This is a genomic window from Neisseria mucosa, from assembly GCA_003028315.1.
Taxonomy (GTDB): Bacteria; Pseudomonadota; Gammaproteobacteria; order Burkholderiales; family Neisseriaceae; genus Neisseria; species Neisseria mucosa.
Genome location: CP028150.1, coordinates 1897971 through 2012896, shown reverse-complemented (window position 1 = coordinate 2012896; position 114926 = coordinate 1897971). Strand labels below are relative to the sequence as shown.

Annotated in this window: 100 protein-coding genes, 4 tRNA genes, 2 rRNA genes and 24 pseudogenes (2 of these 130 cut by a window edge); 72 read left to right on the top strand and 58 right to left on the bottom strand. The window is 51.9% G+C overall.

Going from position 1 to position 114926, the window contains the following annotated elements; all coding sequences use genetic code 11:
- The 4 genes from NM96_10065 to NM96_10050 all read left to right on the top strand — a co-directional run.
- Window positions 1-745: ribosomal RNA gene (locus tag NM96_10065) — 23S ribosomal RNA — on the top strand; it begins 2153 nt to the left of the window's first position.
- A gap of 91 nt (window positions 746-836) precedes the next feature.
- A 5S ribosomal RNA gene (gene rrf / locus NM96_10060) occupies window positions 837-950 on the top strand.
- A gap of 337 nt (window positions 951-1287) precedes the next feature.
- Window positions 1288-1578 carry a topoisomerase gene (locus NM96_10055; GenBank protein AVR79613.1) on the top strand — a complete coding sequence of 97 codons (291 nt, stop codon included), beginning with the start codon at window positions 1288-1290 and terminating at the stop codon, window positions 1576-1578.
- A gap of 173 nt (window positions 1579-1751) precedes the next feature.
- Window positions 1752-2216, top strand: a complete 465-nt coding sequence (locus NM96_10050) for a type IV pilin protein (GenBank protein ID AVR80321.1) — start codon at window positions 1752-1754, stop codon at window positions 2214-2216.
- A gap of 78 nt (window positions 2217-2294) precedes the next feature.
- Here the strand turns inward: NM96_10050 and NM96_10045 are convergent, their stop codons facing one another.
- Entirely contained in the window at window positions 2295-2447 is a 153-nt protein-coding gene (locus NM96_10045; GenBank protein AVR79612.1) for an NAD(P)H-flavin oxidoreductase, read from the bottom strand.
- On the opposite strand from NM96_10045, the gene NM96_10040 reads away from it, so the two are divergent.
- Window positions 2400-3407 carry an IS5/IS1182 family transposase gene (locus NM96_10040; GenBank protein ID AVR79611.1) on the top strand — a complete coding sequence of 336 codons (1008 nt, stop codon included), beginning with the start codon at window positions 2400-2402 and terminating at the stop codon, window positions 3405-3407. The genes NM96_10045 and NM96_10040 overlap by 48 nt on opposite strands.
- Window positions 3408-3544: 137 nt before the next feature.
- Here NM96_10040 and NM96_10035 read toward each other — a convergent pair.
- The 4 genes and pseudogenes from NM96_10035 to NM96_10020 all read right to left on the bottom strand — a co-directional run bounded on the left by NM96_10035 (window position 3545) and on the right by NM96_10020 (window position 6659).
- A pseudogene (locus NM96_10035) lies at window positions 3545-4359 on the bottom strand (IS630 family transposase).
- Between the two features lie 51 nt (window positions 4360-4410).
- Window positions 4411-4504: pseudogene (locus NM96_10030) on the bottom strand (SAM-dependent DNA methyltransferase).
- Between the two features lie 22 nt (window positions 4505-4526).
- A complete protein-coding gene (locus NM96_10025; protein ID AVR79610.1) occupies window positions 4527-5840 on the bottom strand; it encodes an NCS2 family permease in 1314 nt (437 codons plus the stop codon).
- Window positions 5841-6011: 171 nt separating this feature from the next.
- Window positions 6012-6659 (bottom strand): annotated as a pseudogene (locus NM96_10020) (IS30 family transposase).
- A 50-nt stretch (window positions 6660-6709) separates the two neighbouring features.
- Here NM96_10020 and NM96_10015 point away from each other — a divergent pair.
- Together NM96_10015 and NM96_10010 are read left to right on the top strand one after the other, a co-directional pair.
- A complete protein-coding gene (locus tag NM96_10015; protein ID AVR79609.1) occupies window positions 6710-7516 on the top strand; it encodes an IS481 family transposase in 807 nt (268 codons plus the stop codon).
- A 45-nt stretch (window positions 7517-7561) separates the two neighbouring features.
- Window positions 7562-7675 (top strand): annotated as a pseudogene (locus tag NM96_10010) (filamentous hemagglutinin).
- A gap of 41 nt (window positions 7676-7716) precedes the next feature.
- On the opposite strand, the gene NM96_10005 reads toward NM96_10010, so the two are convergent.
- The 3 genes and pseudogenes from NM96_10005 to NM96_09995 all read right to left on the bottom strand — a co-directional run bounded on the left by NM96_10005 (window position 7717) and on the right by NM96_09995 (window position 12299).
- Window positions 7717-8724 (bottom strand): IS5/IS1182 family transposase, encoded by a 1008-nt coding sequence (locus NM96_10005; GenBank protein AVR79608.1) that lies wholly within the window; start codon window positions 8722-8724, stop codon window positions 7717-7719.
- 65 nt (window positions 8725-8789) lie between these two features.
- Window positions 8790-9095: pseudogene (locus NM96_10000) on the bottom strand (IS30 family transposase).
- Window positions 9096-9275: 180 nt separating this feature from the next.
- Window positions 9276-12299 carry an outer membrane insertion C- signal gene (locus NM96_09995; protein ID AVR80320.1) on the bottom strand — a complete coding sequence of 1008 codons (3024 nt, stop codon included), beginning with the start codon at window positions 12297-12299 and terminating at the stop codon, window positions 9276-9278.
- A gap of 1165 nt (window positions 12300-13464) precedes the next feature.
- On the opposite strand from NM96_09995, the gene NM96_09990 reads away from it, so the two are divergent.
- Together NM96_09990 and NM96_09985 are read left to right on the top strand one after the other, a co-directional pair.
- Entirely contained in the window at window positions 13465-14397 is a 933-nt protein-coding gene (locus NM96_09990; GenBank protein AVR79607.1) for an autotransporter, read from the top strand.
- A gap of 64 nt (window positions 14398-14461) precedes the next feature.
- Window positions 14462-14603, top strand: a pseudogene (locus NM96_09985) (IS5/IS1182 family transposase).
- Between the two features lie 50 nt (window positions 14604-14653).
- Here NM96_09985 and hemL read toward each other — a convergent pair.
- Window positions 14654-15937 carry a glutamate-1-semialdehyde-2,1-aminomutase gene (gene hemL, locus NM96_09980; protein AVR79606.1) on the bottom strand — a complete coding sequence of 428 codons (1284 nt, stop codon included), beginning with the start codon at window positions 15935-15937 and terminating at the stop codon, window positions 14654-14656.
- A 212-nt stretch (window positions 15938-16149) separates the two neighbouring features.
- Between hemL and NM96_09975 the strand changes: the two genes are divergently transcribed.
- Together NM96_09975 and NM96_09970 are read left to right on the top strand one after the other, a co-directional pair.
- Window positions 16150-16557: a hypothetical protein gene (locus NM96_09975; protein AVR79605.1), complete on the top strand. Its 408-nt coding sequence runs from the start codon at window positions 16150-16152 to the stop codon at window positions 16555-16557.
- A 203-nt stretch (window positions 16558-16760) separates the two neighbouring features.
- The gene (locus NM96_09970) at window positions 16761-18089 is read left to right on the top strand and encodes a tRNA (N6-isopentenyl adenosine(37)-C2)-methylthiotransferase MiaB (protein ID AVR79604.1); all 1329 of its coding nucleotides are present in this window, start codon (window positions 16761-16763) and stop codon (window positions 18087-18089) included.
- Window positions 18090-18326: 237 nt separating this feature from the next.
- Here the strand turns inward: NM96_09970 and NM96_09965 are convergent, their stop codons facing one another.
- Window positions 18327-21119 carry an isoleucine--tRNA ligase gene (locus NM96_09965; GenBank protein AVR79603.1) on the bottom strand — a complete coding sequence of 931 codons (2793 nt, stop codon included), beginning with the start codon at window positions 21117-21119 and terminating at the stop codon, window positions 18327-18329.
- A gap of 3 nt (window positions 21120-21122) precedes the next feature.
- Between NM96_09965 and NM96_09960 the strand changes: the two are divergent.
- Together NM96_09960 and NM96_09955 are read left to right on the top strand one after the other, a co-directional pair.
- Window positions 21123-21233 (top strand): annotated as a pseudogene (locus tag NM96_09960) (recombinase).
- Window positions 21234-21376: 143 nt separating this feature from the next.
- Window positions 21377-22384 (top strand): annotated as a pseudogene (locus NM96_09955) (IS5/IS1182 family transposase).
- Window positions 22385-22425: 41 nt separating this feature from the next.
- Here NM96_09955 and NM96_09950 read toward each other — a convergent pair.
- Window positions 22426-22530, bottom strand: a pseudogene (locus NM96_09950) (filamentous hemagglutinin).
- A gap of 83 nt (window positions 22531-22613) precedes the next feature.
- Between NM96_09950 and NM96_09945 the strand changes: the two are divergent.
- From NM96_09945 to NM96_09930, 4 genes and pseudogenes are all read left to right on the top strand, one after another.
- Window positions 22614-22861: pseudogene (locus tag NM96_09945) on the top strand (hemin transporter).
- Between the two features lie 85 nt (window positions 22862-22946).
- Entirely contained in the window at window positions 22947-23735 is a 789-nt protein-coding gene (locus tag NM96_09940; protein ID AVR79602.1) for an ABC transporter substrate-binding protein, read from the top strand.
- 227 nt (window positions 23736-23962) lie between these two features.
- Window positions 23963-24895 (top strand): iron ABC transporter permease, encoded by a 933-nt coding sequence (locus NM96_09935; GenBank protein ID AVR79601.1) that lies wholly within the window; start codon window positions 23963-23965, stop codon window positions 24893-24895.
- Window position 24896: 1 nt separating this feature from the next.
- Window positions 24897-25640: an ABC transporter ATP-binding protein gene (locus NM96_09930; protein ID AVR79600.1), complete on the top strand. Its 744-nt coding sequence runs from the start codon at window positions 24897-24899 to the stop codon at window positions 25638-25640.
- A gap of 52 nt (window positions 25641-25692) precedes the next feature.
- Here NM96_09930 and NM96_09925 read toward each other — a convergent pair.
- The 3 genes and pseudogenes from NM96_09925 to NM96_09915 all read right to left on the bottom strand — a co-directional run bounded on the left by NM96_09925 (window position 25693) and on the right by NM96_09915 (window position 26671).
- Window positions 25693-25779: pseudogene (locus NM96_09925) on the bottom strand (transposase).
- Between the two features lie 80 nt (window positions 25780-25859).
- A complete protein-coding gene (locus tag NM96_09920) occupies window positions 25860-26300 on the bottom strand; it encodes a hypothetical protein (protein AVR79599.1) in 441 nt (146 codons plus the stop codon).
- A gap of 272 nt (window positions 26301-26572) precedes the next feature.
- A pseudogene (locus tag NM96_09915) lies at window positions 26573-26671 on the bottom strand (formate dehydrogenase).
- 49 nt (window positions 26672-26720) lie between these two features.
- On the opposite strand from NM96_09915, the gene NM96_09910 reads away from it, so the two are divergent.
- Window positions 26721-27568, top strand: a protein-coding gene (locus NM96_09910; GenBank protein ID AVR79598.1) for an IS630 family transposase whose coding sequence is annotated in 2 segments (ribosomal slippage) — window positions 26721-27036 and window positions 27036-27568 — 849 coding nt in all. Because the reading frame shifts where the segments join, the coding sequence is not laid out codon by codon here.
- Window positions 27569-27751: 183 nt separating this feature from the next.
- Here NM96_09910 and raiA read toward each other — a convergent pair.
- The 7 genes from raiA to NM96_09875 all read right to left on the bottom strand — a co-directional run bounded on the left by raiA (window position 27752) and on the right by NM96_09875 (window position 33365).
- On the bottom strand, window positions 27752-28066 hold the full coding sequence (gene raiA / locus NM96_09905; protein AVR79597.1) for a ribosome-associated translation inhibitor RaiA: 315 nt from the start codon (window positions 28064-28066) through the stop codon (window positions 27752-27754).
- A gap of 66 nt (window positions 28067-28132) precedes the next feature.
- Window positions 28133-29485, bottom strand: coding sequence for an RNA polymerase sigma-54 factor (rpoN, locus tag NM96_09900; protein ID AVR79596.1), 1353 nt, complete (start codon window positions 29483-29485; stop codon window positions 28133-28135).
- Between the two features lie 244 nt (window positions 29486-29729).
- Window positions 29730-30464: an LPS export ABC transporter ATP-binding protein gene (gene lptB / locus NM96_09895; GenBank protein AVR79595.1), complete on the bottom strand. Its 735-nt coding sequence runs from the start codon at window positions 30462-30464 to the stop codon at window positions 29730-29732.
- 92 nt (window positions 30465-30556) lie between these two features.
- Window positions 30557-31087, bottom strand: a complete 531-nt coding sequence (gene lptA / locus NM96_09890; protein AVR79594.1) for a lipopolysaccharide transport periplasmic protein LptA — start codon at window positions 31085-31087, stop codon at window positions 30557-30559.
- Complete coding sequence (lptC, locus tag NM96_09885) at window positions 31068-31649, bottom strand: LPS export ABC transporter periplasmic protein LptC (protein AVR79593.1); 582 nt, start codon at window positions 31647-31649, stop codon at window positions 31068-31070. The genes lptA and lptC overlap by 20 nt, the downstream gene beginning before the upstream one ends.
- Complete coding sequence (locus NM96_09880; GenBank protein AVR79592.1) at window positions 31646-32182, bottom strand: phenylphosphate carboxylase subunit delta; 537 nt, start codon at window positions 32180-32182, stop codon at window positions 31646-31648. Before NM96_09880 ends, lptC begins: the two co-directional genes overlap by 4 nt.
- 244 nt (window positions 32183-32426) lie before the next feature.
- The gene (locus NM96_09875; GenBank protein ID AVR79591.1) at window positions 32427-33365 is read right to left on the bottom strand and encodes a LysR family transcriptional regulator; all 939 of its coding nucleotides are present in this window, start codon (window positions 33363-33365) and stop codon (window positions 32427-32429) included.
- A gap of 230 nt (window positions 33366-33595) precedes the next feature.
- Between NM96_09875 and NM96_09870 the strand changes: the two genes are divergently transcribed.
- The 4 genes from NM96_09870 to NM96_09855 all read left to right on the top strand — a co-directional run bounded on the left by NM96_09870 (window position 33596) and on the right by NM96_09855 (window position 37391).
- The gene (locus NM96_09870; protein ID AVR79590.1) at window positions 33596-34345 is read left to right on the top strand and encodes a Nif3-like dinuclear metal center hexameric protein; all 750 of its coding nucleotides are present in this window, start codon (window positions 33596-33598) and stop codon (window positions 34343-34345) included.
- Window positions 34346-34467: 122 nt separating this feature from the next.
- A complete protein-coding gene (gene petA, locus NM96_09865) occupies window positions 34468-35049 on the top strand; it encodes a ubiquinol-cytochrome c reductase iron-sulfur subunit (protein AVR79589.1) in 582 nt (193 codons plus the stop codon).
- A gap of 18 nt (window positions 35050-35067) precedes the next feature.
- Window positions 35068-36591 carry a cytochrome bc complex cytochrome b subunit gene (locus tag NM96_09860; protein AVR79588.1) on the top strand — a complete coding sequence of 508 codons (1524 nt, stop codon included), beginning with the start codon at window positions 35068-35070 and terminating at the stop codon, window positions 36589-36591.
- Window positions 36591-37391, top strand: a complete 801-nt coding sequence (locus NM96_09855; GenBank protein ID AVR79587.1) for a cytochrome c1 — start codon at window positions 36591-36593, stop codon at window positions 37389-37391. Before NM96_09860 ends, NM96_09855 begins: the two co-directional genes overlap by 1 nt.
- 214 nt (window positions 37392-37605) lie before the next feature.
- On the opposite strand, the gene NM96_09850 is transcribed toward NM96_09855, so the two are convergent.
- Window positions 37606-38373, bottom strand: a complete 768-nt coding sequence (locus NM96_09850) for a HesA/MoeB/ThiF family protein (protein ID AVR79586.1) — start codon at window positions 38371-38373, stop codon at window positions 37606-37608.
- Between the two features lie 433 nt (window positions 38374-38806).
- On the opposite strand from NM96_09850, the gene NM96_09845 reads away from it, so the two are divergent.
- From NM96_09845 to NM96_09815, 7 genes are all read left to right on the top strand, one after another.
- Window positions 38807-39781: an ABC transporter permease gene (locus NM96_09845; protein AVR80319.1), complete on the top strand. Its 975-nt coding sequence runs from the start codon at window positions 38807-38809 to the stop codon at window positions 39779-39781.
- On the top strand, window positions 39771-40769 hold the full coding sequence (locus NM96_09840; GenBank protein AVR79585.1) for an iron ABC transporter permease: 999 nt from the start codon (window positions 39771-39773) through the stop codon (window positions 40767-40769). The genes NM96_09845 and NM96_09840 overlap by 11 nt, the downstream gene beginning before the upstream one ends.
- Before the next feature lie 161 nt (window positions 40770-40930).
- Window positions 40931-42796: an acyltransferase gene (locus tag NM96_09835; protein AVR79584.1), complete on the top strand. Its 1866-nt coding sequence runs from the start codon at window positions 40931-40933 to the stop codon at window positions 42794-42796.
- A gap of 58 nt (window positions 42797-42854) precedes the next feature.
- Complete coding sequence (locus NM96_09830) at window positions 42855-43478, top strand: hypothetical protein (protein AVR79583.1); 624 nt, start codon at window positions 42855-42857, stop codon at window positions 43476-43478.
- Window positions 43479-43549: 71 nt separating this feature from the next.
- On the top strand, window positions 43550-44308 hold the full coding sequence (locus NM96_09825) for an iron ABC transporter ATP-binding protein (protein AVR80318.1): 759 nt from the start codon (window positions 43550-43552) through the stop codon (window positions 44306-44308).
- A 131-nt stretch (window positions 44309-44439) separates the two neighbouring features.
- Window positions 44440-45405, top strand: a complete 966-nt coding sequence (locus NM96_09820; GenBank protein ID AVR79582.1) for an IS30 family transposase — start codon at window positions 44440-44442, stop codon at window positions 45403-45405.
- Between the two features lie 263 nt (window positions 45406-45668).
- Window positions 45669-45899 carry a hypothetical protein gene (locus NM96_09815; protein ID AVR80317.1) on the top strand — a complete coding sequence of 77 codons (231 nt, stop codon included), beginning with the start codon at window positions 45669-45671 and terminating at the stop codon, window positions 45897-45899.
- Here the strand turns inward: NM96_09815 and NM96_09810 are convergent.
- Window positions 45855-46650, bottom strand: a protein-coding gene (locus NM96_09810; protein ID AVR79581.1) for an IS5/IS1182 family transposase whose coding sequence is annotated in 2 segments (ribosomal slippage) — window positions 45855-46283 and window positions 46285-46650 — 795 coding nt in all. Because the reading frame shifts where the segments join, the coding sequence is not laid out codon by codon here. The two genes, NM96_09815 and NM96_09810, sit on opposite strands and share 45 nt — an antisense overlap.
- Before the next feature lie 315 nt (window positions 46651-46965).
- A complete protein-coding gene (locus NM96_09805) occupies window positions 46966-48009 on the bottom strand; it encodes a tRNA preQ1(34) S-adenosylmethionine ribosyltransferase-isomerase QueA (protein AVR79580.1) in 1044 nt (347 codons plus the stop codon).
- Window positions 48010-48188: 179 nt separating this feature from the next.
- On the opposite strand from NM96_09805, the gene NM96_09800 reads away from it, so the two are divergent.
- The 5 genes and pseudogenes from NM96_09800 to NM96_09780 all read left to right on the top strand — a co-directional run bounded on the left by NM96_09800 (window position 48189) and on the right by NM96_09780 (window position 51645).
- On the top strand, window positions 48189-49268 hold the full coding sequence (locus NM96_09800) for an iron-sulfur cluster carrier protein ApbC (GenBank protein ID AVR79579.1): 1080 nt from the start codon (window positions 48189-48191) through the stop codon (window positions 49266-49268).
- A 170-nt stretch (window positions 49269-49438) separates the two neighbouring features.
- Window positions 49439-49514: transfer RNA gene (locus NM96_09795), tRNA-Lys, on the top strand.
- Between the two features lie 132 nt (window positions 49515-49646).
- Window positions 49647-49754, top strand: a pseudogene (locus tag NM96_09790) (IS5/IS1182 family transposase).
- A 118-nt stretch (window positions 49755-49872) separates the two neighbouring features.
- Window positions 49873-50856: an IS30 family transposase gene (locus tag NM96_09785; protein AVR79578.1), complete on the top strand. Its 984-nt coding sequence runs from the start codon at window positions 49873-49875 to the stop codon at window positions 50854-50856.
- A protein-coding gene (locus tag NM96_09780) for an IS5 family transposase (protein AVR79577.1) occupies window positions 50853-51645 on the top strand; the annotation gives its coding sequence in 2 pieces (ribosomal slippage) (window positions 50853-51118 and window positions 51117-51645; 795 coding nt in all). The genes NM96_09785 and NM96_09780 overlap by 4 nt, the downstream gene beginning before the upstream one ends.
- Window positions 51646-51796: 151 nt before the next feature.
- On the opposite strand, the gene NM96_09775 is transcribed toward NM96_09780, so the two are convergent.
- From NM96_09775 to NM96_09760, 4 genes are all read right to left on the bottom strand, one after another.
- Window positions 51797-52600, bottom strand: coding sequence for a glycosyltransferase family 2 protein (locus NM96_09775; protein AVR79576.1), 804 nt, complete (start codon window positions 52598-52600; stop codon window positions 51797-51799).
- A gap of 23 nt (window positions 52601-52623) precedes the next feature.
- Window positions 52624-53416 (bottom strand): IS5 family transposase gene (locus NM96_09770; protein ID AVR79575.1). Its coding sequence is split into 2 segments (ribosomal slippage): window positions 52624-53152 and window positions 53151-53416, totalling 795 coding nucleotides; the frame shifts between segments, so codons are not numbered across the junction.
- 131 nt (window positions 53417-53547) lie between these two features.
- A complete protein-coding gene (locus NM96_09765; GenBank protein AVR79574.1) occupies window positions 53548-54741 on the bottom strand; it encodes an aromatic amino acid aminotransferase in 1194 nt (397 codons plus the stop codon).
- 104 nt (window positions 54742-54845) lie between these two features.
- Window positions 54846-55256, bottom strand: coding sequence for a DedA family protein (locus NM96_09760; GenBank protein AVR79573.1), 411 nt, complete (start codon window positions 55254-55256; stop codon window positions 54846-54848).
- A 251-nt stretch (window positions 55257-55507) separates the two neighbouring features.
- Here NM96_09760 and NM96_09755 point away from each other — a divergent pair.
- The 3 genes and pseudogenes from NM96_09755 (at window position 55508) to NM96_09745 (ending at window position 57689) form a co-directional block, all read left to right on the top strand.
- Window positions 55508-55788, top strand: a pseudogene (locus NM96_09755) (glucose/galactose MFS transporter).
- A 102-nt stretch (window positions 55789-55890) separates the two neighbouring features.
- Window positions 55891-56835 (top strand): annotated as a pseudogene (locus NM96_09750) (glucose/galactose MFS transporter).
- 200 nt (window positions 56836-57035) lie between these two features.
- The gene (locus NM96_09745; GenBank protein AVR79572.1) at window positions 57036-57689 is read left to right on the top strand and encodes an acetyltransferase; all 654 of its coding nucleotides are present in this window, start codon (window positions 57036-57038) and stop codon (window positions 57687-57689) included.
- A 115-nt stretch (window positions 57690-57804) separates the two neighbouring features.
- Here the strand turns inward: NM96_09745 and NM96_09740 are convergent, their stop codons facing one another.
- Window positions 57805-58407, bottom strand: coding sequence for an NAD(P)H:quinone oxidoreductase (locus NM96_09740; GenBank protein ID AVR79571.1), 603 nt, complete (start codon window positions 58405-58407; stop codon window positions 57805-57807).
- A 135-nt stretch (window positions 58408-58542) separates the two neighbouring features.
- On the opposite strand from NM96_09740, the gene NM96_09735 reads away from it, so the two are divergent.
- Both NM96_09735 and NM96_09730 read left to right on the top strand, forming a co-directional pair.
- Window positions 58543-59775 (top strand): hypothetical protein, encoded by a 1233-nt coding sequence (locus NM96_09735; GenBank protein ID AVR80316.1) that lies wholly within the window; start codon window positions 58543-58545, stop codon window positions 59773-59775.
- 94 nt (window positions 59776-59869) lie between these two features.
- Window positions 59870-61646 (top strand): annotated as a pseudogene (locus NM96_09730) (ABC transporter substrate-binding protein).
- Window positions 61647-61943: 297 nt separating this feature from the next.
- Here the strand turns inward: NM96_09730 and NM96_09725 are convergent.
- The 5 genes and pseudogenes from NM96_09725 to NM96_09705 all read right to left on the bottom strand — a co-directional run bounded on the left by NM96_09725 (window position 61944) and on the right by NM96_09705 (window position 68274).
- Window positions 61944-62063 (bottom strand): annotated as a pseudogene (locus NM96_09725) (superoxide dismutase).
- Between the two features lie 202 nt (window positions 62064-62265).
- Window positions 62266-63081 (bottom strand): alpha/beta hydrolase, encoded by an 816-nt coding sequence (locus NM96_09720; protein AVR79570.1) that lies wholly within the window; start codon window positions 63079-63081, stop codon window positions 62266-62268.
- Between the two features lie 328 nt (window positions 63082-63409).
- Complete coding sequence (locus NM96_09715) at window positions 63410-65518, bottom strand: TonB-dependent siderophore receptor (GenBank protein AVR79569.1); 2109 nt, start codon at window positions 65516-65518, stop codon at window positions 63410-63412.
- A gap of 167 nt (window positions 65519-65685) precedes the next feature.
- The gene (locus NM96_09710) at window positions 65686-67017 is read right to left on the bottom strand and encodes an MFS transporter (GenBank protein ID AVR79568.1); all 1332 of its coding nucleotides are present in this window, start codon (window positions 67015-67017) and stop codon (window positions 65686-65688) included.
- Between the two features lie 219 nt (window positions 67018-67236).
- A complete protein-coding gene (locus NM96_09705) occupies window positions 67237-68274 on the bottom strand; it encodes a LacI family DNA-binding transcriptional regulator (protein ID AVR79567.1) in 1038 nt (345 codons plus the stop codon).
- A gap of 297 nt (window positions 68275-68571) precedes the next feature.
- On the opposite strand from NM96_09705, the gene NM96_09700 reads away from it, so the two are divergent.
- The 3 genes and pseudogenes from NM96_09700 to NM96_09690 all read left to right on the top strand — a co-directional run bounded on the left by NM96_09700 (window position 68572) and on the right by NM96_09690 (window position 70727).
- Window positions 68572-70200, top strand: coding sequence for a glucose-6-phosphate isomerase (locus tag NM96_09700; protein ID AVR79566.1), 1629 nt, complete (start codon window positions 68572-68574; stop codon window positions 70198-70200).
- Window positions 70201-70402: 202 nt separating this feature from the next.
- A pseudogene (locus NM96_09695) lies at window positions 70403-70507 on the top strand (IS630 family transposase).
- Window positions 70508-70586: 79 nt separating this feature from the next.
- Window positions 70587-70727, top strand: a pseudogene (locus NM96_09690) (IS5/IS1182 family transposase).
- Between the two features lie 6 nt (window positions 70728-70733).
- Here NM96_09690 and NM96_09685 read toward each other — a convergent pair.
- A protein-coding gene (locus NM96_09685) for an IS5/IS1182 family transposase (protein AVR79565.1) occupies window positions 70734-71526 on the bottom strand; the annotation gives its coding sequence in 2 pieces (ribosomal slippage) (window positions 70734-71262 and window positions 71261-71526; 795 coding nt in all).
- A 40-nt stretch (window positions 71527-71566) separates the two neighbouring features.
- Here NM96_09685 and NM96_09680 point away from each other — a divergent pair.
- The 4 genes and pseudogenes from NM96_09680 to NM96_09665 all read left to right on the top strand — a co-directional run bounded on the left by NM96_09680 (window position 71567) and on the right by NM96_09665 (window position 74145).
- A pseudogene (locus NM96_09680) lies at window positions 71567-72439 on the top strand (IS5/IS1182 family transposase).
- A gap of 85 nt (window positions 72440-72524) precedes the next feature.
- Complete coding sequence (locus NM96_09675; GenBank protein AVR79564.1) at window positions 72525-72836, top strand: hypothetical protein; 312 nt, start codon at window positions 72525-72527, stop codon at window positions 72834-72836.
- A gap of 334 nt (window positions 72837-73170) precedes the next feature.
- A protein-coding gene (locus NM96_09670; protein AVR79563.1) for an IS5/IS1182 family transposase occupies window positions 73171-73963 on the top strand; the annotation gives its coding sequence in 2 pieces (ribosomal slippage) (window positions 73171-73436 and window positions 73435-73963; 795 coding nt in all).
- A 5-nt stretch (window positions 73964-73968) separates the two neighbouring features.
- Window positions 73969-74145: pseudogene (locus NM96_09665) on the top strand (IS630 family transposase).
- Here the strand turns inward: NM96_09665 and NM96_09660 are convergent.
- From NM96_09660 to NM96_09650, 3 genes and pseudogenes are all read right to left on the bottom strand, one after another.
- A pseudogene (locus NM96_09660) lies at window positions 74141-74238 on the bottom strand (transposase). The pseudogenes NM96_09665 and NM96_09660 overlap by 5 nt on opposite strands.
- A 76-nt stretch (window positions 74239-74314) precedes the next feature.
- Entirely contained in the window at window positions 74315-74827 is a 513-nt protein-coding gene (locus NM96_09655; protein ID AVR79562.1) for an SH3 domain-containing protein, read from the bottom strand.
- 93 nt (window positions 74828-74920) lie between these two features.
- The gene (locus NM96_09650) at window positions 74921-77611 is read right to left on the bottom strand and encodes a bifunctional [glutamate--ammonia ligase]-adenylyl-L-tyrosine phosphorylase/[glutamate--ammonia-ligase] adenylyltransferase (GenBank protein ID AVR79561.1); all 2691 of its coding nucleotides are present in this window, start codon (window positions 77609-77611) and stop codon (window positions 74921-74923) included.
- 259 nt (window positions 77612-77870) lie between these two features.
- On the opposite strand from NM96_09650, the gene dapD reads away from it, so the two are divergent.
- From dapD to NM96_09635, 3 genes are all read left to right on the top strand, one after another.
- A complete protein-coding gene (gene dapD / locus NM96_09645; protein ID AVR79560.1) occupies window positions 77871-78692 on the top strand; it encodes a 2,3,4,5-tetrahydropyridine-2,6-dicarboxylate N-succinyltransferase in 822 nt (273 codons plus the stop codon).
- Between the two features lie 322 nt (window positions 78693-79014).
- Complete coding sequence (locus tag NM96_09640; protein ID AVR79559.1) at window positions 79015-79620, top strand: stringent starvation protein A; 606 nt, start codon at window positions 79015-79017, stop codon at window positions 79618-79620.
- Between the two features lie 19 nt (window positions 79621-79639).
- The gene (locus NM96_09635; protein AVR79558.1) at window positions 79640-80056 is read left to right on the top strand and encodes a ClpXP protease specificity-enhancing factor; all 417 of its coding nucleotides are present in this window, start codon (window positions 79640-79642) and stop codon (window positions 80054-80056) included.
- An 83-nt stretch (window positions 80057-80139) separates the two neighbouring features.
- Here NM96_09635 and NM96_09630 read toward each other — a convergent pair whose 3' ends face one another.
- Both NM96_09630 and NM96_09625 read right to left on the bottom strand, forming a co-directional pair.
- Window positions 80140-80637: an N-acetyltransferase gene (locus tag NM96_09630; GenBank protein ID AVR79557.1), complete on the bottom strand. Its 498-nt coding sequence runs from the start codon at window positions 80635-80637 to the stop codon at window positions 80140-80142.
- Between the two features lie 18 nt (window positions 80638-80655).
- Window positions 80656-81189, bottom strand: coding sequence for an isochorismatase (locus NM96_09625; GenBank protein AVR79556.1), 534 nt, complete (start codon window positions 81187-81189; stop codon window positions 80656-80658).
- A 202-nt stretch (window positions 81190-81391) separates the two neighbouring features.
- Here NM96_09625 and NM96_09620 point away from each other — a divergent pair, with 202 nt between their 5' ends.
- Entirely contained in the window at window positions 81392-81640 is a 249-nt protein-coding gene (locus tag NM96_09620; protein AVR79555.1) for a GlsB/YeaQ/YmgE family stress response membrane protein, read from the top strand.
- Window positions 81641-81850: 210 nt separating this feature from the next.
- On the opposite strand, the gene NM96_09615 is transcribed toward NM96_09620, so the two are convergent.
- The 3 genes from NM96_09615 to NM96_09605 all read right to left on the bottom strand — a co-directional run bounded on the left by NM96_09615 (window position 81851) and on the right by NM96_09605 (window position 82124).
- Window positions 81851-81926, bottom strand: a tRNA-His gene (locus tag NM96_09615).
- A gap of 16 nt (window positions 81927-81942) precedes the next feature.
- Window positions 81943-82019, bottom strand: a tRNA-Arg gene (locus NM96_09610).
- A 27-nt stretch (window positions 82020-82046) separates the two neighbouring features.
- Window positions 82047-82124 (bottom strand) — tRNA-Pro (locus tag NM96_09605).
- A 240-nt stretch (window positions 82125-82364) separates the two neighbouring features.
- On the opposite strand from NM96_09605, the gene NM96_09600 reads away from it, so the two are divergent.
- A complete protein-coding gene (locus tag NM96_09600) occupies window positions 82365-83216 on the top strand; it encodes a bifunctional methylenetetrahydrofolate dehydrogenase/methenyltetrahydrofolate cyclohydrolase FolD (protein AVR79554.1) in 852 nt (283 codons plus the stop codon).
- A 152-nt stretch (window positions 83217-83368) separates the two neighbouring features.
- On the opposite strand, the gene rfbA is transcribed toward NM96_09600, so the two are convergent.
- Together rfbA and NM96_09590 are read right to left on the bottom strand one after the other, a co-directional pair.
- The gene (gene rfbA / locus NM96_09595) at window positions 83369-84235 is read right to left on the bottom strand and encodes a glucose-1-phosphate thymidylyltransferase (GenBank protein AVR79553.1); all 867 of its coding nucleotides are present in this window, start codon (window positions 84233-84235) and stop codon (window positions 83369-83371) included.
- Between the two features lie 71 nt (window positions 84236-84306).
- Window positions 84307-85374 carry a dTDP-glucose 4,6-dehydratase gene (locus tag NM96_09590; protein AVR79552.1) on the bottom strand — a complete coding sequence of 356 codons (1068 nt, stop codon included), beginning with the start codon at window positions 85372-85374 and terminating at the stop codon, window positions 84307-84309.
- Window positions 85375-85757: 383 nt separating this feature from the next.
- Here NM96_09590 and NM96_09585 point away from each other — a divergent pair, with 383 nt between their 5' ends.
- Complete coding sequence (locus NM96_09585) at window positions 85758-86360, top strand: DUF4112 domain-containing protein (GenBank protein AVR79551.1); 603 nt, start codon at window positions 85758-85760, stop codon at window positions 86358-86360.
- Window positions 86361-86591: 231 nt separating this feature from the next.
- Here the strand turns inward: NM96_09585 and NM96_09580 are convergent, their stop codons facing one another.
- From NM96_09580 to NM96_09565, 4 genes are all read right to left on the bottom strand, one after another.
- On the bottom strand, window positions 86592-88196 hold the full coding sequence (locus NM96_09580; GenBank protein AVR79550.1) for a sigma-54-dependent Fis family transcriptional regulator: 1605 nt from the start codon (window positions 88194-88196) through the stop codon (window positions 86592-86594).
- Window positions 88189-89778 carry a sensor histidine kinase gene (locus NM96_09575; GenBank protein ID AVR79549.1) on the bottom strand — a complete coding sequence of 530 codons (1590 nt, stop codon included), beginning with the start codon at window positions 89776-89778 and terminating at the stop codon, window positions 88189-88191. Before NM96_09575 ends, NM96_09580 begins: the two co-directional genes overlap by 8 nt.
- 164 nt (window positions 89779-89942) lie before the next feature.
- Window positions 89943-92252 (bottom strand): DNA topoisomerase IV subunit A, encoded by a 2310-nt coding sequence (parC, locus tag NM96_09570; GenBank protein ID AVR79548.1) that lies wholly within the window; start codon window positions 92250-92252, stop codon window positions 89943-89945.
- A 459-nt stretch (window positions 92253-92711) separates the two neighbouring features.
- Window positions 92712-92990: a hypothetical protein gene (locus NM96_09565; GenBank protein ID AVR79547.1), complete on the bottom strand. Its 279-nt coding sequence runs from the start codon at window positions 92988-92990 to the stop codon at window positions 92712-92714.
- Window positions 92991-93284: 294 nt separating this feature from the next.
- On the opposite strand from NM96_09565, the gene NM96_09560 reads away from it, so the two are divergent.
- From NM96_09560 to NM96_09545, 4 genes are all read left to right on the top strand, one after another.
- Complete coding sequence (locus NM96_09560) at window positions 93285-93977, top strand: phage repressor protein C (protein AVR79546.1); 693 nt, start codon at window positions 93285-93287, stop codon at window positions 93975-93977.
- Window positions 93978-94185: 208 nt separating this feature from the next.
- Window positions 94186-94524, top strand: coding sequence for an iron-sulfur cluster insertion protein ErpA (locus tag NM96_09555; protein ID AVR79545.1), 339 nt, complete (start codon window positions 94186-94188; stop codon window positions 94522-94524).
- Between the two features lie 331 nt (window positions 94525-94855).
- On the top strand, window positions 94856-95524 hold the full coding sequence (locus NM96_09550) for a hypothetical protein (GenBank protein AVR79544.1): 669 nt from the start codon (window positions 94856-94858) through the stop codon (window positions 95522-95524).
- A 192-nt stretch (window positions 95525-95716) separates the two neighbouring features.
- A complete protein-coding gene (locus NM96_09545; protein ID AVR79543.1) occupies window positions 95717-96559 on the top strand; it encodes a class II glutamine amidotransferase in 843 nt (280 codons plus the stop codon).
- Between the two features lie 53 nt (window positions 96560-96612).
- Here the strand turns inward: NM96_09545 and NM96_09540 are convergent, their stop codons facing one another.
- A complete protein-coding gene (locus NM96_09540) occupies window positions 96613-96888 on the bottom strand; it encodes a hypothetical protein (protein ID AVR79542.1) in 276 nt (91 codons plus the stop codon).
- Between the two features lie 31 nt (window positions 96889-96919).
- Between NM96_09540 and NM96_09535 the strand changes: the two are divergent.
- Window positions 96920-97054, top strand: a pseudogene (locus NM96_09535) (IS110 family transposase).
- Here the strand turns inward: NM96_09535 and NM96_09530 are convergent.
- Entirely contained in the window at window positions 97023-98030 is a 1008-nt protein-coding gene (locus tag NM96_09530) for an IS5/IS1182 family transposase (GenBank protein AVR79541.1), read from the bottom strand. The pseudogene NM96_09535 and the gene NM96_09530 overlap by 32 nt on opposite strands.
- On the opposite strand from NM96_09530, the pseudogene NM96_09525 reads away from it, so the two are divergent.
- Window positions 97983-98099: pseudogene (locus NM96_09525) on the top strand (NAD(P)H-flavin oxidoreductase). The gene NM96_09530 and the pseudogene NM96_09525 sit on opposite strands and share 48 nt — an antisense overlap.
- A gap of 207 nt (window positions 98100-98306) precedes the next feature.
- Here NM96_09525 and NM96_09520 read toward each other — a convergent pair.
- From NM96_09520 to NM96_09510, 3 genes are all read right to left on the bottom strand, one after another.
- Window positions 98307-99374 carry an addiction module protein gene (locus tag NM96_09520; GenBank protein AVR79540.1) on the bottom strand — a complete coding sequence of 356 codons (1068 nt, stop codon included), beginning with the start codon at window positions 99372-99374 and terminating at the stop codon, window positions 98307-98309.
- 145 nt (window positions 99375-99519) lie between these two features.
- Window positions 99520-101793, bottom strand: coding sequence for an RNA-binding transcriptional accessory protein (locus NM96_09515; GenBank protein AVR79539.1), 2274 nt, complete (start codon window positions 101791-101793; stop codon window positions 99520-99522).
- A gap of 164 nt (window positions 101794-101957) precedes the next feature.
- Window positions 101958-103400: a metalloprotease TldD gene (locus NM96_09510; GenBank protein AVR79538.1), complete on the bottom strand. Its 1443-nt coding sequence runs from the start codon at window positions 103398-103400 to the stop codon at window positions 101958-101960.
- Here NM96_09510 and NM96_09505 point away from each other — a divergent pair.
- The 7 genes from NM96_09505 (at window position 103391) to NM96_09475 (ending at window position 107620) form a co-directional block, all read left to right on the top strand.
- On the top strand, window positions 103391-103576 hold the full coding sequence (locus NM96_09505) for a hypothetical protein (GenBank protein AVR79537.1): 186 nt from the start codon (window positions 103391-103393) through the stop codon (window positions 103574-103576). The genes NM96_09510 and NM96_09505 overlap by 10 nt on opposite strands.
- Before the next feature lie 67 nt (window positions 103577-103643).
- Window positions 103644-104144, top strand: a complete 501-nt coding sequence (locus tag NM96_09500) for a hypothetical protein (protein AVR79536.1) — start codon at window positions 103644-103646, stop codon at window positions 104142-104144.
- 127 nt (window positions 104145-104271) lie between these two features.
- Window positions 104272-105036, top strand: coding sequence for a hypothetical protein (locus NM96_09495; protein AVR79535.1), 765 nt, complete (start codon window positions 104272-104274; stop codon window positions 105034-105036).
- Between the two features lie 109 nt (window positions 105037-105145).
- Window positions 105146-105436 (top strand): hypothetical protein, encoded by a 291-nt coding sequence (locus NM96_09490; GenBank protein ID AVR79534.1) that lies wholly within the window; start codon window positions 105146-105148, stop codon window positions 105434-105436.
- Between the two features lie 81 nt (window positions 105437-105517).
- On the top strand, window positions 105518-106279 hold the full coding sequence (locus NM96_09485; GenBank protein ID AVR79533.1) for a hypothetical protein: 762 nt from the start codon (window positions 105518-105520) through the stop codon (window positions 106277-106279).
- 42 nt (window positions 106280-106321) lie between these two features.
- Window positions 106322-106984 carry a hypothetical protein gene (locus NM96_09480; protein ID AVR79532.1) on the top strand — a complete coding sequence of 221 codons (663 nt, stop codon included), beginning with the start codon at window positions 106322-106324 and terminating at the stop codon, window positions 106982-106984.
- A 108-nt stretch (window positions 106985-107092) separates the two neighbouring features.
- Window positions 107093-107620, top strand: coding sequence for a hypothetical protein (locus tag NM96_09475; GenBank protein AVR79531.1), 528 nt, complete (start codon window positions 107093-107095; stop codon window positions 107618-107620).
- 123 nt (window positions 107621-107743) lie between these two features.
- On the opposite strand, the gene NM96_09470 is transcribed toward NM96_09475, so the two are convergent.
- A complete protein-coding gene (locus tag NM96_09470) occupies window positions 107744-108193 on the bottom strand; it encodes a PepSY domain-containing protein (GenBank protein AVR79530.1) in 450 nt (149 codons plus the stop codon).
- 49 nt (window positions 108194-108242) lie between these two features.
- Entirely contained in the window at window positions 108243-108587 is a 345-nt protein-coding gene (locus NM96_09465) for a hypothetical protein (GenBank protein ID AVR79529.1), read from the bottom strand.
- 132 nt (window positions 108588-108719) lie between these two features.
- On the opposite strand from NM96_09465, the gene NM96_09460 reads away from it, so the two are divergent.
- The 4 genes from NM96_09460 (at window position 108720) to NM96_09445 (ending at window position 111030) form a co-directional block, all read left to right on the top strand.
- Window positions 108720-108947 carry a hypothetical protein gene (locus tag NM96_09460; GenBank protein ID AVR79528.1) on the top strand — a complete coding sequence of 76 codons (228 nt, stop codon included), beginning with the start codon at window positions 108720-108722 and terminating at the stop codon, window positions 108945-108947.
- A gap of 68 nt (window positions 108948-109015) precedes the next feature.
- On the top strand, window positions 109016-109498 hold the full coding sequence (locus NM96_09455; protein ID AVR79527.1) for a peroxiredoxin: 483 nt from the start codon (window positions 109016-109018) through the stop codon (window positions 109496-109498).
- Between the two features lie 227 nt (window positions 109499-109725).
- On the top strand, window positions 109726-110391 hold the full coding sequence (locus NM96_09450) for a DUF1449 domain-containing protein (protein ID AVR79526.1): 666 nt from the start codon (window positions 109726-109728) through the stop codon (window positions 110389-110391).
- Window positions 110392-110472: 81 nt separating this feature from the next.
- A complete protein-coding gene (locus NM96_09445) occupies window positions 110473-111030 on the top strand; it encodes a hypothetical protein (GenBank protein AVR79525.1) in 558 nt (185 codons plus the stop codon).
- Here NM96_09445 and NM96_09440 read toward each other — a convergent pair.
- Window positions 110918-111178, bottom strand: coding sequence for a hypothetical protein (locus tag NM96_09440; protein AVR79524.1), 261 nt, complete (start codon window positions 111176-111178; stop codon window positions 110918-110920). The two genes, NM96_09445 and NM96_09440, sit on opposite strands and share 113 nt — an antisense overlap.
- Window positions 111099-112082: an IS110 family transposase gene (locus NM96_09435; GenBank protein ID AVR80315.1), complete on the bottom strand. Its 984-nt coding sequence runs from the start codon at window positions 112080-112082 to the stop codon at window positions 111099-111101. The genes NM96_09440 and NM96_09435 overlap by 80 nt, the downstream gene beginning before the upstream one ends.
- Window positions 112083-112414: 332 nt before the next feature.
- On the opposite strand from NM96_09435, the gene NM96_09430 reads away from it, so the two are divergent.
- The 3 genes from NM96_09430 to NM96_09420 all read left to right on the top strand — a co-directional run.
- On the top strand, window positions 112415-112684 hold the full coding sequence (locus tag NM96_09430) for a hypothetical protein (protein AVR79523.1): 270 nt from the start codon (window positions 112415-112417) through the stop codon (window positions 112682-112684).
- Window positions 112685-112763: 79 nt separating this feature from the next.
- Window positions 112764-113732, top strand: coding sequence for an IS110 family transposase (locus tag NM96_09425; GenBank protein ID AVR80314.1), 969 nt, complete (start codon window positions 112764-112766; stop codon window positions 113730-113732).
- A gap of 155 nt (window positions 113733-113887) precedes the next feature.
- Window positions 113888-114926, top strand: partial view of a flotillin gene (locus NM96_09420; GenBank protein ID AVR79522.1) — the 5' portion only. 674 nt of this gene lie beyond the right edge of the window; the window shows 1039 of its 1713 coding nt (coding positions 1-1039); the start codon lies at window positions 113888-113890; its stop codon lies beyond the right edge, outside the window.

Here is a 114926-nt window from a genome sequence, read left to right as displayed (position 1 = left end):
GTCCTTGAAATACCACCCTGGTGTCTTTGAGGTTCTAACCCAGACCCGTAATCCGGGTCGGGGACCGTGCATGGTAGGCAGTTTGACTGGGGCGGTCTCCTCCCAAAGAGTAACGGAGGAGTTCGAAGGTTACCTAGGTCCGGTCGGAAATCGGACTGATAGTGCAATGGCAAAAGGTAGCTTAACTGCGAGACCGACAAGTCGAGCAGGTGCGAAAGCAGGACATAGTGATCCGGTGGTTCTGTATGGAAGGGCCATCGCTCAACGGATAAAAGGTACTCCGGGGATAACAGGCTGATTCCGCCCAAGAGTTCATATCGACGGCGGAGTTTGGCACCTCGATGTCGGCTCATCACATCCTGGGGCTGTAGTCGGTCCCAAGGGTATGGCTGTTCGCCATTTAAAGTGGTACGTGAGCTGGGTTTAAAACGTCGTGAGACAGTTTGGTCCCTATCTGCAGTGGGCGTTGGAAGTTTGACGGGGGCTGCTCCTAGTACGAGAGGACCGGAGTGGACGAACCTCTGGTGTACCGGTTGTAACGCCAGTTGCATAGCCGGGTAGCTAAGTTCGGAAGAGATAAGCGCTGAAAGCATCTAAGCGCGAAACTCGCCTGAAGATGAGACTTCCCTTGCGGTTTAACCGCACTAAAGAGTCGTTCGAGACCAGGACGTTGATAGGTGGGGTGTGGAAGCGCGGTAACGCGTGAAGCTAACCCATACTAATTGCTCGTGAGGCTTGACTCTATCATTTGAAGAACTTCAAATAAAAAGCTTACTGACTGATCCAGTCATCACCGAATATATTGATTAAGGCTTTGCCGATTTGTACAGTTTAAGTTTGGCGGCCATAGCGAGTTGGTCCCACGCCTTCCCATCCCGAACAGGACCGTGAAACGACTCAGCGCCGATGATAGTGTGGTTCTTCCATGCGAAAGTAGGTCACTGCCAAACACCTATCCTAAGCCCCCGACAGATGTCGGGGGCTTTTACTTTGTATTGTTTCGGTTTGGCGAATATCATTACCCTGTATGGCGGCGGTGGAGTGGGGTAATATTCCGGATGATCCGGTTGCAGAAGGATGGGCTTTATTGATGTGGGAGGAGGCCGCTCCGGAATTGAAGTAAGTTGGAGAATGTTGCAGAATAAATACATTTGGGGATAGTGAAGTCGGAAATATTTAAAATTGTTTGAATTAAAATGATGAGAAGCATATGATAATAAAATATTTAGTGGTAACGCCTCCACGGCGGTGCCGTCCATATTAACGAAATGATAGGAAAACGCCCTTATGAAAAAATTCCTCTTTGCCGCACTCTCCGTTCTGACCGCCTCGCTGTCGCTGGCAGCCGTCAACATCAATACCGCCTCTTCTTCCGAATTGGAAGCCCTGCCCGGCATCGGCCCGGCCAAAGCGAAAGCCATTGTGGACTACCGCCAGCAGCACGGTGCCTTCAAATCAGTGGAAGAGCTCAAAAACGTTAAAGGCATCGGCGAGGGTATCTTCTCCAAACTGAAGGCCGAAGCAACCGTCGCGCCCGCACCTGCAAACACAAAAGCTAAAAACACTATTCAAAAGTAAATTAACCGGAAGCATTAGGACAAGGAGTTTGAGATGTAGGCTTCTATTCTGCTCGGAAGAAAATATGGGCGGCTTTAGTTGGTCTGAAAGTAAGTGTTGTAAACCCAAAAGATCTTATTATGAAAGGATATATATTGAAATTGGGTGATGAAATTATTAATAGGTAATAAATGATGAATAAAGAAAATTGTAAAGGGTATTCTCTTACTCAATTAATCTTTGTAATTGCAATAATTGGGATTTTAACTTCAATAGCTTATCCAAGTTATCAAAAATATATTAGAGACTCTGAAATACGTCAGGCTCTGGCAGCGCTTGTTGAGAGTGCTCAGTTTATGGAACGATTTTATCAGCAGAATGGTAGTTTCAAGAAAACTTCTACAGCGTGGCCTGATTTGCCTAACTCTCGGAGTTTAGAAAACTTTTGTATTTATCCTAATGGGCTTGCTAGAGGCGCGTTAGATGGGAAATTTACTTTAAAAGCAGTTGCATTAGATAAGAATAAAGAACCTAGGGTAATAAAGATTAATGAATCTCTAACGACTTTTATTTGTGAGAGTAGTGCTAGTTCTTGTGATGATGTTACGAAAAACTATTTTTCTGGTGCAGATAAAAACTGTTCCGTATATCGGCTTTAAGAGAGTTTGTGCGGCTATTACTGAATGGTTTGTATACACATTTAACTGATATTAATTAAGTAGAGTATGAGCTACTAGTTATATATAAAAGGTCGTCTGAAAACTTTTTTCAGACGACCTGAGACCTTTGCAAAATTCCCCAAAATCCCCTAAATTCCCATCAAGACATTTAGGGGATTTCCCATGAGCACCTTCTTCCAACAAACCGCACAAGCCATGATCGCCAAACACATCGACCGCTTCCCATTATTGAAGTTGGATCAGGTGATTGATTGGCAGCCGATCGAACAATACCTGAACCGTCAAAGAACCCGTTACCTTAGAGACCACCGAGGGCGTCCCGCCTATCCCCTGTTGTCCATGTTCAAAGCCGTCCTGCTCGGACAATGGCACAGCCTCTCCGATCCCGAACTCGAACACAGCCTCATCACCCGCATCGATTTCAACCTGTTTTGCCGTTTTGACGAACTGAGCATCCCCGATTACAGCACCTTATGCCGCTACCGCAACTGGCTGGCGCAAGACGACACCCTGTCCGAATTGCTGGAACTGATTAACCGACAACTGGCCGAAAAAAACCTAAAAGTAGAGAAAGCATCCGCCGCCGTCATTGACGCCACCATTATTCAGACCGCCGGCAGCAAACAGCGTCAGGCCATAGAAGTCGATGAGGAAGGACAAGTCAGCGGACAAACCACACCGAGTAAAGACAGCGATGCCCGCTGGACAAAGAAAAACGGCCTCTACAAACTCGGTTACAAACAACATACCCGTACCGATGAGGAAGGCTATATCGAGAAACTGCACATTACCCCCGCCAATACCCATGAGTGCAACCATCTGTCCCCTTTGTTGGAAGGCATTGCCGAAGGTACGACCGTCTATGCCGACAAAGGCTACGACAGTAAGGAAAACCGGCAACATCTGGAAGACCATCAGTTGTTAGACGGCATTATGCGCAAAGCTCACCGCAACCGTCCGCTGACGGAAGCGCAAACCAAACGCAACCGATATTTGTCGAAGACCCGTTATGTGGTCGAACAAAGCTTCGGTACGCTGCACCGTAAATTCCGCTACGCCCGGGCAGCCTATTTTGGTCTGCTCAAAGTGAGTGCGCAAAGTCATCTGAAAGCGATGTGTTTGAACCTGTTGAAAGCGGCTAACAGGCTAAGTGTGCCTGTTGCCGCCTAAAAGGCGGCCCGGATGCCTGATTATGGGGTATCCGGGGAGGATTAAGGGGGTATTTGGGTAGAATTAAGGAGTGATTGGGGGCGGAAACAGCCGAAAACAGCCGAAAACCTGTGTTTGGGGTTTCGGTTGTCGGGGGAAAAGGAATTTTGCAAAGGTCTCAATACGGTTCGCAGATACCGCTTAATATTCGCCCACACCTTCTCAATCGGGTTGAGCTCAGGTTAATAAGGTGCAAGAGGCAATACCTTATGTCCCCATTTTTCCGCCATTTCCCGTAAGACACCCATACGGTGAAATCGTGCATTATCTAAAATAATCACCGATTTTTGAGTCAATGCGGGCAGTAGGCATTGCTGAAACCACGCTTCAAAAAAGACTCCGGTCATCGTATTTTGATAAACCATCGGAGCAATCAGCCGGTTGCCGACTTGTGCGGACACCAGAGATAAGCGTCGGTATCTTTTTCCACTTATCTGCGCTTTCACTATTTGCCCTTTCGGGCTGCGGGCATAGGGACGGAACAGGTAGCGGTCAAATCCTGTTTCATCCAAATAAACACGTTGGTAGTCGGAAAATTCGGCCAGCTGTGTCAAATAATGCGTTACTTTGGCCGGGTCTTGTTCTTTGTAAGTGGTGGTCTTTTTTTGCGCGTCATCCCCATCTGTTTGAGTGCATAGCAAACGGCGGCTGGCGTACAATCAAAATGTTTGGCGATTTCATGCAGATAGGCATCCGGGTGTTGCCCAACATATTGAGCCAGTTTTTGCCTATCCAATTTGACGGCATTTAGACCGGTAACTTGATGTTTTAGGCTGCCTGTTTGTTTTTTAAGGCGAATCCACAGGTAAAGCGTGTTTCTTGACAAGTTAAACGTTGCTGCGGTTTGGCTGATGTTTTTGCATTGTTTGTAATAGTTTAAAGCTTTGTTTCTTAAGTCCGCAGAGTATGCCATGGTTAGACCTTCAAAGTTGAGTATTGTGCTATTTTGTTTTTAATTGACTATAAGGAGTGATTGGGGGCGGAAACAGCCGAAAACAGCCGAAAACCTGTGTTTGGGGTTTCGGCTGTCGGGGGAAAAAGGAATTTTGCAAAGGTCTCGACTTTTCTACAAATGGAGCATTATCCTCCCAAATACCAGAATTTCAATGCCCACAATACGGCGACTATCCACACCATAGGCGGCACGTCTTTGATGCGGTTGCATAAAAGTTTAATCACGGCGTAGCTGATGAAGCCGAAGGCGATGCCGTCGGCAATCGAATAGGTGAACGGCATGAACACGATGGTCAGGAAAGCGGGAGCGGCTTCGGTCATATCGTCCCAGTCGATTTCACGCGCGCTGCGCAGCATTTGCGCACCGACGTAGAGCAACGCGGGCGCGGTGGCGAAGCCGGGGATGCTCTGTACCAGCGGCGAGAAAATCAGACACGCCAGCATCAATACGCCGACGGTTACGGCGGTCAGCCCCGTGCGGCCGCCTGCGGATACGCCCGCCGCGCTTTCGACATACGGCGTTGTTGAAGACGTACCCAGTGCGGCACCGGCGACAATCGCGGTCGAGTCGGCGAACAGGGCGCGTTTCAGGCGGGGCAGTTTGCCGTCTTCCAGCAGGCCCGCACGGTGGGAAACGCCGACCAGCGTGCCGGTGGAGTCAAATAAATCGACCAAAAAGAAGACGAAAATCACGCTGACCATGCTGAGGGTAAAGAGGCCGTTGAAATCCATCTGCATGAAAGTCGGCGCGATGCTCGGAATTTCGCCAACCACGCCTTTAAACTCGCTCAAGCCCAGCAGGGTGGAAATGGCGGTAATCGTCAGAATGGTCAGGATAATCGCACCTTTGACGCGGAAATGTCCCAAAGCCACCACCATGGCGAAGCCCGCCAATACCAAGAGTGCGGCAGGTTGGTGGATGTCGCCCAGCTTCACCAAAGTCGCGTCGCTGGCGACGATGATGCCGGAACCTTTGAGCGCAATCAGCGACAGAAACAGCCCGATACCGGCGGCAATCGACATTTTCAAGCCCATAGGCAGCGCGTTCACCAGCATTTCACGCACTTTGAAAAAGCTGAATAAAATGAAAATGATGCCGGAAACGAATACCGCGCCCAAAGCCACCTGCCAGGGTACGCCCATGCCTTTGACGACGGCGTAGGTGAAATAGGCGTTCAAACCCATGCCCGGAGCGAGCGCAATCGGATAGTTGCCGACGAAGCCCATCACGAAGCAGCCGATGGCGGAAGCGATGCAGGTAGCGACGAATACCGCGCCCATGTCCATGCCCGTTTCGCCGAGAATCAGCGGATTGACGATGATGATGTAGCACATGGCGAGGAAGGTGGTCAGACCTGCCATCAGCTCCGTGCGTACATTCGTGCCGTTTGCGCGTAAATTGAATATACGCTCCAGCACATTTTGATTTGAAGTAGTCATGATTTATGCTTTTCAAAAAAAAAGGAAATTTGCGGGCGGTATTATACTGAAAACGCTTTGTTATCGGGTGAAAAATTGTCAACATTTCGGTTGAAATGATTTGAGAAAAGGTCGTCTGAAAATCAGAGTTGGGTTTTCAGACGACCTTGGATTCGGATTTCAAGTGCAACACTAGTGTATCAGTGGTTTGAACAGATTCAAGAATAAAACACTTGGCGTTTCGTAGCCAAGTGTTTTTCTCGGCCGGTGGTTCAACTCATCTTGAACCCTGCGTATCTCCCGATCGCTGATATTTCGGAAATCGGTTTGTTTGGGGAAATATTGCCGGATGAGTCCGTTGGTGTTCTCATTCAGCCCTTTCTCCCAAGAATGGTAAGGGCGGCAAAAATAGGTTTTCGCCTTCAATGCTTTGGCTATTTTGGTGTGTTGGTAGAACTCTTTGCCGTTATCCATGGTGATGGTGTGGACTCTGGCTTTATATGCCTTTAATACCCTAATGGCCGCCCGGGCAGTGTCTTCGGCTTTTAAGTTCTTTAATTTGCAGATGATGGTGTAGCGGGTAACGCGTTCGACCAAGGTCAATAACGCGCTTTTCTGATTTTTGCCGACGATGGTGTCGGCCTCCCAATCGCCGATGCGGGTTTTCCGGTCGACGATAGCAGGTCGGTTTTCTATGCCGACGCGGTCGGGCACTTTGCCTCTGGTCCATGTGCTGCCGTAGCGTTTGCGGTAGGGTTTGCTGCATATTCTGAGATGTTGCCACAAAGTGCCGCCGTTGCTTTTGTCTTGGCGGAGGTAGCGGTAAACGGTGCTGTGATGTGTAGAAACCAGTAGCGTTGTTTACAGTATTTCCAGGAGAATACTGAAACATGAACATGCACAAAAACACCCGCCTCACCCCGCACCACCGACAAGCCATTTGGCTGGCCTACACGCAGGAAAAGGAAAGCGTTACCTCTCTGGCACGCCGCTACCAAGTCAGCCGCGTCACCATTTACCGCGCCCTTAAAGCCGCAAGGGCCAAGCTGCTCAAACCGCAAACCAGTACCAACAACCGTTTCAAACAGGCAAAGTACGGAATGAAACGCCTGGCCAAGGTAGAACGCGGCATTCAGGAAAAACTCAAAAGGCAGGCCAAACGCTACAATAAATCCTATCCCGGAGAGCTGGTACATCTCGATACCAAACGGCTGCCGCTGCTCAAAGGGCAGAAAGCCACCGATAAGCGGGATTACCTGTTTGTCGCCATCGACGATTTCTCAAGGGAGCTATACGCCGCCATTTTGCCGGACAAAACCGCAGACAGTGCCGCCAAGTTTCTGACCGAACACCTGATTGATCCCAGCCCATACCTGATTGAGTGCGTTTACTCCGACAACGGTACGGAATACAAAGGCTCGGCCAACCATGCTTTCGGTGTAGCCTGTTACGAGAACGGGATTGGTCAAAAGTTTACCCGGGTTGCCCGTCCGCAGACCAACGGTAAGGCGGAGCGGGTTATCCGTACCCTGATGGAGATGTGGCATGAGAAACAGTCGTTTGAGAGTCCGGAACACCGGCAAAAGGAGTTGTGCCGCTTTGTTAATTTTTATAACACTGTGAAGCCACACCGCAGTTTGAACGGCGATACGCCGTTTGAGGTCTTGCAGGCTTATTTTTCTCAACCTGTTGTGTAAACAACGCGACGATTTTCTACATGTGATGGAGTGTGATCCCGTGGAGACCTTTGCAAAATACCCCTCTTCACCTGTTCCCCCGACAGCCGAAACCCAAACACAGGTTTTCGTCTATTTCCGCCCCTAATTGCTCCTGATTTTACCCAAATACCCCCTTAATCCTCCCCGGATACCCCATAATCAGGCATCCGGGCCGCCTTTTAGGCGGCAACAGGCACACTTAGCCTGTTAGCCGCTTTCAACAGGTTCAAACACATCGCTTTCAGATGACTTTGCGCACTCACTTTGAGCAGACCAAAATAGGCTGCCCGGGCGTAGCGGAATTTACGGTGCAGCGTACCGAAGCTTTGTTCGACCACATAACGGGTCTTCGACAAATATCGGTTGCGTTTGGTTTGCGCTTCCGTCAGCGGACGGTTGCGGTGAGCTTTGCGCATAATGCCGTCTAACAACTGATGGTCTTCCAGATGTTGCCGGTTTTCCTTACTGTCGTAGCCTTTGTCGGCATAGACGGTCGTACCTTCGGCAATGCCTTCCAACAAAGGGGACAGATGGTTGCACTCATGGGTATTGGCGGGGGTAATGTGCAGTTTCTCGATATAGCCTTCCTCATCGGTACGGGTATGTTGTTTGTAACCGAGTTTGTAGAGGCCGTTTTTCTTTGTCCAGCGGGCATCGCTGTCTTTACTCGGTGTGGTTTGTCCGCTGACTTGTCCTTCCTCATCGACTTCTATGGCCTGACGCTGTTTGCTGCCGGCGGTCTGAATAATGGTGGCGTCAATGACGGCGGCGGATGCTTTCTCTACTTTTAGGTTTTTTTCGGCCAGTTGTCGGTTAATCAGTTCCAGCAATTCGGACAGGGTGTCGTCTTGCGCCAGCCAGTTGCGGTAGCGGCATAAGGTGCTGTAATCGGGGATGCTCAGTTCGTCAAAACGGCAAAACAGGTTGAAATCGATGCGGGTGATGAGGCTGTGTTCGAGTTCGGGATCGGAGAGGCTGTGCCATTGTCCGAGCAGGACGGCTTTGAACATGGACAACAGGGGATAGGCGGGACGCCCTCGGTGGTCTCTAAGGTAACGGGTTCTTTGACGGTTCAGGTATTGTTCGATCGGCTGCCAATCAATCACCTGATCCAACTTCAATAATGGGAAGCGGTCGATGTGTTTGGCAATCATGGCTTGTGCGGTTTGCTGGAAGAAGGTGCTCATGGGAAATCCCCTAAATGTCTTGATGGAAATTTAGGGGATTTTGGGGAATTTTGCAAAGGTCTCCCGTGGTGTTTATTCAGGTAGGCACATACCTGTTCGGGACTGAGTTTGCGGCGGATAAGGGTGTCGATGTGTTGAATGAGCTGCGAATCGAGTTTATAGGGTTGTCGCTTACGCTGTTTGATAGTCCGGCTTTGCCGCTGGGCTTTCTCGGCGCTGTATTGCTGTCCTTGGGCACGGTGCCGTTTAATTTCGCGGCTGATGGTGCTTTTGTGGCGGTTAAGCTGTTTAGCGATTTCGGCGATGGTGCAGTCGCGTGACAGGTATTGGATATGGTATCGTTCGTCTTGGGTCAGTTGTGTGTAGCTCATGGCAATCTTTCTTGCAGGAAAGGCCGTATGCTACCGCATACTGGCCTTTTTCTGTTATGGAAAGTTGCACTTCAAATGCGAATCCGCCGACCTTTGGGCATTTTTTCTTTCAAAGATTAAATGCATAAAAAACCCGCAGCCGAAGCTGCGGGTCAATTTAGGTCAGTTCTACGAAGAATATTACCATTCGTAGTTCAAACCTACGTTGTAAGATGCAGAGCCGCCTGAAGAGGTACCCACTGCAAGACCGGCTTTAGCTGCAAAGTTTTCATTGAAGCGATAACCTGCACCCACAGCAACTGCGGTATCAGATTTGAAACCACCCAAAGCAGCAGTAACATTGAATTTACCGACGCTGTAAGGTTGGAACAGGCCGCTGAGGGCTGCTTGTGCTGCCAGACCTTGGCGGGTCTCTTTACGCAGGTTCGCTACGTTTTTATCCAGGCTATCGATGCGTGCTGAGTTTTTAGCAATACCTGCAGCGTGTTGACCATTTGCAGTTTGCAATGCAGCAATATCGGTTTTGTTAGTATCGATTTGCTTAGTATTGGCTGCAATTTGTACCGCATTGGTATCGGCACTTTCTTGAGCTTTGGCAGCAGCGGTTTGTGCAGCTTTGGCATGGCTGTCAGCAGTTTCGGCAGATTTTTGGGCAACTTCAACAGCACCTTTTGCCACTTGAGCTGATTTTTGAGCTTCAACAGCTATTGTTCTTACGCTTTCTACAGCAGTCTTATCAGCTTTGGTCTCAATTGCTGCTTTGTTGGCATCGATATCTGTGCGGTGAGCCTTCAAAGCATCAGCTGCAGCCAAATCTGCTTTTTTCAAAGTAATGATGTCTTCATCCAAGCTGGCAATAGCATTGTTGAAGCCGTCGTTAGCTTCTTTTTGCTCTTCAAGTTTGGCAGTATTTTCAGCGATTGCCGCTTTATTGGCATCAATTTCTTTACGATTGTCTTCTACAGCTTCTGCAGCAAGCTGCAAGCCCTTCGCCAAGTCAACGATGCCTTGTTTATTGGCATCAATATCTTTGCGGTTGGCTTCCAAAGCCTCAGTTGCTTTCAGACCTGCTTGTGCCAAGTCAACGATGTCTTTATCGTGACGAGTAATAGCCGCGCTAGTTGCGTCGCTCAGGGCAGTTACTTCATCACCGATGTCGTTAACTTTTTTGCCCATGTCGGCAGTGTATTTCACCAATTCGTCAACATCAGCTTTGTCGGCTTTGGTTGCAATTGCTTCTTTGTTGGTGTCAATTGCTGCTTTGTTGGCATCAATATCTTTACGGTTGGCTTCCAAAGCCTCAGTTGCTTTCAGACCTGCTTGTGCCAAGTCAACGATGTCTTTATCGTGACGAGTGATAGCTGCGTTAGTTGCATCGCTCAGGGCAGTTACTTCATCACCGATGTCGTTAACTTTTTTGCCCATATTGTCAGTGTATTTTGCCAATTCTTCGAAGTCAGCTTTGTCGGCTTTAGTTTCAATTGCCGCTTTATTGGCATCAATTTCTTTACGATTGTCTTCTACAGCTTCTGCAGCAAGCTGCAAGCCCTTCGCCAAGTCAACGATGCCTTGTTTATTGGCATCAATATCTTTACGGTTGGCTTCCAAAGCCTCAGTTGCTTTCAGACCTGCTTGTGCCAAGTCAACGATGTCTTTATCGTGACGAGTGATAGCTGCGTTAGTTGCATCGCTCAGGGCAGTTACTTCATCACCGATGTCGTTAACTTTTTTGCCCATATTGTCAGTGTATTTTGCCAATTCTTCGAAGTCAGCTTTGTCGGCTTTAGTTTCAATTGCCGCTTTATTGGCATCAATGTCTTGGCGGTTAACTTCTAAAGCTTCCATCGCAGCTTTACCTGCCGAGGCAAGATCACCGATGTCTTTATCCAAGCTGGCGATCGCATTGTTGAAGCCTTCGTTAGCTTCTTTTTGCTCTTCAAGTTTGGCAGTATTTTCAGCGATTGCTGCTTTATTGGCGTCGATGTCTTGACGGTTAGCTTCTAAAGCGTCAGCTGCTGCTTTACCGGCTAATGCGAGATCACCGATGTCTTTATCCAAGCTGGCGATCGCATTGTTGAAGCCTTCGTTAGCTTCTTTTTGCTCTTCAAGTTTGGCAGTATTTTCAGCGATTGCTGCTTTATTGGCGTCGATGTCTTGACGGTTAGCTTCTAAAGCGTCAGCTGCTGCTTTACCGGCTAATGCGAGATCACCGATGTCTTTATCCAAGCTGGCGATCGCATTGTTGAAGCCTTCGTTAGCTTCTTTTTGCTCTTCAAGTTTGGCAGTATTTTCAGCGATTGCTGCTTTATTGGCGTCGATGTCTTGACGGTTAGCTTCTAAAGCGTCAGCTGCTGCTTTACCGGCTAATGCGAGATCACCGATGTCTTTATCCAAGCTGGCGATCGCATTGTTGAAGCCTTCGTTAGCTTCTTTTTGCTCTTCAAGTTTGGCAGTATTTTCAGCGATTGCTGCTTTATTGGCGTCGATGTCTTGACGGTTAGCTTCTAAAGCGTCAGCTGCTGCTTTACCGGCTAATGCGAGATCACCGATGTCTTTATCCAAGCTGGCGATCGCATTGTTGAAGCCTTCGTTAGCTTCTTTTTGCTCTTCAAGTTTGGCAGTATTTTCAGCGATTGCTGCTTTATTGGCGTCGATGTCTTGACGGTTAGCTTCTAAAGCGTCAGCTGCTGCTTTACCGGCTAATGCGAGATCACCGATGTCTTTATCCAAGCTGGCGATCGCATTGTTGAAGCCTTCGTTAGCTTCTTTTTGCTCTTCAAGTTTGGCAGTATTTTCAGCGATTGCCGCTTTATTAGCATCAATTTCTTTACGATTGTCTTCTACAGCCTCTGCAGCAAGCTGCAAGCCCTTCGCCAAGTCAACGATGCCTTGTTTATTGGCATCAATATCTTTACGGTTGGCGTCCAAAGCTTCAGTCAGACCTGCTACGCCTTTGCTTGCCTTGTCGGCTTTATCGGCGACTGCGTCAATTTTAGAAGCAGCATCCACTGCTTTATCGGCGGCATCTTTGGCTTCTTTTACTTTGCTGTCAACGTTGGCAGAAAGTTCGGTTACTTTGTCTTCGGCGGCTTTGGCAGCGGCTTTGGCATCTGCTGTGTCTTGCTCCAAAGTATCCACACGGGTGTTTACTGCGGTTACGTCTTCGCCGATTGCGTCAAATTGGTCGGAAATGTCTTTACCCATATCGGCGACTGATTCATTCAGATCATTCACACCTTTGGCAACTTCGGCAATACGAGTACCATTGGTGGTAATGGCAGTTTTCAGTTCTTCGATGGTTTCGTCTTGATCATCTAAAGCATTTGCCAAGTTGTCAAGGCGGCCTGCCAAACCCACACCTTTCAGGCTGTCGGCTTCGATATCTTCATTGGTGGCTTTACGGACGGTTTTGTTACCTTTGGCATCAGTTGTGATGAAATCCGAACCGGAAGCAAAACCATTAATGGTTTGTTCTAACTCTAAGGTTTTCAAAAGCAGAGCATCGTTATCTTTTTTGAAAGTCAGCTTACCGGTATCTTTATCATATGTTGTGCCTTCGCCGAAGACAGTAAAAAACGCTGCTTGACCTTGATCGTCTTTGCCGCCAACCGCTGCTGCAAAGTTTTGTTCAGCCGCTCCCGCTGCGCCGCTTGCTACGGCTGCCGTAACAGCCATGCTCAATACTTTTACATTGAATTTTTTCATGTTTTTTACCTTTGTATGGTGGGTGTAAGGACGTTGATGCTTTTCCGGCGGCTCCCCGTAAACTGTAAAAGGATTATGCCGTTTCGGGCTGGAACTTAATAATCGCCAAGAAAAGTTTCAATGCATATTGTAAAAGTACGAAATTAAAAATCAAGGCTTGTGTCAATTTTTATGGTGGGAACAGGGGCGCATAGGCCTGTATTCTTCGATTTTTTTGAAATGTATTTTGATGCAATAAATGGCAATAGAATAATAAGCATATGAAATATATGATATTTTAATTTGATTTTTGGGTTTTTTTGATGGGTATTACCTTGTTTGGTAGAAAATATTTTAAATTTCTATTTTTATCAATTTGTGGGGAAAAAGCGACGAACGGTATTTTAATTTGATTATTCGGATGCATTTGGCATTTTGCTACTACAAGTAAATGTTTTAATTTTTGTAAAGAATTCTCTTGCGTATGAGGATGATGTACTTGTTGTCGGCAAGGCTCTGGTATTCTGGCATAAGGCTTAAATAGGTTTCAGACGACCCTTTTGCTTTTTATTTATAGGAGTCTGCATAGTGATGGCGATATAGCTTGGAAAACTGGGGCTTTATGGATAACGAAAGCTGCGATTTGCTATAAAATTCCTTTTCTATATTCAGATACGGATAAGCTATGGAAACCGCCCTGCTCCTTGCCGGCAAAATCACCGAGCTGACCCTGATTGTCCTGATGGGCATGGCGTTGGTGAAGTTTAAGCTCCTGAATTCCGAACACAGCCGCACACTCTCCGTCATCGCGCTCTACCTCATCAGCCCGTCGGTAATGATTCACGCCTTCCAAATCGAGAACACGCCCGATATCATTGACGGACTGAAACTCTCGGTTGCCTTGGCGGTCGTGTTCCATATCCTGCTGATTGCGCTGGGCAGGCTTTTCAAAACCCTGTTCAAGCTCGACACGCTCGAACACGCTGCCACGGTTTACACCAATTCCGGCAACCTCATCATCCCGCTGGTGATGTCCATTTTCGGACCGCAATGGGTGATTTACACCAGCGGTTTTATCATCGTCCAAATGTTCCTTTTCTGGACGCACTTGCGCCTGCTGCTTTGCGGGCGCGGCAATCTTGCGTGGAAAACCGTACTGACCAACATCAACATCCTTTCCATCTTTATCGGCGTGTTAATGTTTGCCTTCCAAATCAAACTGCCGCACATCATCGACAACACGCTCGCCACCGTCGGCGGCATGATAGGCCCGGTCGCCATGCTCGTTGCCGGAATATTGATTGCCTCGCTGCCGCTCAAAGAAATCGTCCTCTCCAAACGGATTTACCTCGTCGCCCTCCTACGTCTGATACTTATCCCACTGATTCTGCTGGTGTTTGTCAAACTTTTAGGCATTGCACACTTGGGCGGACACAGCGATACCGTCGTCCTCATCAGCTTCCTCGCCACCGTCAGCCCCGCCGCATCCACCGTTACCCAAATGGCGATGGTTTATGGTCAGAACGCCCGTAAAGCCAGCGCGATTTACGGCATCACCACGCTGCTGTGCGTCATCACCATGCCGCTGATGATTGCGTTGTATCAAGCGATGGTTTGAAAGGGTAGGGTAAAGAGAAAGGTCGTCTGAAAGCCTAAATCTAGGTTTTCAGACGACCTTTGCTATGTATAGTGGATTAACTTTAAACCGGTACGGCGTTGCCTCGCCTTAGCTCAAAGAGAACGATTCTCTAAGGTGCTGAAGCACCAAGTGAATCGGTTCCGTACTATCTGTACTGTCTGCGGCTTCGTCGCCTTGTCCTGATTTAAATTTAATCCACTATAAATCACACCTGCTTCTGCGGATGCGCTTCGCCTTATTTCGCCATTTCCGCAAACACTTGATGCGCGGTGGCGATGGTTTCGTCAATCAGCTCGGGCATGTGCGCGGCGGAGACGAAGCCTGCTTCGTAGGCGGACGGGCCGAAGGCGGTGTTGCGGTCGAGCATGCCGTGGAAGAAGCGTTTGAAGGCGTCGATATTGGAACGCGCCATGTCGCCGTAGTTTTGCGGGGCATGGGCGGCGAAATACAGGCCGAACATACCGCCCACGCTGTCGGCGGTGAACTCGATGCCGTGCGCTTTGGCGGAGGCGGCAAGCCCGTCGGCGAGGCGGCGGGTCAAGGCGGTCAGGTTTTCGTAGAAGCCTTCGCGCTGGATGATTTCAAGCGTTTTCAAGCCGGCGGCGACGGCAATCGGGTTGCCTGATAATGTACCTGCCTGATACACGCCGCCTAGCGGGGAAATGCATTCCATGATGTCTTTGCGTCCGCCGAACGCGGCAAGCGGCATACCGCCGCCGATGACTTTGCCCATCGTGGTCAGGTCGGGCGTGATGCCGTGCAGCGACTGCGCGCCGCCGAGCGCGACGCGAAAGCCGGTCATCACTTCGTCGTAAATCAACACGGCGCCGTGTTTTTCGGTCAATTCGCGCAGGGCTTTGACGAAAGCCTCGGTCGGGCGGACCAGGTTCATATTGCCGACGAAGGGTTCGAGGATGACGCAGGCGATTTCGTCGCCGTTGCGGGCGAACGCTTCTTCGAGTTGGGCGGTGTTGTTGTATTCGAGGACTAAGGTGTGTTTGGTAAAGTCGGCGGGAACGCCTGCGGAAGACGGGTTGCCGAAGGTGAGCAGGCCGCTGCCGGCTTTGACGAGCAGGCTGTCGGAATGGCCGTGGTAGCAGCCTTCGAATTTGATGATTTTGTCGCGTCCGGTAAAGCCACGTGCGAGGCGGATGGCGGTCATGGTCGCTTCGGTGCCGGAGCTGACGAGGCGCAGCCGTTCGACGGACGGCATGATTTTAGCGATTTCTTCGGCGATGACGATTTCGCCTTCGGTGGGCGCGCCGAACGACAAACCGTCCAACGCGGCTTCACGCACGGCTTCGATGACTTCGGGGTGCGCGTGTCCGACAATCGCAGGCCCCCACGAACCGACGTAATCGGTGTAGCGCGTGCCGTTTTCGTCCCAAACATACGCGCCTTCGGCTTTTTTGATGAAGCGCGGCACGCCGCCGACGCTGCCGAATGCGCGGACGGGGGAATTCACGCCGCCGGGGATGATGGCTTTGGCGCGGTCAAACAGGATTTCGTTACGGTTCATAGCGGGTTCTTTCTGAGGTCGTCTGAAAAATAAGCGGTATTTTATCATCAGATTGCCCGCGCCAGCCGTTTCAGACGACCCCGAAAGCCCAAACCGCCACGGCGCAACGCCGTATCTGAAAATGAAAATTGTTCTGTAAAAACAATCACTCTGTTCATATTTGAAGCGTTTGTGCTATAATCCGCACCCATTTATACCATAAAGAAAACATCATGTTACGCGGATTCATTTTAATGCTTACCCTTTTGGTTTCCACCGTCTCCTACGCCGCCCAGCGCAAGCTGCCGAGCGATATGGACGCGGCGGTTTTGAAACAGGTCGAACTGCCTTATCTGAAAGTAAGCCGTGGCGGCTTCTCATGGACGCGCCTCTTGACGCTGGGCCTTGCCGACGGCAATTCCGCCAAGCTGCAGATTACCCGTTTCACCAAAATCCACGACGAAAACGACCGCTTCATCCCGATGGGGCGGCTGGCGAGCAAAACCGGCAAAACCATCGCCTTCAAACACAACGACACCAACGCCCTCGTGCGTGAAGTATGGGTTTTGACCGACGACGAAGCCTCCCGTTTTACCGCGCAAAAAGAAGTCCGCGACGAGATTAAGCAAGACGCGCAATAAGCCGCGGCCTGCCCGTTTCAGACGACCCAAACACACACCGCGTGGTTGGCTGTTGCAGCCGCAGCAGCGCAACCGCGCATTTTTGCGCCCTGACGAATCAGTGTTTCAGACGACCTGCCAAGCCTTCCTCAAGGTCGTCTGAAATCGAGATTTCCATAACAATCAGCCCCGCAATTACGGGCTACCTGAGAAAGACACAAACCATGAAAAAAGTATTTATCCGCACCTTCGGCTGCCAAATGAACGAATACGACAGCGAAAAAATGCTTGCCGTACTCGCCGAAGAAAACGGCGGCATCGAACAAGTGACCGAAGCCGACGAAGCCGACATCATCCTCTTCAACACCTGCTCCGTGCGCGAAAAAGCGCAGGAAAAAGTGTTCTCCGACTTAGGCCGCGTGCGCCCGCTCAAAGAAAAAAATCCCGACCTCATCATCGGCGTTGCCGGCTGCGTCGCCTCCCAAGAAGGCGAAAACATCATCAAACGCGCGCCTTATGTGGACGTCGTCTTCGGCCCGCAAACGCTGCACCGCCTGCCCAAAATGATTGTGGATAAAGAAACCAGCGGCCTGTCGCAAGTCGATATTTCCTTCCCCGAAATCGAAAAATTCGACCACCTGCCGCCCGCCCGCGTCGAAGGCGGCGCAGCATTCGTGTCCATCATGGAAGGCTGTTCCAAATATTGCTCGTTCTGCGTCGTCCCCTACACCCGCGGCGAAGAATTCTCCCGCCCGCTGAACGACGTTTTGACCGAAATTGCCAACCTCGCCCAGCAAGGCGTTAAAGAAATCAACCTCTTGGGACAAAACGTCAACGCCTATCGCGGCGAAATGGAAGACGGCGAAATCTGCGACTTCGCCACCCTGCTGCGTATCGTTCACGAAATCCCCGGCATCGAGCGTATGCGCTTCACCACCAGTCACCCGCGCGAGTTTACCGACTCGATTATCGAGTGCTACCGTGACCTGCCCAAGCTGGTGTCGCACCTGCACCTGCCGATTCAAAGCGGTTCCGACCGCGTATTGAGCGCGATGAAACGCGGTTACACCGCCTTGGAATACAAATCCATCATCCGCAAACTGCGCGCCATCCGCCCCGACTTGTGCCTGAGCAGCGACTTCATCGTCGGCTTCCCCGGTGAAACTGAGCGCGAGTTCGAGCAAACCCTGAAGCTGGTGAAAGACATCGCCTTCGATTTGAGCTTCGTCTTCATTTACAGCCCGCGCCCCGGTACACCTGCCGCCAACCTGCCGGACGACACCCCGCACGCCGAAAAAGTGCGCCGCCTCGAAGCCCTGAACGAAGTCATCGAAGCCGAAACCGCCCGCATCAACCAAACCATGATCGGCACCGTACAACGCTGTCTGGTCGAAGGCATCTCCAAAAAAGACCCCGACCAGCTCCAAGCCCGTACCGCCAACAACCGCGTGGTCAACTTCACCGGCACGCCCGATATGATCAACCAAATGATCGATTTGGAAATCACCGAAGCCTACACCTTCTCCCTGCGCGGCAAACCGGTCGAAGCGTAAAGCCGTTCCGCCATAGCAAAGGTCGTCTGAAAACCTGTATCTTGGTTTTCAGACGACCTTTTTTCAGACGACCTGAGAGTCTGTCGATATTCAATAATTTCTGTATCTTTTTGTTCTTAAAGCGGCATCTTCTGCGTTGGAAATTCTCGCAAGGTATCCAATCTTGCTGCGGTTTCCAGCTTGATTTTGCCGCTTTTCAAACAAAAATCCACTTCGAAAATCAAATGTCGGCAGCACTTAAGCGTAATGCCGTTCTTCGCCTTTGCCGTCCACATTCTCGGCGCAACGTTTGCAGATGGTTTCATGACCTGCGACTGTGCCGATGTCGTGGGTGTAGTGCCAGCAGCGTTCGCATTTTTCGCCGTCGCTGGCTTTGGCGGTAACGGCAAGTTCGCTGCCGGTTTTGACTTCGGCTTTGGACACCAAGAGGGCAAAGCGCAATTCTTCGCCCAAGGCGTTCAGGTAGTCGGCGGTGGCTTCCGGTGCGGTGATTTCGGCTTCTGCCTGCAAGGACGAACCGACGGTTTTGTCGGCGCGCAAAGGCTCGATGGCGGCGGTTACGGCTTCGCGGGCTTCGCGGACTGCCGTCCATTTTTTCACCAGTTCGGCTTCGGCTTTTTCGTTGATGGGCGGGAACTCGTGCCAGGTGTGGAAGAGGACGCTGTCTTCTTCGCCGCCGCCGATGATGTCCCATGCTTCTTCGCCGGTGAAGCACAAAATCGGTGCAATCAAGAGAACCAGGCTGCGCGTGATGTGGTACAGGGCGGTTTGCGCGCTGCGGCGGGCGTGGCTGTCGGCTTGGGTGGTGTAGAGGCGGTCTTTCAGGATGTCGAGGTAGAACGCGCCCAAGTCTTCCGAACAGAAGGCGACGATGTCTTTCACGGCGAAGTGGAAGGCGTAGCGTGGATAGTAGTCACCCGCCAAACGCTCTTGCAGTTGGCGCGCCAACACTAAGGCGTAGCGGTCGATTTCGACCATGTCCGCTTGCGGTACGGCGTGTTCAAACGGGTCGAAATCACTGAGGTTGGCAAACAGGAAGCTCAAGGTGTTGCGGATGCGGCGGTAGCTTTCGGTGACGCGTTTGAGGATTTCTTTGGAAATCGCCAATTCGCCGCTGTAATCGGTGGATGCCGCCCACAGGCGCAGGATGTCGGCGCCGAATTCGTTATAGACTTCTTGCGGCGCGACGACGTTGCCGATGGATTTCGACATTTTGCGGCCGTTTTGGTCAACCACGAAACCGTGGGTCAGAAGCTGTTTGTACGGGGCGCGTCCCATGGATGAGGCGCAGCCGGTCAGCATGGAGGATTGGAACCAGCCGCGGTGTTGGTCGCTGCCTTCGAGGTAGAGGTCGGCAGGCCAGTCCAATTCTTCGCGCTGTTTCAAGACGGAGTAATGGGTCGAACCGGAGTCGAACCATACGTCCATCGTGTCGGAAAGTTTGTCGTAGTTTTCGCAGTCTTCTGCGCTTAACAATTCGCTTTTATCGAGTGAGAACCATGCTTCGATGCCTTTTTCTTCGATACGTTGTGCTACTTTCTCCAAAAGTTCGGCGGAGTTCGGATGCAGCTCGCCCGTTTCTTTGTGGACGAAGAAGGTCATCGGCGTGCCCCAATAGCGTTGGCGCGAAACGACCCAGTCGGGGCGGCCTTCGATCATGGCTTCGAGGCGCGCGCGACCCCAAGACGGGAAGAATTCGGTGTCGTCCACGGCTTTGATGGCTTTGTCGCGCAGGGTTTTGCCGTCGCTTCCGGCTTTGTCCATGCCGATAAACCATTGGCCTGTCGCGCGGTAAATCAGCGGGGTTTTGTGGCGCCAGCAGTGGGCGTAGCTGTGTTCGATTTTGCTGCTTGCCAAGAGGTTGCCGGTTTCTTCCAGCCATTGCAGGATGACGGGATTCGCTTCCCAAACGCTCATGCCTGCGACGCGCGGCGTTTCGCTGATGTATTTGCCTTCGGCGTTGACGGGGTTGTAAAGCTCGATACCGTATTTGTTGCAGACGGCGTAGTCTTCCAAACCGTGCGCGGGGGCGGTGTGCACCAAGCCCGTACCGGCGTCGGTGGTAACGTGTTCGCCGTTGAGCATGGGAATATCGCGTTCGAGGAACGGATGATTCATGTGCAGGTTTTCCAGCTTGTCGCCGGTGGTTTCCGCGAGGACGTTGAGGTCGTCTGAAGCAAAACCGTAGCGTTTGAGCGCGTCTTCTGCCAAATCTTTCGCCAGCACCAATTTGCCTTTGGGCGTATCGATTAATTGATACACCACGTCCGCACCCGCAGATACGGCTTGGCTCGCAGGCAGCGTCCAAGGCGTGGTCGTCCAGATAACGGCAAACGCTTTACCTTCGATGCCTGCCAAACCGAATGCGGCGGCAAGCGCGGCGGTGTCTTTAAACGGATAGGCAACGTCAATCGCAGGAGATACTTTGTCTTTGTATTCCACTTCTGCTTCCGCCAGCGAAGAGCCGCAGTCCAAGCAGAACTGAACCGGTTTCGCACCGCGGTAGAGATAGCCCGATTTGTAGATTTCGCCGAGCATACGCACGGTATCTGCCTCAGTTTTGAAATCCATGGTCAGGTAGGGGTTGTCCCAGTCGCCCAACACGCCCAGACGGATGAAGTCTTTTTTCTGGCGGGCAACCTGTTCGGCGGCATATTCTCGGCACAATTCGCGGAAACGCGCTTTGGGCATGTCTTTGCCGTGCAGCTTTTCCACCATCACTTCGATGGGCAGGCCGTGGCAATCCCAGCCCGGCACATAAGGTGCGTCGAAGCCGGCTTGGGTTTTGCTGCGGATAATGATGTCTTTGAGGATTTTGTTGACGGCATGACCGATGTGGATGTCGCCGTTGGCATACGGCGGGCCGTCGTGCAGGATGAATTTCGGACGGCCTTTGGCGATTTCGCGCAGTTTTTGATAGCGTTTGTGCTCGTACCAGCTTTTCAGCCACGCAGGCTCGCGCTTGGCGAGGTTGCCACGCATCGGAAACGGGCTTTCGAGCAGGTTTACGGTTTTGCTGTAATCGGTCATGTTGTGATTCTCTATGGTTTCGGTATTTCGGTTTCAGACGACGTTTCGCTAAGGTCGTCTGAAAAAATGCAAAGGGCTATTGTAGCCGAATTGTATTGTTTTTATAAGGGGTTTAGACGAAAGGTTGGGGCTTGGCGCAAGGGCGGAGGAGTCGGTTTTGTCGTCATTTTTGCGGTTTGACGGATTCACATTAAGAGACCTTTGCAAAATTCCCCAAAATCCCCTAAATTCCCATCAAGACATTTAGGGGATTTCCCATGAGCACCTTCTTCCGGCAAACCGCACAAGCCATGATCGCCAAACACATCGACCGCTTCCCACTATTGAAGTTGGATCAGGTGATTGATTGGCAACCGATCGAACAGTACCTGAATCGTCAAAGAACCCGTTACCTTAGAGACCACCGCGGCCGTCCCGCCTATCCCCTGTTGTCCATGTTCAAAGCCGTCCTGCTCGGATAATGGCACAGCCTCTCCGATCCCGAACTCGAATACAGCCTCATCATCCGCATCGATTTCAACCTGTTTTGTCGTTTTGACGAACTGAGCATCCCCGATTACAGCACCTTATGCCGCTACCGTAACTGGCTGGCGCAAGACGACACCCTGTCCGAATTGCTGGAACTGATTAACCGCCAACTGACTGAAAAAAACCTAAAAGTAGAGAAGGCATCCGCCGCCGTCATTGACGCCACCATTATTCAAACCGCCGGCAGCAAACAGCGTCAGGCCATAGAAGTCGATGAAGAAGGACAAGTCAGCAGCCAAACCACACCGAGTAAGGACAAAGATGCCCGTTGGACAAAGAAAAACGGTCTCTACAAACTCGGTTACAAACAACATACCCGCACCGATGAGGAAGGCTATATCGAGAAACTGCACATTACCCCCGCCAATACCCATGAGTGCAACCATCTGTCCCCTTTGTTGAAGGGCATTGCCGAAGGTACGACCGTCTATGCCGATAAAGGCTATGACAGCAAGGAAAACCGGCAACATCTGGAAGAGCATCGGTTACCGGACGGCATTATGCGCAAAGCCCACCGCAACCGTCCGCTGACGGAAGTGCAAACCAAACGCAACCGATATTTGTCGAAGACCCGTTATGTGGTCGAACAAAGCTTCGGTACGCTGCACCGTAAATTCCGCTACGCCCGGGCAGCCTATTTTGGTCTGCTCAAAGTGAGTGCGCAAAGCCATCTGAAGGCGATGTGTTTAAACCTGTTGAAAGCGGCTAACAGGCTAAGTGTGCCTGTTGCCGCCTAAAAGGCGGCCCGGATGCCTGATTATGGGGTATCCGGTGAGGATTAAGGGGGCATTTGGGTAAAATCAGGAGCAATTAGGGGCGGAAATAGACGAAAACCTGTGTTTGGGGTTTCGGTTGTCGGGGGAAAAGGAATTTTGCAAAGGTCTCATTAAACCGAGGCGGCATTGTCTCAATTTGCTTTGATTTTTCGTTACTTTTTGATGAAGGTTGACCTTAAATTGAAATAAAATGATAATCTATATCATTAAATCTCTAGATATCTTCCTCGACGATACCAAACTCTCGACGATGCCAAGCTCGCCGAACTTTGGTTCTTCCGCCGTCCGGGCAGCAACGGCATTGTCCACAGCATCGAGGCCTATGACGACCGCCGCAATTTGTTGCTGCAACTGTTTGGCAGACCTGCCGATGCCGAAGCGGAATCCGAAGCATGGCGCGCGTTGATTGCCGAAGTGCGCCAAACGTACGGGCTGTAATCTTTCTTTGAACAAACACCTCGTCTGAAACCTTGTCATCGGTTTTCAGACGACCTCCAAACCCCGCAAACCATACGGAAACATCATGAAAAAACACATCATCGCCGCCGTCCTGACCCTGCTTGCCGCCCATGCCGCCGCGCAACGCGTCGTTATCCTGACCCCCGACGTTGCCGACATCGCCGCGAAACTCGGTGCAGACAAAGAAGTCGTCGGCATCCACGAGTTCAACCGCAACCCCGCCTATAAAAACACGCCGTCCATCGGCTTTTACCGCAATTTCTCCGCCGAACCCATCATCGCCAAAAAGCCTGATTTGGTCATCGGAAGCTGGATGGCGAAACCTGACGGCATTTACGCCCAACTCAGCCGCGCCGGTGTCAAAGCGGAAAACGTCAATTCAAACGAAACGCTGGAGCAATACCAGCAAAGTTTCGTCCGCATCGGCAAATTGTTGGGCAAGGAAAAGCAGGCGCAGGCTTTGGTGCAGCAGTTTAAAAACAGCATCAAGGCGCAGCCTGCCAACGGCAAACGCTACATCTTGAGCTACGACGGCCGTTATGTTGCGGGTAAAAATACTGTCGGCGACGTGCTTATCCGCTTAGCCGGCGGGACGAACGCGGCGGCTTCGGTGGACGGACTCAAACCGTTCTCGCGCGAAGGCTGGCTCAATGCGAAACCTGACGTCATCATCATCGCCAAACACAATGAAAAAGCCCTCGGCGGCCTCGACAAAATCATGACGCGCCCCGAAATCGCTTCCAGCCCCGCCGGGAAAAACAAACGCATCTTGTTCTGGCAGGCGGACGACTATATGCGCTACGGCCTCTACACACCCGACATCGTCCGCAAGCTGCACGATTTAGGGAAATAAGGCGCGGTCGTCTGAAAGTGGCGTGATGACGCGAAGTCAGATGGGCAATCCGGCTTTTTGTCGGTTTCAGACGACCTTCTTTTGCCGTCGTTGTTTCGGAACAGATGCACATGAAGGCAGCAGCGTTCTGCGTTCGTTTATTGTGAACAGGTCGTCTGAAAACGGGCAACGACGGATCCGTCGGCGTTTCGCAGCCGCTGCCGAAATACTCTTCAAAGAATCACAACATGAAAAAATGGCTTCCGGTGTTGCCGGTTTTATCTTTGTTTCTGATTTGGTTTTGCGCCGGAGTGGGCGAGGGCGGCTGGAGCAATCCGCTTGCCGCCGATCCCGTGCTGATGGAAATCCGCCTGCCGCGTATTTTTGTCGCTTTGCTGGTCGGCGCGGCACTTTCCGCCAGCGGCGCGGCGTTGCAGGCATTGTTTGAAAACCCGCTTGCCGACCCGAGCTTGATCGGTACGTCGGGCGGCGCGGCGATGGGCGTGGTGCTGGCGATTGCGATGGGCTGGAACATCGCCGTACCGCTGGCGGCATTTGCGGGCGCGTTTGCCGTCTGCATCCTGATTCTGCTCGGACACCGTCTGGTCGGCGGCGGCAAGCTGGGGCTGTTGGTCATGGGTTTTGTGGTCAGCGCTTTGTGCGGCGCGTTGGTCAGCCTGATTCTCTTCCTTTCAGACGACATGGCATTACGCAGCGCCATGATTTGGCTCTCGGGCAGCTTCTCCGAAGCAGGTTTTGTTTCGCCGGCTTACGCAGGCGGCGTGATGCTGGCGGGCTTGGTCGTGTTGACCGCCGTCGGCCGCCGTCTCGACTATTTGCTTTTGGGTGACGAAACCGCACACACCATGGGCATCAGCGTCGCCGCCACACGCGTGGCAACCATCATCGGCGCGGCTTTGATGACCGGCGCCGCCGTCTCGCTCGGCGGTATCATCGGTTTCGTCGGCATGATGATACCCAACGTATTGGCGCAGGTGGTCGGCGGATCGCGCACCCGCCTGATTATCCTGTCCGCCGCCGTCGGCTCGATTTTCATGTTGCTCGCCGATACGTTTGCCCGCTGGGTGGTGTACCCCATCGACCTGCCTGTCGGCATCGTCATCGCCATTTTGGGTGGACCGTTTTTCCTGTGGCTGATTGTCAAAGACCAAAGGAGCTGACATGGCATTGCTCATCGAAAACTGCACCGTCAAAGCCGGAAAACGCACCATCCTGTCTTTGGAACGCGCCGAATTTCCAAAATGCGCCGTCAGCGCGGTCATCGGCCCCAACGGCGCGGGCAAGTCCACCCTGCTCAAACAGTTCCTCTACCATCCGCAAGCAAGCTGGTGTGGAGCACCCATGAAGGACGCGCTCAGACAGCATAAAATCGCCTGGGTCGGGCAACACGAACATTTCAACCTCCCCATGACACTCTCCGAATACGTCCTCATCGGGCGATACCCCCAACTCGCCTGGTATCGGCGACCCAAACAGGCAGACACCCGACGCGCCCAATCCCTGCTCGAGCATTTCGACCTCGCCGACCTGCGACACAAACGCATCCAAACCCTCTCCGGCGGCGAACAGCAACGCGCCGCCGTCATCCGCGCGCTGTTGCAGGATGCCGAAGTCCTCTTCCTCGACGAACCGACCAACCATCTCGACGTCCGCTATCAACACAGCCTGATGCAGCACCTCACCACCTTGCCCGAACAAGGCATGACCGTCGTCATGGTGCTGCACGACCTCAACCTCGCCGCCCACTACGCCAGCCACATCACCTTGATGAAAAACGGCAGCATCACCGCCGCAGGCGCAACCGCCGACATCATGCACGCCGAACGCCTCAGCCAAACCTACGACTGGCGCATCCTCGAATGCACCGCCAACAGCAAAACGTGGTTTCAGGCGGAGACTTTGTGAGGGGTCGTCTGAAAAGCGGGTGTATCGTGAGTTATAGTGGATTAACTTTAAACTAGGACGGCGTTACCTCGCCTTGCTGTAATATCTGTACTGTCTGCGGCTTCGTCGCCTTGTCCTGATTTAAATTTAATCCACTATATTAGTCAGTATTGATTCATGCTAAAAGGTCGTCTGAAATCTGTTTCAGACGACCTTTTGACTTGCCGGGGCAAATTCTGATTATTGGGCAGCTTCGGCGTTTTCGGGAACTTCTTCAGAAACTTCTGAGGCAGCTTCGTTTTCTTGTTCCGACATGTCGTCGGCAGATGGTTCTTGCTCAGGGAGGCTGTTGGTATCAAATTTTTCAGAAGGCATGTTGTTCATTGGTGCTTCATATGCAGGCTGCCCAAAATTTTGTTGCTGCATTACTGCGGCAGGAAAGCGTGTCATTACAAAAAATACTAGTGGAATCATGATAATGAAACAAACCAGCATAAGCCACAAATAAGCTTGCATGAAGTGTTTGCGGTTTTTGTTACCGTCCCCAAATGCCCAGACAAATATCATGACAAGGCCTACGATAGGAATGGCGAGTATCAGGAATGTGATGATCCAATCCTTGACGGTCATGACAGCAGTGTCGTTGGGTACATTAGGGTATGGAGTGTTATTTTGATCCATGAATAAACTACCTGAATGAAAGTAAATGAATAGGTCGGCAGCGGGCGGTTTTAATTTCTAATGTTTTAAAATGTGCTGAATGTTAAAGCGGTGACGCTGTGTGGAATCATTTTGCACTTTTACCCGACTGCCCGGCGATTGCAACATATATTTTATCCCAGCTGCAAGGAGGGGAATGTTATCTTTCATTCCGTTTTCATGCAAGTGGGCGGGTGGCGGGATAAGGCATTGAGGTGGGATGTGTTGGATTTTGGGTCATATGTGGATGGGTTTTATAGTGGATTAAAATAAAAATGAGACAAGGCGGCAACGCCTGCCGTGTACGGGTAGTACATAAGGGCGTTGGCAACGCCGTATCATTGCAATTTTATAGTCAATTAAAAACAAAATAGTACAATACTCAACTTTGAAGGTTTAACCATGGCATACTCTGCGGACTTAAGAAACAAAGCTTTAAACTATTACGAACAATGCAAAAACATCAGCCAAACCGCAGCAACATTTAACTTGTCAAGAAACACGCTTTACCTGTGGATTCGCCTTAAAAAACAAACAGGCAGCCTAAAACATCAAGTTACCGGTCTAAATGCCGTCAAATTGGATAGGCAAAAACTGGCTCAATATGTTGAGCAACACCAGGATGCCTATCTGCATGAAATCGCCAAACATTTTGATTGTACGCCAGCCGCCGTTTGCTATGCACTCAAACAGATGGGGATGACGCGCAAAAAAAGACCACCACTTACAAAGAACAAGACCCGGCCAAAGTAACGCATTATTTGACACAGCTGGCCGAATTTTCCGACTACCAACGTGTTTATTTGGATGAAACAGGATTTGACCGCTACCTGTTCCGTCCCTATGCCCGCAGCCAGAAAGGGCAAATAGTGAAAGCGCAGATAAGTGGAAAAAGATACCGACGCTTATCTCTGGTGTCCGCACAAGTCGGCAACCGGCTGATTGCTCCGATGGTTTATCAAAATACGATGACCGGAGTCTTTTTTGAAGCGTGGTTTCAGCAATGCCTACTGCCTGCATTGACTCAAAAATCGGTGATTATTTTAGATAATGCACGATTTCACCGTATGGGTGTTTTACGGGAAATGGCGGAAAAATGGGGACATAAGGTATTGCCTCTTGCACCTTATTCACCTGAGCTCAACCCGATTGAGAAGGTGTGGGCGAATATTAAGCGGTATCTGCGAACCGTATTGTCTGATTACGCCCGATTTGACGATGCGCTACTGTCCTATTTTGATTTTAATTGACTATAATCCACTATAATGGAATGGGGCGGCTTTGCCGTGTTCTATTAAATTCAATCCACTATGGGTAAGAAATTCAGAAGCGAGTTGATGAGATTGGGTGATGTGCGGGTTGGTACCGCAAAAGGAAATTTAATGTAAAGGTCGTCTGAAAATAGGTTTTCAGACGACCTTTAGGATTGTGAACTATTCTGCGGCAGGTTTTACCGTGTTGCGGACATCGCCGCTTTTTTCTTTATGTTTCAGCACTGCACGGTCGAGCTTGTCCATCAGAACATCAATGGCGGCGTACATGTCTTGTTCAACGGCCTCGACGTGGAGGTCTTTGCCCGCCAGATGGATGTCTGCTTCAGCCTGTTGATTGAGTTTTTCCACAGAAAGGGTGATGGTAACGGAAATGGCGTTGGCTGCGTGGCGGTTGATGCGTTCCAATTTTTCGGAAACGTAGTTTTTGATGGCCTCGGTAACGTCGAAATTCAGACCGGTGATTTTCAGATTCATAATACAGCTCCTTCGGTGGGGTTCAGTCCGTCAGAAACGGAACGGGAAAACTGCGGTTTAAAACTGTCATTCGGTAAGTTTGCGTTTGTGTGCCGGCGGGATGTCGAGCGATTCCCTGTATTTGGCGACGGTGCGGCGGGCGATGTCTATGCCCTGTTGTTTGAGGAGGCGGACAAGGGTTTCGTCGGAATGGGGTTTGCTGCTGTCTTCGTTTTCGATAATCTGCCCCAAAACGGCTTTAATCGCGCCTTGGCTCAGGCCTTCTTTGTCGCCTTCGGAATTGACTGCCTGTGTGAAGAAATAGCGTAACGCAAATAGTCCGCGCGGGCAAGACAAATATTTTTGGTTGGCGGCGCGCGAAATGGTGCTTTCGGCAAGCCCCAATTCGGCGGCTGCGTCTTTCATGAGCATGGGCGCGAGTCCGATTTCGCCGAAGATGAAGAAGTCTTCCTGATTTTTGACGATGTATTCGGCAAGGCGGATGACGGTGCTTTTGCGCAGTTCGAGGGAGTCGATGCGCTGCTTGGCTTCGTTGATTTTTTCTTTCCACTCGGGTGCGCCGTCTTCTGCGGATTTCATGAGTTCACAGTATTCGCGGTTGAGTTGCAGTTTGGGCCAGGCAGCTTCGTTGCCGATGACTTTCCAGCCGTCTTTGCCTTCTTTGACCCAAACGTCGGGCTGGATGTAAGCGGTCGGTTCGGAGGAGGCGAAACCGTAGGCGGGGTAGGGGTTGAGCGTGGCGATGATGTCGAGTGCGGCTTCTATGGTTTCGCTGTCGATTTCGGGAAAGAGTTTGCGGAAGCGGATGATGTTTTGTTTGCGGTTTTTGCCCAAATCGTGCAGCGAACTTTGGATGAGGTGGGCGGCCGCCTGACGCGCGGGGCTGGCGGGCAGGCGCATGAGTTGGAGCATCAGGGATTCGGTCAGGTCGGCGGCGGCAACGCCGGGCGGGTCGAAGGTCTGCAAAAGGTCGAGGGCGTTTTGCAGTTCGTCTTCGTCCAGCATCCATTCCAAGGGTGTGTTGTCGATAAGGTCTTGAATGCTGTCGGTGAAATAGCCTTGGTCGTCCAGGAAGTCGATAAGGATGTGGACGTAGGCGGCTTCTTTGTCGGAAAGGGGGTGTTCGCACACTTGGGAGTGCAGGTATTGGTTGAAATCTTCTTCTTTGGCGATGTTGAGCCACGCGTCTTCGGCATCGTCGCCGCCGAGGTGGTTGCTGCGCGGTATGGTGGTGCCGTGATTGAACTCTGCGTCGGCAAATTCGTCGGTTTCGGGACGTTCGAGCAGGGGATTGTCCTGCAACCAGTCTTCGACCTCGCGTTCGAGTTCGATGCCGGACATTTGCAGGATGCGCAGGGATTGTTGCAGACGTTGATTGAGTTGTTGGGTCTGCCTGAGTTTGAGGCCGAGTAAGGTCATGGTGCAATGTATGTTGATTGTTTTTTATATTTCGGACGGCATTTGTCCTCGGGTTTGGTTCGATGGCAAAGAGGTCGTCTGAAAAGGTTTTATGGTGTGTTTGGCGTTTTGGGGAACGCTGTTTTTTATTCGATATGTGTATTTCAACACTTTACACTTCATGCGTCAACTTACTTTGGGTGGTTTCGTCATTTAAAAAAACCGCACAATTGATTGTGCGGTTTGTCATGGTCAGTATTTGAAATCAGTATTTGAAGTTTTCGCCGAGATAGACGGAGCGGACTTGTTCGTTGTTGACCAAGTCGTCCGGCTTGCCGGAGGCGAGGACGGTGCCGTCGCTGATGATGTAGGCTCTGTCGCAGATACTGAGGGTTTCGCGTACGTTGTGGTCGGTAATGAGTACGCCGATGCCACGCGATTTGAGGAAGTCGATGATTTTTTGGATGTCGATGACGGCGATGGGGTCGACGCCGGCGAAGGGTTCGTCCAAGAGGATGAAGCGCGGCTGCATGGCGAGTACGCGGGCGATTTCGACGCGTCGGCGTTCGCCGCCGGACAGGGAGGGGGCGGGGTTGTGGCGCAGGTGGCCGATGTTGAGGTCAGCAAGCAGTTTTTCGACTTCGCCGTCGATGCGGCTTTTGTCTTTGGTGCTGATTTCTAAAATGGCGCGGATGTTTTGTTCGACGGTCATTTTGCGGAAAATTGAGGCTTCTTGGGGCAGGTAGCCGACGCCTAAGCGGGCGCGCTCGTGTATGGGCAGGTGGCGCAGTTCTTGTCCGTCGAGGGTAACGCTGCCTGCGTCGGCGGCGATGAGTCCGACGATCATGTAGAAGCTGGTGGTTTTGCCTGCACCGTTGGGGCCGAGCAGGCCGATGACTTCGCCGCTTTCGATTTCGAGGGAGAAGCTTTTGACGACTTGGCGTTTTTTGAAACTTTTTTGCAGGTTTTGAACGACGAGGCGGCTGGTGTTTTCGCTCATAAATGACTCTTGGTTCGGAGGTTGTCTGAAAATGTGTTTTTGGGGCTTGCTATGTTGGTTTTCAGACGACCTTTGGTGTTGTCAGATGCGGGTTATTTGGTTTTTTGGGTGCTGGACGGCTGGATGACGACGCTGACCCTGCCGGATTTGGCGGCGGATTTGGCACCTGATTTGGAGCTGCCGTTGATGGTATAGACTTCGGTTTTAGTGTTGTAGGTAATGACTGCGCCTTCGGCTACATCGCCGCCGCGTTGGACTTTGGCGTTGCCGGTCAGGGTAACGAGGTTGATGGCGGAGGAGTAGGTTACGTTGTTGGCTTGTCCGTTAACCGTGCCTTTGTTGTCGTCGAGCGTCTGGCTGAAGCGGACGGGCGAGCCGCTGGCTTTCATGAACTGTTCGCCTTTGTCGTTGCGGGAGACGTTGACGCTGCCTGCGCGGATGTTGAGCGAGCCTTGTTTGATGATGACGTTGCCGGTAAAGGTGGTACTTTGGTTGTTTTGGTCGAGCGAGCCTTGGTCGGCTTCAATCTGTATCGGCTGCTTGCTGTCGCTTTGCAGGGCGTAGGCGGGGGCGGTGGCGAAAAATGCGGTTAAAACACATACCTTACATATTTTTTGTATCATAAATCGTGGCTTTCACTCTGGATGGGAAGTTCAACAAACCTTTTTTGTGGTCATACGTCAGACCTTCGGCGTTGCCGCTCGATTCGCCGTATTGGAAGGTAACGGGCGTGTCGGTTTGGGCGTATTGCGATTCGGTGTCGACGTGCAGGAGATCGGTTTTGACGACGCCCGCCTGCCGCTTGGCATCGGCGGCTTTGGTCAGGACGACGTTGTGTTTGAACAGGAGTTGTTTGGTTTGGGTGTTGTACACGGCTTCGTCGCTGCCGACGTCGTAAAGCCGGCTGCCTTCTTGGAAGAAGACGAGGTGCGGCAGCTCGAAATGTACGTCGGTGCTTTCGGGAAATTGTTTCGCCCCTCTTGCGCTCAGATGTTCTTTCAGACGACCTTGTTCGTCAAACCGCCGCCCGTCTATGCCGCCCATCGTATATTGCGGCTGGTTGGGGTTGAGTTTGACTTCTTCAATGTCGATTTCGCTGATGCGCCCCAACCATGCCGACAATCCGCCAAGCGCGACCGCCAGTACCAAAGGGAATGCGATTCCGTACCGCCATCTTACTTTCATTTGATGTACTCGTTCAAAGCCGCGCCCAGCGTACCTTTCGCGCGCATAATCAGGTCGCACACTTCGCGCACCGCGCCTGCGCCGCCCGCATGTTTCGTAATATAGGCGGCGTGTTGCAGCGCAAACCAATGCGCGTCAGGCACGGCAACCGGCAATCCGCAGCGCACCATCACCGGCAAATCGACCACGTCGTCGCCGACAAAGGCGCACTCGCCTTCTTCTACGCCCGCTTTCGCACGCAATTCTTCATAGGCGGCACGTTTGTCCGAAATGCCTTTGAAGTAGTAATTTATGCCCAACTGTTTGACGCGGATGCCGACGGAGGGCGCGTCCCGACCTGTGATAACCGCAGTCTGCACGCCGCTTGCCTGAAGCATCTTCAAGCCGTGTCCGTCCAGCGTGTGGAACGATTTGATTTCTTCGCCGTTGTCGCGGATAAAGATGCGGCCGTCGGTCAAAACGCCGTCCACATCCAATATCAGCAGCTTGATATGCGCCGCGCGCTGTTGCAGCTCGGGGTCTAAGGTTTGCATAGTGTTTCCTTGCGGATTGCTAGGTTTCAGACGACCTATTCTAACATAAAGGTCGTCTGAAAACGGTTAGCCTGTGTTTGTGGGGATTAATGCGGTTTAACGGTCATGGGGCTGCTTTATAACTCTATAATATGTGTCTGTCGGGCAAAGGTCGTCTGAAAACCTGAGATTTGGGTTTTCAGACGACCTTTTGATATTGAAATCGAAGTGCGTGAATGCCTTGACACCCTGTTTCAAGAAAACATCAATCCTGTCCGGGCATTGTCAGTTCGCTTAAGCCGGGGAGGTCGGCGAAGCTGCGTTCGCGGACAATTTGGCAGAAGTTGTCGAGATAGCTTTTGTCTGCGTCTTCGGTGCGCGTGGCGGCGTAGAGTTCGCTTTGCAGACCGTTGGCAGTGATTTGGCGGTGGACGACGTAGCCTTTTTCGAGATAGGGCATCACGGTCCAGTAGGGCAGGGCGGCGATGCCGCGTTTGCTGGCGACGAGCTGGATGATGGCGATGGTCAGTTCGCTGCGGCGGCGCGGTGGGTTGATGCCTTTGGGTAACAATATTTTTTTGGGCAGGTCGAGCATTTCGTCGGGAACGGGATAAGTGATGAGGGTTTCACCGATGAAGTCTTCTGCTTCCCAAACGGTTTTGGCGGCAAGCGGGTGGTCTTGGGCGCAGATGCCGACCATTTCGTAGGCAAACAGGGGGCGGAAGCTGATGCCGTTTTGTTTTTCGGCTTCGGATACGATGGCGAGATCGGCGCGATGTTGCAGCAGGAGTCCGACGGGGTCTGCCTGAAAGCCGGAAACGATGTCCAATTCGACTTGCGGCCACATGGGGCGGAATTCGCCCATCGCGGGCATGAGCCAGTCGAAACAGGTGTGGCATTCGACAGCTAGCCGCAATTCGCCTGCTTCGCCTTCGATGATGCGGGCGAGGTCGCGCTCGGCGGCGGAAACTTGCGGGAGGAGTTCGCGTGCGAGCCTCAACAGGCGTTCGCCGGCGGGTGTAAAACGCAAGGGCGTGGATTTGCGCTCAAACAGGGGGGTGTCGTAATAGTTTTCAAGCGCGCGGATTTGGTGCGAAAGGGCGGATTGGGTCAGGAACACGCGCTTGGCGGCAAGGGATACGCTGCCGGTTTCTTCGAGTGCCAGCAGGGTTTTGAGATGGCGCAGTTCGATGATGGAATCCATTGGTTTTTACGCTTTCAGACGACCTCTTGAAACAGGCAATATTAAAATATTTCATGCCGGGGTGTAAATGCGGGCGCATGTTGAACGGTATGGGGATTGGGCGCGTCAGGGTTTGCGGTTAGAATGTGCGTCCGATTTTGTATGAATGCGGTGAATTGACTTGAAACGGAGATGGCGTTGTTTCGTCTTGTCCTGTGAAATTCAATCCGCTATGTGTTGAAAGGAATGATATGGCGAAACGCAACGATATTTTGGCGTGGTGCGACGAGGTGTTGCAGGTCGGCATGTTCAAAGACTATGCGCCCAACGGTTTGCAGGTCGAGGGCAGGGTGGAAGTCGGCAAAATAGCGACATCGGTAACGGCAAGCAAGGCGGCGGTCGATTTTGCTGCGGAGCAAGGCGCGGATATGCTTTTGGTGCACCACGGGATGTTTTGGAAAAGCGAGCCGGTAACGATTACGGGCTGGAAAAAAGTGCGCATCGAAACATTATTGCAACACCAAATCAATATGGCGGGCTACCACCTGCCGCTGGATGCACACCCAGTGTTGGGCAACAACGCGCAGCTTGCCGATAAGTTGGGTTGGGAAGTCGAAAGGCGGTTCGGCGAACAGAACCTGTTGAATATAGGTCGTCTGAAAACGCCGCAGACTTTGGCTGAATGGTTGCAACACATTGCTGCAGCGTTGGGGCGGCAGCCCGTAGCCGTCGGCGATATGTCGCGCGAAATCAAACGCATCGCATGGTGTACCGGCGGTGCGCAGGGATTTTTTCAGACGACCATAGACGAAGGCGTTGATGCCTATCTGACCGGAGAAATCTCGGAGGCGCAGTTTCATCTTGCCAATGAAACAGGCGTTGCGTTTGTCAGCGCGGGACACCATGCGACGGAACGTTACGGCATCCGCGCCCTGGGCGAAGCCGTGGCACAGCATTTTGAGTTGGAAGTCTGTCATTTCGACGAAGATAATCCCGCTTAAGCCTTGATAATCGTCATGAAAATTTACCTTAATTTAAATAATGCTTTGAGTATCACGGCAAACTAGGTAGAATTACATCGTTTAATGGCTCGGTATTCCCAAAATTTTAGGACGACTGAATAATGGATAATCAAGAAATCAATAGCGGTCGCCGCCGCTTTTTGACGCTGGCTACGTGCGGCGCGGGCGGTGTGGCGGCTTTGGGCGTAGCTACGCCTTTCGTGGCAAGCTTTTTCCCGTCGGAAAAAGCCAAGGCCGCAGGTGCTGCCGTCGAAATCGATGTCAGCAAAATCGAATCCGGACAAATGTTGACTGCCGAATGGCAAGGTAAACCGATTTGGGTGGTTAACCGTACCGAACAGCAGCTCAAAGACCTGAAAAGTTTGAACGGCGCGGTTGCTGATCCCGATTCCAAGGCAGATCAACAGCCCGAATATGCTAAAAACGAGACCCGTTCGATTAAGCCGAACATCCTTGTAGCCATCGGTATCTGTACCCACTTGGGCTGCTCGCCGACCTACCGTCCCGACGTTGCCCCTGCGGATTTGGGTGCAGACTGGAAAGGCGGTTTCTTCTGCCCTTGCCACGGTTCGAAATTCGACATGGCAGGCCGCGTATATAAAGGTGTTCCTGCACCGACCAACCTGGTTGTTCCGCCCTACAAATATCTGAGCGATACGACAGTCTTGGTAGGCGAAGACTAAAAATAAGGAACGATAATTATGGCAAACCAAACCAATAGCAAAGCAAAAGCATTGTTAGACTGGACGGACGCTCGTTTCCCTCTGTCTAAAATGTGGAATGAGCATTTGGCTCAATACTACGCGCCGAAAAACTTCAACTTCTGGTACTACTTCGGCTCTTTGGCTCTGCTCGTCCTCGTGATTCAAATCGTCAGCGGTATCTTCCTGACCATGAACTACAAACCGGACGGCAACCTGAATGCCTATCACCTGCCTGCTGCCTTTACCGCAGTAGAGTACATCATGCGCGACGTGTCCGGTGGCTGGATTATCCGCTATATGCACTCCACAGGCGCATCTTTCTTCTTCATCGTCGTATACCTGCACATGTTCCGCGGCCTGATTTACGGTTCGTATAAAAAACCGCGCGAATTGGTGTGGATTTTCGGTTCCCTGATTTTCTTGGCATTGATGGCCGAAGCCTTTATGGGCTACCTGTTGCCTTGGGGTCAAATGTCCTTCTGGGGCGCGCAGGTGATTATTAACCTGTTCTCTGCCATCCCTGTTATCGGTCCTGATTTGTCCACTTGGATTCGCGGCGACTTCAACGTTTCCGACGTTACCCTGAACCGCTTCTTCGCACTGCACGTTATTGCCGTACCGCTGGTGTTGCTCGGTTTGGTCGTGGCACACATCATCGCCCTGCACGAAGTGGGTTCAAACAACCCTGACGGCGTGGAAATCAAGAAACTCAAAGATGAAAACGGCGTTCCGCTCGACGGCATTCCTTTCCATCCGTACTACACCGTCAAAGACATCTTGGGCGTTGTCGTATTCCTGATTGTTTTCTGCTCCGTATTGTTCTTCGCTCCCGAAGGCGGTGGCTACTTCCTTGAAGCCCCGAACTTTGACGCGGCAAATGCGCTGAAAACACCGCCGCACATTGCGCCGGTATGGTATTTCACCCCGTTCTACGCTATTTTGCGTGCGATTCCTTCGATGGCAGGTACTCAGGTATGGGGTGTAATCGGCATGGGTGCAGCAGTTGTATTGATTGCCTTGTTGCCTTGGTTGGATAAGTCACCTGTAAAATCTGTTCGTTACCGCAACAACTCTTTCAAAGTAATGTTGGCGTTGTTTGTTGTATCTTTTATCGGCTTGGGAATTCTGGGTGCATTGGTAGCAGATGATACTCGTACAGCTTTTGCTCGTGCATTCAGTGCATTCTATTTCTTGTTCTTCATCGGTATGCCGTTGCATACAAATCCTAAATGGTTGGCTGAAAAAGCTGGTGGTATTAAATATTTAATCAGTCTGTTTGTTTATGCAGCTTTAATTATTTATAACCTGTATTTAGTTGCAGTCTTGCCAAATAACATCGTTAAGGCATTCGTTCTGGCTTACACAGTTTTCTTTGCAGCTATTCCATTCCTGAATGCGTTTAATAGCGAAAAAGCTACGCCTGAGCGTGTAACCATGAGCACCACTAAACAAAAAATCATGTTCTTTGTTTATATCGGTATTACCGTCATCGGTGCTTACCTGTTTGCAACCAATATCTGATGAGGGCAGCGAAAATGAAACATACCCTGAAAAACTGGTTTGCTGCCTTGTTGTTGGCAGTGCCTATGAGTGCCGCCGTCGCCAGCGGTGGCGGACACTATGAAAAAGTCGAGATTGACCTGCGCGACCAAGTCAGCTTGCAGCGCGGTGCTCAAATTTTCACCAACTACTGCTTATCCTGCCACTCGGCAAGCGGTATGCGCTTCAACCGTCTGAAAGACATCGGTTTGACTGACGAAGAAATCAAGAAAAACCTGATGTTTACGACAGACAACGTCGGTGATGTCATGTTGGCGGCGATGAATCCTAAAGATGCTGCCAAATGGTTTGGTGCGGCTCCTCCGGATCTGACGCTGATTGCCCGTTCTAAAGGCGCGGATTATCTGTATGCCTATATGCGCGGCTTCTATAAAGACCCGACCCGTCCGAACGGTTGGAACAACGTCGTATTCGACAAAGTCGGCATGCCCCACCCCTTGTGGGAGCAACAAGGCGTTCAAGCGGTTGAGCTGGATGCCAAAGGTCAGCCGGTCATGGTGAAAGACGAACATGGCGAATTGAAACCCAAGCTCTATTGGGAATCTACCGGCGCACACAGCCGTCGTTTGCCAAACGGCAAAGTCGTCCAAACAGAGTACGATGCTTATGTACGCGATTTGGTGAACTATTTGGTTTACATGGGTGAACCGGCGCAACTCCAGCGCAAACGTACAGGCTATATCGTATTGATGTTCTTGCTTGCAGTAATGCTGCCTCTGGCATACTTCCTGAAAAAAGAATATTGGAGAGACGTTCATTAAGTCTTGTAATGAAAAAGGGCAAACCCAATCGGGTTTGCCCTTTTTTATGATTAAAGAATTAATAGTTTGGACTTTGCACATTTCGGATAATTTCAGACGACCTTTCAACCTTTACCGTGTGGCAGTGATGATGAGTCGGCAGGAAATGGTGGCTGATAATGTTTTTAATGTTTGTTTAAACTGACCATAGAACCTAAGTTAAGTATTCAAGCAATCATCTGCACGGCTCGTCTGATTCAGGTTTTGCACATACATTGCAGTCACGATTGTGAGTGAAGAGGAATTCTTGCCATTTGCCGGTCAGCGCGTTGTAAGTTTTCAGTTTGCCGTGTGCCGGTTCTCCTGCGCCGGTGAGTATTTTAAGGGCTTCTGAGGCTTGGGTCGCGCCGATGATGCCGACCAGCGGGGAAAATACGCCGAACAGGGCGCAAGCGCCGTCATCGGCGGTATCTCCGTCAAACAGGCAGGCGTAGCAAGGGCTGTCAGGCAAATCGGGACGGTACACGGCAATTTGTCCTTCAAAACGCACGGCAGCGCCGGAAACCAGCGGGGTACGGGTGGCGACGGCGGCGCGGTTGATGGCTTGGCGGGTGGGGTAGTTGTCAGTGCAGTCGAGGACGATGTCGGCGGTATGCATGAGCTCGGTCAGGCGGGTTTCGTCCAGTTTTTCGGTCAGTGCGGTAATGTCGCACGCGCTGTTGACGGCTTTCAGACGACCTGCCATCACTTGCGCTTTGGCTTGTCCGATGTCGGCTTCGGTGAAGGTGGTTTGGCGTTGGAGGTTGGTATCGTCTATGGCGTCGTGGTCGGCGATGATGAGTTTGCCAACGCCTGATGCGGCAAGGTACGGCAGTGCTGCCGCGCCCAGCCCGCCGCAGCCGACGACGAGGACGCGGGCGGCAAGAATTTTTTCCTGTCCTTCGATACCGATTTCGTCGAGAAGGATGTGGCGGCTGTAACGGAGCAGTTGGTGGTCGTTCATGATGAGGTCGTCTGAAAGAGGTTGTATCGGGGAATTTTATAGCAAATGGGATTTGGAAAGATACAGTAGATTTGTGCGGAAACGGAGATTCCTATTAATGGGATTCTATGCCGGCAAACTTTGTTTTCATCAAGAATGGTTATTATTCGAATAAATATTGTCTCTTTTTGTAGTAAATGTTATCGTTAGCACGATTTTTGGTTTGTATCAGAATTTTATTAAGGTGTTGCCTGATTTATTTTCAGACGACCTTGATTGCCATAACAGCAATTTTGTCCTTTGCCATATCCTGAAGCGATGAGGTATTTATGATGAGATTGTTTTAAAAGACGCCGAAATTCAAAGTGTCCTCTCATGCTGTAAGAGGGCGAAGATGCATTACATTGCCGAACATGGCTGTTGCCGTGTTTTAAATATTTCACATTTTTTCCTTATGTCCGTCAAACCTTTATCTTTAAATTTAATCAACTGCTTTGTGCTGGCGGTGCTGTTTCTCGTCAGCCTGTCGGTGGGCGTCGGCGATTTCCGCTGGGCGGATGTGTTTCGCTGGACTTTGTCTGACAGCACGGAATTGATGCTGGTCAGCCGCCTGCCGCGCACGTTTGCGATTGTGCTGACGGGGGCATCGATGGCGGTGGCGGGGATGATTATGCAGATTTTGATGCGCAACCGTTTTGTCGAGCCGTCTATGGTGGGCGCAAGTCAGAGCGCGGCGTTGGGTGTGTTGGTGATGACGCTGATGTTTCCGGCTGCCGGGCTGACGGCGAAAATGTCGGTGGCGGCTGCGGCGGCGTTGGCGGGGATGCTGGTGTTTATGATGCTGATACGCCGTTTGCCACCGACGGCGCAGTTGATGGTGCCGCTGGTAGGGATTATTTTCGGCGGCGTTATCGAGGCGGTGGCGACGTTTATCGCGTATGAGTTTGAGATGATGCAGATGTTAAGCGTGTGGCAGCAGGGCGATTTTTCGGGCGTGCTGTTGGGGCGTTACGAATTGTTGTGGCTGACGGGCGGCTTGGCGTTGGCGGCGTATTTGATTGCCGATCAGCTGACGATTTTGGGCTTGGGCGAGACGGTGAGCGTGAATTTAGGTCTGAACCGGACGGCGGTGTTGTGGGTAGGTTTGGTGATTGTCGCGCTGATTACGTCGCTGGTGTTGGTCACGGTCGGCAATATTCCGTTTATCGGGCTGGTCGTGCCGAACATCATCAGCCGCCTGATGGGCGACAAGCTGCGCCAAAGCCTGCCTGCGGTGGCTTTGCTCGGTGCGTCGCTGGTGCTTTTGTGCGATATTTTGGGACGCGTGATTGTGTTCCCGTTTGAGATTCCGGTCTCAACCGTGTTCGGTGTGTTGGGTACGGTGTTGTTCTTGTGGATTTTGTTGAGGAAGCCTGCCCATGTCGTCTGAAAACAAGCGTAGCGCGCTTCGCTCGAACAAGGTTGCGTTTATGCAGGGTTCTTCCCGTCCGCTGTGGGCGGCGTTTGTCTTGCTGCTGGCGTGTTGCACTTTGTTCCTGACTTTGAACATCCAAGGCGATTGGGATTTTGTGTTGCAGCTGCGGCTGACCAAGCTGGCGGCTTTGCTGCTGGTGGCGTATGCGGTCGGGGTTTCGACCCAGCTTTTCCAAACGTTGACGAACAACCCGATCCTTACACCTTCGATTTTGGGCTTCGATTCGCTGTATGTGTTTTTGCAAACGCTTTTGCTGTTTGCCTTGGGCGGGGTGGGCTATACGTCGCTGCCGCTGACGGGCAAGTTCGGCTTTGAGTTGGTGATGATGATGGGCGGTTCGCTGCTTTTGTTTTACACGCTCATCCGGCAGGGCGGACGCGATTTGTCGCGCATGATTTTGATCGGCGTGATTTTCGGGATTTTGTTCCGCAGCCTCTCTTCGCTGTTGACGCGCATGATTGATCCGGAGGAATTTACGGCGGCGCAGGCGAATATGTTTGCGAACTTCAATACCGTCCACAGCGAGCTTTTGGGCGTGGGCGCGCTGATTCTGCTGGCGAGCGCGGTGGTGGTTTGGCGCGAGCGGCACCGTCTGGACGTCCATCTTTTGGGACGCGACCAAACGATTAATTTGGGCATAAACTACACGCGCAATACTTTGTGGCTGTTGCTTTGGATTGCCGCGCTCGTGGCGACGGCGACGGCGGTGGTCGGGCCGGTCAGCTTCTTCGGACTGCTGGCTGCCGCGCTTGCCAACCATTTTGCCCCGAGCGTGCGCCATAGCGTGCGGCTGCCGATGACGGTGTGCGTCGGCGGCATCCTGCTGGTCGGCGGGCAAACCGTGTTCGAACACCTGCTCGGCATGAAGGCGGTGTTGAGCGTAGTGGTTGAATTTGCGGGCGGGCTGGTGTTTTTATATTTGGTGCTGAAACGCAAGCGGTAGGTCGTCTGAAAACTTTTCCAGCCTGAATTCAGGCGGTAATTCATCATTTCCAGACTGTATTTTGATTTTGTACACCCTTTAAATTTAATAGGGGGCGTGAAACTAAATATTGAGTTTATACTCATAGTAAACATCACTGAGATTACTATCAGATATGAGTTATGAGTAAAGTGTTGAAATACCGTCCTGATTTGGACGGGATACGGGCATTGGCCGTTTTATCCGTCATCGTATTTCATATCGATCCCCAATGGCTGCCGGGTGGTTTTTTGGGCGTGGATATGTTTTTCGTGTTGTCGGGATATTTGATTACGACCATTATCAGCCGCGAGATTCGCGACGGCAGTTTTTCGTTTCTCGAGTTTTACAAACGCCGCGCCAAACGCATCTTGCCTGTCTTTGCCTGTGTATTGCTTTGCACGACGGTCGTTGCCGCCATTTTCTTTTTGTCTTTCGATTTGCGCCAATACGTCAAATCCGCCGTCTATGCCTTGCTGTTTGCCGCCAACCTGTTCTTTGCCCGCCGCGGCGGCTATTTTGATGCGGATGCGACGGAAAAGCCGTTGCAGCACATTTGGTCGCTGTCGTTGGAAGAACAGTTTTACTTTATTTTCCCCGCGTTGCTGATTTTGTTTTTCCGTCTCAGCAAACGGCGCAATGTGCGGACGTTTATCCTTTTGCTGATTGTCATCAGCCTGTTTTCCGCGCTGTTGCCGACTTTGGGCATGGAGGCGTATTTCCTGCCGCATGTGCGCGCTTATGAACTGCTGGTCGGTTCGCTTTTTGCCTTTATTCCGCCCGCCGAACAAAACGACAAAGCCAGTACGCCGCTATTCGGATGGCTGATGATGGCGGTCATCGCCGTGACGCTGGTGCTGCCCTACGGCGTCCTGCCCGGTGCGGGAAACATCGAACGGCTGCTTTGCTGTACGGCGGTTGGCGGTTTGATTTACTCGGGCAAATCATTGCAGATGCAGGAAGGTTTCAATACGTCCAAACTGTTGAGCCTCAAGCCGGTTGTGTTTGTCGGTCTGATTTCGTATTCGCTGTATTTGTGGCACTGGGTGGTGTTGGCGATGATGCGTTACATCTATATGGACGCGCAGCTTCCGCTTGCCGCATCGGCATTGGCTGTCATCATCATGCTGCTGTTGTCGGTATTGTCTTATTATTTTGTGGAAACACCGGCGCGGAAGGCGAAGAATTTTACGACGGCGAAATTCAAATGGAGCATGGTGGCTTATTTCGCGCTGCTGATTCCTGCGGCAACCTACCTGATGACCGCCAAACCCGCCGCGTTTGAAAGCAGTTTGTACAAAGCCGATGAAAGCAAAATTTGCGCGGACACGCTGACTAAAACCGATTGCGCCGTCGGCGCGGCAAACCAAAAACCTGAAGTTTTGGTCATCGGCGACTCACATGCCGCCCATTTAAGCCCGTTCCTCGACATTGTCGGCAAAAAAGAAGGCTGGTCGGCAGACGTCATTACGTCCAACAGCTGCGCCACCGCGTTTGGATTTACCCTGCCCGACAGCGACCGCCGCGCTGACCGCTGCAATCCGTATAACAGGTTTATCGAACAAAAAACCAAAGACTATCCTGTCATCATCATTTCGCAACGCTGGTTCCTCCATACCGCCAAACCGGAATTTTTGGAACGGTTCAACACAATGCTGGAGGATTTGGTGAAGGCGGGCAAAAAAGTGTACGTTTTGGCCGATACGCCCATGGACGGGCAGCTGCCGTTGCGGCGTTATTACCTGAGACAAAAGCTTGGCATCGACATCAATTATGTTTCAGAGGATAAAAAAGAAGAAGTCCGCGATTCCGCCAAGTCGGAAGACGAAGTCGAAAAAATCGTGAAGCAGCACCGCGGCGTGCAGTGGGTGGACTTTATGCAGTACATCCCCGCGGACAAACTTATAGACGGGCTGCCGGTGTATTTCGATACCAACCACCTCAACCCGTTCGGTTCAAGTAAAATTGCCGAAATGTTTATCAACGATAAACGCACCCTGTTGAAATAAGCACAAAGGTCGTCTGAAAACAGATTCAGACGACCTCTTTAAAGCAAAAGGATACCGTATGACTCAAGAACACTTTCCCGTATTTTTCGAGCAAGCCCCGACGCTGACCGTCCAAGACGCGCTCGCCGAATTTCTCGGCGCGGCAGAGGAGGGCATCATGCAGTATCGCTACGCCGATGCCGTCCGCCTGTGCGGACACTCCTGCCCCACCGTTGCAGGCGCGTACCTCATGACGCTTAAAGGCCTGAAAGCACTTTACGGCAGCGATCTGCCGCAGCGCGGCGGAATCGAAGCCGCCATGCAAGGCGCGCGCGACGAAGGCACGGTCGGCGTTACCGCATCCGTCGTCCAACTCTTAACCGGCGCCGCTCCCGAAACCGGCTTCGGCGGCGTCGGCCCGCAAGGACGCTTCGCCCGCCGCAACCTGTTGAGTTTCGATGCCGACATCGAAGGCACGCTGACCCTGCGCCGTAAAGACAACGGCAAAACCGTCACCGTCAGCCTCAACGCCGCCATGCAGCCCTTCGCCCCCGAAATGCGCGACATCATGCCCAAAGCCGTCAGCGGCACCGCCACCGCAGAAGAACTCAAACGTTTCGGCGAACTCTGGCAGGCGCGTGTCAAAGCCTTCTTGATTGATTTGGCAGACAATCCCCAATTCGTCATCGTTCGCGAAATCTGAAGCCCATCCTTTTCAGACGACCTCTCATGTTCGGAGGTCGTCTGAAAACAAATCCACACATCACACTCATCATGATTACCATCCGCAACGTCAGCTTCCACATCGGCGGCAACCCCATCCTCAACAACGTCAGCCTCGACATCCCCGAAGGCGGCATCACCGCGCTCATCGGTCCAAACGGCGCAGGTAAATCCACGCTCCTCTCCTTCATGGCGCGCCTCCGCCCGCTGGAACAGGGCAGCATCAGCTACGCCGGCAAAGATGTTTCGACCACGCCCACCGCCGAGCTGGCAAAAACGCTCTCCATCCTGACCCAAGAAAACAGCGTCATGAGCCGCATTACCGTGCGCGACCTGCTCATGTTCGGGCGTTATCCCTACCATCAAGGCAGACCGACCCCCGAAGACCTCGCCATCGTCGAAAACGCACTTTCCGAGTTCAAACTGGACAGCTTCGCCAACCGCTACCTGACCGAACTCTCCGGCGGACAACGCCAACGCGCCATGATTGCCATGGTCTTCTGCCAAAGCACCGATTACGTCCTCTTGGACGAACCGCTCAACAACCTCGATATGTACCACGCCCGCGCCCTCATGCAGCTGCTCCAACGACTGACCCGCGAACACAAGCGCACCACCGTCGTCGTCCTGCACGACATCAACCAAGCCGCCGCCTACGCCGACCACGTCGTCGCCATGAAAAACGGACAAGTCGCCATGACTGGCGCGCCGAACGACATCTTTACCGCTGAAAATATTAAAGATTTGTTTGATATGGATGTGGACGTATTGGACTATCAGGGCAAGAAGCTGGTTATCCATCACGTTTGAGATGCGGATGTGGAAAAGGTCGTCTGAAAAGTTTTCAGACGACGGCGGATTCGCATTTGAAGTGCAACTTTCCATAACAGAAAAAGGCCAGTATGCGGTAGCATACGGCCTTTCCTGCAAGAAAGATTGCCATGAGCTACACACAACTGACCCAAGACGAACGATACCATATCCAATACCTGTCCCGCCACTGCACCATCGCCGAAATCGCCAAACAACTTAACCGCCACAAAAGCACCATCAGCCGAGAAATCAAGCGGCACTGCATCCAAGGACAGCAATACAGCGCCGAAAAAGCACAGAAGCAAAGCCGGCTGACCAAACAGCACCGGCGAAAACCCTATAAGCTCGATTCGCAGCTGGTTCAACACATCGACACCCTTATCCGCCGCAAACTCAGTCCCGAACAGGTATGCGCCTACCTGCGCAAACACCACGGTATCACACTCCATCACAGCACCGTTTACCGCCACCTTCGCCAAGACAAAAACAACGGCGGCACTTTGTGGCAACACCTCAGAATATGCAGCAAACCCTACCGAAAACGCTACGGCAGCACATGGACCAGAGGCAAAGTGCCCGACCGCGTCGGCATAGAGAACCGACCCGCCATCGTCGACCAAAAAAAACGCATCGGCGATTGGGAAGCCGACACCATCGTCGGCAAAGGACAGAAAAGCGCATTACTGACCTTGGTCGAACGCGTTACCCGCTACACCATCATCTGCAAATTGAAGAACTTAAAAGCCGAAGACACTACCCTAGCAGCCATTAGGGTATTAAAGGCACATAAAGCCAGAGTGCACACCATCACCATGGACAACGGCAAAGAGTTCTACCAGCACACCAAAATAGCCAAAGCATTAGCAGCGAAAACCTATTTTTGCCGCCCCTACCATTCTTGGGAGAAAGGGCTGAATGAGAACACCAACGGACTCATCCGACAATATTTCCCCAAACAGACCGATTTCCGAAATATCAGTAATCGGGAGATACGCAGGGTTCAAGATGAGTTGAACCACCGGTCAAGAAAAACACTTGGCTACGAAACGCCAAGTGTTTTATTCTTGAATCTGTTCAAACCACTGATACACTAGTGTTGCACTTGAAATCCGAATCCAAGGACCTTCCATCATCAACCCCAACGTAACCCCGTTTTCAGACGACATCAAGCTGCGGCTGAATGTAAAGGATATTTGATGGGGAATAAGTACGGATGAGTCTGAAAAAGCTTTAGAATGCATCGGCAATAATGAATATTTGTTATTGAAAAACCTACCGACGGGCTTCAATCAGGAAAAGCATGAAGCAGCAAGGGTATGGATGTATCGTTGGCAGCGTCGGAACTTTTGGAAATGGTGTGAGGTATTCTATGAAAAACTGGAAGCAGTTTATATTTTTCGTCATATTGGTCATAGCTTGTTATCAATTTCTATATTTTTTATCCGATATGTTCCTTCTCGGCTATATCAATAAATACAGTTGGAATTTGAATTTTATTCAGGGGACTTTGAATTTTCTTTCAATAGACCTCTTGCGAAAATATTCATCCCATCGCATTAACCAGTCCTGCAATCAGATTTGCCCTTAACCCGAACCGTTTCCGCCTGTTGCGGTAAGGTAGCGACAAGATTTTGAATATCTTAATTTTTCTGTTGATGTGCTCGATGACGGTTCTGAGTTTGCCTAACCACCTGTTCGCCTCTTTATCCTGTTTGTTCAGCGGATGATGTTTAGATTTCTTTTTCGGGGTCTGTAATCCGGTTTTAGCCAATCCTTGATAACCCCTATCCGCAATGACTATTTTGTAGGGATAAAGCTCTGCAAGGTGCTTCTTGGCTAAACGCATGTCATGCTGAGCACCCATCCCCGTCTGGATGCTGATGATTTTTTCAGTTTCTCTGCCGTATATGACTTGGATTTTAACCGTGTGTCGCTTTTTCTTGCCGCTGTAATACTGCCGCTGTTTTTTTGGGACGTTCAATCGGGCTTTCGGTAACGTCAATGATGACCGTTTGATCGCCCGGATTCTTGTGTTTTGGCAGGGAAAAGCGTTTGCAACGAATGAGAGCGTCCTCAGTTTTACGGATGGTGCGGCAGACATTACTTTCAGAAAGACCGTAGATAGCGGCCAATTCGAGTTGGGTATGATAATGGCGCAGATAACTTAGGGTAAGCAGCAGTTGGTCTGCCAAACCGAGCGTATGCGGCCTGCCCGACTTGACCTTCCGGCTTTCTGCTTCTGTGGTGACTTGCAGCATTTCATGAAAAAGGACGGGCGTTACACCTGTGAGCCGTTTGAATTCCCTGTCGCTTCTTTGGATTAGGTTTTCGTATTTCATTTGGGAATTGTAAATCTTCAGGATACTTTCGCAAGAGGTCTAATATTTCTTCCCTATGTTTTTGTTAGACGAATTTTCAGGAAAACCAATCAAGAAAAGGAAGATGCAAATAATTGAAGTTCGACTTCATGAATTAAAGCCGTTTTCATATTGAATCGGGAGACTGATGGCGAACCGAAATAATAAGGTTCCTGCCGTTATTCCCGCGCGGGCGGGAATCCATAGGAAATTTTACGAAATAAGCGTTTAAAAACCGTTGCCGGATTCAAAAGCAAATTTCCAGGGCGGGAAGGGCGGCAGGAGGAGCAGTATCTTTTAATCCTCGATGTCCGTTTCTCTCCGCCCCAAAACCATCGCGTCCCCGTAGCTGAAAAACCGGTATTCATGTTCGACCGCATGGCGGTATACCGAACGGATGTGTTCCATGCCCGAAAACGCGCTGACGAGCATCAGAAGCGTGGATTTGGGCAGGTGGAAATTGGTAATCAGGCGGTCGATGACGCGGAAGCGGTAGCCCGGCGTGATGAAAATATCGGTGTCGCCCTGTCCCGCTTTCAGACGACCTGTCTCGCGCGCGGCGGATTCGAGGGCGCGCATGGAAGTGGTGCCGACTGCCCAAACCTTGTTTCCGTGCGCATGGGCGGCTTCGATGGCGGCGACGGTTTCGGGCGGTACGTCAAACCATTCGCTGTGCATTTTGTGTTCTTCGATTTTGTCCACGCGCACGGGCTGGAACGTTCCCGCACCGACGTGCAGGGTGACTTCCGCCGTTTCCACGCCTTTGGCTTTCAGACGACCTAAAAGCTCGTCCGTAAAATGCAAACCCGCCGTCGGCGCCGCGACCGCGCCCTGATGTTTGGCGTAGACGGTTTGATAACGTTTGTCGTCATCCGCGCCGGCTGCGCGTTCGATATAGGGCGGCAGCGGCAGATGGCCGTTTTGCTCCAGAAGTTCGTAAACGGTTTGTTCGCCTTCAAAGCGCAGGCAGAACAGTTCGTCCGCACGCTCAACCATGACGGCACAAATATCGCCTTCAAAAATCAGCTTCGTGCCGGGTTTGGGCGATTTGGACGAACGGATGTGCGCCAGCGCGGTGTGGTTGTCCAAAACGCGCTCTATCAATGCCTCGATTTTTCCGCCGCTCTCTTTTTGCCCGAACAGCCGCGCTTTCATGACTTTGGTGTTGTTGAACACCAAAACGTCGCCCGCCTCAATATAATCAGGCAAATCGCCGAACACGCGGTCTTGCAGCGGCATATCGGGCAGCGCGACCAAAAGACGGCTGCTGCCGCGCACTTCGGGCGGATGCTGGGCAATTAATCGGTCGGGCAGGGTGAAATCGAAATCGGAAATGTCCATAATCTTAATTTTGATGCTTACAAATTTTGTCAGGCGGTCATTATACGCATTTCCCCGCGGGCTTGGCGTTTCATGCGAAAGGTCGTCTGAAACGCCAAGCCCGCAATATTTTGCGTCCGAACAAGGCAATACGGTATCATTCGTTCTGTTTCAAACGCCACCGCATCAGAGAGAACAACATGAATATCCCCGCCATTTCCGCTGCAATCGAAGCAGTAAAAATCCCCGGCACCGAACGCACGCTCGGCAGTGAAAAAGCCGTCAAACTGTTGGAAGAACGTTCCGACGGCCTCCATATCGGACTGAAATTCGGATTCCCCGTCGGGCATATCGCCGCCGACATCGCCAACAGCCTGCAAGAAGCCGTCATCGGCATCACGGGCGATGCGCATATCCACCTCAGCATTGACACTGAAATTACAACACACAAAGTACAGCCCGGCGTCGCCACCATCAAAGGCGTCAAAAACATCATTGCCGTTGCATCCGGCAAAGGCGGTGTCGGCAAATCCACCACCACCGCCAATCTTGCCACCGCCATGGCACGTATGGGCGCGCGAGTGGGCGTACTGGATGCCGACCTCTACGGCCCCAGCCAGCCGACCATGTTGGGTGTGCAAGACCGCAAACCCGACCAACAAAACAAAAAACTGGTTCCCGTCGAAGCCGACAGCGGCATCCAAGTGATGTCTATCGGCTTTCTGGTCGATACCGATCAAGCCGTAGTTTGGCGCGGCCCGATGGTAAGCCAGGCCTTGCAGCAGTTGATGTTCCAAAGCGAGTGGGACGAAGTGGACTACCTCTTCATCGACCTGCCGCCGGGTACTGGCGACATCCAGCTCACCCTGTCGCAGAAAATCCCCGTAACCGGTTCGGTCGTCGTTACCACGCCGCAAGACATTGCCCTGATTGACGCGCGCAAAGCAGTCGATATGTTCCACAAAGTCAATATTCCGATTTTTGGCGTACTGGAAAACATGTCGGTACATATCTGCTCCAACTGCGGTCATGCCGAAGCTATTTTCGGTTCTGAAGGCGGCAAAAACTTGGCAGGCCGTCTGAATGTCCCGCTGCTCGGACAACTCCCGTTAAGCCTGCCCGTGCGTGAAGCAATGGATGGCGGCACGGCGAAACAGTTGTTTGACGAACATCCCGCCATTGCCAAAATCTACACAGACGCAGCCTTCCAAATCGCACTGACGATTGCAGACAAAGGCAAAGATTTCAGCAGCCGTTTCCCAAAAATTGTAGTGGAATAACGGGCAGAGGTTGTCTGAAAGCCTTTCGAACGGTTTCAGACGACCTTGTGGTGCTGAAGATTATGCAAAAGCGAATAATCGGAAAATCAAATATTTAAAGATTTAATCTTGTTGTTTTGAGAAAATTGCTTGACACGAAAAGTCTCGCCTTCTATAATTCACAGCTTATCGGGTCGTTAGCTCAGTCGGTAGAGCAGCGGACTTTTAATCCGTTGGTCGAGCGTTCGAATCGCTCACGACCCACCAAATTTAAAAAGCCTGGACAAATGTCCGGGCTTTTTTATTTGCCGGTATGTTTTGAGATTGTTACAGCCTACCCGTTACGGTTTTGATACGGGTTTGTTTGTTATAGTGTATTAACTTTAAACCAGTACGGCGTTGCCTCGCCTTAGCTCAAAGAGAACGATTCTCCAAGGTGCTGAAGCACCAAGTGAATCGGTTCCGTACTATCTGTACTGTCTGCGGCTTCGTCGCCTTGTCCTGATTTAAAGTTAATCCACTATATGAATAAAGGTCGGCGGATTCGCATTTGAAGTGCAACTTTCCATAACAGAAAAAGGCCAGTATGCGGTAGCATACGGCCTTTCCTGCAAGAAAGATTGCCATGAGCTACACACAACTGACCCAAGACGAACGATACCATATCCAATACCTGTCCCGCCACTGCACCATCGCCGAAATCGCCAAACAACTTAACCGCCACAAAAGCACCATCAGCCGAGAAATCAAGCGACACTGCATCCAAGGACAGCAATACAGCGCCGAAAAAGCACAGAAGCAAAGCCGGCTGACCAAACAGCACCGGCGAAAACCCTATAAGCTCGATTCGCAGCTGATTCAACACATCGACACCCTTATCCGCCGCAAACTCAGTCCCGAACAAGTATGCGCCTACCTGCATAAACACCACGGGATCACACTCCATCACAGCACCGTTTACCGCTACCTTCGCCAAGACAAAAGCAACGGCGGCACTTTGTGGCAACATCTCAGAATATGCAGCAAACCCTACCGCAAACGCTACGGCAGCACATGGACCAGAGGCAAAGTGCCCGACCGCGTCGGCATAGAAAACCGACCTGCTATCGTCGACCAGAAAACCCGCATCGGCGATTGGGAGGCCGACACCATCGTCGGCAAAAATCAGAAAAGCGCGTTATTGACCTTGGTCGAACGCGTTACCCGCTACACCATCATCTGCAAATTAAAGAACTTAAAAGCCGAAGACACTGCCCGGGCGGCCATTAGGGTATTAAAGGCACATAAAGCCAGAGTCCACACCATCACCATGGATAACGGCAAAGAGTTCTACCAACACACCAAAATAGCCAAAGCATTAAAGGCGGAAACCTATTTTTGCCGCCCTTACCATTCTTGGGAGAAAGGGCTGAATGAGAACACCAATGGACTCATCCGGCAATATTTCCCCAAACAAACCGATTTCCGAAATATCAGCGATCGGGAGATACGCAGGGTTCAAGATGAGTTGAACCACCGGCCAAGAAAAACACTTGGCTACGAAACGCCAAGTGTTTTATTCTTAGAACGTGTTCATTGTCTCAGCCTCTACTGTAAACTATCGGCATGAACAGAAAAACCTACCCAAGCGATATCAGTCGCGAGCAATTTGCGCCTCTCCTTCCCCTGCTGGAAAGTGCCCGTAAACGCACAGCGCCACGCCAGGTGGACTTGTACGATGTCTTTTGTGCCATTCTCTACCTGCAACGCACTGGCTGCTCCTGGCGCGCTTTGCCGGGCGACTTCCCCAAATGGCGCACCGTGCATTCCTACTTCCAGAGATGGACCGAACCACGCGAGAGTGGCATCAGCATCCTTGAGGAAGCATTAAAAAAATCAGGTAGTTGCGGAGCGTCGCAAGCAGGGGCGCCATGAAGCAACTACTTTCCTGATTATTGATGCGCAGAGTGTGAAGAACACGGATACCGCCATGAAAAAAGGCTACGATGCGGGCAAGAAGGTTAGCGGTATCAAGCGACATATAGCGGTTGACACGCAAGGTTTGCCGCATGCCCTTGCGGTAACGACGGCGGATGTTACGGATAGAAAAAGCTGCCTGGTGGCATTGGAACGTGGGCGGGATAATCTTGGTGCGATACAAAAAATCCTTGCTGACGGTGGTTACACGGGTAAGGCATTTGCTTCGTCGGTACAGGAGTTGATTGGTGCGGAGGTAGAGATTGCCAAACGAAACGAATTGCACCGTTTTGCAGTATTGCCGAAGCGATGGGTAGTAGAGCGCAGCTTTTCCTGGTTGGAAAAGAACAGGTGGCTTTGGAAAAACTGCGAGCGTAAGTTGAGTACCAGTCTGCAAATGGTAGCTTTGGCTTTCTTGGGAGTCCTGCTACGAAGACTATGAACACGCTCTTAAATCTGTTCCAACCACTGGTACCCTAGTGTTGCACTTGAAATCCGAATTCAAGGTCGTCTGAAAACAAGATTTCAGACGACCTTTTTGCTTCAAGCAATGTAATGCAAGCGTTCGGGCGGGGTTTGGCGTTTATGCCCGCTTATTCGTACTCGGGGTAGAGCGGCATGGTGCCGGCTTCTTCGAAGGTCGAGTGTGCTTTGACTTCTTGCAGGCGGCGGCTGATGCGGCGGGTGACGGCTTCGGCTTCGTTTTGGTGGTCTATGGTCAGTCCGGGGACGGTTTTGCCGAAAAGTTCGGCATCGAGCAGACGCTCGGCGTGGATGCCGGGGCGGTAGTTGTGTCTGACGGCGGGGTCGCGTTCTTCAAAGAGGTAGCCGACGACGCTGTTGCGGGTCAGGGCGATGCTGAGTGCGGCATCTTCGCCGCCGAAGATTCGGAAGAGTTCGTCTTGCGGAAAGCCGCCGCAGGCGAGAAAGATGCTGCGGCGGAATACGGTGTTGCCGCCGCCGGTCATTTGCAGCCTTTCCCATGCGGTGGGGAATTGCGGGTGGTTGAGGTAGTGTTCGGGAAAGCCGACGGGACGCAATTTGAGGCGGACCAGGCTGAGGTAGGAGTAGGCTTCCAGGCCGAGGTAGGCGGCATTGAGGACGTTGTTTTCATAGACGTCGTCGGCGTCGAGAAAGGCGATAAAGTCGGTTTGGCTTTGCATGGCGCCCCAGTTGCGGGCTTTGGCGGCGCCGCCGTTTTCGAGCATGTATTCGCAACGGACTTTGGGATGGATGGCGGCAAGGTCGCTCATGATAAGGCGCGTGTCGTCGATGGAGGCGTCGTCAATCAGCCAGACGTTTTCGACGGCGGGTTGGGAAACGGCGCTTTCGACAGCCGCTTGAAGGGTGGCGGCGGAGTTGTAGCAGGGGATGATGACGTCTAGTGTGGGTCTCATAATGTGATGCTTTAAGAGTGTGTTCATAGTCTTCGTAGCAGGACTCCCAAGAAAGCCAAAGCTACCATTTGCAGACTGGTACTCAACTTACGCTCGCAGTTTTTCCAAAGCCACCTGTTCTTTTCCAACCAGGAAAAGCTGCGCTCTACTACCCATCGCTTCGGCAATACTGCAAAACGGTGCAATTCGTTTCGTTTGGCAATCTCTACCTCCGCACCAATCAACTCCTGTACCGACGAAGCAAATGCCTTACCCGTGTAACCACCGTCAGCAAGGATTTTTTGTATCGCACCAAGATTATCCCGCCCACGTTCCAATGCCACCAGGCAGCTTTTTCTATCCGTAACATCCGCCGTCGTTACCGCAAGGGCATGCGGCAAACCTTGCGTGTCAACCGCTATATGTCGCTTGATACCGCTAACCTTCTTGCCCGCATCGTAGCCTTTTTTCATGGCGGTATCCGTGTTCTTCACACTCTGCGCATCAATAATCAGGAAAGTAGTTGCTTCATGGCGCCCCTGCTTGCGACGCTCCGCAACTACCTGATTTTTTTAATGCTTCCTCAAGGATGCTGATGCCACTCTCGCGTGGTTCGGTCCATCTCTGGAAGTAGGAATGCACGGTGCGCCATTTGGGGAAGTCGCCCGGCAAAGCGCGCCAGGAGCAGCCAGTGCGTTGCAGGTAGAGAATGGCACAAAAGACATCGTACAAGTCCACCTGGCGTGGCGCTGTGCGTTTACGGGCACTTTCCAGCAGGGGAAGGAGAGGCGCAAATTGCTCGCGACTGATATCGCTTGGGTAGGTTTTTCTGTTCATGCCGATAGTTTACAGCAGAGGCTGAGACAATGAACACGTTCTAAGGGGTTGTTGTGTCAAAAGGTGGGGAAAGGTCGTCTGAAAACGGTATTTAGGTTTTCAGACGACCTTTTGGTATTGCCTGATGCGGATTACAACACTTTTACGATGCTTTCGCACAGGTAGTCGATGTTGTCATCGGTAATGCCGGCGACGTTGATGCGGCCGGAGCGCACGGCGTAGATGGCGAACTCGTTTTTCAGGCGGTCGACTTGTTCGGGCGTGAGGCCGCTGAAGGAGAACATGCCGTTTTGTTCGATGATGAAATCGAAGTCTTGATTTGCGCCTTTGGCTTTGAGCAGTTCGACGAATTTTTGACGCATGGCTTTGATGCGGCCGCGCATTTCGTCGAGTTCGCCAATCCATTGTGCTTTCAAATCCGCGTCTTTCAACACGAGGGCAATGGTATTCGCGCCGTGGGAGGCGGGGTTGGAGTAGAGGGTGCGGATGATGGTTTTGACTTGGCTGTGGGCGCGGGCGGCGGTCGCTTCGTCTTCTGCGACTAAGGTGAATGCGCCGACGCGTTCGTTATACATGCCGAAGTTTTTGGAATAGGAGCTGGCGATGAGCAATTCTTTGTTGTATTTCAAGAAAGTGCGCAAGCCGTATGCGTCTTCTTCGAGACCGTTGCCGAAGCCTTGGTAGGCGAAGTCAAACAGGGGCAGCCAGCCTTTTTCGGCGGAGAGTTTGGCGAGGGTTTCCCATTGTTCGGGCGTGGGGTCGATGCCGGTGGGGTTGTGGCAGCAGCCGTGCAACAGGACGACGTCGCCTTTTTGCGCTTGGCCGAGGTCTTCAATCATGCCGTCCCAGTCTAGGCCGTGTTTGGCGGCGTCGTAGTAGCGGTATGGCTTGTCTTGGATGCCGACGGCTTTGAAGATGGCGTTGTGGTTGGGCCATGTGGGGTTGGAAATCCAGACGGTTTGTGCGTTCAACTGGCGTTTGGCGAACTCGGCGGCAATACGCAATGCGCCTGTGCCGCCGAGGCTTTGGGCGGTTTTGGCGCGGCGGCTGGCGACGATTTCGTGGTCTGCGCCGAAAAGAAGGATTTGGGTTTGCTCGTTGTAGTCGGCAACGCCGTCGATGGTGAGGTAGTTTTTGGTGGTTTCGCTCTCGAGCAGGCGTTTTTCGGCTTCTTTGACGGCTTTGACGATGGGGGTCGCGCCGGATGCGTCTTTATAAACGCCGATGCCGAGGTTGACTTTTTCGGGACGGGTTTCGGCTTTGAATGCTTCGCCCAAGCCTAAGATGGGGTCTGCGGGGGCGGCTTCGATGTGCTTGAAGAACATGGTTTCTCGCTTTGCAAAAAATGAAGGGACGGGATATTTCCTTTGGGATTTTACGCTGTTTCAGGTCGTCTGAAAATGAATGCGGCAGGTTTTGCGCAAATGGTTTACATCATGCCTTTGATACCGGCGAGGATGATGCCGTAGCGCAGGATTTTTCCGGTCAGGAGCATGAGTGCGGAGGTGTAGGGGTTGAGCCTGAGCCAGCCTGCGGCAATGGGCAGCGCGTCGCCGATGACGGGCAGCCAGGCAAACAAAAGGGGCAGGGTACCCCAGCGTCGGAGCAGGCGCAGGGTCTTTTCAGACGACCTTTTCTTGGACGGAATCAGCCGCCCCATCCAATAGGAAACCATGCTGCCCAAGCCGTTTGCCAGTCCGGCACACAACCACGCGCCGTATGCCTGTTCGGGATAGTTATAGATAAACGCGGCGAAGGCGGCTTCGGATGTGCCGGGCAGGATGGTGGCAGAGGTAAAGGCGGAGGCGGCAAGTCCGAGATAGGCGTAAATGAGGGGCATGGCGGATAAGTTTGCGTCAGGTCAAAGGTCGTCTGAAATAAGATTTTAAGTCGTTTGCGGTTAGGTTAATTGTAAAATTCAGACGGATTCTGTCTATAAAAATGCATTATCGGATAGAATCTTGCTGAAACCCGATGTAGTCGGCGTATTTCCATTGTTTGCAAGAATGGCAAAAGCCAGCATGATTCAGCCCGTTATTAACGGATATTAACTGTTTGTACGGTCAATTCCAATAAATCGAAAGGCAAATCATGTCTGCGCCATCACAGCAAAACCATAATTCCGCGCTGGTCGTCCTGACCACGCTCTTCTTCATGATGGGTTTCATCACCTGCATGAACGACATCCTGATTCCGCATCTGAAAGAAATTTTCGAGCTGACTTATGTTCAGGCGATGCTAATTCAATTCTGTTTTTTACCGCCTATGCCATCATGTCGATTCCGATGGGGCATCTCGTCGGTAAAATCGGCTATAAAAACGGCGTCATCGGCGGCTTCTTGCTGACCGCCGTCGGATGCTTGTTGTTTTATAGTGGATTAACTTTAAACCAGTACGGCGTTGCCTCGCCTTGCCGTACTATCTGTACTGTCTGCGGCTTCGTCGCCTTGTCCTGATTTAAATTTAATCCACTATATCCTGCCGCAGACAGCCAATCTTACCCGACTTTCTTGGGCGCGCTCTTCATTCTTGCTTCAGGCGTAACCCTATTGCAGGTTGCAGGCAACCCGTATGTAACCTTGTTGGCAAAACCGGGCAAAGAATCCGCTACGCTGACTTTGGTGCAGGCGTTCAACTCACTGGGTACGACCATTGCCCCGCAAATCGGCGCATTCCTGATTCTGGCAGATGCAACGCAGACCGCCAGCAAAGCCGAACAGATTTCCTCCGTTCAAATCCCTTACTTGGGTTTGGCAGGTCTGTTGATTATCCTCGCCGTCTTCGTGAAGATGATCCGCCTGCCTGACGCGCGCAAAATCGCCGAAGAAGAAAGCGAACACAACCACGACGGCAAAAGCAGCGTGTGGCAATACAAACACCTCGTCCTCGGTGCGGCAGGTATTTTCTGCTACGTCGGTGCCGAAGTATCCATCGGCTCATTGATGGTCAATGTCTTGGGCTTCCTGAAAGGGATGGATCATGCTTCCGCCGCCCAATACCTGTCGTTCTACTGGGGCGGCGCCATGGTCGGACGCTTCCTCGGCTCGGCAGTTATGGCGAAAATCGCGCCCAACCGCTACCTTGCCTTCAATGCCACTATCGCTGTTGTCCTGCTCATCATCGCCATGATGACCGGTAAAGGCAATGCCGACGTCGCCATGTGGTCGCTGCTTGCCATCGGCTTCTTCAACTCCATCATGTTCCCGACCATCTTCTCGCTGGCGACCAAAAATCTCGGTAAATTCACCAATGCTGCTTCAGGCGTACTCTGTACTGCCATTGTCGGCGGTGCGATTGTTCCGGTCGTACAAGGTTGGGCGGTCGATACTTACAGCCTGATGTCGTCTTTTGTCGTATCAGCCGTGTGCTACCTCTACATCGTCTTCTTTGCCCTCAAAGGTTATAAAGCCGACGAGTAAGCATGGTTTGAACAAAAGGTCGTCTGAAAACTTGGAAATCAGGTTTTCAGACGACCTTTTTGCTTTGCGGCGGACTTTTAAACCTGATCCGTTCCAACAGAGGTCGTCTGAAAATACGGCAACAGATTTTAACCGGAGCTTAAACCCGTTTTCAAAAGACAAAATGCGTCCGCAATACGGTCTGACTGACTTATGGCATAATGCTGGCGGCAAAAATACAGGAGGTCTTCATGTCGAAAATCATCTTATTACACGGACTGCACATGCACTCTTGGGTGATGAAACCTTTAGCGGATATGCTGGCAAAGCAGGGCTTTGACGTTGCCCTGTTCGGTTATTACAGCGTCTGGCACACCATGCCGCAGCACACGCAGGCATTGGCGGAATTTGTTGAAAAACACGATACGGGCGAGCCTCTGCATTTTGCCGGACACAGTCTGGGCGGGTTGGTGTTGCGCCACTTTGCCGCCGCCCATCCCGAAAAAATTACCGGACGCATCGTTACCTTCGGTACGCCCCACCAAGGCAGCAGGGCGGCGCAAAGGGTATTCCGGCTCGGATTGAAAACGCCTGTACTTGGCGGCGCTTATCGCGATGCGCTCGACGGCGGTACGCCCGATTTGCCCGAACATATCGAACTGGGCAGTATCGCCGGCAACAAGCCGCTCGGACTGGGGCGCGTATTGGGTTTGCACGGCGAACACGACGGTACGGTTTTGGTCAGCGAAACCCGCTGCCCGAATATGCGCGACCACGTTATCTTGCCCGTCAGCCACAGCGGTATGCTGTTTAAACACATTACCGCCGAACAAACCGCAACATTTTTGCGCGAAGGGCAGTTTAATCATGGGTAAAAAACATGGGATGACGAGAACTTGAGAATAATAAAAAGGTCGTCTGAAAACTTGGAAATCAGGTTTTCAGACGACCTTTTGGCTTTTGGCAGATTGGATTGCTAAGCTATCCGCTTTATGCCAACTTGACGGCGAGTTCTGCCAGCCGTTTGCCTTGTGCGAAGGCGATGTCGTTTTCTTCGGCGGTCAGGACGGGTTTGCTGTCGTGTCCGGCGACGTGGGATGAGCCGTAGGGGGTGCCGCCGCTTTGGGTGCTGCCGAGGGCGGATTCGGTGTAGGGGATGCCGCTGATGATCATGCCGTGGTGCAGGAGGGGGAGCATCATGGTGAGGAGGGTGGTTTCTTGTCCGCCGTGTTGGGAGGAGGTGCTGGTGAAGACGGTGGCGGGTTTGCCGGCGAGTTCTGCGCCAAGCCACAGGGGGATAGTGCCGTCGATGAAGTATTTCATGGCGGCCGCCATGTTGCCGAAGCGGGTGGGGCTGCCTAGGGCGAGGGCGGCGCAGGTTTTGAGGTCTTCGGCGGTGGCGTAGGGGGCGCCGCTGTCGGGGATGTCTTTTTCGACGGCTTCGCAGACGGTGGAGACTTTGGGGACGGTGCGCAATACGGCTTCGCAGCCTGCGACGCTTTCGATGCCGCGTGCGATTTGGCGGGCGAGGTTGAGGGTGCTGCCGTTTTGGGAGTAGTAGAGGACGAGGATTTTGAGGGGATTTGGGTTCATTTGGGTATTCCGTTACAATGGGGTTGGTTGAAAATCGGTGTTTGGCTGTTGAAGCTGTGTTTTCAGACGACGTGGTGTGTGCTGCGGGCGTTTTCTGTTTTTTATTTTCAATTCGTTATTTTTTCGGGAAAGATTATGCCGTTTTTGAAATGGTGGCAAGGTTTGTCGGACAGTAAGGCGTTTGCGTTTGCTTGGTTTGTGGTCCGGCGTTTCGATGAGGAGCGTGTGCCGCAGGCTGCGGCGAGTATGACGTTTACGACGCTTCTGGCTTTGGTGCCGGTATTGACGGTGATGGTGGCGGTCGCTTCGATTTTTCCTGTGTTCGATCGTTGGTCGGATTCTTTTGTTTCGTTCGTCAATCAGACTATTGTGCCGCAGGGTGCGGACATGGTGTTTGATTATATCAATGCGTTCCGCAATCAGGCGGGGAAGTTGACGGCGATCGGCAGTGTGATGCTGGTGGTGACGTCGCTGATGCTGATTCGGACGATTGATAATGCGTTCAACCGGATTTGGCGGGTCAATTCGCAGCGGCCTTGGATGATGCAGTTTTTGGTGTATTGGGCGTTGCTGACGTTTGGGCCGTTGTCTTTGGGCGTGGGGATTTCTTTTATGGTCGGGTCGGTGCAGGATTCTGCGCTGGCTTCGTTTGCGCCGCAATGGGTGGTGGGGTTACTTCAAACCTTAGGCACGCTGTTTTTCGCAACGCTTTTGTTGTGGGGGTTGTACCGTTTCGTACCCAACCGCTTCGTGCCTGGGCGTCATGCGTTTATCGGGGCTTTGGTCACGGCGTTTTGCTTGGAGACGGCGCGTTTCCTGTTTGCTTGGTATATGGGCAATTTCGACGGCTACCGCTCGATTTACGGGGCGTTTGCCGCCGTACCGTTTTTTTTGGTGTGGCTGAATTTGCTGTGGACGCTGGTGTTGGGCGGCGCGGTGCTGACTTCGTCGCTGTCTTATTGGCAGGGCGAGGCGTTCCGCAGGGGCTTCGATTCGCGCGGGCGGTTTGACGATGTGTTGAAAATCCTGCTGCTTTTGGATGCGGCGCAAAAAGAGGGCAAAGCCTTGCCTGTTCAGGAGTTCAGACGACATATCAATATGGGCTACGATGAGTTGGGCGAGCTTTTGGAAAAGCTGGCGCGGCACGGCTATATCTACAACGGCCGTCAGGGCTGGGTGTTGAAAACGGGGGCGGATTCGATTGAGTTGAGCGAACTCTTCAAGCTCTTCGTTTACCGCCCGTCGCCTGTGGAAAGGGATCATGTGAACCAAGCCGTCGATGCGGTGATGACGCCGTGTTTGCAGACTTTGAACATGACGCTGGCAGAGTTTGACGCGCAGGCTAAAAACCGGCAGCAGTCTTCTTGAGGATTTTGAAATACACAAAAGGTCGTCTGAAAACCGTTTTCAGACGACCTTTTGCTATAATCGGGCTTCATCGTCCCGTTCGGTTTGGAACTTTATGAAACCCCTCGTCCTCCTTCTGCTTTCCTTCTCCTCTGCCACCGCTTTTGCCGCATACGGTTTGGGTTTGGGGCAGGAGCCGAAATATCCCGCCAACTTTCGCGCCTACGAATACGTCAATCCCGACGCGCCAAAAGGCGGCGTGTTTTCCCTGCCGATACAGGGCGGCTTCGATACGTTCAATCCGTTCACCCTCAAAGGCGACAAAGAAGTCGGCGTCCTCATGCTGACCGTGGACATGCTTACGGACAACAGTTGGGACGAACCTTTCTCCATGTACGGGCTGCTGGCGGAAGACTTCTCACTTGCCGAAGACGGGCTGTCGGCAACATTCAGGCTTAACCCGAAAGCCAAATTCCACAACGGCGATCCCGTCCTTGCCAAAGACGTAGCCGCCTCCTTCCGCCTGCTCACCCAAGACAAAGCTGCCAATCCCTTCTACCGCATATACTGGAGCGACGTTGCCAAAGTCGAAACACCCGACGACAGGACAGTCGTTTTCCGCTTCAAACAGCGCAATGCCGAATTACACATGGCATTAGGTCAACTGCCTGTGTTTTCTCATAAAAGCTATCCCGAAGGGCTGGAAAAAGGCGCAAACAAAATGCCCATCGGCTCCGGCCCCTACCGTTTCGTCAAAGCAGACATCGGGCGCATGAGCGAATACGCGCGCGACAAAAACTACTGGGCGCAAAACCTCCCGACCCGCAAAGGCAGATATAACTTCGACACCGTCCGCTTCAAATATTTCAAAGACAACAGCGTCCGCCTCGAAGGCCTCAAAGCCGGACAATACGACTTCGTTTACGAAAATGTCGCCCGAAACTGGGCGCGGGGCTATTCCGACGAAATGCTCGCCAAACGCGGCATGGGCAAACACGAATGGATACAGAAAAGCGATGCCGGCATGCAGGGCTTCGTCATGAACCTGCGCCGCGCCCCGTTCAACAACATCCTCGTGCGGCAGGCGATGGTCGAGAGTTTCGACTTTGAAAGCATCAACGCGCGCATTTTCTACGGCGCATACCGCCGCAGCAACAGCTTCTTCACCAACAGCGAGATGGCGGCGACAGGCAAACCGCAAAGGCGCGGAACTGAAACTGCTCCAGTCCCTCGGCAACACCCTCGATCCCGCCGTCCTGAACCAACCCGTCCCCGAGCCGCCTCAAACCGACCCGAAAACAGGCATACGCCCCAACCTGCTCAAAGCCCGCGCACTCTTGGAAAAAGCAGGCTACCGCTATAAAAACGGCAAACTGACCGACAGCCAAGGCAAACCCCTGACCTTTGAGTTCCTGACCGCCTCCAAAACCTACGAACGCATTACCGCCAAATGGCAACGCGACCTCGCCAAAATCGGCGTAACCATGAACATCCGCGTTACCGACCCCGCCTTATACCAAAGGCGGCTCAACGATTTCGACTTCGACATGACCATTACCGTCTATGCCAACAGCGAAAGCCCCGGCAACGAACAATACGATTATTTCGGCTGCGAAGCCGCCAAAATCCCCGGCAGCCGAAACCTCGCCGGCGTGTGCCGCCCCGAAGTCGAAAAGCTGCTCAAACATTTCGGCAGCTTTACCAACCGCGAAGAGCTGAAAACCACCTCCCGGGCACTAGACCGCACCATCCGCCACCAATACATCATCGTCCCCGCCTGGTACGCCGACCGCTACCGCGTCGTTTACCGCAACAACCTCGGCATCCCGCAACAACTGCCGAAATATTACGACCCGGTATTTTTTTCGCTGAGTAGCGGGTGGTGGAAATAGGAGGGGCAATCCGTAGCGTGGACTTTGCCCGCGAGATGAAAGCAGGTTCGACTGTTGTCTTGGATTATTGAATGATAGATTTCGTGGGCGAAGCCCACGCTACTTGAGTCCCAAGCCTGTATTGATTGAATAAACGAGGTCATCTGAAAACGAGCGTGAACGAGTTTTTCTAAAACTCAAATCTCAAAGTTTTCAGACGACCTTATTTTTACCTGCAACCTACTCCCTCTCCCGTCCGGCGGGAGAGGACTGGGGAGAGGGTGGCTCTACGGGTTGTACGAATTTATTTGACCTAGACCCATAAAGCCACCCCCATCCTAACCTTCCCCCGCCAGACGGAGGAAGGGACAGGTTGTCGTTGCCACAACGAGTAGCGTGGGCTTTGCCCACGAGATGAAAGCCAAAATGGATGCCCATTTGGCTGTTGTCTGATTTGGATTTTTAGATAGCGGATTTCGTGGGCGCAGCCCACGCTACGGGTTGGATTTCCAATTTAATTGAATAAAACCTGCGTTGATTGCATAAAAAATTGAATCCAAGGTCGTCTGAAAATCCCCAACCGCCACCACTCAAGCCGTATTCCTGTTTGCTGGGCATACGGCTTGTCGTTTCTGCCGGTTTATTTCTTCTGCCACGCTTGGCGGAGGTATTCGATGTGGTCGGGGAGGGCGTAGAAGGGGGTGTTGCCGTGGTTGGCGTTGGGGTAGAGGGTGAATTTTGCGTCTGCGCCGAGGTGTTGGAGGGTGCCGGCAAGCAGTTTGGCTTGGGCGACCATTTCCCTGCCGATTTGTTCGGGGCGGTTGCTGCGGCCTTCGTGTTCGCCGACGCTGATGCGGACGGCGGTGTCGGCGGGAAGGGCGGACGGGAGGAAGTCGAGGACGCGGCGGTTGTGCCACCAGACGGAGGGGGAGGCGAGCAGGTTGTGTTTGAAGCGGTCGGGGGCGGTGAAGAGGGAATAGAGTCCGAACAATGCGCCGAAGGAGTGTCCGAACAGGGCTTGTTCTTTGGGGTTGACGGGGTATTTGGCGGCAAGGGCCGGGGCGAGTTCGTGGTCGAGGAAGGCGGCGAAGCGGTCGGCTTGTCCGTACTGGCGGCGGTCTGCTTCAGTGGCGGTTTCGGGCAGGGGCGGGGTGTAGTCGAGGGCGCGTTGGGTCAGGTCGCGGACTTCGCCGTTGGGGTAGCCGATGCTGACGATGAGGCAGGCGGCGCGGCTTCGGGTCATGGGGTTGATGAGCAGGGATTGCGCCATGCTGAGGGCGGCGGGAAAGAAGGCGTCGCCGTCGAGGATATGGAGGACGGGATAGCCTTGCGGGGGCGGGTCGCCGATGGCGGCGGTTTGGATGCGGTAGCTGCGGCCGGTGTGCTCGGAGCGGATGTGGGTTTCTTCGGCTTGCAGCAGGCGGGCGGCTTGCCAGTGTGCGGTGCGTGAGGTCATGGCGGGGTTGTCGGTTGTGTTGGTGGGGTGGGGTGTGTGTGTTATCGGGTTGTCGGATGTTTCAGACGACCTTTGGGCTATATCTGCTGTTTCTCTATGTCAAACATGAACATATAGTGGATTAAATTTAAATCAGGACAAGGCGACGAAGCCGCAGACAGTACAGATAGTACGGCAAGGCGAGGCAACGCCGTACTGGTTTAAAGTTAATCCACTATAAATGATAAAACCGGACAGGTGGTGTGCCCTGCCTGTCCGGTCTGTTTCCGTAATGTGTTGGTCTTCTGGTTTTTGGCGGTGATTTGTTTTCCTTTTGCTTTTCCCGTTTTTAGAAGTCGTAGCGGAGGTTCGCCATCAGGCTGCGCTCCGAGCCGGGAATGTTGAAGGTGTTTGCGCTGCCGACGCGGGCGTAGTAGTGGCGGTTGAAGATGTTGTCGGCGTTGATTTGCAGCTTCAGTTTAGGCGTGAAGCGGTATGCCGCCATGGCGTCGAAGGTGGCGTAGCCGCCTGCACGCAGCCCTGCCGCCGAGGAGATGCTGCTCATCGCGTTCACGCCGCCGCCGAGGGTCAGCTTGGGCGTAACTTCATAAGTTGTCCACAGGTTTGCGCTGTGTTTGGGCATCAGCAGGAAGATGCCGTCGTCGCGGGCGTTGGCGGCGGTTTTGATTTGGCTGTGTAGATAGCTGTAACCTGCGTGGATTTGCCATTTCGGTGTAATCGCGCCGCTGATTTCGGTCTCAACACCTTCCATCACGCGTTTGCCCAAGGCGGCGTAACGGGTGTTGCGGTTGTTCGGGTTCAGCGGTGCGGCGGCGTTTTTGTCTTTCAGGTGGTAGAGGGAGACGCGGGTGTTGAGGCGGTCGTCCATGTAGTTGCCTTTGTAGCCGACTTCAAACTGGTTGCCTTCGCGCGCTTTAAGCAGGTTGCCGTCGGTGCCGAGGCTGGTTTGCGGCGTGTAGAGTTGGGACATGCTCAGGTAGAGGCTGTTGTTGTCGTTCAGGTCGTAAACCGCGCCTGCATAGCCGGTGAACTTGGTTTTGCTGGCTTTGTGCAACTCGTCGCCGTCGCCCGCTTCGATTTTGTAGTGTCCCAAACGCCAGCCACCGATGAGCGACAGTCTGTCGACCGGATGGAAGACGGATTTGCCGTAAATGCCGAATTCGTCAAGGTTTTCGGTAGCGACGGTATGGCTGTAACCGCGCGCGCCGGCACGGGTGTTCTGCATCAGGTTGACATAGGGAACGGAGTGGAAATCGCCCAAGGCAACATTACGCGCAACGGCGGCACGGCCTTGCTCGTTGGTGCTGCGCAAGCGGTTGTAGTCCGCACCGACGACGAGTTCGTTTGCGGTGTTGCCCAAGGCAAACGGACGGCTGTAGCTTGCGTCAACCGCGAAGGCTTTTTGTTTGATTTCCGTACCTAAGCCGACGACGTTTGCCTTATTGTCGGCAGAAAGTTTGTTGGCGGCGAAGGTGTAGTTGGAGTCGGCATCGCGGTCGGAATAGCGCATACCGATTTTGCCGTAGCCGCCGTCGTCAAAATAGTGTTTCAAATCGGCGAACACGTCATGGCTGTTCATTTTAAATTTGTTCCAATCCGCGCCGACGAAAGTGTGGTTGGGCAGGGACAGCAAATTGCCGCTGCTGCCGACGGGCAGACCGTTGTACGGCGCGAGGTGGCGTTGCTGGTAGAGATAGCCTACGCCCAAAGTCGTGTCGGGGTTGATGTCCCAATCCGCCGCCGCATAGAAGGTTTCGTGGTGGTTGTTTTTCTCGGCAGGACGGGGAGACGCGCCTGAAGTTTGCGCCATCACACGGCCGCGCACGCTGCCGTCGGCGTTCAGAGGACCTGAAACGTCGGCTTCGGCTTTATATTGTTTGTGCGTACCGAACCCCGCCGCCGCATGACCTTGAAACTCTTTGGTCGGGCGTTTGCGCACCAAATTCACAATACCGCCCATCTCGCCGCTGCTGTCGAACAAGCCGCTCGGGCCGCGCATCACTTCGACGCGGTCGAAGGCGAACAGGTTGGGCAGCGTGCCGTTGATACTCTGCATCTGTGCTGGCAGGCCGTCGATATTGTATTCGCTGTATTCGTAGCCGCGCGCGTAAACCGAAGAGCGGCCGTCGTCATTACTCAACACGCGCAGACCCGGCGTTTTGCGCGCCAATTGGTCAAAGGTATCGACGTTGCGGTCTTTTACCTGCTGGTTGGTAATGATGCTGACGGATTGCGGAATCTCGCGTAAAGATGCGGGGATTTTTGTACCGACGGTGGCGGCAAACGAGCTGTAATCGCCGTTTTTCTCGGTGGCAATCGCGTTATACGAACGCTGCCCCTTCACATGGACAGTATCCAGCTCGGCCGTTTCGGCGGCAAATACAGTGGAAGATAAAGCGGCCACAACGGCGGCAGCGGTCAGATTGGGTCGGAACATCAATTTCTCCGGTCTTTTACAAATGAGAATTGTTGTATTTTATATTTTTGATGGCTGACATTGTGGAAAAAAACTATCGTTTTCCCGACAATCTTTTGTGAATATGCGACAAGGTCGTCTGAAAACCTCAATTTGGGTTTCAGACGACCTTGTCGCAACTGCTTGAATCAGCTTGCCGATTCTACGCCATAAGGTTTGTTTGACGTTTTGATGGTCAGGGTCAGTACGGCGGCGATGGCGAGGAAGACGCCGGCGAAGGTCATGGCGTTGGACGGGTTTGCACCGAGGAAGGTGTCATAGATCCAACCGAAGGTAACGGTTTCAATCAGCATCGGAATCACAATCATCATGTTGACGATGCCCATATACACGCCGTAGCGTTCTTTCGGGATGGAGTGTACGACAATCATAAACGGCACGCCCATCATACTTGCCCAGCCGATACCGAAGCCGATCATCGGGGCGAACATCAGGTATTTATTGGTGATGTGCGGGATGGTTAAGAGGGCGAGCGATGCCAGGATAACGGCAAAGGCGTGGACATATTTCGCGGCATATTTACGCGCCATCCACATCAGTCCGAAGGCGGAAACGAAGGTTACGACATTGTAAAAACCGTTGACCAAACCGGTCCATGCCACTGCCTGTTCATAGGCAGCCTGGTCGGCAGATGTCGAACCCCAGACGGATTTGACGATACTGTGGGAGATGTATTGCCAGTAGATGAAGAGGGCGTACCATTGGAAGAGGTAAACGGAGGCAAGCTGCCACAGTGGAGTAGGCATTTCCTTAATGGCTGTGCCGATGTCTTTGACGGCGTGGACGGGGCCTCTAGGTTGGGCTTTGATTGCCGCCATTTCTTCGGGAGAAGGTTCGTGTTCGGGCGTGGACAATACGGTTACTAAAACAGAGCCGATGGAGCAGACGGCGCCGATATAGAACGAGCCGAATACCCAGTAGGGGATACCTGCTTCGGAGGTTTGTTGCAGCCAGCCGATTTGTTGGAAGATGTAGAGCGATACGTTGGCAAGGGTAATGCCCAAGCCGGTGAACACGGACTGCATCAGGAAGCCGGTGGATTGTTGGTGTTCGGGGACGGTATCGGCGATGAAGGCGCGGAAGGGTTCCATGGCGGTGTTGTTGCTGATGTCCAAGAGCCACAGCAGCAATACGGCAACCCACAATGCGGTAACGTGCGGATAGATGAAGAGGCAGAGGCTGCAACCGATGGCTCCGATTAAGAAATACGGGCGACGGCGTCCCAAGCCGGGAATCCAGGTGCGGTCGCTCATGGCACCGATAAGGGGTTGAACGAGCAAGCCGGTAATCGGACCTGCCATATTCAGAATAGGCAGTTGGCCGGGGTCGGCATGTAAGAAACTGAAAATCGGGTTGATGGCGGTTTGCTGCAAACCGAAGCTGTATTGGATGCCGAAGAAGCCGAAGTTCATCAGCATAATCTGGCGAAGCGTCATCGATACTTGTGGGGAAATCTTCATTTTGAAGCGACTCCTGGACTTTGTAAGAAGAAAACATGGAACAACAAACTGCGGGAAACACTGCATAGTTGAAGCGGTTGGGCCGCTTTCTTTATTCTTTGGCGTATCGTATTGATACGTTGCAAATGGATAGCGTGATGCGTTGTTTGTGTTTTCAGACGACCTTTTGTTGTCGTATTGTGTCTGCCTCATAAAGCAGACGTCGTCTGAAATAATGTTTTACTTCAATGCTGTAACCGACTGCCGCCAAATCGTTTCCCCTACAACCCGAACGGGCGGACGGACGGTTTCTTTGGTCTCGATAATGTCGAACAGGATTTCCGCCGCCAGCGCGCCCATGCGCATATAGGGCAGCTCGGTGCTGGTCAGCGGCGGGAACAGGGTTTCGGCAATTGCGCTGTGGTTGTCGTACCCTGCCACCGATACCTGCTCCGGAACGCGTACGCCGCGCGTCCTCAAAATGCCGTAAACGCGGACCGCCATTTCGTCGTTGCCGCAGCAAATGACCGTCGGCGGGTCGGCAAGTGACAACAGTTTCAACACTGCCGCAATCAAAGGCTCGCTGTCGTTGGCAAAGTCGGTGATGCCGGTTTGCACCAAGTCAGGATCGAACACCATGTCCGATTCGTCCAAAGCGCGGCGGTAGCCCGCCAAACGCAGCCGCGTCGCTTCTGCGCCTGCCTGCAAGGTGATGTAGGCGATACGGCGGTGTCCGTGACGGATGATGTTGCGTACCAAATCGTATTGCCCGCGCTCGTCGTCCGGCAAAACCGACGGCGTACCCGCTGCGTCGAAACAGTTGACCAAAACCATCGGGCAGCGGTTGGGCATTTCGGGCAGGACGATTTCGCGGTGCGATTCGGTTACATACAAAATGCCTTCCGCGCGGTGTTCCATAAACGTCCTGACCAAAGGGTCGATTTGCTCGTAGCGGTTGTCCGTATCCGCAATCATCAGCGTTTTGCCCGCTTCGCGGATTTTCTGCTGGATGCCTTTGATTAAAAACATATCCGGCAGACCGTGTACCCCGCCGTATTCGCCCGTGCGCGAGATGGCGCCGGTAATCAGTCCGACCAAGTCCGAACGGTTTGACCGCATCACCCGCGCCGCCGAAGACGGGATATAACCCAAAGCCGCAATCGCTGTTTCGACTTTTGCACGGGTTTTATCGCTGACCGGCGCATCGCCGTTGATGACGCGGCTGACCGTTTTGGGTGAGACGCCCGCATAAGCAGCAACATCATAAATTGTAGCCATCTTACGACTCCCGCCTCAGCCCTGTTTCATTTGATTACGAAGCATATCACACCTGACATCGGTGTCATACTGAAAATTTTAAAAAACTTTGATGAAAATCAAGCACATCGTTTGCATATTGCATACAATTCTTAACTAAATTGCTTACCCGTATCCGGCAAACCCGCGCCGTCTTGTTAAACTACATTAAACTACAAAAAAATCATTAAGTAGCGAACCAATCAGCCGCGGTACAATCTATAACTAAATCACATCCCGCCAAATGAGCGGAGCGAACCCAATCCCGAAGGAAACCCGATGACCGCATTTACCGAAGCATGGCAAGCCCTTGAACAACACCGGCTCGACACACAACACCTCCACCTGCGCGACCGCTTCGCCGCCGAACCCGACCGCTTCGGCAATATGCACGAAACCCTCGACGGCCTCCTCTTCGATTACAGCAAAAACCGCCTCGGCGAAGACACTTTGCAACTCTTGTGCCGCCTTGCCGAAGCCTCGCCCCTAGCCGGACAGATGCACGCCATGCAAAACGGCGAAAAAATCAACCTCAGCGAACACCGCGCCGTCCTCCATACCGCCTTGCGCCTGCCGCCCGACGCCGCGCCCGTTTACGTTGACGGCGAAAACATCCTCCCCAAAATCCACCGCGAACTCGACCGCGCCCTCGCCTTCGCCGAATCACTCAACAACGGCAGCCACAGAGGCATCACCGACAAACCCATCACCGACTTCGTCCACATCGGTATAGGCGGCTCCGACCTCGGCCCCAGAATGTGCGTAGAAGCCCTCAAAGCCTACCGCCAAAACATCCGCGTCCACTTCGTCAGCAATTCAGACGACGCCGACATCAGCCGCACACTCGCCCACCTCAAACCCGAGACCACCGTATTCAGCATCGCCAGCAAATCCTTCCGCACGCCCGAAACCCTGCTCAACGCCTACGCCGCCCGCGCCTGGTATCGTGATGCAGGTTTGCCCGAATCCGGCATCTACCGCCACTTCTGCGCCATCTCCTCCGACGTTGCCGCCGCCCGAAACTTCGGCATCGCCCCCGACAACGTCTTCGCCATGTTCGACTGGGTCGGCGGACGCTATTCCGTCTGGTCGACCATCGGCCTGCCCGTCATGGTCGCCGTCGGCACAGACCGCTTCCGCGAACTCCTCGCCGGAGCGCACGCCATGGACACCCACTTCTTCCAGACCCCCTACCGCCGCAACATCCCCGTCCTCATGGCGCTCATCAGCATCTGGTACAACAACTTCCAGCACGCCGACGGACAAACCGCCGTCCCATACAGCCACAACCTACGCCACCTCCCCTCGTGGCTCAACCAGCTCGACATGGAAAGCCTCGGCAAAAACCGCACCGCCGACGGCCGTCCCGTCCCCCACACCACAGGCGGCATCGTCTTCGGCGAAGAAGGTGTCAACTGCCAGCACGCCTATTTCCAACTCCTCCACCAAGGCACACGGCTCATCCCCTGCGACTTCATCGTCCCCATGACCACCGCCTACGGCATCAACCGCCAACACCGCTTTACCGTCGCCAACGCCTTCGCCCAAGCAGAAGCCCTGATGAAAGGCAAAACCCTCGAAGAAGCCCGCGCCGAACTTGCCGACCTGCCCGAAGCCGAACGCGAACACCTCGCCCCGCAAAAAGAATTCCCCGGCAACCGCCCGAGCAACAGCCTCCTCCTCAGCGCCACCGACCCCCGCCGCCTCGGCATGCTCATGGCGGCATACGAACACCGCACCTTCGTCCAAGGCGCAATTTGGGGCATCAACCCCTTCGACCAATGGGGCGTCGAATACGGTAAAGAACTCGCCAAAACCATCGAACCCGAACTCGAACGTGGCAACCCGCAGCACGACAGCTCCACCAACGGCCTCATCGCCTTCTACCGCGCCAGCCAAAACCGATAGGCAGTTCAAACATAAAAGGTCGTCTGAAAACTGAACTGGCCCCCAAATCTTGGACACTCATAAAAGCCTTTTCAGGCGCTCTGTGCAAGCTGGATTCTGTATGCGACAGGACTCAGCTTTTTCAATTTCAAACTGCAACGCTCCCGGTTGTATAGTCAATTAAAAACAAAATAGTACAATACTCAACTTTGAAGCTCTAACCATGGCATACTCTGCGGACTTAAGAAACAAAGCTTTAAACTATTACGAACAATGCAAGAACATCAGCCAAACCGCAGCAACGTTTAACTTGTCAAGAAACACGCTTTGAGACTTTTGCAAAATTCCCCAAAATCCCCTAAATTCCCACCAAGACATTTAGGGGATTTTCCATTAGGGGATTTTCCATGAGCACCTTCTTCCAGCAAACCGCACAAGCCATGATTGCCAAACACATCGACCGCTTCCCACTATTGAAGTTGGATCAGGTGATTGATTGGCAACCGATCGAACAATACCTGAATCGTCAAAGAACCCGTTACCTTAGAGCGTGTTCATAGTCTTCGTAGCAGGACTCCCAAGAAAGCCAAAGCTACCATTTGCAGACTGGTACTCAACTTACGCTCGCAGTTTTTCCAAAGCCGCCTGTTCTTTTCCAACCAGGAAAAGCTGCGCTCTACTACCCATCGCTTCGGCAATACTGCAAAACGGTGCAATTCGTTTCGTTTGGCAATCTCTACCTCCGCACCAATCAACTCCTGTACCGACGAAGCAAATGCCTTACCCGTGTAACCACCGTCAGCAAGGATTTTTTGTATCGCACCAAGATTATCCCGCCCACGTTCCAATGCCACCAGGCAGCCTTTTCTATCCGTAACATCCGCCGTCGTTACCGCAAGGGCATGCGGCAAACCTTGCGTGTCAACCGCTATATGTCGCTTGATACCGCTAACCTTCTTGCCCGCATCGTAGCCTTTTTCCATGGCGGTATCCGTGTTCTTCACACTCTGCGCATCAATAATCAGGAAAGTAGTTGCTTCATGGCGCCCCTGCTTGCGGCGCTCCGCAACTACCTGATTTTTTTAATGCTTCCTCAAGGATGCTGATGCCACTCTCGCATGGTTCGGTCCATCTCTGGAAGTAGGAATGCACGGTGCGCCATTTGGGGAAGTCGCCCGGCAAAGCGCGCCAGGAGCAGCCAGTGCGTTGCAGGTAGAGAATGGCACAAAAGACATCGTACAAGTCCACCTGGCGTGGCGCTGTGCGTTTACGGGCACTTTCCAGCAGGGGAAGGAGAGGCGCAAATTGCTCGCGACTGATATCGCTTGGGTAGGTTTTTCTGTTCATGCCGATAGTTTACAGCAGAGGCTGAGACAATGAACACGTTCTTAGAGACCACCGCGGCCGTCCCGCCTATCCCCTGTTGTCCATGTTCAAAGCCGTCCTGCTCGGACAATGGCACAGCCTCTCCGATCCCGAACTCGAACACAGCCTCATCACCCGCATCGATTTCAACCTGTTTTGCCGTTTTGACGAACTGAGCATCCCCGATTACAGCACCTTATGCCGCTACCGTAACTGGCTGGCGCAAGACGACACCCTGTCCGAATTGCTGGAACTGATTAACCGACAACTGACCGAAAAAAACCTAAAATTAGAGAAGGCATCCGCCGCCGTCGTTGACGCCACCATTATTCAGACCGCCGGCAGCAAACAGCGTCAGGCCATAGAAGTCGACGAGGAAGGACAAGTCAGCGGCCAAACCACACCGAGTAAGGATAAAGATGCCCGTTGGACAAAGAAAAACGGTTTATACAAACTCGGTTACAAACAACATACCCGTACCGATGAGGAAGGCTATATCGAGAAACTGCACATTACCCCCGCCAATACCCATGAGTGCAACCATCTGTCCCCTTTGTTGGAAGGCATTGCCGAAGGTACGACCGTCTATGCCGACAAAGGCTACGACAGTAAGGAAAACCGGCAACATCTGGAAGACCATCAGTTGTTAGACGGCATTATGCGCAAAGCCTGCCGCAACCGTCCGCTGACGGAAGCGCAAACCAAACGCAACCGATATTTGTCGAAGACCCGTTATGTGGTCGAACAAAGCTTCGGTACGCTGCACCGTAAATTCCGCTACGCCCGGGCAGCCTATTTTGGTCTGTGTAAAGTGAGTGCGCAAAGCCATCTGAAGGCGATGTGTTTGAACCTGTTGAAAGCGGCTAACAGGCTAAGTGTGCCTGTTGCCGCCTAAAAGGCGGCCCGGATGCCTGATTATCGGGTATCCGGGGAGGATTAAGGGGGTATTTGGGTAAAATCAGGAGCAATTAGGGGCGGAAATAGACGAAAACCTGTGTTTGGGTTTCGGCTGTTGGGGGAAGGGCTTTTTTGCAAAGGTCTCGCTTTACCTGTGGATTCGCCTTAAAAAACAAACAGGCAGCCTAAAACATCAAGTCACCGGTCTAAATGCCGTCAAATTGGATAGGCAAAAACTGGCTCAATATGTTGAGCAACACCCGGATGCCTATCTGCATGAAATCGCCAAACATTTTGATTGTACGCCAGCCGCCGTTTGCTATGCACTCAAACAGATGGGGATGACGCGCAAAAAAGGACCACCACTTACAAAGAACAAGACCCGGCCAAAGTAACGCATTATTTGACACAGCTGGCCGAATTTTCCGACTACCAACGTGTTTATTTGGATGAAACAGGATTTGACCGCTACCTGTTCCGTCCCTATGCCCGCAGCCTGAGAGGGCAAATAGTGAAAGCGCAGATAAGTGGAAAAAGATACCGACGCTTATCTCTGGTGTCCGCACAAGTCGGCAACCGGCTGATTGCTCCGATGGTTTATCAAAATACGATGACCGGGGTCTTTTTTGAAGCGTGGTTTCAGCAATGCCTACTGCCCGCATTGACTCAAAAATCGGTGATTATTTTAGAACGTGTTCATTGTCTCAGCCTCTGCTGTAAACTATCGGCATGAACAGAAAAACCTACCCAAGCGATATCAGTCGCGAGCAATTTGCGCCTCTCCTTCCCCTGCTGGAAAGTGCCCGTAAACGCACAGCGCCACGCCAGGTGGACTTGTACGATGTCTTTTGTGCCATTCTCTACCTGCAACGCACTGGCTGCTCCTGGCGCGCTTTGCCGGGCGACTTCCCCAAATGGCGCACCGTGCATTCCTACTTTCAGAGATGGACCAAACCACGCGAGAGTGGCATCAGCATCCTTGAGGAAGCATTAAAAAAATCAGGTAGTTGCGGAGCGCCGCAAGCAGGGGCGCCATGAAGCAACTACTTTCCTGATTATTGATGCGCAGAGTGTGAAGAACACGGATACCGCCATGGAAAAAGGCTACGATGCGGACAAGAAGGTTAGCGGTATCAAGCGATATATAGCGGTTGACACGCAAGGTTTGCCGCATGCCCTTGCGGTAACGACGGCGGATGTTACGGATAGAAAAGGCTGCCTGGTGGCATTGGAACGTGGGCGGGATAATCTTGGTGCGATACAAAAAATCCTTGCTGACGGTGGTTACACGGGTAAGGCATTTGCTTCGTCGGTACAGGAGTTGATTGGTGCGGAGGTAGAGATTGCCAAACGAAACGAATTGCACCGTTTTGCAGTATTGCCGAAGCGATGGGTAGTAGAGCGCAGCTTTTCCTGGTTGGAAAAGAACAGGCGGCTTTGGAAAAACTGCGAGCGTAAGTTGAGTACCAGTCTGCAAATGGTAGCTTTGGCTTTCTTGGGAGTCCTGCTACGAAGACTATGAACACGCTCTTACGGGAAATGGCGGAAAAATTGGGACATAAGGTATTGCCTCTTGCACCTTATTCACCTGAGCTCAATCCGATTGAGAAGGTGTGGGCGAATATTAAGCGGTATCTGCGAACCGTATTGTCTGATTACGCCCGATTTGACGATGCGCTACTGTCCTATTTTGATTTTAATTGACTATATATTTGGTCATAAAAAACTGCACCTTGTGAGTTGTAGGGGATGTGTCCAACTTTTGGGGTGCAGTTCAAACCTACATCGGGTTTTCAGACGACCTTTTGCTCTGTTATGGGCAGAGTAACTCGGATGATGCTCATACTACGGCTGATTGTCGCGAGTGGAACGATTAATCTATACGTTTTAGCTGGCTTTTGTGGATATATCCTTGAATTGATACATTGTTACCGTCTTCGTTTTTTTCTGTGTAAGCCCCCTGATTGCTGTACCACAACCAGTCGCCTTTTCTGAAAGTTGGGGCAATCTGTACACGCGTTCCGTTTGGGAGTGTTTTGATGATTTCGCCTTGGCTGATCGGTTCTTCGGGGTAGCTGTTGTTACGGACGTTTGCCGATCCGTCCGGACTGGCTACAACATAATTGTGCACGATAAAACCTTGGCTTTGATGGACGTAGCCTGTACGGATCCCATCTAATTGAATATGAAACCATTTACCCTGTTTCCTGAGTATTTTGTGTTTTCTGCTTTCATAATTCAGTACCGTCATGATTTTGCTGCGTGTATCAGGAGCAACACGAACGTTTGCAGAGCCATCGCATTCGGTATGAGGCAAAAAGTAATCAGCGGCTTGGGTTACGGTGGCTAATAATAAAACGGTTAAGAATACTGCCAATTTTTGCATGCTTGGTCTTTCTTTTTGGGTTGGAGTAAGTGTGTTGTCTCCGTAAGGTGGGCTTATGAGCGGGCATAGTACGGTTAAAATACGATGCCTAGTTTACCCTAATTCTATTTCCTCCACGAACACTTCCTTCCACAATTTCCTGACATTGCCGTAATGTGCCAGTAATTCGTCGGTTACTTCGGTTTTTTCCGCGTCGCGCAGTTTGGTGTTGTGTTGCTGCTGGCGGTAGAAGCGGTAGGCGGTGCGGCTTTGTTCGGCGAGGGTTTTGTCGATGAGGCCGCAGTCGGCGGCAATGTTCAAGAGGGCGATGTTGCCGTAGTTGTCGAGGAGTTGCGGATATTTTCGGGCATGGGCAAGGATGAGGTATTGGACGATAAATTCGACGTCGACCACGCCGCCGCGTGCGTATTTGACGTTGCTGTCGGCAGGCGGATGGGTGGGGAACATTTTTTCGCGCATTTCGATGATTTCGCCTGCCAAGGCGGTTTGGTCGCGCTCGGCGGTGAGGATTTCGGTGCGGATGCGGTCGAAGGCCGTCTGAATTTCGGGTGTGCCGCAGATGAAGCGGGCGCGGGTGAGGGACTGGTGTTCCCACGTCCAGGCGTTTTCGCGCTGGTATTTTTCGAAGGCGGCGATACTGTGGGCGAGGAAGCCGGCGTCGCCGTTGGGGCGCAGGCGCAGGTCGGTTTCGTAGAGGCTGCCTGCGCCGGTGGCGGCGGAAAGCCAGTTGGTCAGGCGGCGGGCGAGGCGGCTGTACACGTAGCCTGCGTCGGGATGGGGATCGTCGTAGAGATAGACGAGGTCGAGGTCGGAGGCGTAGCCGAGTTCTTTGCCGCCGAGTTTGCCGTAGCCGACGACGGCGAATTGCGGTGTGTCGCGGTGTTTTTTAGGCATGTCCGCCCACGCGCACGGCAGGGCTGCGGCGAGGATGGTGTCGGCGAGGGCGGAGAGTTGGTCGGAGAGGGATTCTACCGTCCACAGTCCGGCGAGGTCTTGGACGGCGAGGCGGAAGACTTGGGCGTGCTGGAAGCGGCGCAGGGTGTCCATTTGCGCTTCGGTGTCGCCGCCGCAGGCTTTGAGGTCGTCTGAAAGGGCGGCGGCGAGGGCTTGCCAGTCGAAAGTGGTATCCAAAAGCTGCGCGCTGATGAGTTCGTCCAGCAGAATCGGATATTTGCTCAGATACGCCGCCACCCATGAGCTTTGGCTCATAATCTGCGCCAGTTGCGCCAAGGTCTGCGGATGTTCGTTAAGGAAGGCGAGATAGGCGGATCGGCGGCTGATGTTTTCGAGGAAGTCAAACAGCCGCATCAGCGTATCGGTCGGGTTGGGTTGCTCGGCCGCCGCCTGTACGAACAGCGGCACGATGGCGTCAAAACGCGGCTGGGCGTGTGCGGAGAGGTGGCGGTATTTATGGCCGTGCCGGATTTGGTCTAGCCTTGCGGCGATGGTTTCGGCATCGAACCCGTGTTCTTTCAGACGACCTTGCCGCTCTTCTTCGTCGGGCTTGTCCTGCCACGCCCATTGCCATTCGCTGTTGTCCTGTGTTTGCTCTTCGGGTTCGCTCAAAATTTCGTTGAACAACTGATTGACCTTGGCGCGGTGGGCGTTGAGGTCGTCTGAAAAGGCGGTGTAGCTGTCGAAACCCATACTTTCGGCAAGCAGTTGCTGCTGTTCGGGCGAGGCGGGCAGGGTTTGGGTTTGCTGGTCGTCCCAGTATTGCAGGCGGTGTTCGACGTCGCGCAGGAAGCGGTAGGCGGCGAGCAGGGTTTCGACGTTTTCAGACGGCATGATGTCCAGCTCGGCAAGCTTCTTCAGCGTTTCCTGCGTGCCTTTCAGTTGCAGCGCGCGCATTTGCCCGCCGCGTATCATTTGAAAAATCTGGGCGATAAATTCGACTTCGCGGATGCCGCCTGCGCCGAGTTTGATGTTGTCCGCCATGCCTTTTTTGCTGACTTCGCTGCGGATTTGGCGGTGCAGGTTACGCATCGCCTCATACGCGCTGTAATCCAGATATTTGCGGAACACGAAGGGGCGCACCAGCGATTTGATGTCGTTCGGATACGGCGTAACCACGCGGCCTTTGCACCACGCATAGCGTTCCCATTCGCGCCCCTGCGTAATCAGGTATTGCTCCAGCGCGGTTTCGCTCAATACCAGCGCGCCCGAATCGCCGTCCGGCCGCAGCCGCATATCGACGCGGAACACCTGCCCGTCGGCGGTGATGTCGTTCAGCAGCGCAATCAGTTTCTGTCCGACTTTGGTGAAAAACTCCTGATTGCCCCGTTCGCGCCTACCGTCGGTGTCGCCCGATTCGGGATAGACGAAAATCAAATCGATGTCGGAAGACACGTTCAACTCATAGCCGCCCGCCTTGCCCATCGCCACCACGCTCAAATGCTGCGGCGATTTGGTATAACGCCCGATCGGCGTGCCGTACATATCCCGATAATAGGCGTAGGCAAAATCCAGCGCGGTATTGACGGCAAAATCGGCAAACAGCGTAATCGTGCGGGTTACTTCGTTCAAATCGCTAATGCGGTTTATATCGCGCACGATAATCTGCGACACCACATAACGGCGCAACTCGCGCAACTGCCGCGCCAATTCTTCCTCGTTTTCTTCCGCGCGGATTTTGTCCCAGTCGGCAAAGGCTTGGAAATCCGCTTCGGTCAAAACTCTATCCAGCATGGGCAGGAAAATTTCGGGCTTGAGTTTGCCGTTGTCGAGTTGGCGGGCGAGGAACAGGGAATGGCGGCGGGCGGTGTCAAGGCGGTTGTCGGACATTTTGGATTCCGTTTGGAAGGATGACGGGAGTGGGATAGTGGATTCACTTTAAATCAGGACAAAGCGAGGCAATGCCGTACTGGTTTAAAGTCAAGCCACTATATCATAGCAATCTTGGAGGTCGTCTGAAACAGTAAAACACCTTTCAGACGACCTTTGCAAAAGCTGACGGCAAAGCGTTTACATGGCAAAATACCGCCTGTTTGCAGGTCATCCGAATTTTTCAGACGACCTTTTACCCTCTTCAAAAGGAATCCCCATGTCTTTGCAAAACATCATTGAAACCGCCTTTGAAAACCGTGCGGACATCACCCCGACCACCGTTACCCCCGAAGTCAAAGAAGCCGTGTTGGAAACCATCCGCCAACTCGATTCAGGCAAATTGCGCGTCGCCGAACGCTTGGGCGTGGGCGAATGGAAAGTCAACGAATGGGCGAAAAAAGCCGTGTTGTTGTCGTTCCGCATCCAAGACAACGAAGTCCTCAACGACGGCGTAAACAAATACTTCGACAAAGTGCCGACCAAGTTTGCCGACTGGTCTGAAGACGAATTCCGCGCCGCCGGTTTCCGCGCCGTACCCGGTGCCGTTGCGCGCCGCGGCAGCTTTGTTGCCAAAAACGTCGTCCTGATGCCGTCTTATGTCAACATCGGCGCATACGTTGACGAAGGCGCAATGGTCGATACTTGGGCGACCGTCGGCTCTTGCGCCCAAATCGGTAAAAACGTCCACTTGAGCGGTGGCGTCGGCATCGGCGGCGTACTCGAACCCCTGCAAGCCAGCCCGACCATCATTGAAGACAACTGCTTCATCGGCGCGCGTTCCGAAATCGTCGAAGGCGTGATTGTCGAAGAAGGCAGTGTGATTTCCATGGGCGTGTTCATCGGACAATCCACCAAAATCTTCGACCGTACTACCGGCGAAATCTACCAAGGCCGCGTACCGGCAGGCTCGGTTGTCGTGTCCGGCAGTATGCCTTCCAAAGACGGCAGCCACAGCCTCTACTGCGCCGTTATCGTCAAACGCGTAGACGCGCAAACCCGCGCCAAAACCAGCGTCAACGAATTGCTGCGCGGTATTTAACCGGCGAACAGAAAAGGGGAGGTCGTCTGAAACAGCCCGAAACATAAACGGGCTTCAGGCAAACGGTTTCCCTGTTTGAATAGAAAAAGGTCGTCTGAAAAACCGGATTTCGGGTTTTCAGACGACCTCTTTATTTACGGTATGCAGCGATATTGCGTTGTATGACTTAAGATAGAGAAGTCGAAAAATATAATTTAAAACAATATATTATCCTGTTTTTCTAGAATTGTTGTATGCAATCGCGTATAATTCTGCGATTAATTTGTTTAACGGTCGTATCAGACGCATGCCGTCTGAAACCGGATACAGGAGCCCAATTACCATGATGACCTTATATTCAGGCATTACCTGCCCGTTCAGCCAACGCTGCCGTTTCGTGTTGTACGAAAAAGGCATGGATTTTGAAATCAAAGATGTCGATATTTTCAACAAGCCCGAAGACCTTGCCGTAATGAATCCGTACAATCAAGTGCCTGTTTTGGTTGAACGCGACCTCATCTTGCACGAGTCCAACATCATCAACGAATATATCGACGAACGTTTCCCGCATCCGCAACTGATGCCCGGCGATCCCGTGATGCGCGGACGCGGGCGTTTGGTGTTGTTCCGCATGGAAAAAGAATTGTTCAACTTCGTCCATGTTTTGGAAAACCCCAACGCGACCAACAAAGAACAGGCTAAAGCGCGCGAAGCCATCGGTAACGGGCTGACAATGCTGGCTCCTGCTTTTGCGAAGAGCAAATACATCCTCGGCGAAGATTTTTCTATGATTGACGTAGCGCTGTCTCCTTTGTTGTGGCGGCTTGATCATTACGACATCAAACTCGGCAAATCCGCCGCACCTTTGTTGAAATACGCCGAGCGCATTTTCCAACGCGAGGCTTTCATCGAAGCACTGACGCCCGCCGAAAAAGCCATGCGCCGATAAGCTTCCGAAAGGAGATACCATGACGACTTCGACCAAGCCCTATCTGCTTCGTGCCTTATATGAATGGTGTATCGATAATAGCCAAACGCCGCATCTGGTCGTTTGGGTTAACGAACATACCCGCGTACCCATGCAATATGTCCGCGACAATGAAATTGTACTGAATATCGGCCCGGCCGCCAGCCATAATCTGAATATCGATAACGATTGGATCAGCTTTTCCGCCCGTTTCGGCGGCGTGGCGCACGATATTTGGATTCCCGTTGGTCATGTCATAAGCATCTTTTCACGCGAAAGCGGGGAGGGGATGGGGTTCGAAGTCGAGCCTTACGAGGCGGATGCTTCCGGTAAGGAGGCGCAGCAGGAGCTGGCGGCAGATAAGCCAACTGACGGAGAGCCCGCCAAGTCAGGCAAGGTATTGAAGTTCGTCAAATAAAATGAAAGGTCGTCTGAAAGTAGATTTCAGACGACCTTTTTACTCATATGCATGATCTTTCAGGTTGGGTTCTTTAGAGGAAATTACGTTATCCGTTTGCCCAAGATAACCACATCCGCTTCAAATGTTTCCAAATCGCACACTGCGGGCAATCTGCCCCATTCTTGAAAACCGAACGAGTGGAAAAGATGCAGGCTGGGGTGGTTGTGTCCGAAAATCACGGCCAAAACATTTTTAATACCCAAGGAGGGCGCGCGCTCCAACATATTGCGCAGCAGGATTTTACCCACGCCGACCCCGCGCATATTGTGTCGGACATAAATACTGATTTCCGCACTGATGTGATACGCGTGGCGCGGATAATAATCGCTGAAGCTGCCCCATGCCAGCAATTCGCCGCTATGGTTTTTCAAGACATAAAGCGGACGTTTGCCGGAATGTGCTTCAAACCAAGGCTTGCGGGTTTCGATGCTGACGGGCGATAAATCGGCGGTAGATTGGCGCGCTTCAATCGTACTGTTGTAGATTTCGACAATGTCGGGCAAGTCTTCTGTTTTCGCTAGAGTAATCGTATATTCCATTTTCAGGCGACCTGACGGCTATTGGATGAGTTTGGAAATGGTTTTAAAGGCAGGATGTTTCGCATCACCCATCAGGTTGAATAATAGGCTCTCAACGTTGGATACGGCGGCTCCGGCAGTAAGCATCTGCTGCAAGGCATTGTCTTTGTTAAGCGCGTTTCTGGAGGTGGTGCATTCGTAAGGAATGTGGACGCGGATATTGTGCTTGAGCAAGTCCAAGGTCGTCTGAAGCATACAGATGTGCGCTTCCGCACCGATTAAGATGATGTTTTCGATTTGTTTCTCTTTCAGAATCGCCATGACTTCGGGTGATGCGGCGGAAAAACGGGTCTTTTCAAATATCGGCGTATTGTGCAGAAGCAGGGATATGGCGGGAGTCGTTTTACCCAAACCCTTCGGATATTGTTCCGTTGCTGTAAACGGTATGTTTAGAGCCGACAAGCCTTGCAGCAGGATGCGGCAATGTTCGACCATTTGTTCACTGCCGTGCAATGCGGGCAGCAGGCGTTCCTGAATATCGACAATCAGGCAAAGCGTATTTTCCGTGTTCATTTGGATTTCCTTTCAGACGACCTAGGAAAGAGGTTATTTGTGTATATGCTGCATCAAAACGGTAAAAGTACTTAAAGTCTGTTTATTTTAAGAAAAACAAGTGGGAAAGGTAAGACGGTCGGTCAAACTGTTCTGTATTATACAAAGGCTTTTCTAAGAAGAGCCAATTAAAACAACTTACATATCACACGGAGGTAATACTATGGGATGGATCGTTACGATTATTATCGGTTTCATCGTTGGTGCTTTGGCAAAATTCCTGCATCCGGGTAAGGAAAATTTCGGATTCATTATGACGACTCTGTTGGGTATTGGTGGGTCGGCGTTGGCAGGATTTGTGGGGCAAAAATTAGGTTGGTATCACGTGGGTGAACCTGCCGGATGGATTGCCTCAACCATTTTCGCCGTAATCATTTTGGCGGTTTATACACGGTTTTTGAAAAACCGCTAATCTGATATAGATGATTAAAGCAGGCCGGAATATCGGTCTGCATTTAGGATTGAAATGGAAAAGCCCATGTTGTTATTTCCCGTACAAGCGGGAACGGCAGCTTGGGCTTTTTGGTTTGAACTTTATATATTTGAAAGAAAAATGGGGGTATAGATAATGGAACAATATAAAAAGTAAAAGACCTGCATATTTTATGCAGGTCTTTTATTTTGGGGTGGCTGATGGGGCTCGAACCCACGACAACTGGAATCACAATCCAGGGCTCTACCAACTGAGCTACAGCCACCGTAAAACTAAAATTTTGGCACGCCCGACAGGAATCGAACCTGTAACCCCCGACTTAGAAGGTCGGTGCTCTATCCGGTTGAGCTACGGGCGCTCATGCCGATTCGTGCTAAAGCATTATTGGTCGGGGCGGTGGGATTCGAACTCACGACCCTCTGCTCCCAAAGCAGATGCGCTAACCGGGCTGCGCTACGCCCCGACTTGAAGAGTGAAACTATACAGATAGGTTTGTAAAAGGTCAACTGTATTTTTAAGTTTGTTTTTATTTCTTGTCCTATCTTTTTATTTTTTATTAAGATTTATTTTTATGAGTATGCCAGGGAATAGAATGAGAATATGAGTTTGAATGTGCAGGAATGTGGTTTTACGGGATGTGTCAAACCGGTTTAAAAATGCGATAATCGCCGATATTGTTCATTTTGATTGGGAAGGAAGGTTTATGGCTGCACAATTAATCAACGGTAAAGAGGTGTCGGTCAAAAGACTGACAAAAGTTACCGAAGCGGTGGTAAAGCGTCAGGAAGATGGTTTGCGCGAACCTTGTTTGGCGGTCATTTTGGTGGGTAATGATCCTGCCAGTGCGGTATATGTCCGCAATAAAAAGCTGGCTTGCGAAAAATGCGGTATCCGTTCTTTGTCTTATGAGCTGCCCGAATCGACTTCCCAAGAAGAGTTGTTGGATTTGGTCGGGCGATTAAATGAAGATGATGCTGTGGACGGTATTTTGGTGCAGCTTCCGTTGCCGGTACATATCGACAGTCAGGCCGTTCTAGAAAATATTGTTCCACATAAGGATGTGGACGGCTTCCATCCTTACAATATAGGACGGCTGGTGGTGAAAATGCCGCTGATGCGGCCATGTACGCCCAAAGGCGTAATGACGCTTTTGGAAGAATACGGGGTCGATCCAAAAGGGAAAAAAGCGGTTGTTGTCGGCGCTTCAAATATTGTAGGCAGACCCCAGGCTTTGGAACTATTGTTGGCACGTGCGACGGTAACGGTATGCCACAGTGCGACGCAAAATCTTGCTGATGAAGTGGCTGCGGCGGATATTTTGGTCGTCGGTGTGGGTATCCCGAATTTTGTTAAAGGCAGTTGGATTAAGCCCGGTGCGGTTGTGATTGATGTCGGTATCAACCGTTTGGAAGATGGCAGTTTGTGCGGTGATGTGGAGTTTGATGTGGCAAAAGAACGGGCTGGCATGATTACCCCTGTTCCCGGCGGCGTCGGCCCGATGACGATTGCGACGCTTTTGGAAAATACCTTGCACGCGGCTGCACTGCATGACTGAATGATATAAATTGTTATGGAAAAGCCGAGCCGGAATACACGGGAGGGATACGGTATCCCGCGTGTTCCGGCTTGGCTTTTTGATGTCGTGGTAAAGGTTGTCTGAAATCAGTCGGTACATGATTGTCCCTTACGATTTCAGACGACCTTTTTTTATTTTTTCAACAGGTGCAGCAGATATTGACCGTATTGGTTTTTTGCCATCGGGCGGGCGAGTTCTTCCAAGCGCTCGTCTGAAAGCCAGCCGTTGCGCCAAGCGATTTCTTCGAGGCAGGCGACTTGTAGGTCTTGGATGTTTTGCACGGTTTGGACGAATGAAGCGGCTTCGTGCAGGCTTTCGTGCGTACCGGTGTCCAACCATGCAAAGCCGCGCCCCAAAAGCTGGACGGACAATGAACCGTCGTCAATATACATTTGGTTGAGTGTGCTGATTTCGAGTTCGCCGCGTGCGGAGGGTTTGACTTGTTTGGCAAACTCGACGACGCGGTTGTCGTAGAAATATAAGCCCGTTACCGCCCAGTCGGATTTGGGTTGTTTCGGTTTTTCTTCGATGGATAAGGCGTTGAAGTTTTCGTCAAATTCAACGACGCCGAAACGTTCGGGGTCTTTGACTTGGTAGCCGAACACGGTGGCGCCGTGTTTTTTGGAGGCGGCTTGTTTCAGGGTTTGGGTAAACGATTGGCCGTAGAAAATATTGTCGCCCAAGACCAAGCAGACGTTGTCGTTGCCGATAAACTCTTCGCCGATGATGAATGCTTGCGCCAAGCCGTCGGGGCTGGGTTGTTCGGCGTAGCTGATGGAGATGCCGAAATCGCTGCCGTCGCCGAGCAGTCGTCTGAAAGAGGGATTGTCTTCAGGGGTGGTGATGACCAAGATTTCGCGTATTCCCGCCAGCATCAATACGGACAGGGGATAGTAAATCATGGGTTTGTCGTACACGGGCAGGAGCTGTTTGGATACGCCGCGCGTGATGGGGTAGAGGCGCGTGCCGCTGCCGCCGGCAAGGATGATGCCTTTCATAAGTTTCTCCTGAAGGGGTGTGTTTTTTGATTTTCAGACGACCTCTCTGACTGAGAAGGTCGTCTGAAAACTTATTTTCCTGTTCCTAAGCGTTCCAAACGGTAGCTGCCGTTCAGTACATTTTGCCACCAGGTTTTGTTGTCCAAATACCATTGCACTGTTTTGCGGATGCCGGATTCGAACGTTTCCTGCGGTTTCCAGCCCAGTTCCCTGCCGATTTTGGCGGCATCGATGGCGTAGCGCACGTCATGACCGGGGCGGTCTTGCACGAAGGTAATCAAGTCTTCGTAGCGCGCCACGCCGGCAGGTTTTTCGGGAACGAGTTCTTCCAGTAGGGCGCAGATGGTTTTAACCACTTCGATATTGGCTTTTTCATTGTGTCCGCCGATATTGTAGGTTTCGCCGACGACGCCTTCGGTAACAACCTGATACAGCGCGCGGGCGTGGTCTTCGACAAACAGCCAGTCGCGGATTTGCATTCCGTCGCCGTACACGGGCAATGGTTTGCCGTCGAGCGCGTTCAGAATCATCAATGGAATGAGTTTTTCAGGGAAGTGGTACGGACCGTAGTTGTTCGAACAGTTGGTTACGATGGTCGGCAGACCGTAGGTGCGCAGCCATGCACGCACAAGGTGGTCGCTGGATGCCTTGGAGGCAGAGTAGGGGCTGGACGGGGCGTAGGGCGTGGTTTCGGTAAACAAATCGTCCGTGCCGTGCAAATCACCATAGACTTCGTCGGTGGAAATATGGTGGAAACGGAACGCCGCCTGTTTTTCAGACGACATTTGCTGCCAATAGGCACGCGCAGCTTCAAGCAGGTTGAACGTGCCGACGATGTTGGTTTGGATGAATTCGCCTGCTGAATCGATAGAGCGGTCAACATGACTTTCCGCTGCCAAGTGCATCACGGCATCGGGCTGGTGTTGTGCAAACACGCGGTCAAGTTCGGCACGATCACAAATGTCCACTTTCTCAAAAGCGTAACGGGGACTGTCGGCTACATCGGTCAGAGATTCGAGATTGCCCGCGTAAGTTAATTTGTCGAGGTTGGTGACGGAATCTTGGGTATTTTGGATGATGTGGCGGACAACTGCCGAGCCGATAAAGCCCGCACCGCCGGTAACGAGGATTTTTTTCATGGGATGGGTCTGAGATACAGTACAGCTTTGAATTATAACTGTATATATATTTTTTGTATCTTGGGTGTCAATTAATATCACGGCATTATTTTGATATTTCGGTAGATCATCTCATTTAACTCTAAGAATATCATGAATATATTTTCTATGATTATTTTGGCGTATCTTAAACGTTTTACTATAATTTAATTTCAGCAGTATGAATCTCAACAGTCCTGCCATCTTAAATCTGCAATCAGATTACCCCCTTAAAAGATAATCGAATTTTGCATCGTCCCTGAATGAAAATTTGTATAAAATGCTATTGGCAATATCGAAGAAGAAATTATTAAAATAAATTTTGTTTCAAAACCCTTTTATCAATCCACTACAATAAAATCATTATGAAACACACACCTGTACCTTATGAGCGTCAGGAAATCATCCGGCGTGAGCGCGAGTTGGCTAAATATGCCAATACTATGGATAGTTTGTTTTGCATTCCTTTTACCAAACAAGGAATCGGCGTTGATGCCATATTGTCGCTGATTCCTTTTGTCGGGGATATTGCCGGGCTTTTGTTGACGATGAAGGCTTTTCGAATGGGGCGGGAGTTGGGCGTGCCAGAACATAAAATGCGTCCTGCCGTATATCTTGCTTTTGTCGATATGGTGCTTGGCATGATTCCTGTTGTCGGTACGCTTATCGATATTTTCTTGCAACCAAGCCGCCGTACTTTGAAAGTCATCAATGAACATGTGCGCAGTGAGTATGGCATCGACTACGACATACATTTGGAGCGTCCGTTTATGCACGCGGCTTTGGAGAAGAAACAACAAAAATCAGACTTTTGGCGCAAACCTGTTGCGGCTTGGTTTTATCTGCATATGCCTGATTTTTTTGGTTTGATTGTGTTGGTTTTGATGGGTTGGATAACGGTTGCAGTAAGTAAATGGGCATGGAGCGGTATGGCTTATCTGTTTCACGCTGTTGCCGGTTGGTTTTGAATGTTTGTGATTTGAATGGAGATATATAGCAGGTTAAGTTTAAATCAATATTGTGTTGCAATGTCTCAGTATAGAGAGAATGGCTCTCTAAGTATGAGCGTACCAAGTTGACTGGTTTCCTACTGTCTATACTATCCGCGATTTTGCCCTAATTTAAACTTAACCTGCTATATCTAAAACATACGTTTAGGTTTTGCTTCCTAAACGTGCAGGCAATGGCAAAGCACCGATTTAATTGATGTCCAAACGTTCCATACGGTAGCGCATGGAACGGAAGCTGATGCCCAAAAGCTTGGCAGCCTGAGTGCGGTTGTAACGGGTTTGCTGCAACGCTTGTTCGATAATGCCGCGCTCGATTTGGTCAAGGTAATCTTGAATCTGCATGGTGCGCGGGTCAAACGGCGGAAGCGGTTGGTGATCCAACGTTTCACCTTTTCGTGTTTCGGAATCGGCGATGTCGTCAAGGCTGAGGTTTGGATGGTCGTTTTTGGGCGCCGTCGTGTTTTGGATTTGCAAATCATCCAACTGGATAACTTGTCCGACAGTCAGGGCGACGGCGCGTTCGAGGATGTTTTCGAGTTCGCGGAAGTTACCGGGATAGCTGTAATGCAGCAGGGCTTCTTGCGCTTTGGGACTGAGTTTGTAGGTTTGTGTACCGTGGCGGTGTTTATAGAGCAGGTACAGAATCAGCGCCCCCAAGTCTTCACGCATTTCGCGCAGGGGCGGCATATGCAGGGTAACGACGTTGAGGCGGTAATATAAGTCTTGACGGAATGCACCGCTGTCAACAAGGGCTTCGAGGTTTTTGTGGGTGGCGCAGATGATGCGGACATCAACGAAAGTTTCGCGGGCATCACCGATGCGGCGCACGGCTTTTTCTTGGATGGCGCGCAGGAGTTTGACCTGCATGGCAAGCGGCAAGTCGGCAACTTCGTCGAGGAACAGCGTGCCGCCGTCGGCGTGTTGGAAGAAGCCGAGACGGTCTTGGTCGGCGCCGGTAAAGCTGCCTTTTTTGTAGCCGAAGAATTCGCTTTCCATCAGATTTTCAGGAATCGCGCCACAGTTGACCGCGATAAAAGGCTTGTCGGCGCGATCGGACAATTCGTGGATGGTACGCGCCGCCTGTTCTTTACCGGTACCCGATTCGCCGGAAATATAAACGGGCACGCCGCTGCGGGCGAGGCGGCGGATCAGGTGGCGGACTTCGACCATTTGGGGCGAATTGCCGAGCAGCCGCGGCATATCTTCTTCGCCGCCCAATTCAGGCACGTCTTCGTTCGCACGCATGGCGATTTCGCCGGTGGCAAAGCGTTCTTTCATGGAACGCAGGCTTTCGGGCACGGAGACAGAACCGCTCAAGTCGCGTTTGGGCGGCTTGGGCGGAGTTTTGGGCTTGTTGAATGCGGCAGCGACGGGCGCGGACGGTTTTTCGGTTGGCGGCTGGGCAATTTCGTCGGTGCTGTTGGAAACAGAGACGGCGGATTTAACCAGCGAACGCAGTTGGGAAAGGGTAATCGGCTTTTGCAGGTAGTCGAACGCGCCCGCATTAAGCGCTTCAACCGCTTGGTCGGCATTACCGAAAGCGGTAATGACGGCGACAGGGGTGTCGAGCATGAGTTCGTCTATGTATTGGACGACTTCGAGGCCGGAGCCGTCGGGCATCCGCATATCGGTCAAGACGAGGGAATAGTCGTTGTTGTCGAGTTTGTCTTTGGCATCTTCTACGCCGACGGCGGTCTGCACGCGCAACCCCATCTTCATCAGCGTCATTTCCATCAAGTCACGGATGTCGGCCTCGTCGTCGACGACCAATACTGGGTCTTGCAGCTTACTCATTGTGTTCTCTCGGTAAAATCAGTTCGAATCCGTTCATTTCGGGGTGGTAATGGAGTTGACCCATATTGGCGTGTGCCAGTTCGCGGGCAACGTACAATCCCAATCCCGTACCTTGTTTTTCAGTGGTGTAGAACGGCTCGAAGAGATGGTTGCGGACTTCGGGCGAAATGCCTTTGCCGTTATCGGCAACGACGATGGAAATGTGCATCCTGCCGCTGGGGCGGATCAGGACGGTAATCGCGTTCTCGTCCTGACGGCTGTGCCGCCACGCGTTATTGCAGAGGTTCCACATGATTTGTTGGATGTGCATCACATCAGCGAGGACGGTAAGGTTGTTGCCGTCCATGTTCATGCGCAGGCAGCCGATGGCTTCGGAATTGTTGAGCGTGAACTCTTGTTTGAAGTCGAGCCAGAATTTCATCAGGTTGATCGGCTCGCGGCTGATATTGTCGCGTTTGTTGAGCAGGGAGATATCTTCCAACATTTTGTCGATGCGCTGGATGTTGCTGTCGATGATGCCGCAAAGCTTGGCTTTAACGGGATCGGGTTCGGCATCGTCATCACTTTCTTGCAGCAAATCGCTGGCGTGACGGATGGCGGACATCGGATTGCGGATTTCGTGGGCGAGGTTCGCGGTAAGCTGTCCGAGCGAAGTAAGCTTGGTGGACATGGCCTCTGCCGCGACTTCGCGCAGCGAACGGACATACAGCATGAGCAGTTCCGTCTGTTCCTGAATCAGCGGGACGGCGCGGACGTGCATGGCGTGTTGGAAGATGTGGATATCGGTTTCAAACGGTTTGTCGGGATGATATTGCCAGCGTGTAACCAATTCGCCGAACACGACTTCCTGCTGGTCAACCACCAAACCGGGGAAATAGGTTTTTGCCTGTTTGTTGAAAAGCCAGACGCGCTGGGTGCTGTCGATAACGATAACGGCTTCCTGCACGCGGTTGAGAACGAGGCGGTTCAACCCGCTGATGCGGCGGTAGGCAAGCTGATGGCGGCTGGCAGATTCGGTCGCTTGCTCCAAATAGCGGGCGGCGAACGAAGTCAACATGGCAACGAGGTAACACGCGCCGCAGAGCAGGACCGTAGTAATCAGGGGCTGCGTATCCCAATCAAACGGATGCAGGCGGATGCTGCCGTCGAGCAGCAGATTGAAGAAGAACAGCATGGACGCGTAGCCCGCGTACAGCATGGGGTAATGCCCGTAGCTGAGGAGGCAGGACGTCGCGACGAAAGGAAGGACAAGGATGCCGAAGCCCGAATCGACTCCGCCGGCGATATACACCAGTATCATCATCATCGAAATATCGACGACTGCGCTGGCATTGGGCAAATCCAAAGTCTGCCATTGCCAGTCCGGACGGGCGACGGATAACAAGATGAGGAAAGAATACAGCGCTGCCCAGCTGTAAAATTCGACGGGGGGGAATGACATGCCGATATGGGTGCCATTGCTGTAAACGCCGAAAGCATGCATAACCAACAGCGGCAGCACGATGGCAATGCGGGCAATATTGATTAAACCGGGTATCCGCTCGCTCAGGTTTCCCAGTTCCTGAAAGCCGGACTTACTCATATCCGCAACCCTTTTTGTTTATTTTTATCATTATTAGTACCTGTTTTGAAATCGTTCTGCGATATTTCCGCAGACGGTCGTAAATATTTTTTTAATTTTGTCAGCATAACATAAAACGACCGTGTTTTCTAGGTTTTCAATGTGTTACCGCGCCTTTTTGTTGTTTATGCGGAGGCAGCGGACAAGGTTTTCAGACGACCTGATACGTCCAAAACCTTCCCTTTTTTGCCGCGTTTGCCGTCGATGTCGCAAATGCGCAATTTTTCCTGATGCGCCGCACCGCGTTTGCCGACGGTTTCAACGATAAATTCCGCAGACGTGGTAACGAGGATGTGCTCCAAAGACGCGCCGTCGGTCAGCGACATCAACTGCAAACCGCGCCCTTTGGGCATGACTTTGAGTTCACCGATGGAAAACGCCAAGAGGCGGTGGTCGCTACTTGCCAGTACGATTTTGCAGTCGGGGTTGATGAGCGAAGAGGCATAAACCGCAATCGGCGGCAGGACGGTTTCGCCGCTATCCACGGTCATCACCACTTTGCCTGCTTTCACGCGTCCGACCATATCGCCCAGTTTGGCGATGAAGCCGTAGCCGCCACTGCCTGAGAGCAGGTAGTGCTGTTCGGGCTGTCCGGTGAGCATAGCGACGGGTTTCGCGCCGTTTTGCAGCTCGATTAACGATGAAACCGGCACGCCGTCGCCGCGTCCGCCGGGGATTTCGGCGGCATCGAGCGTGTAGGTCCTGCCCAATGAGTCAAGAATGACGACGGGCAAAACAGTACGGCCTTCAAGGGTTTGCTTGAGGCGGTCGCCTTCTTTGAATGCGGTTTGGCTCAAATCGAGGTTGTGTCCGGCACGGCTGCGTATCCAGCCTTTTTCCGACAGAATCAGCGTGATGGGTTCGTCGGCGGTGGTTTGCGTCAGCACGGCGCGTCCGGCTTCTTCCACCAGCGTGCGGCGCGCGTCGCCGAACTGCTTCATGTCCGCCTGCATCTCTTTGATAATCAGCTTGCGTTTTTCGTTTTCGTCGCCCAAAAGGATATTCAGACGACCTTGTTCCTCGCGCAATTCATTCAATTCTTTTTCGAGTTTGAAACCTTCCAAACGCGCCAACTGACGCAGGCGGATTTCCAAAATGTCTTCGGCTTGGATTTCGGTCAGCCCGAACGCCGCCATCAAATCGGTTTTCGGGTCGTCTGATTCGCGGATGACTTTAATCACTTCATCAATGTGCAGAAAGACTTTCAGACGACCTTCAAGGATGTGCAGTCGTTTTTCCACTTGGTTCAAACGGAATTTCAGACGACGTGTTACGGTAACGATGCGGAAATCCAGCCATTCCTGCAAAATCGTTTTCAGGTTTTTCTGCGCGGGGCGGTTGTCCAGCCCCATCATCACCAAGTTCATCGACACATTGCCTTCCAGCGAAGTCTGCGCCATCAGTGTGTTGATGAAGGTATCGGTATCGATGCGGCTGGATTTCGGTTCGAACACCAGACGCACGGGATGTTCGCCGTCGGATTCGTCGCGCACGCGGTCGATTAAATCCAGCATCAGCTTTTTGGTGTTGAGCTGGTCTTGGTTCAGCTGCTTTTTACCTGCTTTCGGTTTCGGGTTGGTTTGTTCTTCGATTTCAGCAAGGATTTTGGCGGAATTAGCGTTCGGCGGCAGCTCGGTCACAATCACGCGCCATTGCCCGCGCGCCAGTTTCTCAATTTCGTAACGCGCACGCACGCGCACGCTGCCCTTGCCGGTTTCGTAAATCCGGCGCAATTCGTCCGCCGGTGTGATGATTTGACCGCCGCCGGCAAAATCGGGCGCGGGAATATATTGCATCAGGTCGGCGGTTTCCAGCGTTGGCTTTTTCAATAGCGCAATCGCCGCCTGCGTGACTTCGTTCAAATTGTGCGACGGAATCTCGGTCGCCATGCCCACCGCAATGCCTGACGCGCCGTTGAGCAAGACCATAGGCAGACGAGCTGGCAGGTGCAACGGCTCGTCAAACGCGCCGTCGTAGTTCGGCACGAAATCCACCGTCCCCTGATTGATTTCGGACAACAGCAATTCCGCAATCGGCGTCAGCCGCGCTTCGGTGTAACGCATCGCCGCCGCCCCGTCGCCGTCGCGCGAACCGAAGTTGCCGATGCCGTCGATTAAGGGGTAGCGCAAGGTAAAATCCTGCGCCATGCGCACCATCGCCTCATAGGCAGAACTGTCGCCGTGCGGGTGGTATTTACCCAAAATCTCACCGACCACGCGCGCCGATTTCACCGGCTTCGCCCCCGCCGTCAAACCCATATCGCGCATGGCAAACAAAATGCGCCGCTGCACGGGCTTCTGGCCGTCTGAAACTTCAGGCAGCGCGCGGCCTTTGACCACGCTCATGGCGTATTCGAGATAGGCGCGTTCGGCGTACTGACCTAACAACAGGTAGTCTTCGCCGACGGGGGATGGGACGGAAACGTGTTCGTTCATAAGGAAGCTGGAAATAAAGGTAAAGGGCGATATTGTAAAGTATAGTGGATTAACTTTAAACCAGTACGGCGTTGCCTCGCCTTGCCGTACTATCTGTACTGTCTGCAGCTTCGTCGCCTTGTCCTGATTTAAATTTAATCCACTATAAAAATGGGGTTTCTGTTAGAGAAGGGCAGTTTGTACTGAGTTTTGATTGGGCATTGGCGGGAAGTTTATAGAATTTTAGACATTAAGGGTCGCCTGAAAATTTTCAGACGACCCTTAAATATACAGTAGTGGTCAATATTTCAGTACGGATCCAACCGGTTTGTTAGCCTCATGCCTGTACGTTGGATATAAATGCCTAGTTGGGTCGGAGAAAGTATTTTCAGACGACATAGAAGGTCGTCTGAAAAGCTTTGGTTTGAAAAAGTAGGTATCGGCATTCTATAAAACTGCACAGTTCCGGAAATGCAGCAGTTATTCGTACACAATGCCTGCAATTATCTCGTGTTCGTTCAACCCGCCGTATTGTTGTTCCCAATCGTGTGAGGCTTCGAGTGTATCGCATTCTTGGGCGACGGATAATTGGATACCGTCCATTTTGTCGGAGGCCATTCCGCTAAGGCGGTCGCACATCTCGGCAGAGAGATGTTGTTCGGAAGATTGATGGGCTTCTGAATAACTGTAAGGGAATGCCAAAAATCCTAAAACGAAGGCAGTAACGGCGAGCCATGCATTTTTACGGTAACGGGTCATTATATCCTCCAATCAAATGAAACTAAGATTTTTCTTACTTGCTTGTGTCAAACAGCCTTTGCTTCATGAAAATCTGATTACAATCATCGTAATATATGCCATGTTTTACCTGATTATGGCTGAGGAAGGCCTGGTTTGTTTGAAGCGTTAGAAGAATCATACTAAGCAAAAACAAAAAATGCAATACTTTTTCTTAATTCAACTAATATTTTTCTTACATTTTTAATAAAACTAAGGTAAAATAAACCCACAAGTGCTTCATTGTAGGAGGCGCATTTCAGCCTGAGGATTGATATGGATACATTTAAAGACAGATTGGTGTTTTTGTGGAAAGACGAAGCGCGCCAAGCCAAAATTGCCGCAGACATTGATATGACCATTGCGGGATTTAGTAGGATTTGGAACGAAGGCGGTTTGCCGAAATCGGAAACTCTAAAAAAAATCAAACAACTGAAAGGTTGCAGTATTGACTGGCTGTTGACTGGGGAGGGGAGTCCGTTCCCTAATGCGCAAGTTCCGTCTTCTACTGCAGTTGCTTATGATACATTGGGTAATCCGGTTGATATCGACGAGTTTGTCTTTGTTCCGCGTTATGATATTCAGGCTGCCGCCGGACATGGGCGGTTAGTAGGTGATGAAAAACCTGTTTTTACCATGGCATTCCGTCGGTATTGGGTAGAAAATTATGTTACCCGTGATACTAAAAACCTTTCCGTTATTTCGGTCAAGGGGGATTCTATGGAAGGGGTTTTGAATGATGGGGATACTATTTTAATCAATCATGCTGAGACTGCGCCGAAGGATGGGCTGTACGTTTTGAGGCTTAATGAGAATTTGTTGGTAAAACGATTACAGCTGATGCCAGGCGGGGTGGTGAATGTGATTTCCGCCAATGAGGCTTATCCGACTTTTGAAATTGATTTGAATAATTTGACTGACGATGTTGCCATTATCGGGCGTGTCGAGTGGTTCGGGCGAAATATTTGAATGGTGTAGTCCTTGTATTTTCAGACGACTTGTTAAGTAGTGGTTTATGGTTTTTATCTCTATTGATAAATATAGAAGTGGACTCCATCTTGCATGGAGAAGTCCGTGAAGCTGCAACTCTTGATGCCGGTCAATCTGAGGGCAGACTTGCTTTAGGTTAAGGTTTGCAGGACAATATCGAAAATATTCATATAAAAGGAAACACATCATGTCAGACGAAAGTCCAATTATTTTCACTGATAGCTGCTGTACCAAGGTTGCCGATTTGATTGCAGAAGAAAACAATCCCGATTTGAAATTACGCGTGTTTGTTAATGGCGGAGGTTGTTCGGGATTCCAGTATGGTTTTACTTTTGATGAAATCAAAAATGATGACGATTTTGAAATTCAGAAAAACGGCCTGACTTTCTTGGTGGACCCGATGAGCTACCAATATTTGGTTGGTGCGGAAATTGATTACACTGAAAGTTTGCAAGGATCGCAATTTGTTATTCGTAATCCGAATGCAGAAACGACTTGCGGTTGCGGGTCATCCTTCTCAGTTTGAGCCATATGTAGATAAAAAAGGCCGTTTGTTTATACAAACGGCCTTTCGTTTGTAATTGCTTTCCAATAAAAATCATCTGTCTTATAATCTATAATTCCCTTTGGGAATATTTACTCATGTACTATCTGTTATTTGATTTACATTCGGCTTGGTGCCGATAGGTTGCATACCCAAAGCTAATTATCAGATAGTTGGGTAATTTAGGAAGTTTCGGGAGTAGTGTCTAAGTCAGATGATAGGTTGACGGATCGCTGCCGTGTATCATGGTATAAGCAAAATCAAGCCGGTTTCCGTGAATGGGATTAAAAGTTCGGTTTGTTCTAGGATAACAATGAAAAACTCTGACAAACTTTACGATGTTTATGTTTCTTATCCGCCAGATGTCGATCATGAGCGTATCAATGCATGCCTATATGATAACTTGCCGGAAAAAGAAGCAGAAGATTTGGTTCAGGCACTTTCTGAACGTCCGCAAGCGATTATTGCCGAGAATTGTACGCAGGATGAGCGCGAGAATGCGCAGCAGTATTTCAACTACTTGGGGCTTGATGTTATTGTGCGTCAGTCCATGGAGTTGCAGGTAAGTGAGGACGAAGGTGAAAACGAGGAGGCGTCTTTAAAGCAATGTCCCGTTTGTATGACGATTACGGAGGATGTGGCAGCAGAGGAATGTGCCGTCTGCCATTTCCATTTTGCCAGTGCAACCGAGCAAATCATCCAGCGTAAACGTATTGAGTGGCAGGAAAAGGTGGCGTTTGAGCATAAAAAACAAGCTGAAATCGCTCATAAATTGCAACTTGAAAAAGAGCGGGAAGAGAAGTTGATGCGGAAAGAAATCCGTGCCGAACTTGAAAGCAAATTGCGGCAGGAGTTGGGGCAGGATCCTAGACTGGAAGCCCTTACTTCCAAACGCAATATGATTGTTCTGGTTTCTGTTTTGGGTGTGTTGGCTATGTTCGGCTTGGTGGCGGCAGGATATTTGGCAGCCAAATACCTTTGATGAATGCTTTTAAATTTGAATATATCGTAGACCGGATTTCATTTTGAAATCCGGTTTTTATTATTGTGATGTCCTGCTATGAAGAGTTGTATTGATTTTGTGGGGATACTGTATCGTGTCTATTGAAACGGATTGTCCAATGTACCATAATCCGACTATTCTATTCCTATTAAAACAATAAAGGTCAAAATTATGTGCCAACTGCTCGGCATGAACTGTAATACCCCAACGGACATTATGTTTTCCTTCGAGGGTTTCCGCCGCCGCGGCGGCATTACCGACCATCACGCCGATGGATTCGGTATCGGTTTCTTTGAAGGGAAAGGTGTACGATTGTTTCACGATGATAAGCCCAGCGCAAATTCCCCGGTTGCCGACTTGGTTCGCGCCTATCAAATTAAATCTGAAAACGTCATCGCCCACATCCGTAAAGCCTCGCAAGGGCAGACCTCTTTGGCCAATACCCATCCTTTTATGCGTGAAATGTGGGGCGAATATTGGCTCTTTGCGCATAATGGGCATTTGATTGATTTTTATCCGGAACAAGGCGAGTATTACCATGCTGTCGGTACGACCGACTCCGAACGTGCATTTTGTTATATCCTCAACCGGCTTCGCAGCCGCTTTGCTGAGAAACCTGATTCCGATACTTTGTTTGATGCCGTTGCTGCGCTAACTCACGAAATTCGCCGCTTCGGATTGTTCAATTTTGTGATGTCCAACGGCGACTGCCTGTTTGCACATGCCAGTACGCTGCTGCACTATATCGTGCGTAAAGCTCCTTTCGGCAAGGCACGGCTTTTGGATGATGACGTGATGGTCGATTTTTCCGCAGTTACCACCCCGAATGACAAAGTCTCCGTTATTGCCACACTGCCCTTGACCCGAGACGAAACTTGGTCGCAATTAGCTGTTGATGAATTAGTCATGTTCCGAGACGGCGATATTGTCCGCAGCGACCGCCCGGAAAGCCCTGTTTACATGAGCGCGGAAGAGGGGTTGGCAATTGCCCGCGCAGTCGGTGTATCCGTATAAATATGAAAGGTCGTCTGAAAAATGTTCAGACGACCTTTTTCATGCTGGTCGTATCAATAATTGGTCGAGCAGAACTGCTCACGCTTGTCCGCATCGGCGGCATAACACGTCAAGCCCATGCCTGCCGCGTTGCTGTTGTTCGCCTTCGCTCCCGGTTTTTTGTTCACCAAAACTTTGCCGTTTTTCCCGATTTCCACGGTTACGCCTTTACCGTTTTTCAGCTTCCACTTCAACACCTGCGCATCGGCATTCTGACACTTGTTGACCGAACAGCCGCCTTCAGTCGCCACATTGCCGTTTTTATAAATCACACACTGAGACCTTTGCAAAAAAGCCTTTCCCCCAACAGCCGAAACCTAAACAAAGATTTTCGGCTGTTTTTGTTTCAAATATCCACTGATTCTACCCAAATACCCCCTTAATCCTCCCCGGATACCCGATAATCAGGCATCCGGGCCGCCTTTTAGGCGGCAACAGGCACACTTAGCCTGTTAGCCGCTTTCAACAGGTTTAAACACATCGCCTTCAGATGGCTTTGCGCACTCACTTTGAGCAGACCAAAATAGGCTGCCCGGGCGTAGCGGAATTTACGGTGCAGCGTACCGAAGCTTTGTTCGACCACATAACGGGTCTTCGACAAATATCGGTTGCGTTTGGTTTGCGCTTCCGTCAGCGGACGGTTGCGGCAGGCTTTGCGCATAATGCCGTCTAACAACCGATGCTCTTTCAGATGTTGCCGGTTTTCCTTACTGTCGTAGCCTTTGTCGGCATAGACGGTCGTACCTTCGGTAATGCCTTCCAACAAAGGGGACAGATGGTTGCACTCATGGGTATTGGCAGGAGTGATGTGCAGTTTCTCGATATAGCCTTCCTCATCGGTACGGGTATGTTGTTTGTAACCGAGTTTGTAGAGGCCGTTTTTCTTTGTCCAGCGGGCATCTTTATCCTTACTCGGTGTGGTTTGGCCGCTGACTTGTCCTTCCTCGTCGACTTCTATGGCCTGACGCTGTTTGCTGCCGGCAGTCTGAATAATGGTGGCATCAATGACGGCGGCGGATGCCTTCTCTACTTTTAGGTTTTTTTCGGCCAGTTGTCGGTTAATCAGTTTGAGCAATTCGGACAGGGTGTCGTCTTGCGCCAGCCAGTTACGGTAGCGGCATAAGGTGCTGTAATCGGGGATGCTCAGTTCGTCAAAGCGGCAAAACAGGTTGAAATCGATGCGGGTGATGAGGCTGTGTTCGAGTTCGGGATCGGAGAGGCTGTGCCATTGTCCGAGCAGGACGGCTTTGAACATGGACAACAGGGGATAGGCGGGACGGCCGCGGTGGTCTCTAAGGTAACGGGTTCTTTGACGATTCAGGTATTGTTCGATCGGCTGCCAATCAATCACCTGATCCAACTTCAATAGCGGGAAGCGGTCGATGTGTTTGGCGATCATGGCTTGTGCGGTTTGCTGGAAGAAGGTGCTCATGGAAAATCCCCTAAATGTCTTGGTGGGAATTTAGGGGATTTTGGGGAATTTTGCAAAGGTCTCACACTGCTGCTGGCTGTCGGCGCAAGCCGCATAGGCAGCAACGGAAAAACAGGAAATCAGTGCGGCAAACAAAACAGGTTTCATAGTTTGGACTCCTTGGGTGGTGATGATGGGTTTGCAATATCTCAAACTATACGCCTGTTCGTATCGATAAGCCATCGGGCGTCAGGTAAGCAATATATTGATTCGATATTGGGTAAGTTTCAAATGTTATCAATCAGTTGGTAATAAAATATTCATCAGCGCGATATTGATATAGTAGTTGCTTCTGCCTATCTTTTCTTTGTGCAGGAATCCGCCTTCTGTCAGTTCGTCCAGGTATTTGGCGGCACTGGGGCGGGAAACTTTCAGCGTTTTCATCAGGAAATCGATTTTTGTGTAGGGATGATTGAACAGGTGGTTAATCAGGTCTTGGCTGTAGAAGTTGAAGTTTTCCCTGATGCGGTGTTTGTAGTCCAGCATCGCCTGATGGATCTGCTGCACGGTATCGATGCCGTTCTTGGCGGTTTGTTCCACGGCTTCCAGTATATACAGCAGCCAGCCTTCCCATTCACCCGTATCGCGTACGTGTTGCAGCAGGCGGTAATATTCGCTTTTGTTCCGTACTAGATAGCGGCTGAGGTATAAGACTGGAATATCCAGCAATCCGGTTAAAACCAGATACAGCACATTGATAATCCTGCCTGTTCTGCCGTTGCCGTCGTAAAACGGGTGAATGCTTTCAAACTGGTGATGGAGCAGCGCCATGCGGATAAGCGGGTCGATAGGTTTTTCCGTGTTGTCGTCGTTGATAAATGCTTCCAATCTGCTCATCAGGCGGATGATGTCGTCCGTATGTTGCGGCGGCGTATAGACGGTTTCGCCGGTACGGTCGTTTCTCAGCATCGTCCCCGACTGTTTGCGGAATCCGGCATGGTTCTTTTCCAACTCGGCCTGTATCGTCAAAATATGATTGTTAGTCAGCATTCCGTGTTTTTGGATAAGGCCGAAGCCGCAATGCAGTGCTGAAGCATAATTCTGCACTTCTTTGATGGCAGGGCTAGACGGGCTTGCCGATATTCCTGCACGGAACAGTTCGTCATGGGTGGTAATGATATTTTCGATTTCGGAACTGTCTTTGGCTTCCTGCAAAGACAGCGTGTTAATCAGAATGCCTTGGTTGGGAATGCTGCGGCAGATACCTTTTAATTCGGCCAGATAACGATGTGCGGAATTCAGTTTTTTCAAGACAGGGACCGTTTCGAGGTCTGCTTCGGGAGGGAATTGTTCGATCGAGTACATTTTAGGTTTTCGGTTAATTAATAAAAAAATCCCATTTTTTTGCTATATCGCTTCGATATGATAAAAAAACGGGATTTTTTTTACAATTTAATTTTATTTATTTGTTTCAAAACGGTTTTACTTTAAATAGCACTTCAGACTAATGTTACCGCTTCAACTTCGCAAACGCATCCGCCATCGCCGAATTGGTCGGGGCGCGGTCGTTGCGTTGGGGTTTGCGGTCGCGGCGTTCCTGATGTCGGGTTTCAGACGACCTGTTACCTTTGGTTGCGCCGCCTGGTTCGTCATCCAAGCGCATGGTGAGCGCGATACGTTTTCTGGCGGCATCGACTTCCAGCACTTTCACTTTCACCACGTCGCCGGCTTTCACGACTTCGCGCGGGTCTTGGACGAACTTATTGGACAGGGCGGAGATGTGCACCAAGCCGTCCTGATGGACGCCGATGTCCACGAACGCGCCGAAATTGGCGACGTTGGAAACCACGCCTTCGAGTATCATGCCGACTTGCAAGTCGCTGATTTCGTGGATGCCTTCGGCGAATGATGCCGTCTGAAACTCGCCGCGCGGGTCTCGGCCGGGTTTTTCCAGCTCGGACAGGATGTCCAAAATGGTCGGCAGACCGAAGCGTTCGTCGGTGAAGTCGGAGGCTTTGATTTGCTTTACGCGCTCGCGGTTGCCGATGAGTTCGGCGGCGGTAATGCCTTGTTGCGCCAGCATTTTGGCGACGACGGGATAGGCTTCGGGGTGGACGGCGCTCGCGTCCAGCGGTTCTTTGCCGCCGTTAATTCGCAAAAAGCCTGCCGCCTGCTCGAAGGTTTTTTCGCCCAAACGCGGTACTTTCAGCAATTTTTTGCGGCTGTCGAACGCGCCGTTTTCATCGCGGTAGGCGACGATGTTTTGGGCAAGGGTTTGATTTAAACCGGAAATCCGCGCCAAGAGTGGGGCGGAGGCGGTGTTCACGTCCACGCCGACGGCGTTCACGCAGTCTTCGACCACCGCGTCCAGCGATTTGGCAAGCTGGCTTTGGTTTACGTCGTGCTGATACTGCCCCACGCCGATGGATTTGGGGTCGATTTTGACCAACTCGGCAAGCGGGTCTTGCAGCCTGCGGGCGATGGACACCGCGCCGCGCAGGGAAACGTCCAAGTCGGGGAACTCGCGCGCCGCCAGTTCGGACGCGGAATAAATCGACGCGCCGGCTTCGGAAACGACGATTTTGTGCAAGCTGCTTTCAGGCATTCCGCGCACCAGTTCGCCCGCGATTTTGTCGGTTTCGCGGCTGGCGGTACCGTTGCCGATGGCGATGAGCTTCACGCCGTGTTGTTTAATCAGGCGCGACAGCGTTGCCAACATATTGTTTTCTTGATGCAAATAGACAATGACCGTATCCAGCAGCTTGCCCGTGTCGTCCACCACGGCGCATTTCACGCCGTTGCGGTAGCCGGGGTCGAGACCCAGCGTGGTCAGCCGTCCGGCGGGCGCGGCGAGCAGCAAGTCTTTGAGATTGCGGGCGAACACGGTAATCGCGTCGGTGTCGGCGGCTTCTTTCAGACGGCCTAAGGCTTCGAGTTCCAGCGACAAAAAGATTTTCGCGCGCCAAGTCAGGCGCACGGTGTCGCGCAGCCATTTGTGGCCGTCTGAAACCTTGAAACGGCGGGTGATGATTTGCTCGTATTCGCTTTGCTGCGTAATCGGCGTGTCGTCGGGCTGGTATTTGAGCGCGATGTTCAACACGCCTTCGTTGCGGCCGCGCAAAACCGCCAGCGCGCGGTGGCTGGGTATGGCGCGGATGGGTTCGCGGTGGTCGAAATAATCGCTGAATTTTTCGCCTTCGGTTTCTTTGCCTTCAACGACTTGCGCGTGGATTTCGGCTTCGTTCCACAGCTTGTCGCGCAGCGTGCCGATGAGTTCTGCGTCTTCGGCAAACTGCTCCATCAGAATCGCGCGCGCGCCGTCCAGCGCGGCTTTGGTGTCGGGAACGTTTTCGTTCAGGTAGCCTTGCGCGGCGGCTTCTACGTCCTGCGGCTGCTCGGCAAGCAACACGTCCGCCAGCGGCTGCAAACCGTGTTCGCGCGCGATTTGCGCTTTGGTGCGGCGTTTGGGCTTGTAGGGCAGATACAGGTCTTCCAGCGCGGTTTTGTTGTCGGCAGCTTCGATTTGCGCCCTGAGGTCGTCTGAAAGCTTGCCTTGCTCTTCAATGCTTTTTAAAACAACGGCTTTGCGCTCTTCCAACTCGCGCAGGTATTGCAACCGCTCGGCAAGCTGGCGCAGCTGCGTATCGTCCAGCCCGCCCGTGGCTTCCTTGCGGTAGCGGGCGATAAACGGCACGGTCGCGCCGTCGTCTAAAAGCTCGACGGCGGCGGTGATTTGCGCGGCGGTAGCGGAGAGTTCTTGGGAGAGGATTTGGGTGATGTTCATGGGGAAAGGTCGTCTGAAAAAGTGATTATTATATCAATGGAAGAGGAGGGCGGAGGCGAAGATTGTGTTTTGAATATGAAGCTTAGTCCTGAACCTTCTGAAAACAAAACGTCGTCTGAAAACCCCAAATACAGTTTTCAGACGACGTTTTATTTTTAATTGTCTTAAATCTCGCTACCGCCGACGGTCAGTCCCGAATCAATCCGCAAGGTCGGTTGTCCGACGCCGACAGGAACGCTTTGCCCATCTTTGCCGCACACGCCGACACCGCTGTCCAACGCAGTATCGTTACCTATCATGGAAACATGTTTCAACACTTCAGGCCCGTTGCCGATGATGGTCGCGCCTTTGACAGGATATTGCAGTTTGCCGCCTTCGACCCACCACGCTTCGGATGCGCTGAAGACGAATTTGCCGCTGGTGATGTCCACCTGTCCGCCGCCGAAATTGACGGCGTAAATGCCTTTATCGATGGACGCGATGATTTCGTCGGGTTCGTAGCCGCCGTTTTCCATAAAGGTATTAGTCATGCGCGGCATAGGGGCGGAGGCGTAGCTTTCGCGACGGCCGTTGCCGGTGGATTGCGTACCCATCAGGCGGGCGTTGGTTTCGTCCTGCATATAGCCGACCAAGATGCCGTCTTCAATCAATACGGTGCGGCGTGTTTCGTTGCCTTCGTCGTCGATATTGAGCGAACCGCGCCTGTCGGCAATGTCTCCTTGGTCAACGACGGTAACGCCTTTGGCGGCAACGCGCTCGCCGATTCTGCCTGAAAAGACGCTGGTTTCTTTGCGGTTGAAATCGCCTTCCAAACCGTGTCCGACGGCTTCATGCAGCAACACGCCCGGCCAGCCGTTGCCCAAGACAACGGTCATTTCGCCTGCGGGCGCAGGGCGGGATTCGAGATTAATCAGGGCTTGTTTGACGGCGGAATCGACAAACTGTCGCACCAAAGTTTCATCAAAATAAGCCAAGTCGTAGCGACCGCCGCCGCCCGCGCTGCCCTGTTCACGTCTGTCGCCCTGTTTGGCGATGACGGTAACGTTCAGGCGCACCATCGGACGGATGTCGGCGGCGTGCCTGCCATCGAGGCGGGCGATGTAAATCATGTCGTATTCGCAGGTCAGCCCCGCCATCACTTGCACAATGCGCGGATCGGCGGCTTTGGCAAGCGTTTCTACTTTGTTCAACAAAGCAACTTTGGCAGCGGAGTCGAGACCGATAATGGGATTCAGCGTCGCATGAACGGATTTGCCGTATGCGGCGGACGGCACTTTGACAGAAGCTTCGCCGCCTGCCGCACCGATAACGCGGACGGCTTGGGCGGAGCGGTTAATCGAATCGATACACAAACTGTCCGCATAGGCAAAAGCGGTTTTTTCGCCCGAAACGGCACGTACGCCCACGCCCTGATCGATTTGGAAACTGCCCGATTTGACGATACCCTCTTCCAAATGCCAGCTTTCAAAAGCAGTGCGCTGGCAGTAGATGTCGGCGTAATCGATGTGATGCGCACCGATGATGCTCAGGCTTTTGGCGAGCAGCTCAGGAGAAAGGTGATTGGCTTCTAGCAAATCGCGCTGTACGGTAGCGTAAGTTGAGTGCATGGTTTTCAGACGACCTTCAGGGCTGGGTAAACTTGGGGCTTGATTATACGGCATTTGTTATGGCTTTGGATATGTCGATTGTTTGTATTTATAAGGGGTTAGGGTCGTCTGAAAACAAGGGGCGGATAGGGATGATTTCTCAGATGGCCGGTATTTACATAATTAAACTGTTTTGAACATTGCATATTGTCATTTCATGTTGTACATTTGTATTCAAATGAATACAAAACAAATCAAACGAATATGAATGCGACAAACCGTATCCCCGTTAGCGTGAGAATTACTCAGGAAGACGCTGATTTTATTGCAGAATTAAAAATCGAAGGCGCGAATACGCCGTCTGAAAAAATCCGCGAGCTGCTCAAGCAGGCGCGTTTGGCGCATACGCAGACGCGCGATTACGGTTCCGCGCTGACGGCGCAGGAGCAGTTTTTCCAAGCGGCGAAACATGACGTGCTGCACGCGGAAAAGCAGGCGGGGGCGCATTCGCATATCGTCGCGCGCTTGTTTGAGCAGCTGCCCGACTTAGGCGCGACGCTCGCCGCCGACCTGCCCGAAGAAGCCGACCTCGACAGTTTGAAAAAATACGAACGCGAACTGATGTGGCGCATCGTCCGCCTGACCGACAGCATCTTGCAGCTCGCCGTAACCGGCAAAGGCGCGGCATACGACGATACCGTACTACAACAGCTTGAAAACACTTTGAAACTGGCGAAGATTGTGCAGCAGGCGGGTGAGGTTTAAAGCTTGAGCGAAAGGCTGACTGAAATATGGGGTACAGATGACATGGTTTTAATGAGTAAATTTGATTATCAAGAAGCTGTCTGACATCTCTTTTCAGGCTACTGTTCCCATTTTTAAGGAATACTTAATGAAACCCTACCCCTATTTGTTATTGTTTTCCCTATTTTTGTCAGCCTGCACGCAGGCTGAACCCAAACCGTCCGGCAGCGTCCCTGTTTCCGTCCGCAGCGTCAATTACAACGCCGATAGGGGCGTTACCTTCAGCCTTTATGACGTGGGCGGTAAAGCCGATCCTCAAATCAAGGAGAATCCGAATAACCCCATCGATATGGACGGTTATTATCCTGTTGGCGGTGACAACCTGACCGCCCTTGCGGGAGGCGGCATTAATTGTTGCGCGAACCTTCCCCTCAAGTGGCATCCGGATCTGAAATATACCGTTTTATGGCAAGAGGGGTCGGGTGCGATTGACGACGAGACGACGTACCGTTATACGGCGCAGTTGCCTGAATATACGAAACCCGAAGACATTACGGTGGCGTTTTATCCGAACCATCAGGTGGAATTCGTATTAGGTAGCGCAATGGCTGGCGAGGCAGGATGGAAAGGGCGTGAGAAGGCAGATCCGTTGACGGCATGTATGGCAAAGAACGAGAAGAAGTTCTGCTATATGTATTTGCCACATTATAAGAATGTGGATGATCAGTTTGCTGAACGTCGCCGTATTGCTTGTCGAAGTGTTTTAGCAGGGAAAGAGCCAAAATTTTTGATTATCAACAAGCAAGAATGTTTAGATTGGGAAAAAAGATGTTTGGCAGGTCTTGAATATCAGGAAATTTCCGATAAAGAAATGTGTAAAATCAATTGGCGTTCAACAGAATATGGAGAGTAAGCGATATGGCACAAATGGCTGAGAAATGCAGAGAGCAACCTTTTGTATTAAGACCAAATGAGTTAAAGAATATCAATACATGAGGCGTAAATGGAAGGCTGACTGAAAAATGAAAATCCATCATTGGCTTCTGACCTGTATGTTCATCTATCCCTCTCTGGCAGTGAGCGCGGACGGCGGCGTACAACCTGTTACTGAGCAGCAAGTCCTGCGGCTGACCGAAATTTATGTGACGCAGCATTACGGTGAACAAACCACTCAAGCGCAAAAGCCGTATCGGGTGAAAAAAGACGGGGAACATTGGATTATCAGCGGCAAACCACCTAAAGCACTGGGCGGTAATTTCCGCGCCGTTATCGGAGCAAACGGTCGGCTGGAAGAAATCACGCATAGCAAGTAGTGTAAGGTTTGAGGTCGTCTGAAATCCCCTTCACTCTCATTCCTGAACACCCATGTCCAACATCAAAGGCAAGGCAACAAGATGGAAAAATGGATAGCAGAAGCATATGAATTATTTGCACCTTACAGCGTGCGCTTCCCGCTGAATATCTGCACTTGCAACAGCTGCTCTCCCGAAGATTTCCAACAGGCGTTGTTGGAATATCCGTTACACGAGATTCCTGTCGATATGTTGCAGGCGTATTTGGGCAGCGTGCCTTTGGACAAAGGAGCTGCGACGGCTTTAGACATGAAACATTTTCTGCCGCGTATTTTGCAGGCTTTGGTCAACGACGAAGATGTCCGACCGCTTGATGAAACGTTGCTCGATAAGTTGTGTTGCGATTTGCCCGAATGCTGGACAAAAGAAGAAATCGATTGGTTAAAACGTTTCGCCGCCGCTTGGTTTGACTCGCAACTGACTGCGCCACACTACGAAGGCTGCTTAGTCGTTTGGCTGAATATGTTTCAATTTGCCGGATTGGATGTTGTCGACGAACTGCTGGCAGTTTGGACGGAACAGGCGGATAAAACGGCAGCTTTACGCGATTTTGTTGATTTGTACTTAGACATTCCGTATGGAAGCGACGAGCCGGATTGGTACAAAGTCTGCTATCTGCCCGAGCATTGTCCGAATAGAACGCAATTCGCCGCCCGACTGTCGGCTTGGTTTGCCCACCCGGATACCCGCGCCAGATTCAGACGAGCTTTAGAACAAGCCCTGCTGGAAGGCAAAGAAGACGAAAACGAAACATTGTCATGGGAGCAATGTTACGACTGGTTGGCACAATCAAATGCCCGCTAAACACAATATTTCTCATGATTTTATAAAGAAAGGAAAATCCAAATGAGCGAAACCCTATCCCGCAGAGTGGGCCGTCTGGTGAGCGGCGGTTTTCATGCCCTGATTGATGCGGCGGAGAACCTTGCGCCTGAGGCGGTCATGAACGAGAGCATCCGCGAAATCGAGTGGGCGGTGGACGAAGTGCGTGCCGAATTGGGCAAAGTGTTGGCGCAGAAACACCTTGCCGCCAAGAAAATGGCGGACGAGAGCAACCGCCACGAAGCCATCGATGCCAACCTGCAAGCCGCCGTAGCCGCTGGACGCGACGACCTTGCCGAGGCGGGTATCGCCGAACAAATGGACATCGAAGCGCGTCTGCCTGTTTTGGAAAACACCATTGCCGACTGTGCCGCGCAGGAAAAAGAACTTGAGGGCTTTATCGCCGCCTTGCAGGCGAAAAAACGCGAGATGCAGCAGCAGTTGCAAGACTGGCGTGCCGCGCAGCAAAGTGCGGGTGTAGGCAAAGCGGCAGGCGGCAGCGACCTCAACCGCATCGCCCGTGATGCCGAAAAAAGCGGCAACGCTTTCGACCGCGTGATGGGACGTCAGAACGCAGTACACAGCAGCACCGATGCGGCGCAGTTGGCAAAATTGAAGGAGTTAGAAGACTTGAGCCGCAACAACCGTATTGCCGAACGATTGGCGGCACTGAAGGCGGGGAAATAAGTTTTCAGACGACCTTCTTTGTCGGAAAGGTCGTCTGAAAACGGTACGAAGGTTACAGGTTGATACAGGAAATGCTTCGTTAAATTGTAAATGGGAACGGTATTATTTATGCACAAACCCTTTGTCCTAATTCGGAAGCATTCCCTGTTTCGCCCTGTGGCAGCGGCAGGCAGCATTCTTCTGTTTGTGTTAGCGGTTTTCAATCCTCCAAACTGGTTTTATGTTTTGTCCGCTATCGTACTGCTTCTGATGTTGTATTTCTTATGGCGTCAGAATAGGGGGATTTCGATCATTTTTCATACTGACGGACAAATTTTTGTCGGTAAAAAACCATATTCCCTTACTCTTGGCGAATTTAAAGGTGTTGCATCTGCATTCTGCCGTTGTGGACAAACTAACTTTTGCCTGAGGATTGCGCTGATTCCGAAAAATGTCTGCCATCCTGTGCTTATTGTGCAAGAAATTTCCGATGTCCCGATGACGTGGCGCAGTGTTCCGAAGCCTCCTCCAGCGGAGTTTGATAACTTACGGGCAGAACTTGCTGATCGCTTGAATCTACAAGACTTCGGATTTCTCGGCATTATGGGAGACGATGAATGGCACTTTGCCGTAAACCGTCTGCCAAAGGTACACTAAAATACAGATGTAATAATTGAAGGCGGGGAAATAAGTTTTCAGACGACCTCCTTTGTCGGAAAGGGTCGTCTGAAAAGAAAAACGCCGCGCGGAGCTTGTCCTTGCGGCGTATGGCGGAACAAATCAGTAGTCGATGCGTTCGCTGATAATCCGCAAATCCGGCCATGAGAAAACGATGTCGTATTCGCGTCCGTTTTTGAAGGCTTCGGCTTTCAATACGGGGCGGCCGCGGCGGTCGTCGGCTTCGATTTCGTGAACTTGGTAGCCGCGTCGTTCGAGTATCCGCATGACTTGCGCGCGTTTTTGCTCGAAGGACGGATCGCTGTAAATTTGGTGTTCGATGTAGTCGTCATCGTAATACTTGCCGTCGCGGTAACGGTAGTCGTCATTACGGTCGTAATCGCGCTCATAGCGGTCATTGTAACGATCATCATAGCGGTCATCGTAACGGTCATAACGCTGCTCGTAGCGGTCGGTACGATAGTCGTCATCGTAATAGTCGTAAGGATAAGGGGCGGCACAAGCGGTCAGTGCGATGCTGCCTAAGAGTAATACCGGTAAGAGTTTTTTCATGTCGTATCCTTTCGGGACGTGGGGTAAGTAAAGAATATTCGGAAGCGGATTATAAATCGACGCGTTCTACGAGAATGTTTAAATCGGGATAAGACATCACGATTTTGTATTCCAAGCTGCCTTTGTAGGCCTCAAATTCCAAAACGGGTCTTGCCCAATAGAGGTCGGTGTCGGAATCGTGGACTTCGTAGCCTCTGCCGTGCAGGATGGACAAAGCGCGGTCGTGGTGTTGCGCGAACGCCGGGTCGGTTTCCATGCGGTATTGGACGTAGTCTTCGTAAAGGTCGAAACCTTCTGCTGCAAGAAAAATGGCGCAAACAGCGGCGACAGGAAGCAGCAGTTTTTTCAAAAGCGGTTTGGACGGCTTTGTATATTGCGACTGAGAATGTTTCATTTCGTTCCCTTTGCGTCTGTTGTCGGTATAGACATTTAAACACGCAGGACTTAGGGAAAAGTTAGGAGCGGTTTCAGACGACCTTTCTTTACGGTACGCACAGGCCGTCTGAAAACGGATAGGGATAATCCCATGATTTTTGCTGTTTTGATTGCCTTGATAACCGCCGCAGTGCTTTATGTCCTGCTGTTTAAGGATTGGGACGAATTTGTCGAATGCGTAAAATTCTGTTTCACCCCCGAAATCATCAGCGCGCTGCGGGGGAAATATTGGGAAGACGTATGGGCGGAAACCAAAATCCTGCTGTGGCTGGGCATCAGTTTGGCGGCGGGCGCATCGGCTTATGCCTGGCTCAACTAGAGTCGGCGTTTCAAGGCGGATACCGTTTTTATTGCCGCGAACAGTAAATAATTGAAAGGAATGTCAAAATGAGCAAAAAACACACCTACCGCACTGTGACAACATGGACGGGCAATCTCGGCGAAGGCACTTCGTCCTACACCGCTTATTTGCGCAACTTTACCGTTTCCGCCGAGGGTAAGCCCGACCTGCACGGTTCCGCCGACCCGGCCTTCCGCGGCAATGCGGGCCACTGGAACCCCGAAGAAATGCTGCTGGCCGCCGTTTCTGCCTGCCACAAATTATGGTACCTGCACCTGTGTGCCGACGCGGGCATCTGCGTTACCGCCTACACCGATCATGCCGACGCGGTGATGGACGAAGGCGGTGGCGGGAGCGCGGGGCGTTTCGTCTCCGCCGTGTTGAAGCCGCGCGTTACCATCGCCGCAGGAAGCGACCGCGCCAAGGCTTTGGAACTGCACCACGAAGCGCACCGCCTGTGTTTCATCGCCAACTCGGTCAACTTTCCAATTGAATGCCGCGCTGAGATTGAGAGCGAAGAGGTCGTCTGAAAACCGAATGTCTGTTTGGGATGCACGGATAGGTCAAATCTAAATGCCGTCATTCCCGCGCAGGCGGGAATCCAGACCTCGATTCTTCAGAAGTATTATTTGAAGATTGCCGTAATCTCAAACTTCTGGATTCCCGCCTGAGCGGGAATGACGGCAATCAAACATTCAAATTTTCGCAAGCAGTCTATTTAAGGTCGTCTGAAAGTTGACAGAACAAGGAACGGAATATGTGGAATTTAATCAACGCCCCCGAAACGGAAATCTTCGGCATCGCCATCGCGCTGATGGTTTTGCTCGGCGTGTTGGAAGTCATCTCCATGCTGGCGGGCGGCATCAGCGACTGGCTGGACAACCTGTTGCCCGACAGCCTGACCGAAACCGCGCACGCCGAAGTCGGGCTGGACGCTGCGGACGCGGGCGTGTTCGTCAGGTTTCTGAGCTGGTTGTATGTCGGGCGCGTGCCGGTGTTGATGCTGATGGTGGTGTTCCTTGCCGTGTACGGACTGACGGGCTACCTGTTTCAGACGACCTTTGCCGCCGTGTTCGGCAGCTATCTGAACGGATGGCTGGCGGCGGTAGCCGTATGGTTCCTTTCGCTGCCGCTGGTGCGCCTGACGGCGGGCGGACTGTACAAAATCATGCCCAAAGACGAAACCACCGCCGTTTCGCAGGAAAGCCTAATCGGACGCATCGGCACAGTGGTGCTGGGCGAAGCGCGGGCAGGCAGCGCGGCGCAGGTGCGGGTGAAGGATGTGTATGGTCAACAGCATTATGTAATGGCAGAACCGGATTCCGACGAAGTGTTGAAACAGGGCGACGCGGTGTTGCTGGTGTCGCTGGAGGGGAATACGTTTAAGGCGATTTTGAACCCGAGCGGGAGCTTGGTGGATTGAGGTCGTCTGAACAGATAAACGCCGGTTTGCAATGAACCATCATTTTTATCAATTAATTAGAAAAACAAAACGGGGATAGATATGGATCATTTGTCGCAGTCCGAGCGTGATATGCAATCCCGCATCGAAGCGTTGAAAAACAAGCTGCCGCGAGGTGTCATCGTTGTCGGCGACGGGCTGCTGTTTCAGCATTCGTTATTCAGAGGTTTGTTGTTTCAACCCTTGGTTGCTTTCTTGTTCGGCCTCATCGGCGTAGGCGGTCTCTGGCTGAAGATAGTGAAATGGATGGATCTATCGCTTTCAAGCAACATGACTTGGCTGCTGGCTATTATGCTCACGCTATTGTGGTTGTGGCGCGTGGAACGTTGGTGGTGCGGGCTGACGACCCGGAAATCGATTTATATTGATCGCGAAAAATTGATTATTTACGGCGCATTCGGACGCATCCGTTATCAAGGCGGACATGACGGGGCTTACAGGAAGTTTGACCGTATACATATGAGTGACATCATCGGAGTCAGTCTGATTACCGAACGCAAAGGAACAACATTAATCGGCGGGCTGCTGGGCTTAGGAAGACACAATATTTGTACAACAGCTTCCCGAAACGCATTGATTGAATTAACAGGTTGGCAGTGATATTCAAGGTATAAGCTCGGTAGCAACTGTATTTTTCACCCCGTCGGGCAAAAATACCAAAACTCAAATCAAGCCGTTCGGATACCGTTTTCGGTGATACCGTTTTCGGTGGTACCGTTCCCGGCAAAATAATCACGCATCCGGGCATTCAATATCGTCAGCAGTTTGCGCATACATGCCGTAACGGCAACCTTATACGGCTTACCCTTGGACAGCAGGCGCTGGTAGAAATCCCGAATAAGCGGTTCAAAACGTGTCGCTACCACGGTAGCCATATACAGCGCCTTACGCACCGCAGACCTTCCGCCGAAGCAGTGGCTTTTGAATTTGGTTTCCCCGCTCTCCCTCGGATGCGGGGCAATGCCGACCAAACTCGCTATCCGTTTGTGCGACAGCCGTCCCAATTCGGGCAGCATCGCCATCAGCGTAGCCGTCGTTGTCGAACCGATGCCTTTGATTTGTTCCACCACTTTGGCTTTGTCGTCAAAATGCGTGTGGGTGTGGTCGTCGATTTGTTTGTCCAATTCGTCAATCAGACGGTCAAAATGGGCAATCAGTTGTTTGACGCTTTCGACTTGCGTTTCGTGAACCTGATGCAGACGGTTTTTCTCGGCAGTCCGCATCTCCACCAGTTGGTTGCGGCGGTTGACCAATGCCTCCAACACTTCCTCCGCTTCGGTGGGCGGGTGATAGAGCATGGTTTGCCAATCTTCTTTCTGCATCATCATCTGTGCGAAGAAGGCGAGCATTTGGGCATCTTTGGCATCGGTTTTGGTCAGCGACTGCGATTGGGCAAACTGATGCGTCTGACGCGGGTTGGCGATGATCACGGCTATGCCTGCGCGGTGGATGGCTTTGGCGGCGGGAATTTCGAGACCGCCGGTGCTTTCCATGACGACGAGGGCGACGTTGTGTTTTTTAAGGTATTCGATGGTATGGGCGATACCTTTGGGGTTGTTGGTTTCGGTTTTGGTTTTAGACAAAGACGAAACGGCGATGACGAAGTTTCGTTTGGCGATGTCGATGCCTGCACAGTTGTATTGGGTACTCATCATAAACCTGCCTTGCATTCGGTTGTGTTGTCTGGCAACTGTCCGGTTGTGTCGATGGGTTGCCCGGCCGCTCCCTGAGCTACGCAACGGTTGTTTGCCTTGGTCGGATGCGGGTGGCGGCGGGCGGTTTGTTGCTATGATACGGGTGTTTCGATATACAAGGTCGGATTCTTGAATCCGACAAATTGCCCCGTTTCATCAGTATTGCACATAACCGAAATTGTCGGATTCAAGAATCCGACCTATCTTTAAAACCCCAGATTTTTAACCTTTCAGACGACCTCAAATTCCAAAAAACCGTCTGAACCGACACCTCTCAAGTAGTCCGTAGCGTGGGCTTCGCCCACGAAGCAAACATCTCGGATGATCGTTTGATTCAAACGACAGTAGGCCGCGGGCAAAGCCCACGCTACGGTTTGCAAAAAACAGAAATGGTAGGGCGGATTCTCGAATCCGACGAACCGCCCCGTTTCAACCGTATTGCACCTAACCGAAATTGTCGGATTCAAGAATCCGACCTTGTATATCGAAACACCCGTATCATAGCAACAAACCGCCAGGCCGCCACCCGCATCCGACCAAGGCAAACAACCGTTGCGTAGCTCAGGGAGCGGCCGGGCAACCCATCGACACAACCGGACAGTTGCCAGACAACACAACCGAATGCAAGGCAGGTTTATGATGAGTACCCAATACAACTGTGCAGGCATCGACATCGCCAAACGAAACTTCGTCATCGCCGTTTCGTCTTTGTCTAAAACCAAAACCGAAACCAACAACCCCAAAGGTATCGCCCATACCATCGAATACCTTAAAAAACACAACGTCGCCCTCGTCGTCATGGAAAGCACCGGCGGTCTCGAAATTCCCGCCGCCAAAGCCATCCACCGCGCAGGCATAGCCGTGATCATCGCCAACCCGCGTCAGACGCATCAGTTTGCCCAATCGCAGTCGCTGACCAAAACCGATGCCAAAGATGCCCAAATGCTCGCCTTCTTCGCACAGATGATGATGCAGAAAGAAGATTGGCAAACCATGCTCTATCACCCGCCCACCGAAGCGGAGGAAGTGTTGGAGGCATTGGTCAACCGCCGCAACCAACTGGTGGAGATGCGGACTGCCGAGAAAAACCGTCTGCATCAGGTTCACGAAACGCAAGTCGAAAGCGTCAAACAACTGATTGCCCATTTTGACCGTCTGATTGACGAATTGGACAAACAAATCGACGACCACACCCACACGCATTTTGACGACAAAGCCAAAGTGGTGGAACAAATCAAAGGCATCGGTTCGACAACGACGGCTACGCTGATGGCGATGCTGCCCGAATTGGGACGGCTGTCGCACAAACGGATAGCGAGTTTGGTCGGCATTGCCCCGCATCCGAGGGAGAGCGGGGAAACCAAATTCAAAAGCCACTGCTTCGGCGGAAGGTCTGCGGTGCGTAAGGCGCTGTATATGGCTACCGTGGTAGCGACACGTTTTGAACCGCTTATTCGGGATTTCTACCAGCGCCTGCTGTCCAAGGGTAAGCCGTATAAGGTTGCCGTTACGGCATGTATGCGCAAACTGCTGACGATATTGAATGCCCGGATGCGTGATTATTTTGCCGGGAACGGTACCACCGAAAACGGTATCCGAACGGCTTGATTTGAGTTTTGGTATTTTTGCCCGGCGGGGTGAAAAATACAGTTGCTACCTTTAAAACCCCAGATTTTTAACCTTTTCAGACGACCCCAAACCCTAAAAAAACCGTCTGAACCCACGCCCCTCAAGGGTATATCGACAACAAGAAAGGAAAACCCATGAACTTAGTTTCCATCGGCATCATCGCCGGCGTCATACTCGTCGCGCTGTTCGTACTCGGCCTCATCCTCACCCGCCTGTACCGCCGCGCCAGCAAAGAAGTCTCCTTCGTGCGCACCGGCTTCGGCGGCGAAAAAGTCATCATGAACGGCGGCGCGATGGTGCTGCCCGTGCTGCACGAAATCATCCCCGTCAACATGAACACATTGCGTCTTGAAGTGCGCCGCGCGGCGCAGCAGGCGTTGATTACCCGCGACCGGATGCGCGTCGATGTGATGGCGGAATTTTACGTCCGCGTCAAACCCAGCGCCGAGAGCATCGCCACCGCCGCGCAAACGCTGGGTATGAAAACCATGTCGCCCGACGAATTGAAAGACCTCGTCGAAGGTAAATTCGTCGATGCCCTGCGCGCCGTCGCCGCCGAAATGGCGATGGAAGAGCTGCACGAAAAACGTGTTGATTTCGTTCAGAAAGTGCAACAAGTCGTGAGCGAAGACTTGTTTAAAAACGGCCTCGAACTCGAAACCGTCTCCCTGACCGGCCTCGACCAGACCAGCTTTGAGTTTTTCAACCCGCAAAACGCCTTTGATGCGGAAGGTCTGACCAAACTGACCGAAACCATCGAAGGCCGCCGCAAAAAACGCAACGAAATCGAACAAGACACCGATTTGGCGATTAAAACCAAAAACCTCGAAGCCGAGCAGCAACGCCTGAAAATCTCGCGCGAAGAAGAATACGCCAAACTCGAACAAGAACGCGAAATCGCCGTGCGCCGCGCCGAACAGGAAGCCAGCATCGCCGAGCAGGAAGCGCAGAAAAAACGCGAGGCGGAAGAAGCCAAAATCGCCGCCGAACGCGAAGTGGATTTGAAACGCATCGCCGCCGAACGCGACATTAAAAACGAAGACATCCGCAAAGCCCAAGCCGTCGAGCAGGCAGAAGTCGAGCGCCGCAAAGCCATCGAGCTTGCCGAACAAGACCGCGCCATCGCCGTTGCCGAGAAATCGCGTGCCGAATCCGAAGCCAAAGCCGAAGCCG

Bases quoted from the DNA above. Each gene is read 5' to 3' on its own strand.
- NM96_09550 (AVR79544.1), top strand. From the start codon at position 94,856: ATGAAAAACTCTGACAAACTTTACGATGTTTATGTTTCTTATCCGCCA.
- NM96_09850 (AVR79586.1), bottom strand. From the start codon at position 38,373: ATGAACGACCACCAACTGCTCCGTTACAGCCGCCACATCCTTCTCGAC.
- NM96_09930 (AVR79600.1), top strand. From the start codon at position 24,897: ATGGCATTGCTCATCGAAAACTGCACCGTCAAAGCCGGAAAACGCACC.
- NM96_09990 (AVR79607.1), top strand. From the start codon at position 13,465: ATGGAAACCGCCCTGCTCCTTGCCGGCAAAATCACCGAGCTGACCCTG.
- NM96_09655 (AVR79562.1), bottom strand. From the start codon at position 74,827: ATGCAAAAATTGGCAGTATTCTTAACCGTTTTATTATTAGCCACCGTA.
- NM96_09455 (AVR79527.1), top strand. From the start codon at position 109,016: ATGAGCAAAAAACACACCTACCGCACTGTGACAACATGGACGGGCAAT.
- lptC (AVR79593.1), bottom strand. From the start codon at position 31,649: ATGAAAGTAAGATGGCGGTACGGAATCGCATTCCCTTTGGTACTGGCG.
- NM96_09470 (AVR79530.1), bottom strand. From the start codon at position 108,193: ATGAAAAAACTCTTACCGGTATTACTCTTAGGCAGCATCGCACTGACC.
- NM96_09465 (AVR79529.1), bottom strand. From the start codon at position 108,587: ATGAAACATTCTCAGTCGCAATATACAAAGCCGTCCAAACCGCTTTTG.
- NM96_09580 (AVR79550.1), bottom strand. From the start codon at position 88,196: ATGAGTAAGCTGCAAGACCCAGTATTGGTCGTCGACGACGAGGCCGAC.
- NM96_09640 (AVR79559.1), top strand. From the start codon at position 79,015: ATGATGACCTTATATTCAGGCATTACCTGCCCGTTCAGCCAACGCTGC.
- NM96_09740 (AVR79571.1), bottom strand. From the start codon at position 58,407: ATGAACCCAAATCCCCTCAAAATCCTCGTCCTCTACTACTCCCAAAAC.
- NM96_09600 (AVR79554.1), top strand. From the start codon at position 82,365: ATGGCTGCACAATTAATCAACGGTAAAGAGGTGTCGGTCAAAAGACTG.
- NM96_09515 (AVR79539.1), bottom strand. From the start codon at position 101,793: ATGAACATCACCCAAATCCTCTCCCAAGAACTCTCCGCTACCGCCGCG.
- dapD (AVR79560.1), top strand. From the start codon at position 77,871: ATGTCTTTGCAAAACATCATTGAAACCGCCTTTGAAAACCGTGCGGAC.
- NM96_09880 (AVR79592.1), bottom strand. From the start codon at position 32,182: ATGCAAACCTTAGACCCCGAGCTGCAACAGCGCGCGGCGCATATCAAG.
- raiA (AVR79597.1), bottom strand. From the start codon at position 28,066: ATGAATCTGAAAATCACCGGTCTGAATTTCGACGTTACCGAGGCCATC.
- NM96_09965 (AVR79603.1), bottom strand. From the start codon at position 21,119: ATGACCGATTACAGCAAAACCGTAAACCTGCTCGAAAGCCCGTTTCCG.
- NM96_09845 (AVR80319.1), top strand. From the start codon at position 38,807: ATGTCCGTCAAACCTTTATCTTTAAATTTAATCAACTGCTTTGTGCTG.
- NM96_09735 (AVR80316.1), top strand. From the start codon at position 58,543: ATGCCGTTTTTGAAATGGTGGCAAGGTTTGTCGGACAGTAAGGCGTTT.
- NM96_09620 (AVR79555.1), top strand. From the start codon at position 81,392: ATGGGATGGATCGTTACGATTATTATCGGTTTCATCGTTGGTGCTTTG.
- NM96_10050 (AVR80321.1), top strand. From the start codon at position 1,752: ATGAATAAAGAAAATTGTAAAGGGTATTCTCTTACTCAATTAATCTTT.
- hemL (AVR79606.1), bottom strand. From the start codon at position 15,937: ATGAACCGTAACGAAATCCTGTTTGACCGCGCCAAAGCCATCATCCCC.
- NM96_09870 (AVR79590.1), top strand. From the start codon at position 33,596: ATGGCGAAACGCAACGATATTTTGGCGTGGTGCGACGAGGTGTTGCAG.
- NM96_09995 (AVR80320.1), bottom strand. From the start codon at position 12,299: ATGGGTAAAGACATTTCCGACCAATTTGACGCAATCGGCGAAGACGTA.
- NM96_09920 (AVR79599.1), bottom strand. From the start codon at position 26,300: ATGGATCAAAATAACACTCCATACCCTAATGTACCCAACGACACTGCT.
- NM96_09820 (AVR79582.1), top strand. From the start codon at position 44,440: ATGAGCTACACACAACTGACCCAAGACGAACGATACCATATCCAATAC.
- NM96_10040 (AVR79611.1), top strand. From the start codon at position 2,400: ATGAGCACCTTCTTCCAACAAACCGCACAAGCCATGATCGCCAAACAC.
- NM96_09590 (AVR79552.1), bottom strand. From the start codon at position 85,374: ATGAAAAAAATCCTCGTTACCGGCGGTGCGGGCTTTATCGGCTCGGCA.
- NM96_09575 (AVR79549.1), bottom strand. From the start codon at position 89,778: ATGAGTAAGTCCGGCTTTCAGGAACTGGGAAACCTGAGCGAGCGGATA.
- NM96_09940 (AVR79602.1), top strand. From the start codon at position 22,947: ATGAAAAAACACATCATCGCCGCCGTCCTGACCCTGCTTGCCGCCCAT.
- NM96_10015 (AVR79609.1), top strand. From the start codon at position 6,710: ATGAACATGCACAAAAACACCCGCCTCACCCCGCACCACCGACAAGCC.
- lptB (AVR79595.1), bottom strand. From the start codon at position 30,464: ATGAGCGAAAACACCAGCCGCCTCGTCGTTCAAAACCTGCAAAAAAGT.
- NM96_09530 (AVR79541.1), bottom strand. From the start codon at position 98,030: ATGAGCACCTTCTTCCAGCAAACCGCACAAGCCATGATCGCCAAACAC.
- NM96_09840 (AVR79585.1), top strand. From the start codon at position 39,771: ATGTCGTCTGAAAACAAGCGTAGCGCGCTTCGCTCGAACAAGGTTGCG.
- NM96_09835 (AVR79584.1), top strand. From the start codon at position 40,931: ATGAGTAAAGTGTTGAAATACCGTCCTGATTTGGACGGGATACGGGCA.
- NM96_09775 (AVR79576.1), bottom strand. From the start codon at position 52,600: ATGAGACCCACACTAGACGTCATCATCCCCTGCTACAACTCCGCCGCC.
- NM96_09785 (AVR79578.1), top strand. From the start codon at position 49,873: ATGAGCTACACACAACTGACCCAAGACGAACGATACCATATCCAATAC.
- NM96_09480 (AVR79532.1), top strand. From the start codon at position 106,322: ATGAGCGAAACCCTATCCCGCAGAGTGGGCCGTCTGGTGAGCGGCGGT.
- NM96_09585 (AVR79551.1), top strand. From the start codon at position 85,758: ATGAAACACACACCTGTACCTTATGAGCGTCAGGAAATCATCCGGCGT.
- NM96_10025 (AVR79610.1), bottom strand. From the start codon at position 5,840: ATGACTACTTCAAATCAAAATGTGCTGGAGCGTATATTCAATTTACGC.
- NM96_09650 (AVR79561.1), bottom strand. From the start codon at position 77,611: ATGTCCGACAACCGCCTTGACACCGCCCGCCGCCATTCCCTGTTCCTC.
- NM96_09485 (AVR79533.1), top strand. From the start codon at position 105,518: ATGGAAAAATGGATAGCAGAAGCATATGAATTATTTGCACCTTACAGC.
- parC (AVR79548.1), bottom strand. From the start codon at position 92,252: ATGAACGAACACGTTTCCGTCCCATCCCCCGTCGGCGAAGACTACCTG.
- NM96_09560 (AVR79546.1), top strand. From the start codon at position 93,285: ATGGATACATTTAAAGACAGATTGGTGTTTTTGTGGAAAGACGAAGCG.
- NM96_09825 (AVR80318.1), top strand. From the start codon at position 43,550: ATGATTACCATCCGCAACGTCAGCTTCCACATCGGCGGCAACCCCATC.
- petA (AVR79589.1), top strand. From the start codon at position 34,468: ATGGATAATCAAGAAATCAATAGCGGTCGCCGCCGCTTTTTGACGCTG.
- NM96_10055 (AVR79613.1), top strand. From the start codon at position 1,288: ATGAAAAAATTCCTCTTTGCCGCACTCTCCGTTCTGACCGCCTCGCTG.
- NM96_09565 (AVR79547.1), bottom strand. From the start codon at position 92,990: ATGACCCGTTACCGTAAAAATGCATGGCTCGCCGTTACTGCCTTCGTT.
- NM96_09830 (AVR79583.1), top strand. From the start codon at position 42,855: ATGACTCAAGAACACTTTCCCGTATTTTTCGAGCAAGCCCCGACGCTG.
- NM96_09625 (AVR79556.1), bottom strand. From the start codon at position 81,189: ATGAACACGGAAAATACGCTTTGCCTGATTGTCGATATTCAGGAACGC.
- NM96_09855 (AVR79587.1), top strand. From the start codon at position 36,591: ATGAGGGCAGCGAAAATGAAACATACCCTGAAAAACTGGTTTGCTGCC.
- NM96_09545 (AVR79543.1), top strand. From the start codon at position 95,717: ATGTGCCAACTGCTCGGCATGAACTGTAATACCCCAACGGACATTATG.
- NM96_09860 (AVR79588.1), top strand. From the start codon at position 35,068: ATGGCAAACCAAACCAATAGCAAAGCAAAAGCATTGTTAGACTGGACG.
- NM96_09700 (AVR79566.1), top strand. From the start codon at position 68,572: ATGACCGCATTTACCGAAGCATGGCAAGCCCTTGAACAACACCGGCTC.
- rpoN (AVR79596.1), bottom strand. From the start codon at position 29,485: ATGACCTTACTCGGCCTCAAACTCAGGCAGACCCAACAACTCAATCAA.
- lptA (AVR79594.1), bottom strand. From the start codon at position 31,087: ATGATACAAAAAATATGTAAGGTATGTGTTTTAACCGCATTTTTCGCC.
- NM96_09555 (AVR79545.1), top strand. From the start codon at position 94,186: ATGTCAGACGAAAGTCCAATTATTTTCACTGATAGCTGCTGTACCAAG.
- NM96_09425 (AVR80314.1), top strand. From the start codon at position 112,764: ATGAGTACCCAATACAACTGTGCAGGCATCGACATCGCCAAACGAAAC.
- NM96_09805 (AVR79580.1), bottom strand. From the start codon at position 48,009: ATGGACATTTCCGATTTCGATTTCACCCTGCCCGACCGATTAATTGCC.
- NM96_09875 (AVR79591.1), bottom strand. From the start codon at position 33,365: ATGGATTCCATCATCGAACTGCGCCATCTCAAAACCCTGCTGGCACTC.
- NM96_09970 (AVR79604.1), top strand. From the start codon at position 16,761: ATGAAAAAAGTATTTATCCGCACCTTCGGCTGCCAAATGAACGAATAC.
- NM96_09760 (AVR79573.1), bottom strand. From the start codon at position 55,256: ATGCCCCTCATTTACGCCTATCTCGGACTTGCCGCCTCCGCCTTTACC.
- NM96_09475 (AVR79531.1), top strand. From the start codon at position 107,093: ATGCACAAACCCTTTGTCCTAATTCGGAAGCATTCCCTGTTTCGCCCT.
- NM96_09460 (AVR79528.1), top strand. From the start codon at position 108,720: ATGATTTTTGCTGTTTTGATTGCCTTGATAACCGCCGCAGTGCTTTAT.
- NM96_09715 (AVR79569.1), bottom strand. From the start codon at position 65,518: ATGTTCCGACCCAATCTGACCGCTGCCGCCGTTGTGGCCGCTTTATCT.
- NM96_09440 (AVR79524.1), bottom strand. From the start codon at position 111,178: ATGCCCGGATGCGTGATTATTTTGCCGGGAACGGTACCACCGAAAACG.
- NM96_09800 (AVR79579.1), top strand. From the start codon at position 48,189: ATGAATATCCCCGCCATTTCCGCTGCAATCGAAGCAGTAAAAATCCCC.
- NM96_09935 (AVR79601.1), top strand. From the start codon at position 23,963: ATGAAAAAATGGCTTCCGGTGTTGCCGGTTTTATCTTTGTTTCTGATT.
- NM96_09500 (AVR79536.1), top strand. From the start codon at position 103,644: ATGAATGCGACAAACCGTATCCCCGTTAGCGTGAGAATTACTCAGGAA.
- NM96_09720 (AVR79570.1), bottom strand. From the start codon at position 63,081: ATGACCTCACGCACCGCACACTGGCAAGCCGCCCGCCTGCTGCAAGCC.
- NM96_10005 (AVR79608.1), bottom strand. From the start codon at position 8,724: ATGAGCACCTTCTTCCAGCAAACCGCACAAGCCATGATTGCCAAACAC.
- NM96_09445 (AVR79525.1), top strand. From the start codon at position 110,473: ATGGATCATTTGTCGCAGTCCGAGCGTGATATGCAATCCCGCATCGAA.
- NM96_09520 (AVR79540.1), bottom strand. From the start codon at position 99,374: ATGTACTCGATCGAACAATTCCCTCCCGAAGCAGACCTCGAAACGGTC.
- NM96_09490 (AVR79534.1), top strand. From the start codon at position 105,146: ATGAAAATCCATCATTGGCTTCTGACCTGTATGTTCATCTATCCCTCT.
- NM96_09635 (AVR79558.1), top strand. From the start codon at position 79,640: ATGACGACTTCGACCAAGCCCTATCTGCTTCGTGCCTTATATGAATGG.
- NM96_09765 (AVR79574.1), bottom strand. From the start codon at position 54,741: ATGTTCTTCAAGCACATCGAAGCCGCCCCCGCAGACCCCATCTTAGGC.
- NM96_09630 (AVR79557.1), bottom strand. From the start codon at position 80,637: ATGGAATATACGATTACTCTAGCGAAAACAGAAGACTTGCCCGACATT.
- NM96_09435 (AVR80315.1), bottom strand. From the start codon at position 112,082: ATGAGTACCCAATACAACTGTGCAGGCATCGACATCGCCAAACGAAAC.
- NM96_09510 (AVR79538.1), bottom strand. From the start codon at position 103,400: ATGCACTCAACTTACGCTACCGTACAGCGCGATTTGCTAGAAGCCAAT.
- NM96_09495 (AVR79535.1), top strand. From the start codon at position 104,272: ATGAAACCCTACCCCTATTTGTTATTGTTTTCCCTATTTTTGTCAGCC.
- rfbA (AVR79553.1), bottom strand. From the start codon at position 84,235: ATGAAAGGCATCATCCTTGCCGGCGGCAGCGGCACGCGCCTCTACCCC.
- NM96_09745 (AVR79572.1), top strand. From the start codon at position 57,036: ATGCTGGCGGCAAAAATACAGGAGGTCTTCATGTCGAAAATCATCTTA.
- NM96_09975 (AVR79605.1), top strand. From the start codon at position 16,150: ATGTTACGCGGATTCATTTTAATGCTTACCCTTTTGGTTTCCACCGTC.
- NM96_09705 (AVR79567.1), bottom strand. From the start codon at position 68,274: ATGGCTACAATTTATGATGTTGCTGCTTATGCGGGCGTCTCACCCAAA.
- NM96_09450 (AVR79526.1), top strand. From the start codon at position 109,726: ATGTGGAATTTAATCAACGCCCCCGAAACGGAAATCTTCGGCATCGCC.
- NM96_09710 (AVR79568.1), bottom strand. From the start codon at position 67,017: ATGAAGATTTCCCCACAAGTATCGATGACGCTTCGCCAGATTATGCTG.